Source organism: Streptomyces sp. NPDC055955, assembly GCF_042270245.1.
Taxonomy (GTDB): Bacteria; Actinomycetota; Actinomycetes; order Streptomycetales; family Streptomycetaceae; genus Streptomyces.
The window spans coordinates 1-111,132 of sequence record NZ_JBHJYS010000018.1 but is presented as its reverse complement, the minus strand read 5'-3'; the positions used below and the strand labels follow the sequence as shown (position 1 = coordinate 111,132).

General features: G+C 69.7%; 109 protein-coding genes, 1 tRNA gene and 1 pseudogene (1 of these 111 only partly in view). 48 read left to right on the top strand and 63 right to left on the bottom strand.

Annotated elements, in window-relative coordinates; all coding sequences use genetic code 11:
* Together nrtL and ACFC96_RS31080 are read right to left on the bottom strand one after the other, a co-directional pair.
* Positions 1-882 carry the 5' portion of an ArgS-related anticodon-binding protein NrtL gene (gene nrtL, locus ACFC96_RS31085; RefSeq protein WP_376615242.1) on the bottom strand. 150 nt of this gene lie to the left of the window's left edge, so 882 of the gene's 1,032 nt are visible here — the first part of the coding sequence; the start codon lies at positions 880-882; the stop codon falls past the left edge of the window.
* 90 nt (positions 883-972) lie between these two features.
* Positions 973-1,452 (bottom strand): response regulator, encoded by a 480-nt coding sequence (locus tag ACFC96_RS31080; protein ID WP_376258168.1) that lies wholly within the window; start codon positions 1,450-1,452, stop codon positions 973-975.
* A gap of 148 nt (positions 1,453-1,600) precedes the next feature.
* Between ACFC96_RS31080 and ACFC96_RS31075 the strand changes: the two genes are divergently transcribed.
* A tRNA-Arg gene (locus tag ACFC96_RS31075) sits at positions 1,601-1,672 on the top strand.
* 132 nt (positions 1,673-1,804) lie between these two features.
* On the opposite strand, the gene ACFC96_RS31070 is transcribed toward ACFC96_RS31075, so the two are convergent.
* The 6 genes from ACFC96_RS31070 to ACFC96_RS31045 form a co-directional block, all read right to left on the bottom strand.
* The gene (locus tag ACFC96_RS31070; protein WP_376615240.1) at positions 1,805-3,274 is read right to left on the bottom strand and encodes a tyrosine-type recombinase/integrase; all 1,470 of its coding nucleotides are present in this window, start codon (positions 3,272-3,274) and stop codon (positions 1,805-1,807) included.
* A complete protein-coding gene (locus ACFC96_RS31065) occupies positions 3,271-3,462 on the bottom strand; it encodes an AlpA family transcriptional regulator (protein WP_266560077.1) in 192 nt (63 codons plus the stop codon). Before ACFC96_RS31065 ends, ACFC96_RS31070 begins: the two co-directional genes overlap by 4 nt.
* A 181-nt stretch (positions 3,463-3,643) precedes the next feature.
* Complete coding sequence (locus ACFC96_RS31060) at positions 3,644-4,906, bottom strand: DUF3631 domain-containing protein (protein ID WP_376615238.1); 1,263 nt, start codon at positions 4,904-4,906, stop codon at positions 3,644-3,646.
* Positions 4,903-5,280, bottom strand: coding sequence for a hypothetical protein (locus tag ACFC96_RS31055; protein ID WP_376615236.1), 378 nt, complete (start codon positions 5,278-5,280; stop codon positions 4,903-4,905). Before ACFC96_RS31055 ends, ACFC96_RS31060 begins: the two co-directional genes overlap by 4 nt.
* Positions 5,277-6,170 (bottom strand): bifunctional DNA primase/polymerase, encoded by an 894-nt coding sequence (locus tag ACFC96_RS31050; RefSeq protein ID WP_376615234.1) that lies wholly within the window; start codon positions 6,168-6,170, stop codon positions 5,277-5,279. The genes ACFC96_RS31055 and ACFC96_RS31050 overlap by 4 nt, the downstream gene beginning before the upstream one ends.
* Positions 6,167-6,859 (bottom strand): SAM-dependent methyltransferase, encoded by a 693-nt coding sequence (locus ACFC96_RS31045; protein ID WP_376615232.1) that lies wholly within the window; start codon positions 6,857-6,859, stop codon positions 6,167-6,169. The genes ACFC96_RS31050 and ACFC96_RS31045 overlap by 4 nt, the downstream gene beginning before the upstream one ends.
* Positions 6,860-6,961: 102 nt before the next feature.
* On the opposite strand from ACFC96_RS31045, the gene ACFC96_RS31040 reads away from it, so the two are divergent.
* A complete protein-coding gene (locus ACFC96_RS31040; protein ID WP_376615230.1) occupies positions 6,962-7,900 on the top strand; it encodes an HNH endonuclease in 939 nt (312 codons plus the stop codon).
* Between the two features lie 23 nt (positions 7,901-7,923).
* The gene (locus tag ACFC96_RS31035; protein ID WP_376615228.1) at positions 7,924-8,487 is read left to right on the top strand and encodes a hypothetical protein; all 564 of its coding nucleotides are present in this window, start codon (positions 7,924-7,926) and stop codon (positions 8,485-8,487) included.
* Positions 8,488-8,603: 116 nt separating this feature from the next.
* Here the strand turns inward: ACFC96_RS31035 and ssb are convergent, their stop codons facing one another.
* From ssb to ACFC96_RS30975, 12 genes are all read right to left on the bottom strand, one after another.
* The gene (gene ssb, locus ACFC96_RS31030; RefSeq protein WP_376615226.1) at positions 8,604-9,068 is read right to left on the bottom strand and encodes a single-stranded DNA-binding protein; all 465 of its coding nucleotides are present in this window, start codon (positions 9,066-9,068) and stop codon (positions 8,604-8,606) included.
* Entirely contained in the window at positions 9,068-9,298 is a 231-nt protein-coding gene (locus tag ACFC96_RS31025; RefSeq protein ID WP_376615225.1) for a hypothetical protein, read from the bottom strand. Before ACFC96_RS31025 ends, ssb begins: the two co-directional genes overlap by 1 nt.
* Before the next feature lie 15 nt (positions 9,299-9,313).
* Positions 9,314-9,826 (bottom strand): hypothetical protein, encoded by a 513-nt coding sequence (locus ACFC96_RS31020; protein WP_376615223.1) that lies wholly within the window; start codon positions 9,824-9,826, stop codon positions 9,314-9,316.
* 13 nt (positions 9,827-9,839) lie between these two features.
* The gene (locus tag ACFC96_RS31015) at positions 9,840-10,346 is read right to left on the bottom strand and encodes a hypothetical protein (RefSeq protein ID WP_376615221.1); all 507 of its coding nucleotides are present in this window, start codon (positions 10,344-10,346) and stop codon (positions 9,840-9,842) included.
* A gap of 24 nt (positions 10,347-10,370) precedes the next feature.
* The gene (locus ACFC96_RS31010) at positions 10,371-10,562 is read right to left on the bottom strand and encodes a hypothetical protein (protein WP_376569229.1); all 192 of its coding nucleotides are present in this window, start codon (positions 10,560-10,562) and stop codon (positions 10,371-10,373) included.
* A 206-nt stretch (positions 10,563-10,768) separates the two neighbouring features.
* A complete protein-coding gene (locus ACFC96_RS31005) occupies positions 10,769-12,859 on the bottom strand; it encodes a hypothetical protein (RefSeq protein ID WP_376615219.1) in 2,091 nt (696 codons plus the stop codon).
* 1 nt (position 12,860) lies between these two features.
* The gene (locus tag ACFC96_RS31000) at positions 12,861-14,474 is read right to left on the bottom strand and encodes a hypothetical protein (RefSeq protein ID WP_376615217.1); all 1,614 of its coding nucleotides are present in this window, start codon (positions 14,472-14,474) and stop codon (positions 12,861-12,863) included.
* Positions 14,475-14,568: 94 nt separating this feature from the next.
* A complete protein-coding gene (locus ACFC96_RS30995; RefSeq protein WP_376615215.1) occupies positions 14,569-14,883 on the bottom strand; it encodes a hypothetical protein in 315 nt (104 codons plus the stop codon).
* Positions 14,884-14,909: 26 nt separating this feature from the next.
* Positions 14,910-15,248 (bottom strand): RRQRL motif-containing zinc-binding protein, encoded by a 339-nt coding sequence (locus tag ACFC96_RS30990; protein ID WP_376615213.1) that lies wholly within the window; start codon positions 15,246-15,248, stop codon positions 14,910-14,912.
* On the bottom strand, positions 15,248-16,255 hold the full coding sequence (locus ACFC96_RS30985) for a DUF2637 domain-containing protein (RefSeq protein WP_376615211.1): 1,008 nt from the start codon (positions 16,253-16,255) through the stop codon (positions 15,248-15,250). The genes ACFC96_RS30990 and ACFC96_RS30985 overlap by 1 nt, the downstream gene beginning before the upstream one ends.
* Entirely contained in the window at positions 16,252-16,776 is a 525-nt protein-coding gene (locus tag ACFC96_RS30980; protein ID WP_376615209.1) for a hypothetical protein, read from the bottom strand. Before ACFC96_RS30980 ends, ACFC96_RS30985 begins: the two co-directional genes overlap by 4 nt.
* A complete protein-coding gene (locus tag ACFC96_RS30975) occupies positions 16,773-17,039 on the bottom strand; it encodes a DUF6284 family protein (RefSeq protein WP_376615207.1) in 267 nt (88 codons plus the stop codon). Before ACFC96_RS30975 ends, ACFC96_RS30980 begins: the two co-directional genes overlap by 4 nt.
* Positions 17,040-17,853: 814 nt before the next feature.
* On the opposite strand from ACFC96_RS30975, the gene ACFC96_RS30970 reads away from it, so the two are divergent.
* Both ACFC96_RS30970 and ACFC96_RS30965 read left to right on the top strand, forming a co-directional pair.
* Entirely contained in the window at positions 17,854-18,621 is a 768-nt protein-coding gene (locus ACFC96_RS30970; RefSeq protein ID WP_376615205.1) for a helix-turn-helix domain-containing protein, read from the top strand.
* The gene (locus ACFC96_RS30965) at positions 18,621-19,094 is read left to right on the top strand and encodes an NUDIX domain-containing protein (protein ID WP_376615203.1); all 474 of its coding nucleotides are present in this window, start codon (positions 18,621-18,623) and stop codon (positions 19,092-19,094) included. The genes ACFC96_RS30970 and ACFC96_RS30965 overlap by 1 nt, the downstream gene beginning before the upstream one ends.
* On the opposite strand, the gene ACFC96_RS30960 is transcribed toward ACFC96_RS30965, so the two are convergent.
* From ACFC96_RS30960 to ACFC96_RS30925, 8 genes are all read right to left on the bottom strand, one after another.
* The gene (locus tag ACFC96_RS30960; protein WP_376615202.1) at positions 19,082-19,651 is read right to left on the bottom strand and encodes an HD domain-containing protein; all 570 of its coding nucleotides are present in this window, start codon (positions 19,649-19,651) and stop codon (positions 19,082-19,084) included. The two genes, ACFC96_RS30965 and ACFC96_RS30960, sit on opposite strands and share 13 nt — an antisense overlap.
* 11 nt (positions 19,652-19,662) lie before the next feature.
* Complete coding sequence (locus ACFC96_RS30955; RefSeq protein ID WP_376615200.1) at positions 19,663-20,109, bottom strand: GntR family transcriptional regulator; 447 nt, start codon at positions 20,107-20,109, stop codon at positions 19,663-19,665.
* Between the two features lie 116 nt (positions 20,110-20,225).
* Positions 20,226-22,175 carry a hypothetical protein gene (locus ACFC96_RS30950; protein WP_376615198.1) on the bottom strand — a complete coding sequence of 650 codons (1,950 nt, stop codon included), beginning with the start codon at positions 22,173-22,175 and terminating at the stop codon, positions 20,226-20,228.
* Positions 22,176-22,420: 245 nt separating this feature from the next.
* A complete protein-coding gene (locus ACFC96_RS30945; protein WP_376615196.1) occupies positions 22,421-25,624 on the bottom strand; it encodes an NACHT domain-containing protein in 3,204 nt (1,067 codons plus the stop codon).
* Positions 25,625-26,385: 761 nt separating this feature from the next.
* Positions 26,386-26,733, bottom strand: a complete 348-nt coding sequence (locus ACFC96_RS30940) for a hypothetical protein (RefSeq protein WP_376225552.1) — start codon at positions 26,731-26,733, stop codon at positions 26,386-26,388.
* Positions 26,734-27,044: 311 nt separating this feature from the next.
* Positions 27,045-27,788, bottom strand: a complete 744-nt coding sequence (locus tag ACFC96_RS30935) for a maleylpyruvate isomerase family mycothiol-dependent enzyme (protein ID WP_376225550.1) — start codon at positions 27,786-27,788, stop codon at positions 27,045-27,047.
* Positions 27,789-28,032: 244 nt separating this feature from the next.
* Positions 28,033-29,259 (bottom strand): damage-control phosphatase ARMT1 family protein, encoded by a 1,227-nt coding sequence (locus tag ACFC96_RS30930; protein ID WP_376615194.1) that lies wholly within the window; start codon positions 29,257-29,259, stop codon positions 28,033-28,035.
* Complete coding sequence (locus ACFC96_RS30925; RefSeq protein ID WP_376615192.1) at positions 29,246-29,866, bottom strand: TetR/AcrR family transcriptional regulator; 621 nt, start codon at positions 29,864-29,866, stop codon at positions 29,246-29,248. Before ACFC96_RS30925 ends, ACFC96_RS30930 begins: the two co-directional genes overlap by 14 nt.
* Before the next feature lie 302 nt (positions 29,867-30,168).
* On the opposite strand from ACFC96_RS30925, the gene ACFC96_RS30920 reads away from it, so the two are divergent.
* Both ACFC96_RS30920 and ACFC96_RS30915 read left to right on the top strand, forming a co-directional pair.
* The gene (locus ACFC96_RS30920) at positions 30,169-31,173 is read left to right on the top strand and encodes a class I SAM-dependent methyltransferase (protein WP_376615190.1); all 1,005 of its coding nucleotides are present in this window, start codon (positions 30,169-30,171) and stop codon (positions 31,171-31,173) included.
* A gap of 42 nt (positions 31,174-31,215) precedes the next feature.
* On the top strand, positions 31,216-31,581 hold the full coding sequence (locus ACFC96_RS30915) for a PH domain-containing protein (protein ID WP_266560141.1): 366 nt from the start codon (positions 31,216-31,218) through the stop codon (positions 31,579-31,581).
* 139 nt (positions 31,582-31,720) lie between these two features.
* On the opposite strand, the gene ACFC96_RS30910 is transcribed toward ACFC96_RS30915, so the two are convergent.
* Positions 31,721-32,878, bottom strand: a complete 1,158-nt coding sequence (locus ACFC96_RS30910) for a Ku protein (protein WP_376615188.1) — start codon at positions 32,876-32,878, stop codon at positions 31,721-31,723.
* A 202-nt stretch (positions 32,879-33,080) separates the two neighbouring features.
* Between ACFC96_RS30910 and ligD the strand changes: the two genes are divergently transcribed.
* From ligD to ACFC96_RS30895, 3 genes are all read left to right on the top strand, one after another.
* On the top strand, positions 33,081-33,965 hold the full coding sequence (gene ligD / locus ACFC96_RS30905) for a non-homologous end-joining DNA ligase (protein WP_376615186.1): 885 nt from the start codon (positions 33,081-33,083) through the stop codon (positions 33,963-33,965).
* A 90-nt stretch (positions 33,966-34,055) separates the two neighbouring features.
* Entirely contained in the window at positions 34,056-34,958 is a 903-nt protein-coding gene (locus tag ACFC96_RS30900) for a DNA ligase (RefSeq protein ID WP_376615184.1), read from the top strand.
* A 99-nt stretch (positions 34,959-35,057) separates the two neighbouring features.
* The gene (locus tag ACFC96_RS30895; RefSeq protein ID WP_376615296.1) at positions 35,058-35,702 is read left to right on the top strand and encodes a DNA alkylation repair protein; all 645 of its coding nucleotides are present in this window, start codon (positions 35,058-35,060) and stop codon (positions 35,700-35,702) included.
* Between the two features lie 13 nt (positions 35,703-35,715).
* Here ACFC96_RS30895 and ACFC96_RS30890 read toward each other — a convergent pair whose 3' ends face one another.
* Complete coding sequence (locus ACFC96_RS30890) at positions 35,716-36,519, bottom strand: nuclease-related domain-containing protein (protein ID WP_376258151.1); 804 nt, start codon at positions 36,517-36,519, stop codon at positions 35,716-35,718.
* Positions 36,520-36,730: 211 nt separating this feature from the next.
* On the opposite strand from ACFC96_RS30890, the gene ACFC96_RS30885 reads away from it, so the two are divergent.
* The 6 genes from ACFC96_RS30885 (at position 36,731) to ACFC96_RS30860 (ending at position 43,397) form a co-directional block, all read left to right on the top strand.
* The gene (locus tag ACFC96_RS30885; RefSeq protein WP_376615182.1) at positions 36,731-37,000 is read left to right on the top strand and encodes a hypothetical protein; all 270 of its coding nucleotides are present in this window, start codon (positions 36,731-36,733) and stop codon (positions 36,998-37,000) included.
* A gap of 103 nt (positions 37,001-37,103) precedes the next feature.
* Positions 37,104-37,847, top strand: a complete 744-nt coding sequence (locus ACFC96_RS30880) for a hypothetical protein (RefSeq protein ID WP_376615180.1) — start codon at positions 37,104-37,106, stop codon at positions 37,845-37,847.
* 484 nt (positions 37,848-38,331) lie between these two features.
* Positions 38,332-39,624, top strand: coding sequence for an ATP-binding protein (locus tag ACFC96_RS30875; protein WP_376615178.1), 1,293 nt, complete (start codon positions 38,332-38,334; stop codon positions 39,622-39,624).
* A gap of 316 nt (positions 39,625-39,940) precedes the next feature.
* Positions 39,941-41,314, top strand: coding sequence for an FtsW/RodA/SpoVE family cell cycle protein (locus tag ACFC96_RS30870; protein WP_376258324.1), 1,374 nt, complete (start codon positions 39,941-39,943; stop codon positions 41,312-41,314).
* The gene (locus tag ACFC96_RS30865; RefSeq protein WP_376615177.1) at positions 41,311-42,777 is read left to right on the top strand and encodes a peptidoglycan D,D-transpeptidase FtsI family protein; all 1,467 of its coding nucleotides are present in this window, start codon (positions 41,311-41,313) and stop codon (positions 42,775-42,777) included. The genes ACFC96_RS30870 and ACFC96_RS30865 overlap by 4 nt, the downstream gene beginning before the upstream one ends.
* An 83-nt stretch (positions 42,778-42,860) precedes the next feature.
* Positions 42,861-43,397, top strand: a complete 537-nt coding sequence (locus ACFC96_RS30860) for a DUF3291 domain-containing protein (RefSeq protein ID WP_376258143.1) — start codon at positions 42,861-42,863, stop codon at positions 43,395-43,397.
* On the opposite strand, the gene ACFC96_RS30855 is transcribed toward ACFC96_RS30860, so the two are convergent.
* The gene (locus tag ACFC96_RS30855; RefSeq protein WP_376615175.1) at positions 43,378-44,262 is read right to left on the bottom strand and encodes a hypothetical protein; all 885 of its coding nucleotides are present in this window, start codon (positions 44,260-44,262) and stop codon (positions 43,378-43,380) included. The genes ACFC96_RS30860 and ACFC96_RS30855 overlap by 20 nt on opposite strands.
* 68 nt (positions 44,263-44,330) lie before the next feature.
* Positions 44,331-45,440, bottom strand: a complete 1,110-nt coding sequence (locus ACFC96_RS30850) for a ferritin-like domain-containing protein (protein WP_376258139.1) — start codon at positions 45,438-45,440, stop codon at positions 44,331-44,333.
* Between the two features lie 148 nt (positions 45,441-45,588).
* Between ACFC96_RS30850 and ACFC96_RS30845 the strand changes: the two genes are divergently transcribed.
* The 4 genes from ACFC96_RS30845 (at position 45,589) to ACFC96_RS30830 (ending at position 48,894) form a co-directional block, all read left to right on the top strand.
* The gene (locus ACFC96_RS30845) at positions 45,589-46,527 is read left to right on the top strand and encodes a diiron oxygenase (protein WP_376258137.1); all 939 of its coding nucleotides are present in this window, start codon (positions 45,589-45,591) and stop codon (positions 46,525-46,527) included.
* A 48-nt stretch (positions 46,528-46,575) separates the two neighbouring features.
* Positions 46,576-47,301, top strand: a complete 726-nt coding sequence (locus tag ACFC96_RS30840) for a TetR/AcrR family transcriptional regulator (protein WP_376258136.1) — start codon at positions 46,576-46,578, stop codon at positions 47,299-47,301.
* A gap of 10 nt (positions 47,302-47,311) precedes the next feature.
* Positions 47,312-47,593 (top strand): hypothetical protein, encoded by a 282-nt coding sequence (locus tag ACFC96_RS30835; RefSeq protein ID WP_376615173.1) that lies wholly within the window; start codon positions 47,312-47,314, stop codon positions 47,591-47,593.
* A 146-nt stretch (positions 47,594-47,739) separates the two neighbouring features.
* On the top strand, positions 47,740-48,894 hold the full coding sequence (locus tag ACFC96_RS30830; protein WP_376258133.1) for a C40 family peptidase: 1,155 nt from the start codon (positions 47,740-47,742) through the stop codon (positions 48,892-48,894).
* Between the two features lie 22 nt (positions 48,895-48,916).
* Here the strand turns inward: ACFC96_RS30830 and ACFC96_RS30825 are convergent, their stop codons facing one another.
* From ACFC96_RS30825 to ACFC96_RS30805, 5 genes are read right to left on the bottom strand one after another with little or no spacing between them, the layout of a single operon-like run.
* A complete protein-coding gene (locus tag ACFC96_RS30825; protein ID WP_376258131.1) occupies positions 48,917-50,167 on the bottom strand; it encodes a styrene monooxygenase/indole monooxygenase family protein in 1,251 nt (416 codons plus the stop codon).
* A 33-nt stretch (positions 50,168-50,200) separates the two neighbouring features.
* Positions 50,201-50,884 (bottom strand): ATP/GTP-binding protein, encoded by a 684-nt coding sequence (locus tag ACFC96_RS30820; RefSeq protein ID WP_376258129.1) that lies wholly within the window; start codon positions 50,882-50,884, stop codon positions 50,201-50,203.
* Positions 50,865-51,290: a DUF742 domain-containing protein gene (locus tag ACFC96_RS30815; RefSeq protein ID WP_240654277.1), complete on the bottom strand. Its 426-nt coding sequence runs from the start codon at positions 51,288-51,290 to the stop codon at positions 50,865-50,867. The genes ACFC96_RS30820 and ACFC96_RS30815 overlap by 20 nt, the downstream gene beginning before the upstream one ends.
* Positions 51,287-51,790, bottom strand: coding sequence for a roadblock/LC7 domain-containing protein (locus ACFC96_RS30810; protein WP_227297198.1), 504 nt, complete (start codon positions 51,788-51,790; stop codon positions 51,287-51,289). The genes ACFC96_RS30815 and ACFC96_RS30810 overlap by 4 nt, the downstream gene beginning before the upstream one ends.
* A complete protein-coding gene (locus tag ACFC96_RS30805; protein ID WP_376615171.1) occupies positions 51,787-54,660 on the bottom strand; it encodes a nitrate- and nitrite sensing domain-containing protein in 2,874 nt (957 codons plus the stop codon). Before ACFC96_RS30805 ends, ACFC96_RS30810 begins: the two co-directional genes overlap by 4 nt.
* A 342-nt stretch (positions 54,661-55,002) precedes the next feature.
* Here ACFC96_RS30805 and ACFC96_RS30800 point away from each other — a divergent pair, with 342 nt between their 5' ends.
* Positions 55,003-55,791, top strand: coding sequence for a protein phosphatase 2C domain-containing protein (locus ACFC96_RS30800; RefSeq protein WP_376615170.1), 789 nt, complete (start codon positions 55,003-55,005; stop codon positions 55,789-55,791).
* Positions 55,792-55,956: 165 nt separating this feature from the next.
* Here the strand turns inward: ACFC96_RS30800 and ACFC96_RS30795 are convergent, their stop codons facing one another.
* Entirely contained in the window at positions 55,957-56,460 is a 504-nt protein-coding gene (locus ACFC96_RS30795; RefSeq protein ID WP_376258123.1) for a MarR family winged helix-turn-helix transcriptional regulator, read from the bottom strand.
* A 218-nt stretch (positions 56,461-56,678) separates the two neighbouring features.
* On the opposite strand from ACFC96_RS30795, the gene ACFC96_RS30790 reads away from it, so the two are divergent.
* Positions 56,679-57,512: a lysozyme gene (locus tag ACFC96_RS30790; RefSeq protein WP_376258121.1), complete on the top strand. Its 834-nt coding sequence runs from the start codon at positions 56,679-56,681 to the stop codon at positions 57,510-57,512.
* A gap of 373 nt (positions 57,513-57,885) precedes the next feature.
* Here ACFC96_RS30790 and lon read toward each other — a convergent pair whose 3' ends face one another.
* Positions 57,886-60,315 (bottom strand): endopeptidase La, encoded by a 2,430-nt coding sequence (lon, locus tag ACFC96_RS30785; RefSeq protein ID WP_376615168.1) that lies wholly within the window; start codon positions 60,313-60,315, stop codon positions 57,886-57,888.
* A gap of 175 nt (positions 60,316-60,490) precedes the next feature.
* Positions 60,491-61,321, bottom strand: coding sequence for a rhomboid-like protein (locus ACFC96_RS30780; protein ID WP_376615166.1), 831 nt, complete (start codon positions 61,319-61,321; stop codon positions 60,491-60,493).
* Positions 61,322-61,501: 180 nt separating this feature from the next.
* Between ACFC96_RS30780 and ACFC96_RS30775 the strand changes: the two genes are divergently transcribed.
* The 5 genes from ACFC96_RS30775 to ACFC96_RS30755 all read left to right on the top strand — a co-directional run bounded on the left by ACFC96_RS30775 (position 61,502) and on the right by ACFC96_RS30755 (position 68,573).
* Positions 61,502-62,203, top strand: a complete 702-nt coding sequence (locus tag ACFC96_RS30775) for a spermidine synthase (RefSeq protein ID WP_376615165.1) — start codon at positions 61,502-61,504, stop codon at positions 62,201-62,203.
* 93 nt (positions 62,204-62,296) lie between these two features.
* Positions 62,297-63,034 carry a response regulator transcription factor gene (locus ACFC96_RS30770; protein WP_376258114.1) on the top strand — a complete coding sequence of 246 codons (738 nt, stop codon included), beginning with the start codon at positions 62,297-62,299 and terminating at the stop codon, positions 63,032-63,034.
* A complete protein-coding gene (locus ACFC96_RS30765; protein ID WP_376258112.1) occupies positions 63,031-64,221 on the top strand; it encodes an ATP-binding protein in 1,191 nt (396 codons plus the stop codon). The genes ACFC96_RS30770 and ACFC96_RS30765 overlap by 4 nt, the downstream gene beginning before the upstream one ends.
* A 262-nt stretch (positions 64,222-64,483) precedes the next feature.
* Entirely contained in the window at positions 64,484-68,305 is a 3,822-nt protein-coding gene (locus ACFC96_RS30760) for a multifunctional oxoglutarate decarboxylase/oxoglutarate dehydrogenase thiamine pyrophosphate-binding subunit/dihydrolipoyllysine-residue succinyltransferase subunit (protein ID WP_376615163.1), read from the top strand.
* A gap of 85 nt (positions 68,306-68,390) precedes the next feature.
* The gene (locus tag ACFC96_RS30755) at positions 68,391-68,573 is read left to right on the top strand and encodes a DUF6104 family protein (RefSeq protein ID WP_019075209.1); all 183 of its coding nucleotides are present in this window, start codon (positions 68,391-68,393) and stop codon (positions 68,571-68,573) included.
* Positions 68,574-68,590: 17 nt separating this feature from the next.
* Here the strand turns inward: ACFC96_RS30755 and ACFC96_RS30750 are convergent, their stop codons facing one another.
* Positions 68,591-69,439: a hypothetical protein gene (locus tag ACFC96_RS30750; protein WP_376615161.1), complete on the bottom strand. Its 849-nt coding sequence runs from the start codon at positions 69,437-69,439 to the stop codon at positions 68,591-68,593.
* A gap of 179 nt (positions 69,440-69,618) precedes the next feature.
* Between ACFC96_RS30750 and ACFC96_RS30745 the strand changes: the two genes are divergently transcribed.
* Together ACFC96_RS30745 and ACFC96_RS30740 are read left to right on the top strand one after the other, a co-directional pair.
* The gene (locus ACFC96_RS30745; protein WP_376615159.1) at positions 69,619-70,512 is read left to right on the top strand and encodes a DUF4097 domain-containing protein; all 894 of its coding nucleotides are present in this window, start codon (positions 69,619-69,621) and stop codon (positions 70,510-70,512) included.
* A 1-nt stretch (position 70,513) separates the two neighbouring features.
* Positions 70,514-71,554, top strand: a complete 1,041-nt coding sequence (locus ACFC96_RS30740; protein WP_376258104.1) for a helix-turn-helix transcriptional regulator — start codon at positions 70,514-70,516, stop codon at positions 71,552-71,554.
* A gap of 81 nt (positions 71,555-71,635) precedes the next feature.
* Here the strand turns inward: ACFC96_RS30740 and ACFC96_RS30735 are convergent, their stop codons facing one another.
* Complete coding sequence (locus tag ACFC96_RS30735; protein WP_376258102.1) at positions 71,636-72,598, bottom strand: zinc-binding dehydrogenase; 963 nt, start codon at positions 72,596-72,598, stop codon at positions 71,636-71,638.
* 123 nt (positions 72,599-72,721) lie between these two features.
* A complete protein-coding gene (locus ACFC96_RS30730) occupies positions 72,722-73,966 on the bottom strand; it encodes an NADP-dependent malic enzyme (protein ID WP_266560207.1) in 1,245 nt (414 codons plus the stop codon).
* A gap of 581 nt (positions 73,967-74,547) precedes the next feature.
* Here ACFC96_RS30730 and ACFC96_RS30725 point away from each other — a divergent pair.
* Genes ACFC96_RS30725 through ACFC96_RS30715 form a run of 3 tightly spaced genes read left to right on the top strand, consistent with a single transcriptional unit; the run spans position 74,548 to position 77,261 of the window.
* Positions 74,548-75,510, top strand: coding sequence for an ABC transporter substrate-binding protein (locus ACFC96_RS30725; protein ID WP_376258100.1), 963 nt, complete (start codon positions 74,548-74,550; stop codon positions 75,508-75,510).
* A 42-nt stretch (positions 75,511-75,552) separates the two neighbouring features.
* Positions 75,553-76,494, top strand: a complete 942-nt coding sequence (locus ACFC96_RS30720) for an amino acid ABC transporter permease (protein ID WP_376258098.1) — start codon at positions 75,553-75,555, stop codon at positions 76,492-76,494.
* A gap of 14 nt (positions 76,495-76,508) precedes the next feature.
* Positions 76,509-77,261, top strand: coding sequence for an amino acid ABC transporter ATP-binding protein (locus tag ACFC96_RS30715; RefSeq protein WP_376258323.1), 753 nt, complete (start codon positions 76,509-76,511; stop codon positions 77,259-77,261).
* A 70-nt stretch (positions 77,262-77,331) separates the two neighbouring features.
* Here the strand turns inward: ACFC96_RS30715 and ACFC96_RS30710 are convergent, their stop codons facing one another.
* Positions 77,332-78,105 carry a methyltransferase domain-containing protein gene (locus ACFC96_RS30710; protein WP_376615157.1) on the bottom strand — a complete coding sequence of 258 codons (774 nt, stop codon included), beginning with the start codon at positions 78,103-78,105 and terminating at the stop codon, positions 77,332-77,334.
* A gap of 91 nt (positions 78,106-78,196) precedes the next feature.
* Here ACFC96_RS30710 and ACFC96_RS30705 point away from each other — a divergent pair, with 91 nt between their 5' ends.
* Positions 78,197-78,826, top strand: a complete 630-nt coding sequence (locus ACFC96_RS30705) for a CGNR zinc finger domain-containing protein (RefSeq protein WP_266674049.1) — start codon at positions 78,197-78,199, stop codon at positions 78,824-78,826.
* Here ACFC96_RS30705 and sodX read toward each other — a convergent pair.
* The gene (gene sodX / locus ACFC96_RS30700; protein ID WP_376615155.1) at positions 78,730-79,173 is read right to left on the bottom strand and encodes a nickel-type superoxide dismutase maturation protease; all 444 of its coding nucleotides are present in this window, start codon (positions 79,171-79,173) and stop codon (positions 78,730-78,732) included. The genes ACFC96_RS30705 and sodX overlap by 97 nt on opposite strands.
* Before the next feature lie 165 nt (positions 79,174-79,338).
* Between sodX and sodN the strand changes: the two genes are divergently transcribed.
* A complete protein-coding gene (gene sodN, locus ACFC96_RS30695) occupies positions 79,339-79,734 on the top strand; it encodes a superoxide dismutase, Ni (protein WP_100595918.1) in 396 nt (131 codons plus the stop codon).
* 91 nt (positions 79,735-79,825) lie between these two features.
* Positions 79,826-80,659: a hypothetical protein gene (locus ACFC96_RS30690; RefSeq protein ID WP_376258092.1), complete on the top strand. Its 834-nt coding sequence runs from the start codon at positions 79,826-79,828 to the stop codon at positions 80,657-80,659.
* Between the two features lie 451 nt (positions 80,660-81,110).
* On the opposite strand, the gene ACFC96_RS30685 is transcribed toward ACFC96_RS30690, so the two are convergent.
* From ACFC96_RS30685 to ACFC96_RS30660, 6 genes are all read right to left on the bottom strand, one after another.
* Positions 81,111-81,650, bottom strand: a complete 540-nt coding sequence (locus tag ACFC96_RS30685) for a hypothetical protein (protein ID WP_376615153.1) — start codon at positions 81,648-81,650, stop codon at positions 81,111-81,113.
* 25 nt (positions 81,651-81,675) lie between these two features.
* Positions 81,676-83,121: an MFS transporter gene (locus ACFC96_RS30680; protein ID WP_376615152.1), complete on the bottom strand. Its 1,446-nt coding sequence runs from the start codon at positions 83,119-83,121 to the stop codon at positions 81,676-81,678.
* 298 nt (positions 83,122-83,419) lie between these two features.
* Positions 83,420-83,758, bottom strand: a complete 339-nt coding sequence (locus ACFC96_RS30675) for a DUF952 domain-containing protein (RefSeq protein ID WP_376258086.1) — start codon at positions 83,756-83,758, stop codon at positions 83,420-83,422.
* A 62-nt stretch (positions 83,759-83,820) separates the two neighbouring features.
* Positions 83,821-85,047 (bottom strand): RNA polymerase sigma factor, encoded by a 1,227-nt coding sequence (locus ACFC96_RS30670; RefSeq protein WP_376615150.1) that lies wholly within the window; start codon positions 85,045-85,047, stop codon positions 83,821-83,823.
* The gene (locus ACFC96_RS30665) at positions 85,041-85,457 is read right to left on the bottom strand and encodes a YciI family protein (RefSeq protein ID WP_376258082.1); all 417 of its coding nucleotides are present in this window, start codon (positions 85,455-85,457) and stop codon (positions 85,041-85,043) included. The genes ACFC96_RS30670 and ACFC96_RS30665 overlap by 7 nt, the downstream gene beginning before the upstream one ends.
* A 100-nt stretch (positions 85,458-85,557) precedes the next feature.
* Positions 85,558-86,157 carry a dihydrofolate reductase family protein gene (locus tag ACFC96_RS30660; protein WP_376615148.1) on the bottom strand — a complete coding sequence of 200 codons (600 nt, stop codon included), beginning with the start codon at positions 86,155-86,157 and terminating at the stop codon, positions 85,558-85,560.
* Positions 86,158-86,331: 174 nt separating this feature from the next.
* On the opposite strand from ACFC96_RS30660, the gene ACFC96_RS30655 reads away from it, so the two are divergent.
* Positions 86,332-86,937 carry a TetR/AcrR family transcriptional regulator gene (locus ACFC96_RS30655; RefSeq protein ID WP_376258078.1) on the top strand — a complete coding sequence of 202 codons (606 nt, stop codon included), beginning with the start codon at positions 86,332-86,334 and terminating at the stop codon, positions 86,935-86,937.
* Between the two features lie 10 nt (positions 86,938-86,947).
* Here the strand turns inward: ACFC96_RS30655 and ACFC96_RS30650 are convergent, their stop codons facing one another.
* From ACFC96_RS30650 to ACFC96_RS30640, 3 genes are all read right to left on the bottom strand, one after another.
* A complete protein-coding gene (locus ACFC96_RS30650) occupies positions 86,948-87,559 on the bottom strand; it encodes a GNAT family N-acetyltransferase (RefSeq protein WP_376615146.1) in 612 nt (203 codons plus the stop codon).
* A 184-nt stretch (positions 87,560-87,743) separates the two neighbouring features.
* Positions 87,744-88,787 (bottom strand): family 2 encapsulin nanocompartment cargo protein polyprenyl transferase, encoded by a 1,044-nt coding sequence (locus tag ACFC96_RS30645; protein WP_376615144.1) that lies wholly within the window; start codon positions 88,785-88,787, stop codon positions 87,744-87,746.
* A gap of 71 nt (positions 88,788-88,858) precedes the next feature.
* Positions 88,859-90,265 (bottom strand): family 2B encapsulin nanocompartment shell protein, encoded by a 1,407-nt coding sequence (locus ACFC96_RS30640; RefSeq protein WP_376615142.1) that lies wholly within the window; start codon positions 90,263-90,265, stop codon positions 88,859-88,861.
* 211 nt (positions 90,266-90,476) lie between these two features.
* Here ACFC96_RS30640 and ACFC96_RS30635 point away from each other — a divergent pair, with 211 nt between their 5' ends.
* From ACFC96_RS30635 to ACFC96_RS30625, 3 genes are all read left to right on the top strand, one after another.
* On the top strand, positions 90,477-90,710 hold the full coding sequence (locus ACFC96_RS30635; RefSeq protein WP_376258072.1) for a hypothetical protein: 234 nt from the start codon (positions 90,477-90,479) through the stop codon (positions 90,708-90,710).
* Between the two features lie 206 nt (positions 90,711-90,916).
* Complete coding sequence (locus ACFC96_RS30630) at positions 90,917-91,507, top strand: N-acetylmuramoyl-L-alanine amidase (protein ID WP_376258070.1); 591 nt, start codon at positions 90,917-90,919, stop codon at positions 91,505-91,507.
* A gap of 47 nt (positions 91,508-91,554) precedes the next feature.
* Complete coding sequence (locus tag ACFC96_RS30625) at positions 91,555-92,475, top strand: 1-aminocyclopropane-1-carboxylate deaminase/D-cysteine desulfhydrase (RefSeq protein WP_376615140.1); 921 nt, start codon at positions 91,555-91,557, stop codon at positions 92,473-92,475.
* A gap of 7 nt (positions 92,476-92,482) precedes the next feature.
* Here the strand turns inward: ACFC96_RS30625 and ACFC96_RS30620 are convergent, their stop codons facing one another.
* Positions 92,483-94,081, bottom strand: coding sequence for a Na+/H+ antiporter (locus ACFC96_RS30620; protein ID WP_376258066.1), 1,599 nt, complete (start codon positions 94,079-94,081; stop codon positions 92,483-92,485).
* Between the two features lie 52 nt (positions 94,082-94,133).
* Here ACFC96_RS30620 and ACFC96_RS30615 point away from each other — a divergent pair, with 52 nt between their 5' ends.
* The 3 genes from ACFC96_RS30615 to ACFC96_RS30605 all read left to right on the top strand — a co-directional run bounded on the left by ACFC96_RS30615 (position 94,134) and on the right by ACFC96_RS30605 (position 96,107).
* Positions 94,134-94,394, top strand: coding sequence for a UBP-type zinc finger domain-containing protein (locus tag ACFC96_RS30615; protein WP_376258064.1), 261 nt, complete (start codon positions 94,134-94,136; stop codon positions 94,392-94,394).
* Between the two features lie 256 nt (positions 94,395-94,650).
* Positions 94,651-95,064: an anti-sigma regulatory factor gene (locus tag ACFC96_RS30610; protein WP_100595936.1), complete on the top strand. Its 414-nt coding sequence runs from the start codon at positions 94,651-94,653 to the stop codon at positions 95,062-95,064.
* The gene (locus tag ACFC96_RS30605; protein ID WP_376258063.1) at positions 95,061-96,107 is read left to right on the top strand and encodes an RNA polymerase sigma factor SigF; all 1,047 of its coding nucleotides are present in this window, start codon (positions 95,061-95,063) and stop codon (positions 96,105-96,107) included. Before ACFC96_RS30610 ends, ACFC96_RS30605 begins: the two co-directional genes overlap by 4 nt.
* A gap of 49 nt (positions 96,108-96,156) precedes the next feature.
* On the opposite strand, the gene ACFC96_RS30600 is transcribed toward ACFC96_RS30605, so the two are convergent.
* Positions 96,157-96,624, bottom strand: coding sequence for a hypothetical protein (locus tag ACFC96_RS30600; RefSeq protein ID WP_376615138.1), 468 nt, complete (start codon positions 96,622-96,624; stop codon positions 96,157-96,159).
* 127 nt (positions 96,625-96,751) lie between these two features.
* Between ACFC96_RS30600 and ACFC96_RS30595 the strand changes: the two genes are divergently transcribed.
* Together ACFC96_RS30595 and ACFC96_RS30590 are read left to right on the top strand one after the other, a co-directional pair.
* Positions 96,752-97,720 carry a diacylglycerol/lipid kinase family protein gene (locus ACFC96_RS30595; protein WP_376258059.1) on the top strand — a complete coding sequence of 323 codons (969 nt, stop codon included), beginning with the start codon at positions 96,752-96,754 and terminating at the stop codon, positions 97,718-97,720.
* 318 nt (positions 97,721-98,038) lie between these two features.
* The gene (locus ACFC96_RS30590) at positions 98,039-98,296 is read left to right on the top strand and encodes a WhiB family transcriptional regulator (RefSeq protein WP_016639615.1); all 258 of its coding nucleotides are present in this window, start codon (positions 98,039-98,041) and stop codon (positions 98,294-98,296) included.
* A gap of 222 nt (positions 98,297-98,518) precedes the next feature.
* Here the strand turns inward: ACFC96_RS30590 and ACFC96_RS30585 are convergent, their stop codons facing one another.
* The 3 genes and pseudogenes from ACFC96_RS30585 to ACFC96_RS30575 form a co-directional block, all read right to left on the bottom strand.
* Positions 98,519-99,985, bottom strand: a complete 1,467-nt coding sequence (locus ACFC96_RS30585) for a sensor histidine kinase (protein ID WP_376258319.1) — start codon at positions 99,983-99,985, stop codon at positions 98,519-98,521.
* 254 nt (positions 99,986-100,239) lie between these two features.
* Positions 100,240-100,880 (bottom strand): annotated as a pseudogene (locus ACFC96_RS30580) (TetR/AcrR family transcriptional regulator).
* Between the two features lie 56 nt (positions 100,881-100,936).
* Positions 100,937-102,007, bottom strand: a complete 1,071-nt coding sequence (locus tag ACFC96_RS30575; protein WP_376258057.1) for an SIS domain-containing protein — start codon at positions 102,005-102,007, stop codon at positions 100,937-100,939.
* Positions 102,008-102,278: 271 nt separating this feature from the next.
* On the opposite strand from ACFC96_RS30575, the gene nagB reads away from it, so the two are divergent.
* The gene (gene nagB / locus ACFC96_RS30570) at positions 102,279-103,064 is read left to right on the top strand and encodes a glucosamine-6-phosphate deaminase (RefSeq protein ID WP_376258055.1); all 786 of its coding nucleotides are present in this window, start codon (positions 102,279-102,281) and stop codon (positions 103,062-103,064) included.
* Between the two features lie 159 nt (positions 103,065-103,223).
* Here the strand turns inward: nagB and ACFC96_RS30565 are convergent, their stop codons facing one another.
* The 4 genes from ACFC96_RS30565 to ACFC96_RS30550 all read right to left on the bottom strand — a co-directional run bounded on the left by ACFC96_RS30565 (position 103,224) and on the right by ACFC96_RS30550 (position 107,928).
* Positions 103,224-104,717, bottom strand: coding sequence for a glycoside hydrolase family 3 protein (locus ACFC96_RS30565; protein WP_376258053.1), 1,494 nt, complete (start codon positions 104,715-104,717; stop codon positions 103,224-103,226).
* 9 nt (positions 104,718-104,726) lie between these two features.
* Positions 104,727-105,566, bottom strand: coding sequence for a carbohydrate ABC transporter permease (locus ACFC96_RS30560; RefSeq protein ID WP_376258051.1), 840 nt, complete (start codon positions 105,564-105,566; stop codon positions 104,727-104,729).
* Complete coding sequence (locus tag ACFC96_RS30555; protein ID WP_376615136.1) at positions 105,563-106,549, bottom strand: carbohydrate ABC transporter permease; 987 nt, start codon at positions 106,547-106,549, stop codon at positions 105,563-105,565. Before ACFC96_RS30555 ends, ACFC96_RS30560 begins: the two co-directional genes overlap by 4 nt.
* A gap of 98 nt (positions 106,550-106,647) precedes the next feature.
* Positions 106,648-107,928 (bottom strand): extracellular solute-binding protein, encoded by a 1,281-nt coding sequence (locus ACFC96_RS30550; protein WP_376258047.1) that lies wholly within the window; start codon positions 107,926-107,928, stop codon positions 106,648-106,650.
* Positions 107,929-108,231: 303 nt separating this feature from the next.
* On the opposite strand from ACFC96_RS30550, the gene ACFC96_RS30545 reads away from it, so the two are divergent.
* From ACFC96_RS30545 to mctP, 3 genes are all read left to right on the top strand, one after another.
* Positions 108,232-109,020, top strand: a complete 789-nt coding sequence (locus tag ACFC96_RS30545; protein ID WP_116510148.1) for a GntR family transcriptional regulator — start codon at positions 108,232-108,234, stop codon at positions 109,018-109,020.
* Positions 109,021-109,192: 172 nt separating this feature from the next.
* Positions 109,193-109,447: a DUF3311 domain-containing protein gene (locus ACFC96_RS30540; protein ID WP_376258045.1), complete on the top strand. Its 255-nt coding sequence runs from the start codon at positions 109,193-109,195 to the stop codon at positions 109,445-109,447.
* A complete protein-coding gene (gene mctP / locus ACFC96_RS30535; protein WP_376258043.1) occupies positions 109,444-111,075 on the top strand; it encodes a monocarboxylate uptake permease MctP in 1,632 nt (543 codons plus the stop codon). The genes ACFC96_RS30540 and mctP overlap by 4 nt, the downstream gene beginning before the upstream one ends.
* Positions 111,076-111,132 lie beyond the last annotated feature (57 nt).

Below are 111,132 nucleotides of genomic sequence, written 5' to 3'. Positions count from 1 at the left end.
CGCGTCGGCCACCACGACAAGCTGCCGGGCAAGCCGGTCGGGGGCGTGGTGGGTGGCGGCGCGGGTGAGGGTTCGGGGGTGAGCGGACAGGGCGGTGTGGAGGGCGACGGCTTCGCCGGGGGCGCCCGCGGTGGCGGGTGCGGACGCCGTGCCGCGTACGTCGCCGGGTTCGGCGGTGAAGCCGAGGGCGGCGGCGCTGCGGGTCAGGGCGCGGGTGCGGGCGTGGGCGTACCGGACGCGGAAGAGGGGGTTGCTCTCGCGCTGGGCGAGATGCCCGCCGTCGATGCGGGGCCGGTCGTGTGCGGCGGGCAGGAGCAGGGCCCAGCGGGACGCGTCGCGGCCGAGGACGGCGGGGTCACGGGGAGCGGGCACGGGCCGCAGATGCACGACGTGCGCGGCACTCGGCTCGGCCGTCTCCCCCTGGACGACGTGGGCCAGGGCGCCCTGCGTGGCGAGGACACGGCGGAGCGAATCGGCGACGACCTCGGCCCTGACCTCGTACGGAATACGGATCTCAAAGCGTTGACCTGCAAGAACATCACTGCCCCCATAGCCACCGCCCCGGGCGAGAATCTCGCGGGCGAGGGCTCCGGGGTCGTCGTCGACGAGGGTGAGATTGAGGAATCCGGGGCCGGTGACCTGGACGCCGGCGATGCCGGGGCTGTCGGCGAGGCGGCGCGAAAGGAGCTCGGCGACGTGCCGGGGCGGGCGTCCGGCGGGACCGGCGAGTTGCAGCGCGACGTTGGTGGAGTAGTCCCCGCACCCACCGGGCCGCGGCCGCTCGACCACGACGCGTGCCGGCACGGCCACGCTGAGCTCACCGTCGTCGACCGCGCGGCGCACGGCGCGCAGGACGGTACGGGAGAGCTCGACGGGAGTCACGGGACAAGCGTATGGGAGGAGGGGGGTGGGTGAGCGACCCGGTTTACCGGATGGTCCGGCATACGGACACCCTCGGATCCCCCGTACCGCCTAGCCTCCGGCACGCCCGGCGCGCTCGGCCTCTTCGGCACCGCGACCGCCGTCACGCCCGCGCTCACTCAACTGCCGCACGACCCGTACCAGTTCACTGGGCTCGAAGGGTTTGGCGAGGAAGGCGTCGACCCCGACATCGAGTCCGGCATCGACCTCTTGGATGGTGCAAGCGCTGACGATCACGACAGGGACACCGCGCGTATGAGCGTCGGAACGAAGCCGCGCGGCGGTGCGCAGCCCGTCGAGTCGGGGCATCACGACGTCCAGGGTGATCACATCGGGCCGAACCTGATGCACCACGTCCAGACATTCGGCACCATCGGCCGCGGTCACGACCTCGAAGCCCTCCAGCTCGAGATTGACCCTGATCAGCTGCCGAATCACCTTGTTGTCGTCCACAACAAGCACTCGGCCGGACGCGCCTGGCACAACTCGAGAGTAGGACCGCCGACGCCACCGCGTCCGGGTTTTCCCCACTTCCGCCCCCTACAGGGGACTACCACCCTCGCGCGCCCCCGCAGAGAGCCCTCCCAGGACGCCACGTCAGCAGCGAAATAACTGTTCATGGGGACCGCGACAGAGCTGGTAGGGTTCTACCCGTCGCCACGCCAGCCGCGGCGAACACGCCCCCGTAGCTCAGGGGATAGAGCAACGGCCTCCGGAGCCGTGTGCGCAGGTTCGAATCCTGCCGGGGGCACTTCGCAGTAACCAGGGTGATCAAGTCTCTGACCTGCGCAAGTGCCAAGCATGAAGAGCCGGACCCAGTCCCACTGGGTCCGGCTCTTTGTCGTTCTCAACCGCTGATCGCGAGTGAGTGGCGAGTGAGAAATCAGGCCCCTTCCTCGCCCCACCCCATCGCCTCCTCGATCTTCTTGTTGTTCACCTCCTCGTGGCCGTCGATGCAACCCTCGTACCGACGGTGAATAACCTCGGGCGAGTTGCCCGCGCGTCGGGCGACCTCGGCAACGGGGACTCCCGCGTTCAGCCAGTTCGTGATGCAGGTGTGCCGCAGGTCGTAGGGACGATGAGCGAGCGGTGAATCCACCCTGTCCGGCGGGAGCGCGATGGGACGCGCTTCCTGCCACACCCGCCAGTAGCTGGACGTCCCCAGCACTTCGCCGCGCTCATTGGCGAAGATCCGGCCGTCCGTCGCCACACCGAACTCCCTGACGTGCTCGCGCAGCATCGCGACCAGCGGGGGCGGGATGGGTACTGGCCGGTCTGCCTTGACCTCCCGAGACTTCAGCCCTCGCTTGTCATGCCGCTCGCCCGAGTCGGTCCACTTTTTGCCCGACACCGGACGAGTCTCCTGGAGAGTGAGGGTTCCCCAGCCCTTCTCAGGCAGGTGGCAGTCCCTTTCACGGAGACCAACGACCTCGGCCGGCCGCATGGCTGCGTAGAGCTGGCAGGCGAAGAACGCAACCAGACGGCGGCCGCGGTTGCGATGCACCGAGCCGACGTACGAGACCGCCGTGAGGAGCTGGCCGCCCTGGACCGCGTTCACCAAGACCCGGGGGTCCACGACGTCTCCTCGGGTGGAGCCGGGGCGCTTGACTCCAGCGAGGGGGTTGACGTCCAAGTACCCGCACTCAATCGCGTACTCCATTGCGGTGTTGAACCCGCGGCGCCGACGCTTGTAGGTCTCCCCCGCCACCGGGCTGTCGTCCAGTTTGAATGACAGCCGGTACTGAATATCCCGGATCACTCTTGGGTCAGTGAGAGCCGACAGGGGAAGCGAGCGGCGTTTAAGCCACGTGCAGGCTCCCGCGAGGTCCACGGGAGGCTCTTCGCCCTCGTGTGTCGGTACGACAGCCCACCGGACCGCCAAGCGTGCCTCTTCGGGCGCGGGCGCCTTTTTTCCGTCCTCCATCATCGCGAGCGCCACCGTCGCGAGGCTGTCCGCCAGCCCCTCTCGTGTCTTGGCTGCAGACGTACGCCATCGGCTCGCCATGTACTCGCGGCTGAAATCCCACCAGGACGGATCGGGCCTGGCGTTCGCCTTGGCGGCAGCCGCTCTGAATTCAGACTCAGGCAACCCGGACACCACGTCGAAAGCCTCGCCCTTGCGCATCGCCCTCACGATTTCTGAGCGACGATGATCAGCGAGGGTGACGGTGGCGAAGCTGGCCGTTTTGACCTTGCCCCCCACCGTCCAACGAAGCTGGTACGGCGCCCGTTTGCTCCGTACCTGGTTGATCTTCCACACCCGCACATCCGTGGAAAGCGTCGGCTCTTCCGCTGCGGGCGGGCGCCCGCTCTCGCGGGCGCCCTGGGCGTTCGGGGTGTTGCGGTAGGTCACGCGGCCTCTTCCAACGTTCCGATCCAGCGCTCCAGTTCCGATCGCCGAATGCGAACCGCGCCGTTGGGGAGCTTGATGGACTTAGGTCCCTTCCTGAGCTGGCGCCAGCGGTAGAACGTCGCTCGCGGAACGCCGATCTCTTCAATGACCTCGGGAATGGTCAACATTTCGTCGCGGAGCTTGGCCATGAACTGGTTCTCCGTTCGCGGAGCGAAGCTTTGAGAGACGTCGACCGCCTCTGGGGAATCCGCAACATCCGCCACGCCGCAACATTGCAGGTCAGCGGCTTGGATTTGTGGCGGATAGCGGTTGTGTGGCGGATAGGTGCCGCCACACCGGGGTGGCGGCACCTATCAACGGGGTCGGAGGTCAGCCCGCGAGATGGAGCGGGAACGTGGCAGCTTCCGGGGTCGTGTGGCGGTTTTCATCCGCCACAGGCGCGCTATCCGCCACAGATTCACCCCCTGTGAGCTGCGGTGTTGCGGCGTGGCGGATGTTGCGGATTTCAGGGGGCGGGGGGCAGTAACGCTCCCAGGCATCGGTGAGGTCTTCCGCGTAGTAGCCCTTGGGGGTGCTGCTGCCCATCCGGATGCCTCGGGGGCGGATGGGCTTGTTGTTCGCAGTCATGTACTGGCCGAGGAACTTGGACAGGGCCCGGGATGTGAGGGGCTTGCCGTCGTCGTTGATGTCGCCCCAGGGCGCGTCGTCGAGGCCGAGGAGGACTTCGAGGATGGCGGCGGTGGGCATGCGGTCGGCGCCGCAGAACACGCGGTCGCGCAGGTCTGTCAGCAGCCGGACACCAAGGGAGGCGTCGTCGTCCATGCAGGCGGACCGGATGAGCTCGACGCAGGCGGCGCGGGCGCGCTCGGGCCAGTGCCCGCCGGCCGCGTCGGCGACCGCGAGCAGCGGTTCCCACACGTCGGCGGGTCGGTCGGTGACGCCCTCGGGCATCTCCGGCCACGCGTCGGTGACCTGGTTGTGCACGGTGGCGGCCCAGTCGGCGAGCCGGTCGCGCAGGGCGTGGCCCTGCTTCTCGTGGCTGCGGCGCCGGTAGGGCTCGCACGTCTCGTTGGGGGCGCGTTTGCGCATGCGGATGATGACGGAGCGGGTCAGGATCGTGTCGGGCAGCGAGCCGAGTCCGGCCATGGCGACTGCGCAGAACGAGGAGAACCACTCGGGGGCCTGGTTGGCGCCGTCGCCGACGCAGCGCAGCATCTTGCCGCCACGCCGGTAGCCGGAGTTGAGGAACCCGCGGACGGGTTCGTTGTCCCCGGCCTTGGGGCCGAAGACGGTGTCGATCTCGTCGAACAGCAGCGTAGGCCGCCCCTCGGGCAGTTCCACCAGCCGGAACAGCGCGTTGGGCGAGGCGTTGACGGTCGTCGCGGCGCGCGGGGTGAGGGTCTCGACGATCTCCAGTGCGCGGGACTTGCCCGAGCCGGGTTCCGGGGAGAGGAACGCGATGCGGGCGGTGCCGTCGAACGCGTCGATCAGGTGAGCGTGCGCGTCCCACAGAGCGACGGCGACATAGGCGTGTTCGGTGGGAAAGACGTTGAAGCGGCGGTGGAACGCTTCGACCTCGTCGAGCAGCGCGGCGCCGTCGATGGACTCGGTGGGCGTATTGGGGCTGGTCATGCGGCGTTCCTCCCTTCCTGAGTGGTGGTGCGCAGCGGGCACGCGGTGCGGTGGTAGTCGTGGGCGGCGATGAGGTCGAGCACGTCCGCTCGGCCGCGGGCGCTCAGGTTCCGGCCGCAGGCGCAGGTCGACGTCGCGGTCGGCGGGCGGCGGTGGGGGGTCTGCACGGTCAGCCACGCGATCGGGCCGTAGCCGGGTGCGGTGCTGGCTTCGTCCTCGGTGAGGACGGTGCAGGGAAGAGCTGAAAGGACGCCTTCGGCGTCGTCCTTCGGCCGCACCATCGCCAGGGCCGCAGGAGCTTTGGTGGCGTGCTCACGGCCGGTCGTGGCCTGGTGAGGCAATCCAGGGGAGGAAGCGGGGGTGGGGCTGGTCATGTCGCCTCCCTGGGGGTGGCGTGGGTGAGGATCCAGTCCATGGCGCTGCGGATCGTGGTGGTGCACTCGGCGACGGACAGTCCCGTTGACTCCCCCGCCGCCTGGATTGCTTCCTCCACGGTGGAGCGGCTGATGTTCCCCCAGGCGACGAACCGGGCCACCTTGCACGCGCTCTTGTGCAGGGTGTTGTTCCGGGAGTGGTCGCCCGCAGCCCGGATCACGGCGCACTCACGATCCAGCGCGACCTGAGCGGCCTTGGTGCCGTCGCGGACCGGTGTCATGACCGTGTGCGGGGCGGGCTTGGGCCGCTCGGAGAGCTGTTCAGAGAGCCAGACGGGCAGTGGGGCGACGGGGGATTCGTCGGTGACGGTGTAGGCGCCGTGGGGGGTGGTGCTGCCGGGGGCGACGACGTAGCCGCCCCAGCCGCGGGTGTCGATGTGGTGCCCCAGGCGGCCCGCGCTCGAGTGCAGCCGCGTCCCGGCGGGTTGGGTGAAGTACAGGTGCTGTCCTCCGGTGGGGGTCCGCACCTGGTAGGTGGGCGGGAGGGTCTGGCCGGCGCGCTCGCAGAGCGCAGAAAGACTTTCGACGCCGTCAGGCGTTCCTTCTTGCTCTTCCGGCTTCCGCACGTCCAGGTCGACGACCAGCAGCCCAGAGGGGCCGGTCGCGATCCCGATGTTGTACGCCTGGACGGTCCAGGCGGCGGTGACCAGGTCGGGGTCGGTGGTGGCGCGCTGTTCGGGCTTGCGGTGACCGTTAGTGCAGCGGCCGGTGCCGGGGCAGAGCCGTTCCGCGTGGCCGGCGGGCCGCTTGTCGCCGGGACGCAGCGGGAAGACGTGCCAGCCGCGGCGGACCGGTTCCAGCGCCGAAGCGAGCAGGGCAAGGCTGGTCATGCCGCCACCCCCAGCCGTGTGCGCAGGTGAGCGTGGGCGGCGTGGCCGATGAACTGGGTGTAGGCGGGCGGGATGCACTCGCGGATGCCGTCGCGGTTCATCCACGGCACCTCGAGGATGTCTCGCGCGGCCTGGACGCCGGAGAAGTTGCCGACGTACTGCCCGTACCAGCCGGGCGGAACGGGGCGGCCCATCTTGGCCTGCGGCACCGTGTGGACCGGGTGCTCGGGCGGAGTGAGAGTGAATCCGCCGCCGGTCTCGAAGAACCGGTGCCGGTACGTCTTGAGCCCGAACATCGTCCCGCACAGCATCACCGGGTTACGCAGCTTGGCGGCAGCGCCGCGGACGTTCTCCATCACCCATGGCCGCCCCGTCGCGTTCAGAGCCTCACGGGTCGGGGCGATCAGGTCGGGGTGGGCATTGCCGCGGATGCGCTGGCAGTCGGTGTCGTGCTGGCAGGGCGGTGAGGTGTGGATGAAGTCAAAGCCGGCGCCGAACTCGCGGATGAACTCGATCGCGTCGGCCTGATGGAAGGCGAGCGGGTAACGGGGCTGGGCGTCCTTGTCGACGCCGGTCACCTCGAACCCGGCCCGGTGGTAGCCCATGCCTGCGCCGCCCTGGCAGCAGAAGTCATCGAGCAGGCACGGGCGTTGGCTGGCCCGGTGCCGGATGTCAGTGGGTTGGGTCATGCTTGGCCTCTCCAGTTCTGTCAGTGAGCTGGGGTGAGGGGCAGCCGCGGTCTTTGGCGAGAGAGCGGCTGCCCCGGCTTGTGGTGAGTTGAAGGGGGCGCAATGACGACGGCCTGGCTGGTGCTGGCGGTGGGCGATGCACGGCAGTACGGCGGGAACGACGGATACGACGACAACCCGAGTGAGCACTACAGCTGGGACAGCACAGTTCCCAACCACAGCCGCTTGACTGTGGGGGACGTGATCGCGCTGTGGGACAAGAGGGAACTGATCGGCATCTCGGTCATCCACGGCATCGACACCGGCACAGCAGACAAGACCGTCTACTTCTGTCCGGCGTGCAAGAAGGCTGACTTCAAGCGGCGGTCCCGGATGACTCCCGCCTGCCGCTGCAACCAGTGCAGCGCGACCTTCGACACGCCAGGTCACAAGGTGAAGACAGTCACGACCTACCGGTCCCGACATGGGCGGACCTGGATCGACGGACGGGGCCTGCTGACCGGTGCGGAACTGCGGGCCCTGTGTGACTCGCCGAACTCACAGCTGAGCATGCGCCCGGCCCGCTGGGAGAAGGTCCGCGATGCACTGATGGCGACCAGGCAGGCGGACGCTGTGTCCGGCCTGGTCGGCCAGAAGCACAAGCGGGTGCCCATCCCCGGCGGCCACCGGTTCGCGAAAGTCCGGGCCCGCGTGGGGCAGACGGCCTTCCGGGCAGTGCTGCTGCGCGAGCAGGGCGAGCAGTGCGCCATCAGCGGCCCGGCCCCTGCCGATGTGCTCGAGGCAGCGCACTTGTACAGCTACGCCGAATCAGGGGAACACCACGACTTCGGCGGACTGCTTCTTCGCCGGGACTTGCACCGACTGTTCGACAAGGGCCGTATTGCTGTCAATCCGGAAACAGGCCTCCTGGATGCAGGCCCTGAACTGGACGCCTATCCCGCCTACGCGGAACTCCACGGCAAGCCGCTCGCTTTGGACCTGCGTCCAGAGCACCGGGTATGGCTGGCAGCGCACTGGAACACGCACCGGGCCAATTCCTAGCCTTCAAGCGAGAGGGGGATGCCGTGGGAAGCGCTGCCATCGCGCTGGTTGCAGCAGTCGTAGGTGTTGCCGGGACCCTACTCGCGCCGGTCCTGGCCCACAGATCCGGGGCACGAGCTCAGAAGGCGGAGTTCGAGCGCCAGCAGCAGGCAGCCCACGCGCAGTGGGCACGCGAACAGCAGCAGTCAGAACTTGCCGTGCGCCGCACCTGCTACATCGAGACGAACGCGGCCTACCGCCGCTACCGCACTCAGCAGATGAACTACTTGTGGCACGTGCATCGCGGCGAGGTCACCGAGGCAGGAAAGGACGAACTGGAGGCAGCACGCATGGCTCACCACGCCGCCTTCGCCGAAGCCCAGATGGTCGCCTCACCTGCTGTGCTCGCTCAGCTCGATGACGTAGCCAAGGCGCTGTCCGAGGGATACCGCAGGACCAAGTGCCTGGAAGAAGGCAACCCGGATCCGGGCGACACATTCGAAGTGATCGAGGCCTATCTTCATTGGATCTGGGAGCGGTGGGAGGAGATGCGCGCCGTCATGCGCGCAGACCTCGGGCTGACCAACTCCCCAGCAGGGCCTCTGTAGCTGGTCCAGGCGATGGCCTGGCGGCACACTACGGATACCGGCGTCCACTCAGAGGTGCCGGCTGGCAAGGGCGGCCCCAGTTCTTTGGCGAGATGCGGGGGCCGCCCTTGGCGTAGCTAGAAGGGGGGTTCGTCGCTCTCTGGCTTGCTGGCCGGTGCGGCGCTGCCGGGGGTGTTCCACGCGTCGTCACCGGCCGCGGGGGCGGACTGTGTGGGGCGCTTGGCGTTGATGGTGACGGTGGTGAACCGGACGCTCGCGCCGATTTCGTCGACCTCCATGACGAGCATCGAGCGGTTCTCGCCCTGGTCGGTCTTCCAGTCGTGCTGCCGGATCCGCCCGTGGGCGACGACCCGAGCCCCCTTGGTCAGGGAGTCCGCGGCGTGCTCGGCGAGCTGTCGCCACGCGGCGCAGCGGAAGAACGTCGCGTTGCCGTCCTTCCACTGACCCGAGTCCTTGTCGTAGGTGCGCGGGGTCGCGGCGATGGTGAACTTGGCGAGCGCGGCGCCGCCCTCGGTGAACTTGAGTTCCGGGTCGGCGGTCAGGTTGCCGATGACGGTGATCGGGGTCTCTCCGAACGACATCAGGACTCCTTCTTGGGTGCATCGCTGTGGAACCGGACGGTTCCGCGGTCGTGACCTTTGTGCAGGTGGCGCGGTGCGTCGGGGTGGTGGTCGTTCCAGTCCTCCGCGCACACCTTGTGCGCGGGCTCGCCGTCGTGGGAGCGCAGGGGGGTGGGCTTGCCGCACAGGGCGCAGGGACGGGGGCCGGTGTGGTCGCAGTGCTGTGCGCCGTGCCAGTCCAGAAGTGGCATGACCAGCACTCCCGCCTAGTACTGGTCGCGGGCGTCGTAGAAGTTGCAGTCGCAGTCGTCGGGGTGCGGGCAGTCGCAGCCGCAGGGATGCAGCGTGCCGATGCAGGAGCACTGGCACATGGCCTCTCCGCACGGTTCTTCCTCGGGCCCGTCTTCGGGGCCGGTGTAGGTGAGTGGGCTGGCCTCGCTGTGTGCGAGTTCCAGGCACTGGGCGAGCCCTCCGGCGCAGTCCATTGCCGTGCTCAAAAACTCCTGAACGAGGGCGACGTGCCGGGCCGGGTCCTCGCCGATGGCGGAGCCCAGGTGGTCGTTGGTGCCCAGGACATCGAGCGCGGTGCCGATCTGCTCCATGGCCTGCGGCAGCCGCTGGGCCAGGGTCTTCAGTGCCCCAACCGCGTCGTACGCCTCGTCCGGGTACGTCAGGCCGGGCTTGGTCGGGGAGTTGGGGAAGGTGAGGTGGTTGAACGCGCGGATGGCCTCGGCTGCCTGCCGGGGGAGCGTCGCAGCATCGGCGGTGGTGGTCGTCATGCGGCCTCCTTGGTCAGTTGTGCAGGTGGGTGTGTGAGCGGGCGAAGGCGCCCCGGGCGTGGGTGGTGACGTGGGTGTTCTTGGTGACTGGCCCGGTGTAGACGGCCTTGGAGACGCTGCGCCTGGCGCGGGAGATGGCGACGCCGATGGAGAGGGCGGCGAATGCGAGGCCGGTGAACAGGGCGCCCATGGCGATGACTCCGGTGACGCTCATGGAGGCGAATCCCTTCAGCACGAGCCAGGCACCGCAGCCGATGCCGGTGGTGCCGGCGCCGATGCCGAGGGAGGCGACCGCGACACCCGCAGCCCAGGTGGGCACGATGCGGCGGTCGTCCTGGTGGACAGGGGCGGCGTCCCCGAAGGGCGGGGCCGGGGTGTCGTCCTTGAAGTAGGTCGGTATCTGCCGCACCGGCGCTGCGGGGCGGTAGGCCTCATTGATGAGGCGTCGGACTTCGGCGTTGGCGGCGGCATCGCTCATCCGCGGCGACCACGCCCTTGGCAGTTGCTCGTTCTCGGTCACGGGTGGTCCTCCGGTCGGATGTGGTCAGGAGATGTTCTGGGCGGCGCCGATGAGGGCGCGCAGGACGGCGTGTATGGCGTCGGCGGCGCCGGTGTCGGCGGTGAAGAACCCGAAGAGGAACACCGCGGTCGCGGCGAGCGGGCCGACGATCCGGCCGCGCAGCAGGGCGAAGGTGAGGATGCCGAAGAGGGCGACGGCCGACAGGGTCACAAGCACGAATGGCCTCCCGGGACGGGGAGCGGGCGGCATCCGGTGGTGTGGATGCCGCCCGCGCTAGGTGACGGTGTGTGGTTGTAGTGGCTACTGGTTAGTGGCTACTGGCAAGCCGGATAACGCCTGTTGAAGGCCCCTGGTGGCCAGTAGAGGGATGTTCTAGTGGCAAGTTGGCAGTAGCCACTAGCCAGTAGCCGTCAGTGAGCGGCTCAGGCGTGATCGGGGTGGACGTAGACGGAGTGCGGCCCGTTGTCCTGATAGACCAGCTCCCCGCGCTCGGCGGCGTCCTTGAGGGCCTTGCGCACGGCCTGACGGCTGCGGCCGACCTTCTCCGCGACCGCGGACGGCTTCATGCCGGCGCGCCCCGCTTCCTTGATCGCGGCGATCGCGTCCGGGAGCCAGTCCGGCCCGTCCTCCCGGCCACCGGGGTCGCGCAGCGCGGACAGGTTCAGCCCGTTCGCGGGTGCGGCCGGCGGCGCGTCCGGGTCGGGCGCGGTGGCGAACTGGGCATCGATCTCCTCGCGGAAGCGGCGCATCAGGTCATCGTCCGCACTCGGCTTTGCGGCCTGGTCCACGCGGTGGGCAGACAGGTTCAGCCCGCTCCCCGAGATCGAAGCCGGCTGCTCGGTGCCGGTCTCCGGTCCGAGGTCGCGCATCCACGCGGTGCGCTCCGCGTCCCACCGCCGTGCGTAGTCGGCGCCTGCTGCGTTCGCTGACACGGCGTCCAGGCGAGGGTGCCGGTCGGACGTGGCGACGGTGATGTCGCGGATCTGGGAGGGCTTGATCCGCCATGCCTTGAACAGCGCCCCGGGGGACTCGAGGGTGCCCATGAACCCGGCGCCCTTGAACGGAGCTTGGTCCACGCGCAGCCCGCGGCGTCCGGGGAACATCTTGGACAGGTCCATGCCCTCGGTCTCGCCGCCGGTCAGGGCCACGCGGATCTTGGCCTCGCGGCGGATGATCAGATTGCCCAGCACGCTGCCGGTCGCGCCGAGGGCGGTGATGACCGTGCGACCGCCCATGGCGCGCTGCATGCGGATGAACTCCAGGATGCGCTTGGCGAGTTCCTTCATCCGCCGGTCCGTCGAGACGAGGATTTCGGCGCCCTCGTCGATGACCAGCATGATCTGCGGAATGTCCGCGCTGACCGGGAGCAGGTCGGTGTCGTGCTTTGCCATCAAGCTCTGGTAGGCGCGCTTGCGGTGCAGACCGATGGCGATCGCAGCGTCCAGCAGTTTGAGGGCTTCCTCATACGTGCCGGCCAGCCAGTCGATGCCGGGCCGTACTGGCTTGCCGTTGTCCTGGGTCAGCTCACCGTTCAGCGCGGGAAGTACCCAGGGCAGGCCGGCGGATCCGGCGTTGAGGTCGATGACCCAGGTCAGCATGTCGGTGGTGCGGGAGAACCCGCCGAGGATGCCGTGGAGGAGGTTTGTCTTGCCCGAACCGGTGGGGCCGACGACCAGGGCGCACTGTTCGCGCACGTAGGCCAGTACCTCGTCGCCGTTGGTGCGAAAGCCCCACGGGATGCCGGTGTGGACGGACAGCGGGCCGTAATCATCGGGGTATTCGCGCAGCTCAGACAGGACATTGCGGCTGGTGACGTCCAGGATCGCGCGGCCCTGGTCGACGCCGGGGCCGAAGGACGCGGTGCAGCCGTGCGGCAGTTTCGCATCCGCCGACAGGGCGGGACCGTGCTGCGCGAGCCGGTCGTAGGTGATGCCGCCGGTCGGTTCGAGATCGAGGGAGTAGCCGTTGCCGGTCTCCCACATCTCCACCGCCAGCACCTTCACGGTGACACTGCAGATCCGCTGGATCCGCTCCACCCACGCGGCAGCGATCGCCCGCCGCTCCGCGCTCACCTCACGCGCGACCTGGCGCCGCTCCGCGGCCAGGGCCTCTTCCTCGCGGGCTTCCTCATACAGGGCGACGGAGCGGGCGCCGGCGCCCATCCCGACGCCGATCGTGGCGAGCGAGCCTAGGGCGGCCCAGGAGAGGGGGCCGGTGGTGATGGCCCAGGTGGTCCATCCGGCGCCGACCAGCCAGGAGGCGGCCTTGAAGGCGAGGGTGCGGCCCGCGTTGCGGACCTTGAGCCCGGCCACGGTGTGACCGAGGGCGCCTGCGCCGCCGACAGCCAGAGCCCAGGCTGGGGGCATGGACAGGGCGGCGCCGGTGGTGGCGATGGCCAGGGCTCCGGTGGTCGCGGACAGGGCGCCGGTCACGGGTCCGTGACCGGCGGTCCAGTCCAGCACCGGGCCACTGTCCGCCTGTTTCTTCTTGTTTGCGGCAGTGGTGGCACTCATGTCAGACGTTCCAGCCCTTCTCGGCCTCAGGGCCGTTGCGGGGGTCCTCGTGACGGGCGATGTCGTGCTCGTGGGCCTGGCGGAACAGCGGCCCCATGTCCTCGGCGACCGCGACCGCGCTCATCAGGGCGCCGAAGATGTCGCTGAAGCCGTCCGCCACCTCCTTCTCCAGCGGGAACTCCGAGTCGGCGCGCTCCGCGAGGGTCTTCATCACGTTCGCCACCGAGGTGAGCGCGGCGGGGAGGCTTTCGACCATGGTCAGGATCTCCATGGCGTCCTCGGGGTCATACGCCTGCGCGGCCTGCTCCATCTCCGCGGCGTGCTCTTCGAACCGGAACCCGGACACGTGCTCTCCTTCACTACTGGTCGATGTGTGATCGGTGCTGTTCGGGACGGGCCCGGCCGGGCGGTCCACCTGGTCCCCGAGCCCGTCCGTGACGTCCTTGGCGGCTTCCTGATCGGCCGCGTCCTCCGCGGCGGCCTGCTCCTCGCGGATCGCTTCGTCACGCTCGCTTCGCTGGTCACGGGCCGCGCTGGTCAGCCGCCGGTAGAGGCGCCGGCCGGGGTGGACCAGCCAGGGCAGGCCCAACTTCCGGCCCAACGGACTGGCCAGGAAACCGAGCAGACCGATCGGCAGGGCGAGCAGGGCGGCCAGGACGCGGCGCCCGTGGAAGCGGCCTGCAGAGCGACGCAGCGCCTTCCGCGCGGCCTGCCGGGCGGGCGCCTTACGCACGGCCGACCGCCCGCCGGCCACCTTCCGCGCGGTGGCCGCATCCCGGCGCGCCCGCTGCTTGGCAATGGCCGCCTGCCTGACCGCACGCGCCTTGCGGCCCGCGCCCCCGAGCATCCGGCCCGCCAGACCACCCGACCGCGCCCGCGCCTTGCCGGCACCGGGCTTGTTCGTGCCGGCCCTGGGCTTGTTGGGCTTCGGAGTGTTGCGGCGGGCATCAGCCACCGCACGGCGTGCGGCGGTGCCCTGCTGCCGCTTCTGCGCCCGTATGGCCCCGGCCTGCTTCTGCGCCCTACGCAGCGCCTTGACCTGCCCCGCCTTGGACAACGCCCCCGAAGCAGCGCTGCCGCCGCTCTTGAGACCGGCGGACTTGTTCAGGGAGACCGGCGCGCGCTGCTTGCCTGCCCCGGACTTGCCCTGACCGGCCCCGCCGCGCCCTGAACCGGCGCCCGGCCCGCGCCGCTTCTGACCGGGCACCTTGCCCGATCCGCTAGCTGTACGACCACCGCCTGAACTGGACTTGCGTCCGGCGGTGTTGAGTCCGCCAGCGTGCTGGCGGGCCGCTGTGCGGGCGGCGGCGCGTTGTGCGGCCTGCTTCGGGCGCGGGTTGCGGCTTCGGTAGGAGGCCACGGTGCCGAGGACCGCCATGCCGGTTGCGGCCACCGCTGCGGCGATCGGCCCGCCGACCAGCCCGGCCGCCGCGATCGTGGAGACGGTCGCATTCGCCCCGGACAGGGCCAGCGGAGCGACCGGCCAGCCGCCGGGCGCGTCCTCTACCTGGCTGTTCTTCTGCTCCGCCTTGTCCACAGCCTGTGCAGGGGCCGGGACGGGCGGGGTGTCGGTGGTGGCGGGGGCCACTACCGCTTCCGTACTGGTGTCGGTCATGCTGAAGGCACTCCTTCCGGAGTGAAAAGCAGGACCCGAACGAGCTCGTGAGAAGGTGCGTTCGGGTCCTGCGCTTGTGTGGGGAACGCGCTGTTCAGACGGCGTTGTGAGTGGGGTGCGCGGCGGCGATCTCCTGCCAGCGGCGGTTCTCCGCGGCGTCCACGTGCTGCACGCGGACTTGGAAGGTGCAGCCCTTGACCGTGCAGCGGTGCACCGCGCTGAAGTACGCGGCCTCCACCTGCGACAGGAGCCACAGCGCGGAGGAGAGGACTGCGAGCACGCACGGGGTGATCAGGGCGAACGGCACCCCGTAGGAGTGGAGGTGGCCGCCGATCAGGGTGGCGACGGCGAGCGCGACGACGATGAAGGCGGCGCTCAGGGTCCGGCGCACGCGAGGGCTCGGTTCCATGCAGAACTCCCAGTTCATGGGGGATTTCAGGCGGCGCGCTGTTCCTCGGGGGCGGCGCACGGGCCGCACATGCCGAGCGAGGTGGGGATGACGTATCCGGCGTCGCGCCGGCACTTGGGACAGATACGGCGGGCGACGTTGGCCTTGGCCAGGGCCGCCCACTTCGCCGGCGTCATCGGACGGACGGGAAGGGCCAGGTCGATCCGGTAGAGGTAAGCGACCAGCGGGCCCCGACGCCGCCGGGGCCGCTCAATCTGCAAGGCGACGTCCTGCCCGCCGGGCCTCAGCCCGAGGACGCGGAGTTGGCGGTAGGTGGCGTAGCCGTCCGGGGCCAGGCGCCACCGGTAGACGGGGAGCGTGGCCATCACTGGCTCGCGATGGCCAGCTCAGCCCCGCTGTCGCTGGGGTCGCGCTGCTCGGCGTAGCGGGAGGACACCCACCCGACCGACCAGCCGCACAGCTCCACAGCCTGCCGCACCGACAGCGCCACCTCGTAGGCCGCTGCCACGACCTGGCGGGCCTCATCCTCCTCGAGCTTGCCCTGCGCCGGTCCTCGCGCGAGGAGCGCGTCGCGTTCACGGGTCAGGCGCTCTTGGCGTTCACGCTGTTCACGAGCCGCCCGATCGGCACGCTCGCGCTGCTCGGCCTCGGCCCGCTGGCGGGCCTCGTGTTCAAGGCGTTCGCGTTCCTGTTCACGGTGTTCACGCTCGCGTTCACGGCGTTCACGGATCTCCCGCTCAGCCGCCTTGGCCCGCTCCCGCTCTTCGCGCTCCTCACGCCGCCGGCGCTCCTCCCGCTCGGTCTGTTCGCGGGCCAGCGAAGCTTCGTGGTCACGCTGTTCACGCAGCACGAGAGCGGCGTGCTCGCGCTCCTCCCGCGCGTCCGCACGGGCCTGCTCGGAACGCTCCCGGGCCTCCTGCTCGCGCTGTGCGCGCTCGGCCCTCCGCTCGGCTTCCAGCGCCGCTACGGCGGCGGCGATGGCCCGCCGGTAGGCGAGGCTGGTCTCCGCGGTAACGATCAGCAGCAGAGGCGCCACCGAGTGGACAGCCACGCCGACCAGGTCCTTTTTCAGTGCGGAGTCGGCGATGTTGAGCGCCCACGTCATCAGGCCGGTCATCCACCGCAGGACGATGGGCCAGTTCCCGCCGTGCCCGCCCAGGCGGGCCAGGACGTCGTCGAGCTTGACCACGATGACCACTGCGGCATCCACCACGAGCGGCAGGATTGGAGCCGTCCACGCCCACTGGGGGGCCGTGTGCTTGGCCATCAGCGGCGTGACGGTGAGGATCGAGTAGAGCATCGCCCCGCACACGATCAACCACGTGCCGCCCGACAACGCGCGCTCGGCTGAACGCGTCTGAACACTGTTCACGCCCCACCCCCGATCGGCTCCGGAGCGGGCATGAACGCCCGGCGGAACCCGTTCGAGGCGGCGTCGTAAATGAACGCCTCACAGCGCCACTGAACGTCAGCCGCCGGGCGTTCACTGGCGGGCCCCCACGCGTCCACGCCGTGCGTGGCCGTGTCGGCATAGGCGTCCTCGCGGTAGCGGTAGACGGTGTGGGGCTCGCCGTGGTGCAGCAGCACCGTGAGCGTCCGCCCCTCCAGCCGCTCGCTCTCCAGCTCCTGGCGGAGCCTGCGGATCTCGATGTCTGTGAGGAGGAGTTCCTTCTGCGCCGCGGCCAGTTCCTCCATCGCCCGCTTCAGGATGGCGGCCACCTCGGACGTTGTCGCCTCGGCCCGCTCGGCGCGGTCGGTGAGGGCGTACAGCTCGCGGATGTGCTCGCCGAACGCCTCGTTCGCGGACCCCGCGACCTCTCGCACCTGGTCGCGGGCCGTACGGGAGGCGCACTCAAGGCTTTCGAGGCGGGGCGTGGTGACGATGCGGATCATGCGGCGTCACCCTCTCGAACCTCGCTGAGCCGGTTGGTGACCTCGCACCGCGCTGCCAGCACCTTGTTCGCGGCCCGCCGCAGCCGACGCTCACCCAGCGGCGTCATCGGCCGGTCAAGCAGCGCGATCTGCACGTCCAGCAACTCCAGCTCCGCGTCAATCAGCGGCGCCTCCTGCTCGATGGCGTCCAGCTCCGCGTCCGTGGGCTCCATGAACGGAGCGAACGCCGTAACAGCGTCCTGAACAGTGACAATGTCCTTCATGGGTCGTGTCTCCCTAGCAGTAGGTACGGCCCGAACAGCGGCTCCCGGGGTGCATCCCGGGAGCCGCGCGCCGTAGAAGAGGGGAAGGCCGCGCTCAGGCGGGAGCCGCCAAGAGGGCGACAGCGCCCCGAGCCGGTTTCGATCCGGCGCCCTCGCGGCAACATGCCGGGGCTGCGGCGCAACGAGCGGCAGTTCAACGGCGGTTGAAGCCGGGGCAGCCGTTGACCATGTGGTCCACGCACTGAGGGCAGTCCCCTCGAAGCCCCCCGTGCACCTCGCGGTTATGGGCGTGGTTCCAGCACTGCGGGCACTCACCCTTCGGCGTGGGCTTGGCCACTTCAGCAGCCCTAGACGAACTTCCGAACAGCCCCATCACGGGCTCCTTCCTGTGTTCCGGCTCCCCTCAGCGCTGCTCGTACGAGACGAGCAGCGGAGGCAACCGTCCGCCGCACACGTGCGGAGGCAACGTTGAGAGTGCGCGGACCTAAGCCGCGCCGGCCGCCTTTACGTAGGAGGCGGCAACCTCGTAACCCTGTTCAGTTCTCAAACAACGAACGCTTCCTTCGAGGGAGCCCGCCTTCGCGGGGCCTCTCCGGGCGCTATGCGGTACATGTATTACGTGTTCCTCATCTTGCAGAGAGGAGTTCACCCCGTCAAGCCCTTCAGCTTTTTGGTCCCGCGAGCCCCTCGTGCTCGATGTACCTAAAGATTGGCGCCAGTGACGCCGACGCTCGACTCCGCAGCTGTACGGCTCGGGTCGTTCTTGGCTAGCGTGAAGTCGTACCAAGTCGTCCCAGCTAGACGGAGGTTGGACGTGGCCAACGAGCGACTGCGCGGCGCGATAGTGGACTTGGGCCTCACGCTCGATGAGGTCGGGGAACGCCTCGGGGTCGCACCCAAGACCGTCGAACGGTGGATCAACGAGCCCGAGCGCAAGCCATACCGCCGCTTCCAGCACGCAGCCGCATCGCTATTGAGGTGCGAGGTCTCCTACCTGTGGCCCGACGAACGCACATCCGCCGAGGTCACAGCTGCCGGCAACGCGGAGCTGGTCCGGCTCTATCCGCATCGGTCCGTCGTGATGCAAACCCTCTGGACGAGCCTCTACTCCAAAGCGACCCGCCAGTTTGACCTCTTGGTGTACTCCGGGTTCTGGCTCACGGAGGATGCGACGTTCCACCGCATCGTGAAAGAGAAGTCAGCCGACGGTGTGCCCATCCGCTTCATGCTGGGAGAACCGACGTCCCACGCCGTCGCCGTACGCGGCGAAGATGAAGGCATCGGCGCCACGATGGCGGGCAAGATCCGGAACGCCCTGGTCAACTACGGCCCCCTCTTCGGCCTCCCCGGCGTGGAGTTCCGACTGCACGGCACGACCCTCTACAACTCCATCTATCAAGCCGATGACGAGATGCTGGCGAACGGACATCTCTACGGCGTCGGCGCCTACATGGCGCCCGTCCTACATCTACGCCGGGTGCCTGGGGGCGAACTCTTCGACGCCTACGCTGAGAGCGTTGAGAAGGTCTGGGAGTCGGGCCGCCCGATCTCTTCGCCTGCCGACTGGGAGGGCACCCACTGATGAGCCGCATCGACTACTTCCGCGACCCAACCGCCCCCAGAGCCAATTCAGTAGTGCCCTCAGTGACGGCCGTGGTTCGGGACGATGCAGGCCGCTTGCTGCTCATCCACAAAACAGACAACGACCTGTGGGCACTACCCGGTGGCGGCCACGACATCGGGGAACGCATCGCTGACACCGCGGTCCGTGAGGTCCTGGAGGAGACCGGCATCGATGTAGAGGTGGACAGCATCGTTGGTCTGTATACCGATCCTCAACACGTTCTGGCCTACGACGACGGAGAGGTCCGCCAGCAATTCTCAATCTGCTTCCGTGCCCACCCCGTCGGCGGGTCCCTGCGCACGAGCAGCGAGTCGAAAGAGGTCCGCTGGGTCAACCCAGCGGACCTTGACGGGCTGGACATCCATCCTTCGATGATGCTGCGTATCCGGCACGGTCTGGACGCCTCGCGCCACGAGCCCTACATCGGCTGACCATCTGCCGAGGCCTGCACCAAGCGACCCTCGACACGCCTTGCTGCCGCATGGATCTCAGGGGCGGCTCGTTGGATGAATCTCCCGACGATCGTGCCTGGACCATATCGCTGCACGATCTCATCCAGCCGATCAGACGGGGTGGTCGGCGTCCCGTCCGGCGCTGTCGTCATATCGCAGAAGACCAGGGCGTCCACCAGTTCCGGACGCTCCAGCTCGAACTCGCCCTCCAGGGCCCCCCTGAGCCCGCGCTCCTCTGCTTCCAGCAGGGCGCACGAGTGGTGAGCCACCAGGGAAACAACGCGTTCGTTCGCCTGCTCCTGCTCTCGCAGGAAGCGTGCGCCGTCCAGCGGATGGAAGCCAGTTGCGGCGATGGCCGGCGAGTACCCGATGTCGTGCAATACCGCGGCCGCTTCCAACAGCTCTGCATCGTCACCGAGGATCGGGCTCAACGAACGAGCACGCTTGGCAACTCCGAGGGAGTGCGCCCATCGGCGCGGCAGCGGATCGGACAGCAGCGATTCGGAGAGCGAGTACGCCCACTCAGTCAGTCCCATGGCGGCCAAGGCTACGGCCGCAGGCTGGTTGACGGGAGAGCGCGAACGGTCCGGCCCTTGCCATGGACGGTGTCGAGCAACCCGGCTCCTTCCATCTGAGCGAGAGCACGACGTACTGCCGTCCGGGAAACTTCGAAGCGTTCACAAAGTTTCGCTTCAGACGGGTACGTGTCCCCGACGGCCAAGGAGTCCTCGGCAAGCACATCCACCATCCGCTCAACGAGGGTCCGCCGGTCACCACTACGGGCAACCCGCCAGCCGATCCCAGGCGCGGACTCCAGTACCCCCTCGCCTTCAAGGACCTTTAGAGCGCGACGGATTGTGTTCCTGGAGACGCCGTGTGAGCGCATGAGGTGGGCCTCCGACGGCAGAGCATCACCGGCCTCGCTCCCTTCGATCTCCCTCCGCAAGGCCTCCGAGATGACCAGGTATGTCCCACGTGGACTGGCATCGGCCACATCGGCTCCTCTCGCATAGCTCCGATTGCTCGCTGCCTAGGCTCCCACGGAGCCCGCAGCACACCGCAGGTCAGGGCGGCCCGCCCAACGGGTAAGCGAACTCACCTCTACGCCGTTCATTCCAACGCATCCGCATCCAGTGTCGGAAGTATCGCGACAGGACCGAGTTCAGTCCACCGCCGCCCCATATCTCGAAGGAGGCTCGCCAAGAACGTCTGCACCCTTTGGCGTGTGGGCTTAGATACCTCCCTGGCTATTTTTTCGAGGACAACCTGCGAGGCTGCCGCATCACCATCAATCTCCCCGATGACTTCATTCGCCAATTCTAACGCCAGGCAAATCAACTCGATGTGAGCTTGCAGTCGAGGCCACTTTTGCCTCATACCTCGCGAATTATCACGCTCCTCGGCTACATCCTCAAAGGCGTGCAAGGCATCATCCAACGCCATCCACGCTACAGCCCGCGACGCCTGCATCGGCTGCTCGACCGCCAACCGCACCGCAGCATTCGCAGGCAGGAACGTACTCAGTGGCATCTCATTGAATCGGACTCGAGCACTGCGCCAAACACGCCAGTTCTTTTCGAGGGGGCCCCGATCAACATCAGCCGCCATTATTTTGGAATCTCCGACTCGAACTTGGAACCTTTGCGCCTTGGGGAGTAGTTGAGACGCCACAGTTAGGGCCTGGAGCCCTGGGTTGATGGAATCAAGCTCCCAACTCTCCACGTGTACGGAGAAAATTCCGCGATCCATGGTGTGCATCAGAACCCTGAGACCGTTCGTCCCAAAAAGGTTAACAGCCATAGATAAATTCTGAGCCGGAACGCCAAGTGGAGGATCTTCCGAGTCCATAGCTGCATAAAGAGCATCGTCCGCGGCCCGGCAGTCAACTATCGCGCACTCGCAACCGCACATGAATTCATAGGCTCGCGTCATAGCTTCCTCTAGCTCTGAAACAGAGGTAGTCGCTTCACCTATGTGTATCTTCTCCAGGTCATCATCCCAAACGAAGTCCTCATGCGCTGCAGCATTCCGCGCCGCTGGCAGAATTGCTTGAGCAGCATCCACGAAAACGCGATTCCCGTCGGCAATCATCAGATCACGCAGGGAGCTAAGCTCGGGCATCCTCGCCCCCACGCGACCTCTGAGTTGCAGCAGCGTCCAAACCCAGGGTCGAAATTGACCTTCGACCAACCTTCGGTACAGATCAAGCGTTAACTCCGCCTTCTCTGCACGTGTCTCACTCGACTGCAAGGCCTTCTGTATCCGGACCGCACCCGCGTGGTTCGCTTTGCTCCTGTCGATCCGCATCTTGTACTCGCGGAGAACTTTCGCGGTCTCCACTGGACTCGCCGAGAAGCTGTTCTGTATCTGTTCCCTGGCAAACAAAAAGGTACGGAACAAAGTCAACGGCTGCGTTGCATGCACGAGCATCCATGACGGCGCAAGCGAATTTTGCAGGATTGGCGGAGTGTCCGTGAAGGATGACCAGATCTTTTCTACTCTGGATAGCAGTTCACCATACCGACCATAGAAGAGACCATAGAGGCGGGACGCCGAGAATATTCCATTAGCGTCAACTGCATCTTCCCTGTCGACACCAAACGCCCGTCGGCATGGCTCATCAGATTCGCCATCAACGTCAACATAGAGTCGCTCAATTTCTAATTTAAGCGATATCTCCGCGTCCACCAAACTCGCAGAAGACATCTCCCCGATGCAACTACTTATTGCGGCGCCCGCCAGCCTTCTCAGCTCTCCGAGTAGGCTGTCCACTCGCCCGGCAGCCGCCACGCATGCGGCAAGAACGCCTAAATCTGAAGAAATATCTTCTGCGCGCTCCACTAAGGTGAAACTCTTAAGGCGGACGCCCTTAGCATCACCGCTACCCACTGCTGTGGCTAGTTCGTCTATTTCGACTTGGAGAGGATTTTCGTGGCGCGAAAATCCAGCATGCGCCAGACCGTTCAGCCAAGCCTCATGGCTGACGGGGACAGTGGAGCGCAGAACCGCTGGACTGTACGACGCCAGTCGCTCACGCGCTGGTTGAACGAGACGCTGCAACGCCTGATGCGGTAGCACCATTCCGGCCCCCGGGTTGTCACTAGCTACAGCGGCTATGGCCGCCACTCATCGTGATGGTAAATCCACTACGTGCAGCACAGACAGCGTTTTCCTCGCAAGGGTTCGTTGGCTACCCCGTCCACCCGGGCCCCTCAGCGCACAGTGGCCAGCTCCTCCTACCTCACGACACCGTGCCGCGCTCCCGAGTGAGGCGAAGTCAGGCAGACCTCTACGGCTCGGTTCGGTCACCACTTCCGATAATCCACGTGCACTTTCACCCCTTCACCGACTCCGTCTGCAAGTACCTCGACGGGGCCGTATGCAAATACACGGATGTCTAGCTTTCCCGCCTCGCGGAAGCATGTGAGGTCTAGCTGTGCCGGCGCTGACGTGTGTGAATAGATCCCAACCTGCAACAAGCGCAGTGAGTGGACATTTTCTGCCAGCCGCTGCAATGACTCACTTGCTCCGTGATGGAGCAGTACCGTTGCGGCCTCGAGCGATTTGAGGCGACCTAGTTCCTCGACATTCTCGATTCCTGCAAAGAATTGGAGAGCTAGGCGTTTAAGAGCGCCAAAATCGCCAATTCCCTGCAAGTCGATATTATTATTCGAATGGAGTGACAATTCTTCGAGGGATGGAAAACGACTTGCCTCGCCGACCAGAGGTCGCTTGGCACATCTGACCAGGCTTAGTTCCCTCAAGCCAGGCATGGGTGGTAGAGCTCCGGTATCCACCGCCACAGATGTCCTATGCCAGCGGCCTCGCAGACTGAGGGACGTAAGCCTTTCAAGGCGGTCCATGCGCGGCAGACACGCGTTCCACCCATCTTCGTCGGCGAAGCTGATGTTCAGCTCCGTCAAATTTGCAATACCGGCAAGCTCTTCTTCCCGAAAGCGGCCATCGTATGCCGATACAGACAAGTGTCTAAGATGAGGAAGATTTCGAACCCATCCTAGGTCAGTGACCAGAAACCCAAGGTTTAGTCGAACCAGCTCCTCGAACTGCCCAATAGAATCGAGCACCTCGGGGTAGCTGAGATCTAGCGACTTTCGGAACCAGGGCGATTTCGACAGCACGCGAATCGCATACTCTCTGACGTCGAACTGGTTCCAGCTTCGCGCCAGTTCTCTGTGCACAGCTACTCGGCTATCTGGCCCGTATGAGGAGATCAGCTCTAGAGCGGCGTCACCACCAATTAATGCGGCGGCACGCACGGTGGAAGCCGCTTGGTTGACCTTCAGTCCCTTGTGAGCCCGGGGAAGGAGGGCCAGAACCGTCTCCCCAGCAGCTGCCAGCTCTTTCGCTTCGGAGAATTTCGTCGGCGGGATGAGGCGTTCGGCACTATCGCGAACACTTCTGTAGGTTACTGGGTCGAGTTCGTCGGCGTTTTCAAGGCAAGCTGCTGCGAGCAGGTGCAGCCTCGTGGTGAACGCAGGATCTGCGTCTCCGCGTTGCAAAAGGTCGTTAAGGATCTGTTGCCGCTCGTTTGGGCGCGCATGACCAACGGCCATGGTTACCGCTTCGTGCCATTGATCCAGATGGGCGTGATCAATGAGGACGCCGATGTCGTTGAGGGCTATCAGATTCTCTGCGGCGAGGTATTCCTGGAAGGTGCGATGAACGAAATCTACCCGTCCTTCGACAGGCATTCGCAACACACCGCTCCGCACCATCAAATACTTGTAAACATTCTCCGCATCATCGCTGATAGCTGGCATGCCGCTGAGAGCGTTCTGGATTTGTTCGATAGCTTGTGTGGTGGTGCAGTCGGTCCAGCCGTTCCGCAGCAACCAGTAAGCCAGATTTCCAAGTATGCGCTTCTTTTGGTGAAGGGTCAGTGTCGGGGTGTTGGGGTGGGCGATTTTCCGCTCGTTATCTCTTCTTACGAGCAGCATCTCTAGGGCTGCTGCATAGAGTTCCATGCGGCCGCGAGGTAGCTGCATCCTCCGGTCACGGTTTAGCGTGCAGAGAAGAGCGCAGAGAAGCGGGTTGGACGCCAGGCGTCTCAACTGGCGCTGCGTATTTACCTGTGTGATCAGTTCCGATTGGAAGACGTCGAGGTCGTCGTCGGTGTCGTCCGCGTCAGGGCCCATAGCTTCAAGGGCAGCCTCGTGCCAATGACGAATAAAGCTCTCTATGTCACCTTTACCCATGGGCAAAAGGTCGAGAGCAACGAATCCATCGCGCGCCAACCATTTTTCCTCAGCGGCTGCCGGCCGAGAGGTCACGATATAGCGGCATTGTGGGTATATGGAGACTAGGTCCTGAAGCCACCTTTTTGCCTCCTCGCGCCGGCTCTCCGGGAGTTCGTCAACTCCATCTATCAGAACTAGGGCTTGTCCTGTCCTGAGGGCCGAGTTAACCCAGCCATCGGGCATTTCGCCAGCCAAGTTCCTGCCGATTTCGCTTAGAAACTCCTCGGGTGCCGGGAGGTCTCTGTCGGCGAATCGGCGGAGCGGCAGCACGAAGGGGATATGATCAGCGAGGGTCAGCAACTCGTCTTCGAGTGTGCCTCGGGCGGCATTAACAGCCAGCCAAAAAAGCAGAGTACTCTTCCCTGATCCGGCGTCTCCGCGGAGCAAAATTCGAGGGAATCTAGCGAGTGCGGCCTCAGAACGAAGGCTGCCTGGAGTCCCGGAAACCTCGTCGGCATCCTGCCGAGTGCTTTTGCTGGCGAAGTCAAGGTTACCGTCAACGGATTTTCCGTGACTCTGGGTGCCAGCGTCTGCGAGGGCCAAGCTGATGTATGCAGTACTCAGAGGATACGTCTTGGCTTCGGGGTTAGCGAGAGTTAGTCCAAAGAGTTCGAGCTGGTCGAGCTTTTGAACAACGTACCGCATGTATCGATTTTCGAATCGACGGACGTGCGTGTCTTTTTCTCCAGATACGGCCCAGCGTACGCGGTCCGTCTCAACAAGGAGCTGATTAATCCGAGCAAGTTGCTCCTTGTTCACCACCGCGAGAAATGAAGGCCAGGTAGAAACGAAGTGGATTACCTGTGCCGAGCACTCGAAAATCATTCGCTGGTATAGCTGTTCACCCTCTTCACTGAGGGCTCGGCTGGCCGCTTTTCCGTCTGTTTCCTTAATTACGGCGTCCGCGAATGTGGCTGGGTCCAAACTACAATCGAAAATGTCGACTCGCGTGGCAGTAAATGCTGCGTTGGCTGCTGTAGCGGCGGCAGTAACCTCACTGTCCGGGATGTTGCGAAACTCCGCAGCAATGACAGGATCAAGCGCAGAGGTCACAAATTTTGAGAAATGGCGGATATCTTTATCTTGGACTTGCCTCGCCGGGATGATCTTGTTGGCCAGCCGCCCCCTGGCGGGGTTTTCAGTAGTGAGGGCTCCATGATTCGGAGCGGTGACCGCTCGCATGATCGCGGTGCTTGCTGCCCTAAGTGCACTGCCAGCCAACTTGACCGCAACGGCTTCCCATCCCAACATGACCCCTCCCCAGTGTCGTAGATCACTTTATAGACTCCTGGCTGCCGATGTGGGGTGGTTGCTATGGATTGCGGCAACGACCATGTTTCTCGAGATGAGGGCTGGCGCGGAAGACCGCCTTGGCGCGCCTCGCGGGGGAGCCTGTGGACGATGCGTGGTCGGTGACCAGCAGCCGAAGGTCCGATGCTGCCGTTCTTGCAGGTCGGGTGCGTTCGTGTTGAAGCAGATTCCACAATCTCTGTAAATCTGCCGGCCCTCGGAAGCCGCCCACCCCAGGCCGTCGACGGGCGGCCCGCGATGAGAAACAACGACATGAGGGCACAGCCCGACGACCGCGCCCTCGTGGTGTCTGGCGCCGGATGGCTGGCCGAGCGCGAAAAGTTCCCTCCGAGTGAGTGGCGAGTGAGTTGCGCTCGTTTTGGATCACGCAGCGCAATCAGTGCAGTTCACAGGGGGACTTCCCGCCCGGTTAGTCGTGCCCTCCGGAGCCGTGTGCGCAGGTTCGAATCCTGCCGGGGGCACCTTGCATGAGGTGCCCAAAGACCCCGCCACCAGCGCTTTCGCTGAGGACGGGGTCTTCGTGTGTCTACGGACGTGTGCAGTTGTATGCCGCCCTGAGCGGCTCCATGTCGGCGCCTGCGGACTATTCGTGGACAGGATATTGGTGGCATCGCCCCAGGTCAGCCCCGAAAATCCGAGGGACCCCCAGGAACAGCGAAGGCCTCCGGACGGATCCAGGGGCCACGCGCACGCGTTGGGACTCAGGCTCGTATCTCTCCTCGTACCAGGGCGCCGCTGTCGTCAGACAGCTCCAGAGTGAACCGGAGGCCGCAGCGGCTGAGCAGGCCGGCAAGGTCGTCGAGGCGCTGAGGGGCGATGACTCCGTTGAGTAGAACCTCGCGCGTCTCGATCGGATCCAGCTCGATCTGGCCCCAGCTGGTCTCCACCTCGTAGCCGGGCCAGGACGACGAGCGCGAAGACCAGCCGGCGCGGACGAAGGCGGCAGCGACGGGTGCGGCGTCTCGGCAGCCTTGTACAACGCCACAGACGTTGTTGTTCACGTCGAGCCACTGAGGATCCAGGCTCTGGCCGTCATCGGATATGTCCACGGGCGCAGTATGAGACGTCGAGGCTCTCTCTCCTTCGCTCCTATTCTCGAAGAAGATCTTCAATGCGCCGATTGGCGACTTCCTGCCTGCCGTCCAGGCGCTTGACATACCGGCCGAGGAGGACTTCAACACTGTTGCCCGCCCGTTCAGCGACCTCGGTCAGATCAGGTTCGAATCCTGCCGGAGCACCCCTTATGAGCTGTCCAAGACCCCGACGCCAGCCGAAACACTGAGGTCGGGGTCTTCGTGTCTCTGCAGGCCTGTGCGACCGTAAGCCGCCGTGAGCGGCCGGCCCCGTGCGCTTCCTGGTGTCAGGGCCAGCCCGGCGTCGGAGGGAGTGGCCAGCTTGGTGGGGTCGGTGGCGGAGCGTTCGACCGAAGGTGCGTGTCCGGGCCGCGTCCGGTCAGCCAGGCGAGGAGGGCGTGGCCTGCGCCGGTGACGGTGGGGCCCGTCGGGGCCAGGGTCCAGGCCCGGTCGAGGTCGGTTGCCTGGATGCGGGCGACCGGGAAGTTGCGTGCCGTCAGCGCGGCGACGGTGTCGTCGAGCGCCCATGTGACGTAGCCGGAAGGCCAGTCGGCTGCGGCGTATCCCAGGTTCAGATCGACGTGGTGTGTCTCGAGTTCGCGTCGACAGCGGTGGAGGGTGAACCAGGCGGGATGACGCCACCCCGCGAGTGCGGTGACCAAGTGGGGCCAGCGTTCGGCGGGCATGGCCTCCGCCTCGTCGAGCAGTCGGTCGAGGCTGCCGCGCAGGTCGGCGACGAGCTCACCGGCGCAGCGCTCGGCTCCCTCGCGCAGCGCACGGTCCAGGGTCGCCGCGTCGGCCCGTGGTCCGGGCTCCGTGCCGGCACGGGCCAGTGCCAGCAGCCATCGATATACGTCGGCGCTGCGGGCGAGGTGGGTGATGACGTGGCCGCGGCTCCAGCCGAGCAGCGCCGACGGCTCGCGGGCCTGAAGGTCAGTCAGCGAGTCGAGCGCGGCGCCGACGCGCGCGACGGAGCCGCGAATGTCGTCGAGGAGAAGATCGATGTCCGCGAGAGCCATGTCGGTGGTCACGAGCCGTTACTTTATGGCTGGTTGGCGAACCGGTTTCGCCGGGAACCGCGACTCCCTCGGTCCTCGGTCCTCGGTGAGGGACCGTCCAGCGACCTTGCCCGACCCGCCGGTCAGCCCGCGGGTGCGACGGCCCCCGAGGCGTGGCAGGTGAGCGTGCCCACACCCGGAGGGTCGACGGGGCGTCGGCACTGCTCCGCCGCGGGCCGAGCCGGCAGGGCTCCGCCGCAAGTCGGTGAGGCCGCTCTCAAGCAGGCTCGTCGACGGTGCCTTGAGCCCTGCTGTCCCGTACCTGGATCACGGCGTGCGTACCGCTTGTTCGCCAGGCGCGGTCTTCCGATGCGTTCAGCGTCCTTTCCGTCTTCTCGTCCAAGCCCGCGACCACGTCCGACTTGAGGGTGCGCAGGGCGGCCACCGGGGACGGGAAGTAGGAAGTGAGGGCGGTGAACGAGGTTGTGGGGGGACGGAGTCGGTCGCCCACCAGGCGGCGGTAGTTCAGGTCGCCCTTCAGGATCGTGAGCGTCGCTGTCGCGAAGTCGTCTCTCAGGTCGTCCGGCATCGACGAGTACGGCAGTGGGGCGCAGGAAAAGGGGTGCGTGCGGAGTTGCAGGTGGCCTGTCGAGGTGGCGTGCCACAGGCGTTCGCCCGCCTCGCCTGCCGCGCCCGGGGCTTCCTTCAGGTGGCGCAGGGCGTCGATCACGTCCATGGGGGTCGCGTCGGAGACGTAGTACGGGTGTGGCTTTACCTGGAGTACTACTTGTTCCGCGTGTGTGTGGCTCAGGAAGTGGTCGATGAGGAGGAGGTCGGGGACCAGTTCGCGGCCCGCGTTGTCCGCCACCACCTGGACCGTGTTCCCGGCCCCCGGCGGCAGCAGCGACCACAGGCGTTCCGAGTCGTCCGCGAGGAGGGGTGTGGTGGCGGTGTCGGTGGTGTTCGCGGTGAGCTGGAAGCCGAGGTCCGCTCGGTTGCCCCACAGAGAGCCGTGGAGCAGGGCCCGGGCCCGGGTTTCCGGTGGTTCCTGCGCGAGGCGGTCCAGGGCCGTCAGTTCCGCCTGCGCCTCCAGGCTCCGCAGCTCCGCCTGCTTGAAGGGGCGGAACGGGTCGATGCCCTGCCACGGTCCGGCGGCGTCGAAGTAGCCGACCGCGTCCAGGAGTCTGCGGTAGAAGTAGCTCTCCGCCCACAGGAACGGCGCGTCGAACCACGACCCGCCCACATGCTCGCCGCTCCCCCACTCCTCCCACTGTTCGCAGTCCCGGGCGTCCGCCGGCAGCGGTTCCATCACACCGGCCGGATCCGTGCTCTCTCTCAAAAGCGCGTCCAGCGCCTGCTGCCGCTCCGGGTCGTACGGGAACGCGTCCCGCACCCGCTGGATGAGCGCCGGGTGCCGTTCGCGCAGCACGCTGTACGGGAATGATCCGGCGGCGTTGCTCCGGATCACCCCGTCGACATCGTCAACCTCTTCAACGTTCTCCATTGCTGATTGATCCTCCGGTCGTCGGGCCCAGCAGCATCGCCACCAGTCTTTCCGTCTGTTCGCCCGGATCGCGTGCCGTGTCTCCCCATGTCGTCATCAACAGGTGGTGGACCGTCCCGACCAGCGCCAGCGCCAGCGCCGTCGTGTCCGTGGCCGGGGAGAGACGCCCGCGTTCCACTTCCGCGTCCAGGTACGCCGCGATCGACTGCTGGATCGCGTCGAAGCCCGGGGCGCCCGCCTCCAGAGCCTCCCGGATACGGAGCGAGGCCGCCGGGGTCGAGACCGCCAGGCCCGCCGTCGTGGGGTTCAGGGACGTCAGGAGCGCGTAGCCGATCGTCTTCAGGTTGGCCGCCACCGTGGACTCGCCGGCGCGGCCCGGGAGATCCTCCGCCAGCCGTGCCGTGGCGGCGAAGCGGGCCAGGACCAGTTCCGCGACGAGTTCGTCCAGACCGGCGAAGTGCCTGTGCAGCACGCCTTTCGCGCAGCCGGCCTCGGTCGTGATCGCCCTGCTTGTCAGGCCCGACGGACCCTCCCGCGCCAGGATCCTCTCCGCCGCGTCGAAGAGCCGCTCTCTTACGTCGGGGATCGCCACTCCGCGCGGGGACATGCTGCCTCTTCCCATCAGGTTCGCCATCGGGCCCAGGTCCGGGGCCGGGTCCGGGCCCAGGTCCGGGGCCGGGTACGGCCTTCAGCGGGCCCGGCCACCACGTCCGGTCTCGGTACGACCGTATGCCGACCGTCCCGGGCCACGCGCTTCCATTCCGTTACGACGCCCTTGCGACGCCCTTGCGACGCCCTCGCGACGCCCTTGCGCCCAGTATGGGCGTTCGCCCATACTGGGTTTGGGCGGACGCCCATTTCAGTCGCCGTAGGCCGCCCCGGCCACCACGAGGACGAGGGGATTCCGCCATGCCGCGCATCGTGAACGTCGATCAGTCCCAGGCCTGGAACGGGTACGAAGGTGAGCACTGGGCCCGCAACCAGGACCGCTGGGACGCCGTGAACGCGGGGTTCGACCAGCCCCTCCTCGACGCCGCCGCGATCCGCCCCGGCGAGCGGGTCCTCGACGTCGGCTGCGGCGCCGGGACCACCACCCGTCTCGCCGCCCGGCGTGCGGGCCCGGACGGGCGGGCGCTGGGGGTCGATCTGTCCGGGCCCATGCTGGCCCGGGCCGAGGAGACCACTCGGTTGGAGACCACTCAGGAGGGGACCACTCGGGAGGGGACCACTCGGGAGGGGACCACTCGGGACGAGACCACTCGGCAGAAAGGGGCGGTCGACATCAGCTTCGAGCGGGGCGACGCCCAGATCCACCCGTTCCCCGCCGGGGCCTTCGACGTCGCCATCAGCCGCTTCGGGGTGATGTTCTTCGCCGATCCCGTCGCCGCCTTCGCCAACGTCCGGCGCGCCCTCCGGCCGGGCGGGAGGCTGGCGTTCGTCTGCGCCGCCGAGCCCGAGGGCAACGACTGGCTCCGGGCCGTCGCCGGGCTGCGCGGCATCCTGCCCGTCGGCGACTTCGCGGCTCCGGGCGAGCGGGACGCTTCGCGCGGCCCGGGGATGTTCTCCCTGGCCGACCCCGACGCCACGCGCGGCGTGCTGTCCGGCGCCGGGTTCGCGGGCATCGAGGTACGGCGCGTGGAGGGGGACGGGCTGTGGGGGCGGGACGCCGGCGACGCCGCCGCGTTCCTGCTCGGCTCCGGGCCCGGGAAGCACCTGACCGAACAAGCCGACGGCAAGGTAAGGGAGTTGGCGCACCGCAGCCTCACGAACACTCTGCGCGCGTACGAGCGCACCGGCGACGGCGCCGCGGACGGGAAAGGCGGGGTGCGCATGAGGAGCGTCGGATTCCTCGTCACCGCGCACAACCCGGGAGAGGCCCCCTGCCCCCTGGCCAAGACCTCGCCTACAGTGTGAAGATCCTGTGTCCACGCAGGAGTTCACCATCAGGGGGGCCTCATGGCACTGTTCGGAAACGCTCACACCGTCGACCCCGTCGGCGCGCAGCAGGAGTACGCCAAGCTGTTCGGTCAGGGCGAGCAGGTGCAGGCCGCGTACCTGCTCATCCGCGACACCATCCTCTTCACCGACCGGCGCCTGATCTTCGTCGACAAGCAGGGGATCACCGGCAAGAAGGTGGAGTACCACTCCATCCCCTACCGCAGCATCACCCACTTCTCCGTCGAGACCGCCGGTCACTTCGACCTCGACGGTGAGCTCAAGATCTGGATCTCGGGCACGGCGGCGCCCGTCCAGAAGACGTTCAGCAAGGGCGTCGACATCTACGAGGTGCAGGCGATCCTGACGCAGTTCGTGGCCCGCTAGGCACAGCGGACCCGACAGTGGCCCGGCGGCGGCACCTTCATCTTCGTACGTTCGCCCATCCGCGTACGACCGCCGCCGGCCCACCGCCCTCGCGCCAAGACGCCCTCCCGCCCAAACGCTCCCGCCAAGACGCCCTCCCCTAAGACGCCCGCCTGCGCGACGCCGTCTTCTTCGCCGGTGACTTCTTGGCGGTCGTCTTCTTGGCCGCGACCTTCGAGGCGTCCGCCTTCGAGCCGCTCGCCTTGGACGTACTGGCCTTGGCCGACGTACCGGCCTTGGGCGACGTACCGGCCCTGGACGTACTGGCCTTCGACGTGCTCGCCTTGTCCGCGGCCGCCGTACGCGACGAGGCGGCCGACTTGCTGGCCGTGGTCTTCCTCGCCGTGCCGCCCCCGGACGCCGCCGGCTTCGCCTTCGTCGACGTCGACTTCTTTCCGCCGACCTCCTTCGGGGCCGTACGGGACTTCAGCGGGGTCACCGGGCTCACCTTCGCCTCCCGCTCCGGTGCGGCCGCGTCGCCCCGGGCCTCCTTGGCCGCCTTGACGCTGCTCTTCAGGGCCGCCATCAGGTCGATGACCTTGCCGCCGCCCTCGGTGGCGGCAGGCGCCTCCACCACGCCCTCGCCGGACGCCTTCGCCTCGATCATCTCCTCGACCGCGGAACGGTAGTCGTCGTGCAGCGACTCCATGTCGACCTCGCCGAGGGTGTCCATCAGCGCGTCCGCCAGGTCGAGTTCGGCCTCGCGCACCGTCACCTGGGTCTCGGGCGCCGCCTCCTCAGTGGCGCGCACCTCGTCGGGCCACAACAGGCCGTGCATCGCGATCACGTCGTCGACGACACGCAGCATGCCGAGCCGCTCCCGCCCCCGGAGGGCGAACTTGGCGATGGCGACCTTCTTGTTCCGCTTGAGCGCCTCCCGCAGCAGTGTGTACGGCTTCGCCGCGGGGACGCCGTTCGCGGAGAGGTAGTAGGCGGCGTCCATCTGGAGGGGGTCGATCCGGTCCGCGGGGACGAAGGCCACGATCTCGATGGTCCGCGCGGTCGGGATCGGCAGGGAGGCCAGATCCTCCTCCGTGATGGGGATGATCGCCCCGTCCGCCGCCTCGTACCCCTTGCCTATCTCCGCGGACGCGACCTCCTTCTCCTCCAGCTCGCAGAACTTGCGATAGCGGATGCGACCGCCGTCCTCCAGATGGATCTGCCGGAAGGAGATCGAGTGGCTCTCGGTGGCGTTGACCAGCTTGATCGGGATGCTGACCAGGCCGAACGAGATGGCGCCGTTCCATATGGATCGCACGGTGTCCCTCTCTGCGTAGTGCTCTGCCGGTGTGCCCTGCGTAGTGCTCCGCCGCATGGCGCCTGTCGTGCCCTGTCGTAGCCGAGCCCGTCGGCCACCCCGCCGGCGCCACAGCCACCGTCACCGCCACCACCACCATCTCCGCGGTAGCCCTTGGGGACAGTGGGGTAGCTCGTCACGATTTCCGTGGGATTCTCATCGTATGACGCCCATCACAGAGGTGGAGGGGCGGCGGCTCGCGCTCAGCAACCTCGACAAGGTGCTGTACCCGGCGACCGGGTTCACCAAGGGCGAGTTGCTGCACTACTACGCGACCGTCGCCGGGGCCCTGCTCGCGCACCTGTACGACCGGCCCGTGTCCTTCCTTCGCTACCCGGACGGGCCCGAGGGGCAGCGGTTCTTCACCAAGAACGTGCCGCCGGGCACGCCGGCGTGGGTAAGGACGGCGGACGTGCCGCATTCGAGGAGCGCCCCGTCCCGCCAGGTCCTCGTACAGGATCTGGCGTCACTCATGTGGGCGGCCAATCTGGTGACGGAGTTCCATACGCCGCAGTGGCAGGCGGACGCGCCCGGACAGGCCGACCGGCTGGTCCTGGACCTGGATCCCGGGGAACCGGCGGACGTGGCGGAGTGCTGCGCCGTCGCGCTCTGGCTTCAGGAGCGGCTGAACGCGGACGGGCTTCACTCGTACGTGAAGACCTCCGGCTCCAAAGGGCTGCACATGCTCGTACCGCTGGAACCGACGCCGTCCGATCGGGTGAGCGCGTACGCGAAGACCCTCGCCGTGCAGGCGGAGGCGGAGCATCCGGAGCTGATCGTCCACCGCATGACCCGCAGCCTGCGCCCCGGCAAGGTCTTCGTCGACTTCAGCCAGAACGCTGCCGCGAAGACGACGGCGACCCCGTACACCCTGCGCGCCCGCCCGGAGCCGACCGTTTCGGCGCCGGTGACGTGGGAGGAGGTCGAGGCCTGCACCGACGCGCGGGAGCTGACGTTCCTGGCCGACGACATCGCCCCCCGCCTCGAACGCCACGGGGACCTGCTCGCCCCCCTCATCGACCCGAACCGCGCGGGGCGGGTGCCGTGAGCGGCGGCGCCGGGGCTGTCCCGGTGACAGTCCGGCGCGCGGGGCGAGCCCCTGCTCACCCGGCAGGCCGTCCGGGCAGACCCTGACGGAATGGACGAAAACGCGCCGGCAGTGGCCCTGCGACCGCCCGTCGACGTCATGCGTCCCCAGGCTGTGGACGAAATCCCTGGACAGACAGGCACGCCGGAGCGTCTCCAGTACTCCCTGAAACTCGACGGATTCCGCGCCCTCGCCTTCGTCCTCGAAGGCGGCCGGGTCTTCCTGCAGTCACGCTCCCGAAGGGACCTGGCCCGGGAGTTTCCTGAAATCGCCGCATATCTCGGAGAGCATCTGCCCGTCGGCACCGTGCTGGACGGCGAACTGTGCGCCTACCGCGACGGGCGCCTGAGCTTCACCGATCTCCTCCGGTCCCACGCCGACCGCGAGCGATCGGGCGTCCCGGTGTCCTACGTGGCGTTCGACATCCTCGCCGTCCCGGGCCGCGATGTCAGAGCCCTGCCGCTGAGGACACGCTGGGAGCTGCTCGGTGCCGCGCTCCAGGACATCGGCCCGCCCCTCCAGCGCGTACTGGCGACCCTCGACGAGGGGACCGCCCATGTCTGGTTCCGCGACATGAGGGCGGCCGGCGTCGAAGGAATCGTGGTGAAGGAACTGCGCTCGACCTATCGGGCAGGAGGAACCCGGGCATGGAGAAAGATCAGGCACGCGGACACCACGGACGGGGAACTCCTCGGCGTTTTCGGTCCACCGGACAGACCGCAGGCACTTCTCGTACAACTCCCGGACGACCGAACCGTGAAGACGTCGCCCCGCTTGACGCCGATGCAGTCGCGGCAGGTCGGCGAGCTGGTGTGCGGCCGCCTCGGACAGCTGACGCAGCACCCGGAGCACGGGCCGGTGCGCCTGCTCACCGACCCCCTCCTCATCGAACTCAGCCGGGCGGCCGGACGTCACGAGACCGTCCGTTTCGTACGTGTGCGGTCCGACGGATGAGGTGTCGCTCCGTCGTCGTAGGGTGAGAACTCGCGCGGGACGGACGGGAGGGCCGAGGTGGCCGAAACGACGCCGACCGGGACGACGGTCGCCGAGGTGATGGCCGAGCTGGCCGAGCTCGAGGACCCGAAGGCACGCGCCGTGAACGAGAAGCACGGTGACGATCACGGTGTGAACCTCGGCAAGTTGCGCGCGCTCGCGAAGCGGCTGAAGACGCAGCAGGACCTCGCGCGCGGGCTCTGGGACACGGACGACACCGCGGCACGGCTCCTCGCCCTCCTCGTCTGCCGCCCGAAGGCGTTCGGGCGGGACGAGCTGGACGCCATGGTGCGCGAGGCGCGCACGCCCAAGGTGCACGACTGGCTCGTGAACTACGTGGTGAAGAAGAACCCGCACGCCGAAGAGCTGCGACTGGCCTGGTCGGCCGACGAGGATCCGGTGGTCGCGAGCGCCGGCTGGGCGCTGACCACGGAACGCGTGGCGAAGAAGCCGGAGGGCCTCGACCTCTCGGCGCTCCTCGACGTCATCGAGGCGGAGATGAAGGACGCCCCGGACCGCCTGCAGTGGGCGATGAACCACTGCCTGGCCCAGATCGGGATCGAGCACGCCGACCACCGCGCCCGGGCGATGGACATCGGCGAGCGTCTCCAGGTGCTCGAGGACTACCCCACCTCCCCCGGCTGCACGTCTCCGTTCGCGCCCGTCTGGATCACCGAGATCGTGCGCCGCCGGCAAGTCCGGTAGATCGGCCCGCAGGTCAGACCCGCAGCCACGTGCGGCGGTCGCGGGCCATCGCGTGCAGGGCCTCGACGTCGGCCGGTTTCAGGACGCCGCCCACGCGCGCGAGTGACTGGAGTTCCGTGTCCAGGACGATGCGTACGTCCCGTGGGGGCACCGCCACCTCGACGGTCGTGGCGCCCGCCACGGCCAGGACGGGGCGGACCTCCGCGGTCAGGGCGAAGGACGCGCGGGACGCGTCCGCGCGGACGCGGCGCAGGAGCGGGTGCGGCTCCGAGCGGCCGGTCATCACCATCGGGTCGACCACGCGGACACGCTGCTTGCGGGCCGGGAGCGTGTGCAGGGCGTAGAGACCCCCGGGGCCGATGAGGAGGTGGTGGATGCGGGCGCCGCCGGGCAGGGGCACGGAGTGCAGCGCACGCCAGCCCGCCCGCTCGAACGCGTCGAGCGCTCCGCCGACGGACTGTTCGGCCTCCAGGGCCCGGCGCCGCGGGTCCCCGCGCAGCCGCCGCGGCGGTCCCGGGTCGCGGTCGACGGCGATCTGGAGTGCCTCGCCGGGCCGGTTCGGCGCGAGGTCGTCGTCCGGGTGGAGGGCGAGCCTGGCGAGTTCGGCCGGGGTGGGCACCGGGGGCGGGCCGACCGTGACCTGGCCGGTCAGGAAGGGCCCGAGGACGTCGAGCACGGCGTCCCGGCGGGCCGCGCTGATCACATTGACGCGGCCGGCCTCACGGTCGTACCAGGCGACGTTCCTGCCGTCGTCGCCGCAGACATAGAGCCGCTCCCGACCGTGCCGCCAGGTCGGTATGACGCGCAGACCGCTCATGCACCATCACCCCACGACCATGGGAACAGCCACGGGGCCGCAGGGCAATATCCCGTCCGGACCCTCGGTGACACCACCGCCCGAAGAGCTCCGGCCCGCTGTTACACAGCTGCCGAATTGCCGTGATGAGGGGTCTTTACGGTGAAGACGTCAGCGTGTACGCCACCTGGTGGAGCGCACCGCACCGGGAGTAGAGCAGAGGAGACGTTCCGTGAGCACCACCCGTCGATCCGGTCTGCTGGCCCGCGGCACCTTCGTCGCCGCCGTTCTCGGCGGCGCGCTCCTGGTCCCGACGGCCGCGTTCGCGCACGCACAGCCCGACCGGCACGCGGCCTCCGCTCCGGCGCGCTCACCGGAGCAGGCCGACTCCGACGCACCCGAGACACACCCGCTGTTCCTGGCCGCGGGCGGCGGCATGGCGGCGGCGGGCGCGGGGGGACTCGCCTTCTCGATGTACCGGCGCGGGCGCACCGAAGACTGAGGTTTCGAGGTGCGCACAGTCCCATGGGTCAATAAAAAGGAATTCCTCACCACATAAGGTGTCAATGGAGTGACCGACCGGTACGCGGACAGGCGGGAGTCCAGTGAATTCCAGGCGCACCTGCACCGCGGCCGCAGCCGTGACGGCGTCAGCGCTGCTGCTGGCGGGGTGCGGCGACTCGGGCGAGCTGCGCAGCGCGGGTCCCACGTCCACGGCGGTGGGGCCGGCCCGCCTGTGGCCCACACTGCCGCCGGCGTCGGCCGCGGCGGACGACTACGGCTCGGGCCACACGGAGGTCGTGAAGGGCATCACCGCCAAGGGTGACGACATTCACCGCGTGAACCCGGTCGACGTGGTCCGCGCCCAGGCGGCGGCCGCCTCGGCGTCACCGTCCCCGTCCCCGAGCCCGGACAAGGTCGTAGGGCTGGACGACTGCGGTACGGACGCCGGCGCCAAGTGCCCGGTGCTGAACGCGTACTACCGGGACCTGACCGGCGACGGCAAGGACGAACTGATCGTGGGGATCCGCCTGCCGAAAGGCCAACTCGCGGTGCGCTGCTACATGTTCGAGGACCACAAGCTGACCCAGATCATGGGTACGTCGGACGCGGTCGTGAGCGTGGAGATCGCCGGCCGCGACGTGATCCTGCGGGCGGTGGCGGACCTCCCGGGCTACGAGTACCGCACGGCGTGGTCCTGGGACCCGCACCAGCGCGCGATGCTCCCCACCCGGGACGAAATCCTGCGCACAGGCCCACCCGCGACGCCGACCCGGCCCCCCGAGCCCAGCCCCACGACCTCCCCTCCCAAATCCCCGACAACAACGCCATCGGCCCCGACGCGATGACGACACCGACGAGCCCGGGACCACGCCCCCACACAACGGGCCGGCGCCCACACACGGCCCGACGAACACCACCGCACCCACGACCGAACACGAGGGCCCGGCCTACCAAGCCCGCCACACCCACCCCACATCCACCCACCCACACCCACACGCACAACCCGACGAACACCGCCTCCCCCACCGCCGCACCCGCGACCGAACGGGAGGGGACGGGCCGGTATGTCCGCCCGGAGCCGGCACGCACTACTGACGCCCACGAAATCCGACGCCGAACCATCCAAGCGAGGACGGACATACCGGACCGGCCCCGCACCCACCCACAAACGCAGGGCGCAGAGCCCCAGGACCGGCACGGGCGCGGGCACGGGCACAGCCACCCGAACCGGCCCCGCGCCCACACTCACCCCCACCCCCCGGCACAAGACCACCGCCGCCGAACCCCCGCACCCACACCCCCGGCAGCCCAAGAACCGCCGATGAGACCATGACCCCCACCACATCCGGCGCCACGAGCCACACCACGCCCAAACCCCCGCTCCCCGCCTGGACCGCCACCCTCACCTGGAAGGCCGCGGTCTTCATCACCGTGATGTGCTGCGCACTCGCCGCACTCCTGGGCGCCCTGGTCCACGTATCGGTCGCCAACCAGACCGTCGGCCAGGCCCGCGACCGCGCGCTGGGCCGGCTCGACGAGGCCACGAAGGCGTACGAGGCCGGAGCGAGGCTGGGCCCGCTCGCGGGGATCGACCCCGCCGGCCTGCCCGACTCGCTGCGCAGGCTCGCCGCGGGCGGAGATCGCGGCACCATGGTGAGCAGCCGTGCGAAGACACCCACGATGTGGGCGGCGGGACCGATCGACGGGAACCGCGTACTGGCCGTGGAGGTCGACTACTCGCAGGGCGCCCGCACGATCGACGGCCTGGACCAGGCGATCGTCGGATCGTCCGTGCTGGCGATCGGCGCGACGCTGCTGGTGGGAGCGTTCGCGGTGACCCGCGTGACGCGGCGCCTGCACGCGACGGCGAGGGTGGCCCGGCGGATCAGCGGCGGTGACCTGGACGCGCGCGTGGGCGACCCGAGGACGAGAAATCCGGCCCGGCACCAGGACGAGGTGGCCGCGGTCGCGGGCGCGCTGGACAGCATGGCGTCGTCGTTGCAGCGCAAGCTGCTCAGCGAGCAGCGGTTCACGGCGGACGTGGCGCACGAACTGCGGACACCGCTGACGGGCCTGCACGCGGCGGCCGAGCTCCTCCCGCCGGGCCGCCCGACGGAGCTCGTACGGGACCGGGTCGCCGCGCTGCGGACCCTCACCGAGGACCTGCTGGAGATCTCGCGTCTGGACGCGCGCAGCGAGCGCGTGGACCTGGACGACAACCGGCTCGGCCCGCTCGCCGAGCGGGTGGTGCGGGGGTCCGGCACGGAGACGGAGGTGGTCGTGGTGCGCGACGTCTGCGTACTGACGGACCGCCGGCGCCTGGAGCGGGTGCTGGGCAACCTCGTGACGAACGCGCACCGGCACGGCAGCCCGCCGGTGGTCCTCACGGTGGACGGCCCGGTGATCACGGTGCGGGATCACGGGGAGGGCTACCCGGACTACCTGGTGGAGGGCGGGCCGCAGCGGTTCAGGACGGAGGGCGGCGCGAGGGGCCACGGCCTCGGTCTGACGATCGCGCTGGGCCAGGCGGAGGTGCTCGGCGCCTCGCTCAGGTTCACGAACGCGCAGGACGGCGGAGCGCTGGCGACGCTGACGTTGCCGTACGACGACCACCGGCCCTGACGGCACCACACCCACCCGAACCCCGGCACGGAACCCCCCACAGAACTCCACCCGCACCCGGCGCAGAACCCCGCACAGAACCCCACCCGAACCCCGGCACAGGACCCCGCACAGAACCCCACCCGAACCCCGGCACAGAACCCCGCACAGAACCCCGCACAGAACCCCACCCGAACCCCGGCACAGACCCCACCCGGCCCCCCGCCCGCCCCCCACCGGACACACACCCAGTCAGATTAAGGCGACATAGCGGCTTTTCCCGGCTGTCGCTTGTTACGTTCCCGCCATGACCGGATCGACGGGATCGACGGGACCCATGGGCCCGGCAGGCACGGGAGCCGGCGTCAGCCCTCCCGTGGTCCCCGCCGTCCGCCTCCCGCGGCGCCGTGGCACCGAACTCGTCCTGATCGCTCTCGCCGTCCTGCTCAGCGTCTACGGATACTGCGCCGTAGGCCTCGCCAAGAACGGCTCCGTACCACCCGGCGCCGCCGGTTACGGTGCCGGGCTCAGCGTGCTCGCGCTCGTGGCGCACGGCGCGATCCGGCTGCGCGCCCCGTACGCGGACCCGCTCCTGCTGCCCATCGGTGTGCTGCTCAACGGCCTCGGCCTGGTCCTGATCTACCGGCTCGACCTGGAGACGCCCCACGACCAGGCGGCGCCGGTCCAGCTCGTCTGGTCCACGCTCGGCGTGGCCCTGTTCATCGCCGTCGTGGTGCTCGTGCGCGACCACCGGGTGCTCCAGCGGTACGCGTATCTGTCGGCCGTCGCCGCGCTGTTCCTGATGGTCCTGCCGATCTTCTTCCCGGCGGTGAACGGCGCCCGCATCTGGCTCAGGATCAGCGGATTCTCCATCCAGCCGGGCGAGTTCGCCAAGGTACTGCTCGCGATCTTCTTCGCCAGCTATCTCGCGGCGAACCGCAACGCGCTCTCCTACACGGGAAAGAAGATCTGGCGCTTCCAGCTCCCCACCATGCGGGTCTTCGCGCCGATCCTGGTCTGCTGGCTGATCAGCGTGGGCGTCCTGGTCCTGGAGCGTGACCTGGGGACCTCGCTGCTGTTCTTCGGCCTCTTCATCGTGATGCTGTACGTGGCGACGGGCCGCGGCAGCTGGATCGCGATCGGGCTCCTCCTCGCGGCCGGCGGCGCGGTCGTCGTGGGCTCGCTCGAACCCCATGTGAACAGCCGCGTCCATGACTGGCTGCACCCGTTCGCCTCGATCGACGCGGGCGAGGGTCCCGGCCAGCTCGCGCAGTCGCTGTTCGCGTTCGCGGCGGGCGGCATGCTCGGCGAGGGCCTCGGGAAGGGGCACTCGATCCTCATCGGGTTCGCCGCCAAGTCCGACTTCATCCTGGCGACCGCGGGCGAGGAGCTGGGGCTCGTCGGCCTGACGGCGATCTTCCTGCTGTACGCCCTGCTCGTGGAGCGCGGCTACCGTGCCGGGCTGGCGCTGCGCGACCCGTTCGGCCGGCTCCTCGCGATCGGTATCGCGTCGATCGTCGCGCTCCAGGTGTTCGTGATCGCGGGCGGGGTGATGGGCCTGATCCCGCTGACCGGCATGGCGATGCCGTTCCTGGCGCAGGGCGGCTCGTCCGTCGTCACGAACTGGATCATCGTGGCGCTGCTCGTCCGGATCAGCGACTCCGCCCGTGACCAACTCCTGCCGGACGACGCGCTGGAGGCGCCTCGGTGACCCGATACATCCGCCGCGCCTCGGTCTTCTGTCTGCTGCTGCTCGTCGCGCTGCTGGTCAACTCGGCCCGCGTCATGATCTTCGAGGCGAACTCCCTCGACGACAACCCGGCCAACCGCCGCAACACCATCGCGCGCTACGGCCAGCCGCGCGGCAACATCCTCGTCGACGGCAAGGCCATCACCGGTTCGAGGGACACCGGCGAACAGCTCCGTTACGAACGGACGTACAAGAAAGGTCCGTTGTACGCGCCGGTGACCGGTTACGCGTCCCAGGTGTACGGCACCTCGCTGCTGGAGAACGCCGAGGACGACATCCTCTCCGGCACGGACCCGATGCTCGCCCCGCTCCCCCTGTTCGACGACCTGACGCGCTCGCAGCAGCCGGGCGGCAAGGTGGTGACCACGATCGACGCGGCGGCACAGAAGGCGGCGTACTCCGGGCTGGCCGGGCGCCGGGGCGCGGTCGCGGCCCTCGATCCGGCGACCGGGAAGATCCTCGCCCTGGTGAGCAGCCCCTCGTACGATCCGGGCGCGATCGCGGGGACCGACTCGGCGACGACGTCGGCGTGGAAGAAGCTGAACCGCGCGCCGAGCCAGCCGATGCTCAACCGGGCGATCCGGCAGACGTATCCACCCGGTTCGACCTTCAAGATCGTCACTGCGGCGGCGGCCCTCGACTCGGGCGTCGTGACGGATCTGGACGAGCCGACGGACACGCCGAGCCCTTGGCGCCTGCCCGACACGTCGACCTTGCTGCAGAACGAGGCGCACGGCTGCGAGGACGCGTCGCTCGCGGACGCGATCCGGGTCTCCTGCAACACGGTGATGGCGAAACTCGGCGTCCAGGTGGGGCTGAAGGGGATGGTGTCGGCGGCCAGGAGGTTCGGCTTCGACGACGCGGGGGTGCGGATCCCGTCGGGCGTCGCGCGGAGCAACTTCGACACGGACATGGACCGTTCGCAGCTGGCGCTCTCGTCCATCGGCCAGTTCAACACGACGGCGACACCGCTGCAGATGGCGATGGTCTCGGCCGCCGTCGCCAACGGCGGGGTCCTGATGGCGCCGCATCTGGTGGAGAGGACGACGGACAAGCGCGGCAACACCGTGGCGCAGACCGGTTCGAAGACGTACCGCCAGGCGATGAACCCGGCCACGGCGGTGCAGCTCCAGGAGATGATGCAGGACGCCGTGGAGTACGGCACGGGCGCGAACGCGCAGATCCCTGATGTGACGGTCGGCGGGAAGACGGGCACGGCGCAGCACGGCGTGGGCAACAAGGGCACCCCGTACGCGTGGTTCATCTCCTGGGCGCGGGCCCCGGAGGCGGGCAACAGGGGGGTCGCCGTCGCGGTGGTCGTCGAGGACGCGTCGGCGAACCGTACGGACATCAGCGGCGGCGGGAGCGCGGCGCCGATCGCGCGGGACGTGATGGAAGCGGTACTGAACTCAGCCGAGCGATAAGGGGATCGGCCGCGAGTGGCCCTCGATACCGACAGACGAAATGGCCCTCTACTCCGCCGCTTCCCCTGCCTATCGTGCAGTCCATGACTGACAACGGGACTGCGAAGACGACGGAAAACGGGACTCGCCACGAACTCGCCCAGGTGAACATCGGCCGCCTCACCGCCCCGCTCGACTCGGAGCAGCTGAGGGACTTCGCGGAGGGACTCGATCCGGTGAACGCCGTCGCCGACGCGTCGGACGGGTTCGTGTGGCGCCTGAAGGACGACAGCGGGGACGCGACGAGCTTCCGGATCTTCGGCGACGCGTGGCTGCTCGTGAACATGTCCGTGTGGCGGGACACGAACGCGCTGACGGCGTTCATGTACCAGGGGCTGCACCGTGAACTGCTCGCGCGCCGCCGGGAGTTCTTCGAACGGCTCGACGAGGCGGTGACCGCTCTGTGGTGGGTGCCGGCCGGGCACCGGCCCACCCTCGAGGAGGCGGAGGAACGCCTGGTCCATCTGCGGGCGCACGGCCCGACGCCGTACGCGTTCTCCCTGCGTACGGCGTTCCCGGCGGGCGGCGCGGGGCCCGAGCCGGAGCCCGGGCCCGAGTCCGTCAGCCGATCGGCTTCCTGATCTCCGAGCGGATCTTCACCGCGGTCGCGGCCGCCGCGTCGAGGTCCACGTCGGAGGGGTCCTGAAGGGCGATCTCGGGGGTGATCTCGGCGACGGTGGCGCCGGTGTTCCCGTCGGCCCAGGCGCACATCGGGATGGTCGCCGATTGCTTGGTGAGCACCTGGCAGGTGATGGTGACGTCGGAGCCGGCCGGCTTGAAGTCCTTGGCGGGCACGGCGACTTCGGCGCCGTCGCTCTTGGCGGCGCCCTGCATCATGTTCTTGCGGGCGAGGTCGGTGTTCTTGAACCGGCCGTACATGCCGGAGATCACCACACCCGCACCCTTCTTGGCGGGGTCGGTCGCGGCGTACTGGCCGACGGCCGCCTTGGTGTCGCGCGCGTCCCAGGCCCCGTCCGCCTCGTCCTCGATCTGCTTGCCCTGGGTGCCGGACAGATCCTGGGTGAGGGTGTACCTGCCGTCGAGGACGGTCTTCGGGATGGTCAGCTTGTACTCGGCCTTCGGGAAGCTCTTGTCGACCTCCGAGCCGAGCATGGCGACCGCGACGATCCCGATGACGACGACGGCGAGCGCGCCGCCGACGATGCCGAGGATCATCCCGACGCGCCGCTTCTTGGGCGGCGGGCCCATGGGGGCGCCGGTACCCCATCCCGGGTAGGGGGCACCGCCCGGATAGGGCTGCTGAGCGTACGGGCCGGGCTGGCCGGGCTGGGCGTACGGCCCGGACTGGCCCGGCTGGCCGTACGGACCGGGCTGAGCGGGCTGAGCGGGGTGCTGCGGCGGACCGTAGGGGCCGGGCTGGCCGTAGGGCGCGGCCGGGGGCTGCTGGCCGAACGGGTTGGGCTGGGGCGGCTGAGGCGTGGACACGTCAGCAAACTACTGCATGCGGGTGACATGCCCACACGCCCCGGACACCACGGGCCCCCGGTCATGCCCTAGGGCAGTTGGGCGCCCTCCCCGATCGTCGACTCCACCTCCGCGACGCGCTCCAGCTCCTCCGCCGCGAAGCGTTCCGCGTCGAGCTTCTCGGCGATCTCCTCGTCCTGGGCCATCAGCTGGTCGAGGTTCGAGTTGCCCATCTCGAAGACGCCCATGTCGACGTACGCCTGCTGGAGGCGCTTGCCCCACAGGCCGATGTCCTTCACACAGGGCACGATCCGGGAGAAGAGCAGTTGGCGGAAGAGGGCCAGGAACTCGGACTGCTCGCTGTACTCCTCGGCCTCCGCCTTGGAGATGCCGAAGTTCTCCAGGACCTCGACGCCGCGCAGCCGGTCGCGCATCAGATAGCAGCCCTCGATGACGAACTCCTCGCGCTCGCGCAGTTCGGCGTCGGTGAGCTGCTTGTAGTAATCACGCAGTGCCATCCGTCCGAAGGCCACATGGCGGGCCTCGTCCTGCATCACGTACGCGAGGATCTGCTGGGGCAGCGGCTTGTCCGTGGTGTCGCGGATCATGCCGAACGCGGCGAGCGCGAGGCCCTCGATGAGGACCTGCATACCGAGGTAGGGCATGTCCCAGCGGGAGTCGCGCAGAGTGTCACCGAGGAGCGACTGGAGGTTGTCGTTGATCGGGTAGAGCATCCCGATCTTCTCGTGCAGGAAGCGGCCGAAGATCTCCGCGTGCCGGGCCTCGTCCATGGTCTGGGTCGCCGAGTAGAACTTGGCGTCCATGTCGGGGACGGACTCGACGATACGGGCGGCGCACACCATCGCGCCCTGCTCACCGTGCAGGAACTGGCTGAACTGCCAGGACGCGTAGTGCTTGCGCAGCTCGCCCTTGTCCCGGTCCGTCATCTTCGCCCAGTGCCGGGTGCCGTAGAGGGTGAGCGCCTCGTCGGGGGTGCCGAGCGGATTGTGGGGGTCGACCTCGAGATCCCAGTCGATGCGCTTGGCGCCGTCCCACTGCTTGTCCTTGCCCTTCTGGTAGAGCGCGAGGAGGCGGTCCCTGCCCTCGTCGTACTCCCAGCTGAATCTTGCCGCGCCGGCCGCCGGTATCTGCCAGCTGAGCTCCTCGGGCGCCCTGGTGTACAGCTCATGCGTCGACATACAGGCAGGCTCACACGCCCGTGGACACCGGTCAACAAGTCGTGCACAAGGGATTGACGGCCTTGCTGACAAGCAGTCTCATAAGACGTGACCGCCGGTAACTCCTGTGCCGCGGGGCCCGTTTCCCGTACGACGAGGTGGGACAGCCATGACGACCGTGACGGAAGCCGACGCGTTCGAGGGTCTGCGCGACGCGCTCGGGCTGCTCAAGGACCGCGAGCAGGTGGCCGAACGCCTGCTCGACTCCTCCGCCAAGCACTCCTTCGACCCGGACAAGGAACTGGACTGGGACGCCCCCGACGTCGAGGGCATGTGGTACTGGCCCCCGGAGCTCTGCTCGCTCTACGACACCCCCATGTGGAAGCGGATGTCGCAGGAGCAGCGCATCGAGCTGTCCAAGTACGAGGCCGCCTCGATGGCGTCCATGGGCGTCTGGTTCGAGATCATCCTGATGCAACTCCTTGTACGACACATCTACGACAAGTCGCTGACCAGCAACCATGTCCGCTACGCCCTCACGGAGATCGCCGACGAGTGCCGGCACTCCATGATGTTCGCCCGCATGATCAAGCGCAGCGTCGGCGAGGGCTTCCCCATGCCGCGCGTCCACCACAATCTGGGGCGCCTGCTCAAGACCGTCTCCACGACGCCCGGATCCTTCTCGGCGACCCTGCTCGGCGAGGAGATCATCGACTGGATGCAGCGGATGACGTTCCCGGACGAGCGCGTCCAGCCGCTGGTGCGCGGCATCACGCGCATCCACGTCATCGAGGAGGCGCGTCACGTGCGCTACGCCCGCGAGGAGCTGCGCCGCCAGATGGTGTCGTGCGGCCCGGCCGAGGCGGCGTACACACGGATCGTGTGCGGTGAGGCGGCCCGCGTGATCTACATGGCGTTCCACAACCCGGCGGCCTACGAGCGGGCCGGGCTCGACCCGAAGCAGGCGCTGGCGCAGGTCAAGGCCAGCGGCCATCGCCGCGAGATCATGCAGACCGGCGCCAAGCGCCTGACCGACTTCCTGGACGAGATCGGGGTTCTGCGGGGCGTGGGACGCGCGCTGTGGAAGTCGTCGGGTCTGCTCGCCTGAGGCACGCATCACGGCCTTCGCGGCGAAAAGCCGGATACGCTGCGGGACATGACCTCGGCACCCGGCACCCGCGCGTACCGACGGCTCAGCGTCGAGGAGCGCCGCAGTCAGCTCCTCGTCGCCGCGCTGTCCCTCTTCGCGCACCGGGCACCCGAGGAGGTGTCCCTCGACGACGTGGCGGAGGCGGCCGGCGTCTCACGGCCCCTCGTCTACCGGTACTTCCCCGGCGGCAAGCAGCAGTTGTACGAGGCCGCGCTGCGCTCCGCGGCCGACGAGCTGGAGAAGTGCTTCGCGGAGCCGCAGGAAGGACCGCTGAGCGGCCGGCTCACGCGGGCGCTCGACCGCTACCTCGGGTTCGTCGACCAGCACGACATGGGGTTCGCCGCCCTGCTCCAGGGCGGCAGCGTCGTGGAGACGTCGCGCACGACATCGATCGTGGACGGCGTGCGCAGGGCGGCTGCCGAGCACATCCTGAGCCATCTCGCCGTGGGGGACCCGGGTCCCCGGTTGCGGATGACCGTACGCATGTGGATCACGGCCGTCGAGGCGGCCTCGCTGATCTGGCTCGACGAGGACAAGAAGCCGCCGCTGGACGAGCTGCGCGACGGGCTCGTCGACCAGTTCATGGCGGTCCTCACGGCGACGGCGGGCCGCGACCCGCAGACCGCCGACGCGGTGCGGCACGCGCTGGCCCTGGAGACGCCGGACGGGCCCGTGGGCCGGCTGGCACGCCTGGTGCTCCCCGTGGTGAGCGACGCGGCGCATCTGTTGTGACACTGGTGCCGTGAAGAGCGAAGAGACGCCGTTCGTCGGCGGGCCGATGGACGGGCGGGTGCTGCCCGTGCTGCTCGGCCCCACGGGGCATCCGCCGAAGGTGTACCGCATCCCCGTGCCGGGCCCCGACGGCTCCGCGAGCACGGTGCTCATCTACCGCCGGGTGCCGATGGTCCCCGGCAAAATCCGGTTCACCCACCGCTGGAAGTACGAGTACGACCCCTCGGGGCGCGACGACAGCCGGCTCCGGTGGCCCTGGTCCAAGCCGCGTCCGGAGCAGCCGACTTCGTAGATCACCTTCTTGGATCACCTTCGTGGAGTCCCCCGGCCGAGTGAGGTCCTTGGTCCGAACCGCCCAGCAGGAGGCGCATGGACGGGCGGACGTGTCGATGCTCTCGGTGCGGGACGGACGGGCTGCCCCGCACCGGAGGTGATGACGTGTCAGGAAGCCTTCTGCGGTGGGCCTGTGCCGCGACGGTGGCCTCGGCGCTCGCGGCGCCGGGACCCGCGAACGCCGCAGCCGCACCGGACCCCGGACCCCTTCCGGCGGCCCGCAGCACGTCCGTCGCCACACTTCTGACGGACCTTCAGCGCCTGTACCGGGAGGCGGAGAAGGCCACCGAGACGTACAACGCGACTGCGGAGAAGCTCAAGAAGCGTCGGAAGACGGCCGGTGACCTGGCCCGCAAGCTGGCCGTGGCCCGCACCTCGCTCCACGACAGCCGCAGCGCGGCCGGGCGCCTCGCCCGCGAGCAGTACCAGGGCAGCAGCAACAGCATCTCCCCCTACCTGCGCCTGCTCCTCGCCCGCGACCCGCAGCACGCCCTCGACCAGGGCCATGTGATCCGGCGTGTGGCCCAGGAGCGCATCGCGACCGTGGACCGGCTCTTCGGCGGCGAGAAGCGCGCCGACGACCTGGCGGCCCAGGCACGCAGAGCGCTCGCCGAGCAGACCCGCCTCTCGGACCGGCAGAAGAAGGACCGGGACGCGGTCCGGGCCCGCCTCAAGGCCGTCGAGAAGCTGCTCGCCTCACTCAGCTCGGACCAGCTCGGCGAGCTGACCCGCCTGGAGGACACGGGGACGGCGAAGGCCCAGAAGACGTTCATGGCGTCGGGCGCGCTCAGCTCACGGCGGGCGCCGTCGCGGGCCGGGGACACGGCCCTCGCGTACGCGGTGCGACAGATCGGGAAGCCGTACCAGTGGGGCGCCGAAGGACCCGCGGCGTTCGACTGCTCGGGGCTCACGTCGAAGGCGTGGGAGCACGCGGGCAAGGGCATCCCTCGCACCTCGCAGGAGCAGTGGGCACGGCTGCCCCGCGTCCCGCTGAACGAGCTGCGGCCCGGGGACCTCGTCGTGTACTTCCCCGAGGCCACGCACGTGGCGATGTACCTGGGCGACGGCATGGTGGTACAGGCGCCGCGGCCGGGCGCGAAGGTCAAGGTGTCGCCGATCGCGGCCAACCCGCTGCTCGGCGCCGTCCGCCCCGATCAGGGCACGACGTCGATGAAGGGCTACACCCCGCCGGCGCTGCCCCAGGGCGCGACGAGCGGCGACGACACCGGATACGGCGCCGCGGGGGCGCCCACCGGCTGACCGGTGCGCGCCCCGCCGCGGATCAGCCGGTGACGGAGGCCAGGTAGGCGTTCGTCTTCTCCGGCTCATAGAAGAAGTTCTCGAAGTCGGCCGGGTTGTTGAAGCCGTTCGCGAAGCGGTCGGCGACCGGCTGGAGCTGGCCGGCGGCGCCGATCAGGTTGAGGACGTGCTCCGGCGGGACGCCCAGCATCGCGTTGGTCCACTTCACGACGTGCTGCGCGGTGTCCCAGTAGCGGTCGAAGGTGGACTGCATCCACTCCTCGTCGAACGGCTTGTCGCCGTGCTCGACGATGGAGTCGAGGTACGAGGCGGCGCACTTGGACGCCGAGTTCGAACCCTGGCCCGTGATCGGGTCGTTGGCGACGACGACGTCGGCGACACCGAGGACCGCGCCGCCGCCGGGCAGCCGCCCGATCGGGTTGCGGACGGTCGGCGCGTAACGGCCCGCGAGGGTCGCGTTGGCGTCGGTCAGCTCGACCTTCGTGGCGCGCGCGTACTCCCAGGGCGTGAACTTCTCCATCAGCTCCAGGGTGAGGGCGAGGTGCTCCGAGGGGTCCTTGACGCCCTTGAAGGCGTCCAGCGGGCCACCGGGGATGCCCTCCCAGAACAGGATGTCCGCGCGGCCCGAGGTGGTGAGGGTCGGCATCACGAACAGCTCGCCGACGCCGGGCACCAGGTTGCAGCGCACCGCGTCGAAGTCCGGGTGCTCGGGGCGGGGGCCCATGCCGTGCACGTACGCGACGGCCAGCGCGCGCTGCGGCTCGGCGTACGGGGAGCGCGAGGCGTCGCGGCCGAACATCGAGACCAGCTCGCCCTTGCCGGCGGAGACGAGCACCAGGTCGTAGGTGCGGGCGAAGTAGTCGAGGTCGGAGACCGCGGCGCCGTGGATGACGAGCTGCCCGCCGCGCTGCGCGAACGTCTCCATCCAGCCGGCCATCTTGACGCGCTGGTCGACGGACTGCGCGTAGCCGTCGAGCTTGCCCACCCAGTCGATGGCGCGCTGCGAGGGACCCGGGTCGAAGGAGCCGGGGGCGGCGACGGAGACGCCGAGGCCCTCGATCCTGGGGGCCTGGGACTCCCAGAAGTTCACCTGGAGGTCGCGCTCGTGCTGGAGCGCCGTGTCGAACATGCACTGCGTGGACATGACCCGGCCGGACCGGATCTCGTCCGCGGTGCGGTTGGACATCAGGGTGACCTCGTACCCGTTCGACTGGAGGCCGAGGGCGAGCTGGAGACCGGACTGGCCGGCTCCGACGACGAGTATCTTCCGCATGCGGGTGCCTCTTCTACTGCTGAGGGGTGGTGGCTATTCGGGGGTGGCGTCGAGCGCGTGGCCGACGAGGGCCAGGAGGGTCTCGACGACCGAGATGCGCTGCCGCGCGTCCATGATGAGGACAGGGATGTGCGGCGGCACCGTCAGGGCCTCGCGCACGTCGGCGGCGGCGAACTCTTCGGATCCGTCGAAGTGGTTGACGGCGACGACATACGGGAGCCCGCAGCTCTCGAAGTAGTCGAGGGCCGGGAAGCAGTCGGGCAGCCGCCGGGTGTCGGCGAGCACCACCGCACCGATCGCGCCGCGCACCAGGTCGTCCCACATGAACCAGAAGCGCTGCTGCCCCGGCGTGCCGAAGAGGTAGAGCACCAGGTCGTCGTCGAGCGTGATCCGCCCGAAGTCCATGGCGACCGTGGTCGTGGTCTTGTCGGGGGTGTCGGTGAGGTCGTCGGTCTCCTCGCTCGCCTGGGTCATCAGCGCCTCCGTCTGGAGGGGCTGGATCTCCGAGACGGCGGTGACGAGCGTGGTCTTGCCGACGCCGAAGCCGCCGGCGACCACTATCTTCGTGGCGATCGGGGCGCGGGTGCGGTCCGTCTGCCAGGCCTGGAGCTCCTCCTGGGGCTCGAAGGCGACGGCATCACGGCCGGACGACGGCTGGGCAGGTACGAAGGCGGGCGTGACGCCCTCGGTGACGCCTTCAGAGACGACGGAGTCCACTCAGCACCCTTTCAAGCAGTGCGCGGTCCGGCTGGCCCGGGCCGTGGCCGGTTCCGTAAACGCGGATCTTTCCCTGGTCGGCGAGGTCGCTGAGCAGTACGCGGACCACGCCGAGGGGCATCTTCAGGAGCGCGGCGATCTCGGCGACCGTGCGCATGCGGCGGCACAGCTCCACGATCGCCCGCATCTCCGGCATGATCCGTGTCGAGAGCGTGCCCTGGCCTATCTCGAGGCGTTCCTCGGGCGCTTCGAGCGCGGCGACGAACGTCTCGACGAGCAGCACGTGGCCGAAGCGGGTGCGGCCGCCGGTGAGCGAGTAGGGGCGCACCCGGGCCGGCTTGCGGTCGCCGCCCCGGGTGGGAAGTTTCGGGCCGCCGGTACTGAGATTCGTGATGCTGCTGCTCACTTGGCGTTCTCCATCGACTGGCGCAGTTCACTGCGGAGTTCGGGCGTGAGGACATGCCCGGCACGGCCGACGAAGAGCGCCATGTGATAGGCGACGACGCTCATGTCGCAGTCCGGGGTGGCGTGCACGCCGAGCAGTGAGCCGTCGCTGATGGACATGACGAAGAGGCTGCCTTCCTCCATCGCGACCATGGTCTGCTTGACGCCCCCGCCGTCCATCAGCTTGGCGGCGCCGATGGTGAGGCTGCCGACGCCGGACACGATCGTGGCCAGGTCGGCGCTGGAACCCTTGGGTCCGCCGCTGTGGTCGGCAGGGCGCTCATTGTTCCTGCCGGGGTCGGAGGAGAGCAGGAGCAGCCCGTCGGAGGAGACGACCGCGACCGAGAGGAGCCCTGGCACCTCCTCCACCAGATTGGTCAGCAGCCAGTGCAGGTTGCGGGCTTCGGTGCTGAGTCCGAATCCAGGGGTGGACGCACTCGGCGTGCGACTGGGCGCAGTCAACTGCTTGCCTCCTCGACTGTGTCCCCCTCGGGTTCTGCGGACGGATCCGTTCCGCCGATCTCGGCCTCGACGTCCCGCCGGCCTTTGTTGGCCCCTTGGTGGAATCCGCCGAGGCGGCGGCGCAGGGCGTCGGCGTCGACGGATCCGGTGCGCGGCGCCGCGGCGGGCGCGGGGGCCGAGATCTTGGGGGTCCTCTTGGGCAGGCCCTTGTCCGTGACGCGCTCCCACTGGGGGGTGCGGGCCGCGGGGATCACGGGGTCGCCCGCCGCCTCGGGGGCGGGAGGCGTGTCGGCCTTGGGCCGGGTGGGCAGACCCGGGGTGCCGCTGGGGTGCGCGGTGCCCGTCTCGTCGACCACCCGCTCGTGCGCGGGCTCGTCGTCGAGGTGCAGGGGCTGCGGCGCGGGGGCCGCAGTCGGTACGGGTTCCGGGGCGACGGCGCGTACCGGGTCCGGGTCGAAGGCCGGGATGGGCGCGGTCAGGGTCATGGTCGTCTCGGCGGGCGACTCGACCGGGACCGTGGGCTCCGGTGCGGGGTCCGCCGTGGGCTCCCGCGGCGCTTCGGCGTCCGTCCCCGCTTCCCGTACGGCGTGCTCCGCCGCGGCGATCAGCGGGTCGTGGCCGTCCTTGGACCGGCTGCTCAGGACATTGGAGTTGGCCTCGGCCTCGGATCCGGGCAGGTGCACGGCGGGCGCCGCGCCGGCGACCGGGACCCGCGGGGGCGCGGCTGCCGCGGGGGCCGCCGCGAGGAGCGCCCTGGGCAGCACGATGACGACGGCGATCCCGCCCTGCTTCTGCTCGCGCAGCTGCACCCGCACGCCGTGGCGCGCGGCGAGGCGGGCCACGACGTACAGGCCGAGGCCGAGGCCGTCACCGTCCTCGGGGTCGAACATCTCGTCGTCCGCGAAGGCGGCGAGGCGGGCGTTGAGCTCCTTCATCCGCTCGTCGGTCATGCCGATGCCCTCGTCCTGGACGGAGAGCATGACCTCGCCGCTCTCCAGGAGCCAGCCGGACACCTCGACGGAGGCGTCGGGCGGCGAGAACGAGGTGGCGTTCTCCAGGACTTCGGCGACGAGGTGGCTGAGGTCGTCTGCGGCGAACCCGGCGAGGTGCGCGTGGGGCGGCAGCGCGGAGATCCGGACCCGCTCGTAGCGCTCGATCTCGCTGACCGCGGCGCGCACGACGTCGACCAGCGGGACGGCGCCGGGGGTCCCGTGGCCGTGCTCGGCGCCGGCGAGGACGAGGAGGTTCTCGCTGTGCCGCCGCATGACGGTGGCGAAGTGGTCGAGCTTGAAGAGGGTCGCGAGGCGCTCGGGGTCCTGCTCGCGCTCCTCCAGGTTCTCGATGACGCCGAGCTGGCGCTCCACGAGGCCGAGGGTGCGCAGGGCGAGGTTCACGAACGTGCCATGGATGCTGTGCCGGACCCGGTCCAGGTGGGCCGCGGCCGAGTCGAGTTCGGCGCGCAGCTTCTCGCGCTCGTCGGCCATGGTCGCGCGCTGGCCGATCAGGTGCTTGCGGTCGGCCTCGAGCGTGGTGAGGCGCTCGTGGAGGCCGAGTGCGTGCGCGTGCAGCGCGTTGACGGACCGCACGACCTGGGCGAACTCGTCGTTGCGCCCGGTGAACTTGACCGGCTCCTCGCTCGCCGGGTCCGTGGCGAGCCGGGCCGAGCCGAGGCGGAGCACCGCGAGCGGCCTGGTCAGCGTGCGGGCCATGGCCATCGAGACGCCGACGGCGACGAGCAGGCACAGCCCGGCCAGCGCGATACGGACCTCGAGCGCGGTGACGTCGTCGTCGCGCAGCCCGGCGAGGTCCTTGGTGCGCCGGTCGTAGAGGGACGACTCGGCTCCGCGCATCAGGTCGATGCGGGCGGAGAGCGCGGCGTCGACGTTCTTGGGACTGGCGGCGAGGTCGCCGGCGGACAGCGTGGGCTCGTCCGTGAGGGCGGCCAGGTACTTGTCGGCCTTGGTGACGTCGGGGCCGGTGACCGTCGCGTCGTAGGAGGCGACGGACGCGGCCGGGGCGGCGTCCTCGAAGTCGGCGAGCGCGGCCTGTTCGCGTACGTGGGCCTGCTGGGCGGCGGCGCTCAGGGCGTCGCGCTGCCTGCCGTCGGCGGAGTCCTGGGAGACGACCGTCTTCGGGAGTCCGGTGACCGGGTCGATGACCGTGGACGTCTGGCCGGTGCGGGGCACAGCCAACGCGGCGAGCAGGAGCCCGCGCGCGGCGGAGGCCTGCTCGACGGCCCGGTCGAGGTCGGCGAAGGCGTGCGCTCCGGAGCCCGCACGGGGCGGGGTGCTCTCGGCGAGCTGCTCGGCGGTGCTGTGCAGCTCGTTGATCGCGCCGGAGTACGCCTTGTGGGCCTCGAGGGCACTGCTCTTGCCGGTGAGCGCGGCCCGGCGGACGGCCGCGATGCCGGCGAGGTCGCGCCGCAGGGGCGCCGGGGCGTCGGTGCGGAGCTCTTCGAGCTGCCGGTCGACGCGGGCGCTGCGGCTCTCGGAGAGCCCTTGTCCCTTGGGCCGCCCGGCGGCGATGAAGGCGGTGACCTCGTCGCGCTCGTCGGCCAGGGAGTGGGAGAGCGTGACGGTCTGCTGGGTCCGTGCCGCGAGGTCGACGAGCTCCTGCGAATCGCTGACCTGCCCGGACGCGGTCATGAGGGCGGGTGCGGCGGAGCCGGCGATCGCCGCGGCGACGACCGCTACGGCGATGATGAGCCGGTTGCGCACCCGCGCGGTGCGTCGCCCTCCGGGATCGGCGGAGGGGCCCGCCGGGGCGTGCGCGACGGATCCCGCGGGAACCGTCGTGCGCCCCTCGTCCGCTTCGGAGGCCGCTTGCTTGCCCTTGCGTCGAGGCCGCATCTTCCGCACCGGTGCTCGCATTCCTGACTCGTCTACCCATGGGCCCGGGTGACGATCTGTCAACACGCGCCCCCTGGTATGGCTCCAGACCATTCCAGTGCCGGTGAGCAGTGGTCGCGCATCACCTAGCCAGCCACCCGAAGGAGTGAACATCGAGCGGGAGTTGGGGAGCAAGTCCCGGTGGCATGGGCACGGGGCCCGAACGGGGCGCCGGTTGGACGTCTCTCACAGGCTTTGGCAAGATGCCCCGCCACCGCCCGACGGAGTCGATCATTCCGGTCGAAACCAGGCGTCTGACCTGCCGATGCGACTCAACTCCCGGCTCAACGGGCCACTTGTGAAGGCCTCGTGCAGACTGGCCGGATGCGCATCGAACTCGCGACGGAGCCCGGAAGTCCCGACCGACCCAACGAGGACTTCGCCTCGGCGGCCGCGCCCGCCTGCGGACAGGGGGGAACGCTGGTGGTCCTGGACGGGGTCACACCACCCCGGGGCGAGAGCGGCTGCCTGCATTCCGTCCCCTGGTTCACGGCCCGGCTCGGCGGCGCATTGGGTGAACTGTCCGTTTCGCGGCGGGATATGACGTTGACCGCCGTCCTCGCCGAGGCAATCCGCCGTACCGCCGACACCCATCGGCAAACCTGTGACCTTTCTCACCCGCGTACGCCTCAGGCAACCGTGGTCCTGGCGCGGTGGGACGCGGAGCGGGTCGAGTATCTGGTGCTGTCCGACTCGGTGTTGCTGGTCGAGGACGCGTCCGGGTCGGTCACGGCGCTGGTGGACGACCGGCTCGACCGCGTACCGCGCGCCTGCCTCGTCTCGGACGAGGTGGCCGACGCGACCGTGCGCAACAAGCAGGGCGGCTTCTTCACGGCCGCCGCCGACCCCTCGGTCGCCGCCCGAGCGGTCACGGGTGAACTCCCCCGGACACGGGCGCGCACGCTCGTGGCGCTGACCGACGGAGTCACGCGCTGGGTCGAGAAGTTCCACGAGGGCGACTGGACGGACCTGTTCGCGCTCACGCGCAAGGAGGGCCCCGGCGCGGTGGTCGCGCGCGTACGGGCCCTGGAGGACGCGGACGAGCAGGACCGGGTGTTCCTGCGGCGCAGCAAGACCCACGACGACGCGACGGCGGTGTACGTGGAGCTGTAGGGCGTGAGGCCCTTCGTCCCGGTCGGACCGGACCGGGGAGCGGGGCCCGGTGCCGTGCAGCGCAAGGCGGCGGGAGAAACCCACGCGGAGCGTCGGCGACCGACGGCCACGCCGTGCGGCGCGGGGCCGGGCCTCGCGGGCCCGGCGTGATCCGGACGAGAGGCCCTAGCCCTCGGCGCCGGCGTTCAACTGGTGGAGCAGTCGCGCCAGTTCCGCCACCTCGCTGCGGTCCCAGCCCGCGAGCTGGCGTACGTAGGTGGCACGGCGGGCGTCGCGGACCTGCCGGAAGTTGGCACGGCCCTCGTCGGTGAGGTGAACGAGCCAGGCGCGGCCGTCGGCGGGGTCGGGCTCGCGCGCGACGAGACCGAGTTCCTCCAGGGCACGCAGCTGCCGGCTCATGGTGGCCTTGCCGACGCCGACGTACGCGGCGAGTTCGGTGGCCCGCTGCCGGCCGCACTCCTCCAGGCGCGCGAGGAGTCCGTAGGCGGCGGGTTCGAGGTCCGGGTGGACGGCGCGCGCCATCTCGCCGGAGGACGCGCGAGCTCTCCTGAGGAAGACCGTCAACTCCCTTTCCAGGGACAAGAATTCGTGGTCCACACCACTCTCCGTCGCGTCGAATTCGGCGCCCGGCCGCACGCCGTTCCCGTCCTCGTGCACGTCAGCACCCATGCCAGGGTTTCCCGTTTCTGAAAGTTTCCGCCATTCGCGGCCATTGCCGCAGCTCCGCCAGTATTTCGCAGGAGTAGACCAACGGCAGCATCCGGGCCCCCTTCCCTCCCGGCGGTCTACGTGCGTAGCTTCTTTGGTGACATGTCCACACCAGCGACATGTCGAAAGGTCCCCCCACCGAGCTCACAGAAGCTCAACGAGGCCTTCGGAGGCACGCAATGCCCGTGCACAGATCCGGAACCGTCCGCCGCCCGCGCCTGAGGCGCTTCCCGGCGGCCGGAGTCATCCTCGCAGCACTCTCGCTGCTGTTCACCCTGCCCACCGCGGCCCAGGCGGCCGACGTCCCCGCCCGCGGCTCCGCCACGATGGGCATGGGCGTCGCCGAGCACGACGGTCGGGGCGGCCTGCCCGCCGGCGACAAGGCCACCCAGACCGAGGGCGTGGACACCAGCAGCCACAACGGCAACGTGGCCTGGTCGACGCTCTGGAACAGCGGCGTGAAGTGGGCCTACGTCAAGGCCACGGAAGGCACGTACTACACGAACCCGTACTTCGCCCAGCAGTACAACGGCTCCTACGACGTCGGCATGATCCGCGGCGCGTACCACTTCGCGACCCCGGACACGACGACCGGCGCCGCGCAGGCCAACTACTTCGTGGACCACGGGGGCGGCTGGTCCCGGGACGGCAGGACCCTGCCGGGCGCGCTCGACATCGAGTGGAACCCGTACGGCGCGTCCTGCTACGGCAAGACCCAGGCCGCGATGGTCAGCTGGATCCGCGACTTCCTGAACCAGTACAAGGCCCGCACCGGCCGCGACGCCGTGATCTACACGGCGACGAGCTGGTGGACCGAGTGCACCGGCAACTCCAGCGCGTTCGGGGCGACCAACCCGCTCTGGATCGCCCGCTACAACACCGACCCGGGCACGCTCCCGGCCGGCTGGGGCTACTACACGATGTGGCAGTACACGTCGTCCGGCCCGACGGTCGGCGACCACAGCAAGTTCAACGGCGCCCTGGACCGCGTCCAGGCGCTGGCCAACGGCTGAGTCCGCGAGCGGGCGAAGAGCGGCCGGACTCGCCCAGGGGTCCGGCCGCTCCTACGGGGGCCGGGGGGCAGGTCAGCAGCGACCCGCCGGCCGGTCCCGCTTCACGAGGTCGTGCAGCCGGTGGTGCCGTCGAGCCGGTGTACGCGCCGGCCGGTGTCGGCCGCCGCGTACACCTGGTCACCGCGGTTGCGGGACATGCGCTGTGGGCCGCCCTTCCCGTCGGGCGCCACCTGGTACAGCTTCGGCGGCGTGCCGTCGGCCCGGCCGGTGGCCGGAGGCAGCGTTCGGCGAGCGCCTCGTCCCTCGCGCCGGGCACACGCGGAGGGCCCGAGCCCCCAAGGGGACTCGGGCCCTCGTCGTCCGGCCACGTCCGTCACGCCGCCACCGGGACCTCCAGGTCCGCCGACGCGGGCGCCAGCGCCAGTTCGAGCACCTGCCGCACATCCGTCACCGGGTGCACGTCCAGCTTCTCCAGGACCTCGGCGGGGACGTCGTCCAGGTCCGCCTCGTTCCGCTTCGGGATGACGACCGTGGTGATGCCGGCCCGGTGCGCGGCGAGCAGCTTCTGCTTGACGCCACCGATCGGCAGCACGCGCCCGGTCAGCGACACCTCACCGGTCATCGCCACGTCCGTACGGACCTGGCGCCCGCTGAGCAGTGACGCGAGAGCGGTCGTCATGGTGACACCCGCGCTCGGACCGTCCTTCGGCACCGCGCCGGCCGGGAAGTGGATGTGCACGCCGCGGTCCTTCAGGTCGGCGACGGGCAGCTCCAGTTCGGCGCCGTGCGAGCGCAGGAAGGAGAGCGCGATCTGCGCCGACTCCTTCATCACGTCACCGAGCTGACCGGTCAGGGTCAGACCGGCCGCGCCCGTCTCCGGGTCGGCGAGGGACGCCTCCACGTAGAGGACGTCGCCGCCCGCCCCGGTGACCGCCAGTCCGGTGGCCACGCCCGGCACCGCCGTACGGCGCTCGGCCGGGTCCTGCGCCGCCTCGGGCACGTGGTGCGGGCGCCCGATGAGGGTCCGCAGGTCGGTGTCCTCGACGGTGAACGGCAGCTCGCGCTCGCCCAGTTCGTGCTGGGCCGCGACCTTCCTCAGCAGCCGTGCGACGGACCGCTCCAGGTTGCGCACGCCCGCTTCCCGCGTGTACTCCCCCGCGAGCTTGCGCAGCGCGCTCTCGCCGAGGGTGACCTCGTCCTTGTCCAGACCGGCCCGCTCCAGCTGGCGCGGGAGCAGGTGGTCACGGGCGATGACGACCTTCTCGTCCTCGGTGTAGCCGTCGAGGCGGACCAGCTCCATACGGTCGAGCAGGGCCTCCGGGATGGCCTCCAGGACGTTGGCCGTCGCGAGGAACACGACGTCGCTGAGGTCGAGTTCGACCTCCAGGTAGTGGTCGCGGAACGTGTGATTCTGCGCCGGGTCGAGCACTTCGAGCAGGGCGGCCGCCGGGTCGCCCCGGAAGTCGGACCCCACCTTGTCGATCTCGTCGAGCAGCACGACCGGGTTCATCGACCCGGCCTCCTTGATCGCGCGCACGATCCGGCCCGGCAGGGCACCCACGTACGTACGCCGGTGTCCGCGGATCTCCGCCTCGTCCCGTACGCCGCCGAGGGCGACGCGGACGAACTTGCGGCCCATGGCGTGCGCCACGGACTCGCCGAGCGAGGTCTTGCCGACGCCGGGCGGGCCGACGAGCGCGAGCACCGCGCCGCCCCTGCGTCCGCCGACGACGCCGAGCCCGCGCTCGGAACGCCGCTTGCGCACGGCCAGGTACTCGGTGATGCGCTCCTTCACGTCCTCCAGGCCGGAGTGCTCGGCGTCGAGGACGCGCCGGGCGCCCTGGATGTCGTACGCGGAGGCGCTGTCATCAGTTCGCTCGTTCCACGGCAGTTCGAGGACCGTGTCGAGCCAGGTACGGATCCACGAGCCCTCGGGGGACTGGTCGCTGGACCGCTCCAGCTTCTCGACCTCCTTGAGCGCGGCCTCGCGGACCTTCTCCGGAAGGTCGGCGGCCTCGACCCGCGTGCGGTAGTCGTCGGACTCCTCGCCCTCCGACTCGCCGTTCAGCTCGCGCAGCTCCTTGCGTACGGCGTCCAGCTGGCGCCGCAGCAGGAACTCGCGCTGCTGCTTGTCGACGCCTTCCTGCACGTCCTTGGCGATGGACTCGGCCACGTCCTGCTCGGCGAGGTGCTCGCGCAGCTGCTCGGTGGCCAGCTTGAGCCGGGCGACCGGGTCGGCCGTCTCCAGAAGCTCCACCTTCTGCGGGGTGCTCAGGAAGGGCGAGTAGCCGGAGTTGTCGGCGAGCGCGGAGACGTCGTCGATCTGCTGGACACGGTCCACGACCTGCCAGGCTCCGCGCTTCTTCAGCCAGTTCGTGGCGAGTGCCTTGTATTCGGTGACCAGCTCGGTCACGGAGCCGGGCAGCGGCTCCGGCACGGTCTCCTCGACCGCGAGGCCCTCCACCCACAGGGCGGCGCCGGGGCCGGTCGTGCCCGCGCCGATCCGTACGCGGCTGCGGCCACGGATCAGGGCGCCGGGGTCGCCGTCGGCGAGCCGGCCCACCTGCTCGACGGTGCCGAGCACGCCGGTGTTCGCGTACGTGCCGTCGATCCGGGGAACAAGAAGCACCTTCGGCTTGCTGCCGCCCACGGATCCGCTGGAACGGGCCGCTGCCTGGGCGGCCTCCACCGCGGCGCGTACGTCGTTGTCGTTGAGGTCCAGGGGCACCACCATTCCGGGCAGCACGACCTCGTCGTCGAGCGGCAGCACGGGCAGGGTGAGCGGTGTGGACGTCGATGCCATGATCTCCCCTTAAGCAGTCAAGTTGAGCTATGGAGACTCAATGCACGTGAGCCTCTGAATGTTCCCCCGGTGCTGTTCGCTCTCGGCGATCAAGGGGCGGGCAGGGGAAAGCCGCAGCTCAGAGGGAGTGTGTGACGCGCACGACAAGGGGCCGGCCGGGGGACGAGGGGCCGCGTCAGGCTGCGGACGCTCCCGGCGCGCGGCGCCACCGGCGCACCAGCGGCCAGGTCCCGACACCGATGGCGAGCGCCATTAGGTGACCCCAGCTCGTCATCGGGTCCGCGAACTCGACGAGGTCCTCGACCAGCATCCCGCCGACGACGGCGAGCACGGCCCAGCGCAGCCAGGGCGTGAGGAGACCGGCGAGCGCCCCGATGCTCGCGGCCACACCGAAGCTGATCCCGTAGTCGAGGCGGTGCAGCGAGCTCTCCGGCAGCTGCCCGGCCATCACGGAGAGCCCGACGGGCACCTCGGTGGCGAGCGTCGCCACGGTGTGGCCGAGGACGAAGACACCGGCGGTGCGAAGACCGCCGATCCGGCGCTCCAGCGCCGTGAGGACGACCAGGAAGCCGATCGCGAACGGGGACGTGATCCCGCCGGCGATCCACAGCGCACTGGCGACCAGCACGAACACGGGGGTGTGCGCGAGGTGCGCCACGTCGGTGCTGGAACCCTGCAGCGCGGACGCGACGACGCCGGGATCGGCGAACAGCGCGAAGAGGGACGTGCCGACGAGCACGGCGGCGTAGGTGAAGGTGAACGGTGTCCCCGTGGGCGTCGGCAGCAGCCGCCAGGGGCGCATCCGGCGCCAGAGGCCGACCGTCTCGGGCGGGATGCGTACGCCGGTCACGGATCCGGGAGCGGCACGTGCCGGGTCACAGACCGCCGGCTGGGCCGGGACGGCATCGAGCAGGGGGCGCGAAGCCTCAGGAGGCGCCCCCGAGGAGACGGTTCCCGAGAAAACAGCCCTCGAAGAAACGTCCGCCCCGCCGGCCTCGGCCGTCACGCCACGCTCCACCTGCGGCACCCCTTCCTTTCCGGCCCGCCCGGGCTTTCGCCTCCCGTACCCGCGCCGTCCATGATCGACGCCACGCACCGCATGATCCACAGGACCTGCACAGGAGAGCCCCCGACTCCGTTTCCGGAGACGGCCGGGCGTCGCGCCGGTTGCGGCAGGATGGACGCCATGTCCACCTCGTACCCCATCCCGTACGACACCGACCACACCGCCCCCGTCGTCCTCGACCGGCGCGAGGGGCCGTTCGGAGAGGTCGTACTGCGGCGCCACGGCGCGCTGCTCCAGATCATCGCCAACGGGTGCTTCCTGATGGACACGTCCGACGGCCGCTCCGAGCGCCTCCTGGTCGACGCGGCGCTGGACGCTCTCGACGACCGCCCGGCACCCGGAATTCTCATCGGCGGGCTCGGTGTCGGATTCTCCCTCACACACGCGGCTGCGAATTCCCGCTGGGGCCGCATCGCCGTCGTCGAACGTGAGCCGGCGATCGTCGACTGGCACCGCGAGGGCCCGCTGTCCGAGCTGTCACGGTCCGCGCTCGCCGACCCGCGCACCGAGATTGTGGAGGCGGACCTTGTCTCCTACGTCCAGGAATCGACCGAGACGTTCGACGCACTGTGCCTCGACATCGACAACGGACCCGACTGGACGGTGACGGAGGGTAACGACAGTCTCTACTCACCGGTAGGTCTCGCGGCCTGCCGGGCACGGCTCGCCCCTGGCGGCGTGCTCGCCGTGTGGTCCGCGCAGCCCTCCGCAAATTTCGAAGGAACCTTGCGGAATGCCGGATTCCGGTCGGTCCGCACCGAAGAGATCCCGGTTGTCCGGGGCGTTCCGGACGTCGTACATCTCGGGGTCAGGGCTGCGTAGCCGACTCGCGGTAACTCCCCGTACGCTGACTGCCGAAACCCAGATCATTCAAGCGTCAAGCGCACACGGATGTGCGCATTCAGGGGCGGGGCGATGGAGCAGACACACACCTCCCACAACGGCAACACGGCGTCGCCGGGCGCCCAGCGACGGGTCCTGGTGGTCGAGGACGACCCCACGATCGTCGACGCCATCGCCGCGCGGCTGCGTGCCGAGGGATTCCTCGTGCAAACGGCTCAGGACGGTCCGGCGGCGGTCGACACGGCCGAGGCATGGCAGCCGGACCTACTGATCCTCGACATCATGCTGCCCGGCTTCGACGGGCTCGAGGTCTGCCGCCGTGTGCAGGCGCAGCGGCCGGTGCCGGTGATGATGCTCACGGCGCGCGACGACGAGACGGACATGCTCGTCGGGCTCGGCGTGGGCGCGGACGACTACATGACGAAGCCCTTCTCGATGCGGGAGCTCGCGGCGCGCGTGCACGTCCTGCTGCGGAGGGTCGAGCGCGCGGCGCTCGCGGCGGCCACGCCCAGGAGCGGCATCCTGCGGCTCGGCGAGCTGGAGATCGACCACGCACAGCGCCGGGTGCGGGTGCGCTCCGAGGACGTCCACCTGACGCCCACGGAGTTCGACCTCCTGGTCTGCCTGGCCAACACACCCCGCGCCGTCCTCTCGCGCGAGCAGCTGCTCGCCGAGGTGTGGGACTGGGCGGACGCGTCGGGCACCCGGACCGTCGACAGTCACATCAAGGCGCTGCGCCGGAAGATCGGCGCCGAGCGGATCCGCACCGTCCACGGTGTGGGCTATGCGCTGGAGACGCCGACGCCATGACCGGCAGCGGCGGCGCATCCGACGTACGGGACGCGGACGGGTACGAGCCGGGGTCGCCGGGCCTTCCCCCCGGCGCTCCCCCGGCCGCCCGGCCCCTCGCGGGCCACTGGGTGCAGGGCGGCCTGCGGCCGTTCTCCATCAAGACCAAGCTCGGCACGCTGGTCGTCGTCTCGGTGTTCATCACGACGGGACTGCTGATGGTCGCCGTCCGCACTCAGACCGAGCTCCGTTTCATCACGGTCTTCTCGGTCATCGCGACGCTCCTCATCACCCAGTTCGTGGCGCACTCGCTGACCGCGCCGCTCGACGAGATGAACACGGTCGCCCGCTCCATCTCGCACGGCGACTACACACGCCGGGTCCGTGGCGCCGACCGGCGCGACGAGCTGGGCGACCTGGCCGCGACCATCAACCGCATGGCCGACGACCTGGAGGCCCAGGACCAGCAGCGCAAGGAGCTCGTGGCGAACGTCTCGCACGAGCTGCGCACCCCGATCGCGGGCCTGCGCGCCGTCCTGGAGAACGTCGTGGACGGCGTCTCGGCCGCCGACCCCGAGACCATGCGCACCGCCCTGAAACAGACCGAGCGCCTGGGCCGGCTGGTCGAGACGCTGCTCGACCTCTCACGGCTCGACAACGGCGTGGTCCCGCTCAAAGCGCGCCGCTTCGAGGTGTGGCCGTATCTGTCGGGCGTCCTGAAGGAGGCCAACATGGTCGCCTCGCAGCGCGCCGGCATCGCCTCGGGCTCCGGCACCCACACGCGCACCGACGTGCATCTGCACCTGGACGTGTCCCCGCCCGAGCTGACCGCGCACGCGGACCCCGAGCGGATCCACCAAGTGGTGGCCAACCTCATCGACAACGCCGTGAAACACAGCCCGCCGCACGGCCGTGTGACCGTGCTCGCGCGGCGCGGCCTCTATCCGGAATCGCTCGACCTGGAGGTCCTCGACGAGGGCCCCGGCATCCCCCGCTCCGAGTGGCACCGCGTCTTCGAGCGCTTCAACCGGGGCGGCCATGTGAAGGGCGCCGCGCACGGCCCCGGAAGCGACGGCGGCACCGGTCTCGGCCTCGCCATCGCCCGCTGGGCCGTGGACCTGCACGGCGGCCGGATCGGCGTGGCCGAATCGGCTCGCGGATGCCGGATCCAGGTCACCCTTCCGGGCCTGCCCCGCGCTCAAGGTTGACGTAGGGTTCGAAGCGGAAGCACAAGATCGCCGTGCCATTCGTCACGGGGTGCGGGCCCGAGGGGCCGCACTCGTACAAGGACGTACCCAAGCTGAACCGGAACCCCGCTTGTTTCCCGCCATTTCCAGCGCCGAAACACGGCTTCCGGTGTGACTTACGCGACGGATGACCGGCCCGGTCTGCAAGTCCCGGTGTTGGAGGCGTAGCCTTTATTCCCGCTGTCCATCACCTTGTGAGAAGCGGAAGAGGGCGGTTACCGCCGTGTCGCCACAGTCCCCCAGTAACTCGAGCACCTCGACCGACCAAGAGGGGCAGGGCAAGAGCCCTGCCGCCGCTTTCGGTCCCAATGAGTGGCTCGTCGACGAGATCTATCAGCAGTACCTCCAGGACCCGAATTCGGTTGACCGAGCCTGGTGGGACTTCTTCGCCGACTACAAGCCGGGTGCCCCGGCCCAGCCGACGACCGGAGCCCCCGCACAGGGTTCCGGTCCCGGCACCGCCGGTACCGCAGCCGCGGGGGCTGCGGGCACTGCCGCGGCGCCCGCCGCTCCGGCGGCCCCGGCTCCGGCCGCGCCCCCGGCTCCGGCCGCAGCTCCGGCTCCGGCTCCGGCCGCCCCGGTGGCCAAGCCCGCCGCAGCGGCGCCCGCGAAGCCGGCCGCCGCTGCCGTGAAGGCTCCCGCTCCCGCCAAGGCGCAGCCCGCGACCGAGGCCGCCGGCGGCCCCGAGTTCGTGACGCTGCGCGGCCCGAGCGCCGCCGTCGCGAAGAACATGAACGCCTCCATCGAGGTCCCCACGGCGACGTCCGTGCGCGCGGTCCCGGTGAAGCTGCTGTTCGACAACCGCATCGTCATCAACAACCACCTGAAGCGTGCCCGGGGCGGGAAGATCTCCTTCACCCACCTCATCGGCTACGCGATGGTGCAGGCCATCAAGGCCATGCCGTCGATGAACTACTCCTTCGCGGAGAAGGACGGCAAGCCGACGCTGGTCAAGCCGGAGCACGTGAACTTCGGCCTCGCCATCGACCTGGTGAAGCCCAACGGCGACCGCCAGCTGGTCGTCGCGGGCATCAAGAAGGCCGAGACGCTGAACTTCTTCGAGTTCTGGCAGGCCTACGAGGACATCGTGCGCCGCGCCCGCGACGGCAAGCTCGGCATGGACGACTTCACCGGTGTCACGGTCTCGCTGACCAACCCCGGCGGCCTCGGCACCGTCCACTCCGTGCCGCGCCTGATGCCCGGACAGTCGGTCATCATGGGCGTCGGCTCGATGGACTACCCCGCGGAGTTCCAGGGCACGTCCCAGGACACCCTGAACAAGCTCGGCATCTCGAAGGTCATGACGCTCACGTCGACCTACGACCACCGGGTCATCCAGGGCGCCGCCTCCGGCGAGTTCCTGCGCGTCGTGGCGAACCTCCTCCTCGGTGAGGGCGAGTTCTACGACGAGATCTTCAAGGCGCTGCGCATCCCCTACGAGCCGGTCCGCTGGTTCAAGGACATCGACGCCTCGCACGACGACGACGTCACGAAGGCCGCCCGCGTCTTCGAGCTGATCCACTCCTTCCGGGTCCGCGGCCACGTCATGGCCGACACCGACCCGCTGGAGTACCGCCAGCGCAAGCACCCCGACCTGGACATCGCCGAGCACGGCCTCACCCTGTGGGACCTGGAGCGCGAGTTCGCGGTCGGCGGCTTCGCCGGCAAGTCGATGATGAAGCTGCGCGACATCCTCGGCGTCCTGCGTGACTCGTACTGCCGCACCACCGGCATCGAGTACATGCACATCCAGGACCCGAAGCAGCGCAAGTGGCTCCAGGACCGCGTCGAGCGCCCGCACACCAAGCCGGAGCGCGAGGAGCAGCTGCGCATCCTGCGCCGGCTGAACGCGGCCGAGGCGTTCGAGACGTTCCTGCAGACGAAGTACGTCGGCCAGAAGCGCTTCTCCCTGGAGGGCGGCGAGTCCGTCATTCCGCTGCTCGACGCGGTCATCGACTCCGCCGCCGAGTCGCGCCTGGACGAGGTCGTCATCGGCATGGCCCACCGCGGCCGCCTGAACGTCCTGGCGAACATCGTCGGCAAGTCGTACGCGCAGATCTTCCGCGAGTTCGAGGGCAACCTCGACCCGAAGTCGATGCACGGCTCCGGCGACGTGAAGTACCACCTGGGCGCCCAGGGCACCTTCACCGGCCTGGACGGCGAGCAGATCAAGGTCTCGCTGGCCGCGAACCCGTCCCACCTGGAGACGGTCGACCCGGTCATCGAGGGCATCGTCCGCGCCAAGCAGGACATCATCAACAAGGGCGGCACGGACTTCACGGTCCTGCCGGTCGCCCTGCACGGTGACGCGGCCTTCGCGGGCCAGGGTGTGGTCGCCGAGACGCTCAACATGTCGCAGCTGCGCGGCTACCGCACGGGCGGCACGGTCCACATCGTCATCAACAACCAGGTCGGCTTCACCGCCGCCCCGGAGTCGTCGCGCTCCTCCATGTACGCCACGGACGTGGCCCGCATGATCGAGGCGCCGATCTTCCACGTGAACGGCGACGACCCCGAGGCCGTCGTCCGCGTTGCCCGTCTGGCCTTCGAGTTCCGCCAGGCGTTCAACAAGGACGTCGTCATCGACCTGATCTGCTACCGCCGCCGCGGTCACAACGAGTCGGACAACCCGGCGTTCACGCAGCCGCTGATGTACGACCTGATCGACAAGAAGCGCTCGGTGCGCAAGCTCTACACCGAGTCCCTCATCGGCCGTGGCGACATCACGCTCGAAGAGGCCGAGCAGGCGCTGCAGGACTTCCAGGGCCAGCTGGAGAAGGTCTTCGCCGAGGTCCGCGAGGCCACGGCGCTCCCGGCCCCGGTCCCGGCCATCGACCCGCAGGCCGAGTTCCCGGTCGCCGTCAGCACCGCGATCTCCCAGGAGACCGTGAAGCGGATCGCCGAGTCGCAGGTCAACATCCCCGACCGCGTCACCGTGCACCCGCGTCTGCTGCCGCAGCTGCAGCGCCGCGCGGCGATGATCGAGGACGGCACGATCGACTGGGGCATGGGCGAGACGCTCGCCATCGGCTCCCTGCTCCTTGAGGGCACCCCGGTGCGCCTCTCGGGCCAGGACTCGCGCCGCGGCACGTTCGGCCAGCGCCACGCGGTCCTGATCGACCGGGAGACCGGCGAGGACTTCACCCCGCTGCTCTACCTCTCGGACGACCAGGCGCGTTACAACGTCTACGACTCCCTGCTCTCCGAGTACGCGGTCATGGGCTTCGAGTACGGCTACTCGCTGGCCCGTCCCGAGTCGCTCGTGATGTGGGAGGCGCAGTTCGGCGACTTCGTCAACGGCGCGCAGACGGTGGTGGACGAGTACATCTCGGCCGCCGAGCAGAAGTGGGGCCAGACCTCCGGCGTCACGCTGCTCCTGCCGCACGGCTACGAGGGCCAGGGCCCGGACCACTCGTCCGCCCGCCCGGAGCGCTTCCTCCAGCTGTGCGCGCAGAACAACATGACGGTCGCCATGCCGACGCTCCCGTCGAACTACTTCCACCTCCTGCGGTGGCAGGTGCACAACCCGCACCACAAGCCGCTGGTGGTCTTCACCCCGAAGTCGATGCTGCGCCTCAAGGCGGCCGCGTCGAAGGCGGAGGAGTTCACGACGGGCGGCTTCCGTCCCGTCATCGGCGACAGCTCGGTGGACCCGGCCGCGGTCCGCAAGGTCGTCTTCTGCGCGGGCAAGGTCTACTACGACCTCGAGGCCGAGCGTCAGAAGCGCGGCGTGACGGACACGGCGATCATCCGCATCGAGCGTCTGTACCCGCTGCCGGGTGCCGAGCTCCAGGCGGAGATCTCCAAGTACCCGAACGCGGAGAAGTACCTGTGGGCTCAGGAGGAGCCGGCGAACCAGGGCGCGTGGCCCTTCATCGCCCTCAACCTGATCGACCACCTGGACCTGGCGGTCGGCGCCGACGTCCCGCACGGTGAGCGCCTGCGCCGCATCTCGCGGCCGCACAGCTCGTCCCCGGCGGTCGGCTCGGCGAAGCGTCACCAGGCGGAGCAGGAGCAGCTGGTCCGCGAGGTCTTCGAGGCCTGAGCAGCCTGACCTCGTACGTACGATTGTGGGGCCCGGAACGATGTTCCGGGCCCCACGTCCGTATCACCCCAGGAGCGACTGGCCCATGTACTTCACCGACCGCGGCATCGAGGAACTGGAGAAGCGGCGCGGCGAGGAGGAGGTCACCTTCGAGTGGCTCGCCGAGCAGCTGCGTACGTTCGTCGACCTGAACCCGGATTTCGAGGTGCCGGTCGAGCGGCTGGCGACATGGCTGGCACGGCTCGACGACGAGGACGACGACGAGTAGCAGGGCCCGGGCAGACCTCAGTCCCAGGCGCGCAGCCGGTCGTAGGCGAGGCCGAGCGCGCCGTGCACGACGAGGAGCCCACCCGCGACCGCCCAGCCGATGCCCCGCCGGCGCAGGCCCCACACGGTGAGCGGGATGCCCGCGGCGAGCTGGACGGCCGCCGCCGTGCGCGCCTTGGGGCCGTGCAGCCAGGGGCCGATGGCGCTGCGTTCGACGACGTCGAGTTCCGCGCGGACGGCGTCGCGCCAGCCGGACCACTCGATGTGTTCGGCGCCGGGCTGCACGCGCGCGACCTCGCGCAGCCGGTCGGCGGGTTCGCCGGGGGTCAGGCCGGCCGGGAGCACGAGCCCCGCGCGCGTGAGGACCGAGAGCAGGCCGCGCAGACGGGCACGGGAGTCCGTCCCGTTGTCGGAGCGTGTGAGTTCCTCCAGGGACTGCATGTCCAGGACCGGGTCGAGGCCGAGGCGCGCGGCGAACGTGCGCATCGCTTCGTCCTCGCCGACGGGTGTGCCGTTCGCCAGCCATACGTAGCCGACGGGGCGGCGGAACCCCGAGGCGAGGGTGTAGCCGCTGTGTTCGGCGTCCCACCACAGGGCGAGCACCGGCCAGGGTGCGCTGACGGCGAGGGCCGCGGCCCAGCCGGCGAGGACGCTGTCGACCGGTTCGCCGCCGTGCAGCCAGGGCTTGCCCTCGGGGACCAGGACGCTCCAGTCGGGTCCCGCCCCGGCGAGGAGCATGCGTTCGCGCAGGAGCTGGGCGGCGGGACCGACGGTGGCGGGGTCGGCGCGGCACAGCAGCAGCGCTCCCGCGGCCCTGGCCTGCGGGGCGGGGGTGCCGGTGGAGTCGGCGTCGGCGTCGGACGGCATGGAATCAACGCTAGGTCAGTTCGTGGGGTTCGGCCCATGAATGCCCCCATGCGGAGGGGGCGGCGCGACGGGATGCAGTCGCGACTGTCTTGACTTTCCGTATCCGCGATATATCGTGTCTCGCGAGCGTGCGATCCAACGCGTCCGCTCCCGATCCGTCCCGCCGAGGAGGTCGCACCATGCCCGAGTGGTCCGTGGCAGAGCCCCACAAGCTCGCCTTCGAGGAGCCCGTGACGACGCTCCACGTACGCATCGTCAACGGAACGGTGAACGTCGTGGGCACCGACGAAGGTTCCGCCCGCCTCGAGGTGTCGGAGATCGAGGGCCCGCCGCTCCAGGTGACCCTGGTGGACGGCGTGCTCACCGTCGCGTACGACGATCTGCCGTGGAAGGGCTTCCTCAAGTGGCTCGACCCCAAGGGCTGGCGCCGCAGCGCGGTCGTGTCCCTGGCGGTCCCGGCGGACACCGGAGTCGAGGTGGGCGTGGTCGGCGCCGGCGCGGTCGTGTCCGGGATGCGGGGGCGTACGGAGGTCAAGGGCGTCACCGGCGACACGACACTGGTCGGCGTCGCGGGCGACGTGCGCACGGACACCGTCTCCGGGAATGTCGAGGCCCAGGCGGTGACAGGGGATCTGCGCTTCAACTCCGTCTCCGGGGACCTGACCGTCGTCGAGGGCGCGGGCCCCTCCGTGCGGGCCGACTCCGTGAGCGGCTCGATGATCGTGGACCTCGACCCGGCCGACCGGGCGACGGATGTGAACCTGACGAGCGTCTCGGGCGAGATCGCGATCCGCCTCCCGCACCCCGCGGACGCCGAGGTCGAGGCGAACACGGCGAGCGGTTCCGTGTCGAACGCCTTCGAGGATCTGCGGGTCGGCGGCCACTGGGGCGCCAAGAGCATCACGGGCAGGCTCGGCACGGGCCGCGGAAAGCTGAAGGCGACGACGGTCTCCGGATCGATCGCGCTCCTGCGGCGCCCCCCGGCGGAGGACGACACCCATCCCCCCGCCGCCGACTCCCCCACCGCCCCTGACGCCGCCGCCGGCGGCCCGGCCGACAAGAAGGTGCTCTGACATGCCCCCCGTCTTCGCCCACGGCCGCCTGCGCCTGTACCTCCTGAAGCTGCTCGACGAGGCCCCGCGCCACGGGTACGAGGTGATCCGGCTCCTGGAGGAGCGCTTCCAGGGCCTGTACGCGCCCTCGGCGGGCACGGTGTACCCGCGCCTGGCGAAGCTGGAGGCCGAAGGGCTGGTCACGCACACCACGGAGGGCGGCAGAAAGGTCTACGCGATCACCGACGCGGGCCGCGCCGAGCTGGCCGACCGCAGCGGTGAACTGGCCGACCTGGAGCTGGAGATCCGCGAGTCCGTGGCAGAGCTCGCCGCCGAGATCCGGGACGACGTACGGGGCGCGGCGGGCGATCTGCGCCGCGAGATGCGGGCGGCCGCCTCGGAGGCGAGGAACGGGTCGGGGACGACCACGCGCAAGAGCGAGCGGCCGGGCCCGTTCGGCGACTTCCAGGACTTCGGGGACAAGGAGGCGTGGCGCGCGGCCAAGGAGGAGCTGCGCCGCGCCCGGCAGGAGTGGAAGGAGCAGGCGCGGCGCGCGAAGGACGAGAGCCGCCGGGCCCGCGAGGAGGCCCAGCGGGCGCGCCGGCAGGCCAAGGAGGCGCAGGAGCAGGCGCGCGAGCAGGCGCAGGAGCAGGTCCAGCGGATGGCGAAGCGGGTGCAGGACCAGGTCCAGGACCACTTCGCGCAGGGCGACTGGCCCACGGGGGTCCGGGAGGGCCTGACCGAACTGGCCAAGGAGTTCGGCGACTTCGGCAAACACTTCGGCAAGGAGGCGGGCGGCGCGGCCCGTTCGGACGACGCCGGGCCCGAGGTGCGGGTCACCCACGGCGACATCCCCGCGGAGTATCTGCCGTCGTGGAGCCGCGAGGACTCGACCGGCGACCCGGCCCGTGATCTGGACCGTCTCCTCGACCGCTTCCGCGACGACATCCGCGACACGGCCAGGGACCACGGGGTGACGGAGGAGCAACTCCGCGAGGCCCGGCACCGGTTGTCGGAGGCGGCGGCGCACATCGGGGCGTCCCTGCGGACGCCCAAGGGCTGACCGCGCGGCGGCCGGGGAGGGTCGAGGGGCGCCGCCTCTCGACCCTCCCGGGTCCGCAAGGTCGGGCAGGACCCAGCAAGGTCAGACCGTCAGCACGATCTTGCCGAACTGGCCGCCGGCCTCCATCCGCTCGAAGCCCTCCCGGGCACGGTCCAGCGGAAGGGTCTCGTCGATCACGGGGCGCACGCCGGTGGCCGCGCAGAACGACAGCAGGTCCTCCAGCTCGTCCTTCGAACCCATCGTCGAGCCGACGATCTTCAGCTCCAGGAAGAAGACGCGGGTCAGCTCGGCGTGCGAGGGACGGTCGCCGCTGGTGGCACCGGAGATGACGACCGTGCCGCCGGGCCTGAGGGACTTGATGGAGTGGGACCAGGTGGCCGCGCCGACCGTCTCGATGACGGCGTCCACACGCTGCGGCAGGCGCGCGCCCGACTCGACGGCCTCGACGGCGCCGAGCTCCAGGGCGCGCTTGCGCTTGGCCTCGTCGCGGCTGGTCGCGAAGACCTTGAGGCCGGCCGCCTTGCCGAGGACGATCGCGGCGGTGGCGACCCCGCCGCCGGCGCCCTGCACGAGTACGGAGTCGCCGGGCCGGACACCGGCGTTGGTGAACAGCATCCGGTACGCCGTCAGCCACGCGGTGGGCAGACAGGCCGCCTCCTCGAAGCTGAGTTCCTTCGGCTTGGGCAGGACGTTCCACTCGGGCACGGTCACCTGCTCGGCGAAGGTGCCCTGGTACTTCTCGGTGAGGATGGACCGGCCCTCCCGGGGCCCGACCCCGTAACCGGTCTGGCCGATCACGGAGTGCAGGACGACCTCGTTGCCGTCCTGGTCGATCCCGGCGGCGTCGCAGCCGAGGATCATCGGGAGCTTGTCCTCACCGAGTCCGACCCCGCGCAGGGACCACAGGTCGTGGTGATTGAGGGAGGCGGCCTTGACGTTCACGGTCGTCCAGCCGGGGCGGGCCTCGGGGGCCGGGCGATCCCCCAACTCAAGGCCGTTCAGCGGCTGGTCACGGTCGATTCGGGCGGCGTAGGCAGCGAACATGACCTTGACCCTAGGTCCGCCGGGTGCCGTGCGGAACACCGTAGGGCTGTGACACGCGCCGCGCCCCGTGCCCCACGGAGTCGATCCGTGGCGCACGGGGCGCGGTCGGGGTCTGCGGCGTGGTCAGCGTCGGGCGACGCCCTCGGCGCGCGCGGCGGCGGCGACGGCAGCGGTCACCGCGGGAGCGACCCGCTCGTCGAACGGCGAGGGGATCACGTACCCGGCGTCCAGGTCGTCACCGACCACGTCGGCGAGCGCGTCCGCGGCCGCGATCTTCATGCCCTCGGTGATCCGCGACGCCCGCACCTGGAGCGCACCGGCGAAGATGCCGGGGAAGGCGAGGACGTTGTTGATCTGGTTCGGGTAGTCGGAGCGCCCCGTCGCGACGACCGCCGCGTACTTGTGGGCCACGTCCGGGTGAACCTCGGGGTTCGGGTTGGCCATCGCGAAGACGAAGGCGCCGGGCGCCATCGACGCGACCGCGGGCTCCGGGACCGTACCGCCGGAGACGCCGATGAAGACGTCCGCGCCGGCGAGCGCGGTCTCGAGCGAACCCGTGATGTTGGCCTTGTTGGTGAGTTCGGCCAGCTCGCGCTTGACGTCCGTGAGGTCGTCGCGGTCCCGGCTGACGATGCCCTTGCGGTCCGCGACCGCCACGTCGCCGAGCCCCGCCTCGAGGAGGAACTTGGCGATGGCGACACCGGCCGCGCCGGCGCCCGAGATCACGGCGCGCAGCTCGCCGAGCGTGCGCCCGCTGAGCTTGGCCGCGTTCTTCAGCGCCGCCAGCGTGACCACGGCGGTGCCGTGCTGGTCGTCGTGGAAGACCGGGATGTCGAGCCGCTCCTGGAGCCTGCGCTCGATCTCGAAGCAGCGCGGCGCCGAGATGTCCTCGAGGTTCACACCGCCGAACGAGGGAGCGAGGCGGACGACGGTCTCGATGATCTCGTCCGTGTCGGTCGTGCCGAGCGCGATCGGCACCGCGTCGACGCCGCCGAACTGCTTGAACAGGATCGCTTTGCCCTCCATCACGGGGAGGGACGCCTCGGGACCGATGTCCCCGAGGCCGAGCACCGCGGTGCCGTCGGTGACGACGGCCACGACGGACGACTTCCACGTGTAGTCGTGGACGAGCTCGGGATTCTCCGCGATCGCGGAGCAGACCTTCGCGACGCCCGGCGTGTACGCCAGGGACAGGTCGTCCTTGTCACGCACCGGCACGGTGGCCTGCACGGCCATTTTGCCGCCGCGGTGCAGTGCGAAGGCCGGATCGAAGGGCTCTTCGGTGCTTTCGTTGCCGGTATGCGCCGGGCCCGCACTGGCCTGGCCGGAACCGGCGTCGCTGCGAGGATTGACGATCTCCGCTGCCACTTGTATGACCCCTTAAGTCTTAATCATCAGTTGAGGGTGGGTCCGCTCCTGGTTGAGGAACGGGCGGGCACCGCGTATGACCCACATGTCGGGTGTCTTGCACTCGTACGGGTCGGTACGCGATGGGCGCGCCGCACGCGCGCCCTGAGCCCCGGATGAGGGGTGTAAAGAACCTTCTTACCTGACGGACGCCATCCTGGACGAGTCCATTTGTGATCGATCACAGCGCGGTGACATGACTCATAGCCGAGGATCCGGATATTAGGGGCCGGACCTCAAGTCGACCTCAAAGCCGACGGAGCGTCGCTCACATGGTGAGACGCATGCCGTGGGGCCGCAGATCTTCCGGCCTGACGGCGCTGTGGCCGCAGATATTCGCCCACCCGTCGGTGCGATGTACCGACCTGTCGGGGTCCGGGAGCGGTACGGGGGTAACCCGTTATCCGATTTTGACATAGGAGGGGCCCTGAATGGCCCGGTCCGAATGGCAAGATGCCGTAATCACACGAGGTCGCGACACTCGAAGATGTGTGCCGGATCTCTGCATCGGCTACTCCCTCACCCTGCCGGAGGAACCAGAAATGACCGCAAGCACCACCCGCCGTTCGACCGCTGCGAAGTCCGCGAAGTCCCGGATTGCCGTGGTCGGCGCGATCGCGGTCGCCGGCACTCTGCTGCTGTCCGGCTGCGGTGACCAGACCAAGGACAAGAGCGCCCCCGCCGACTCCACCAAGAGCGCCCCGCTCGCGAGCAAGCTCCCCAAGGAGATCCGCGACAAGGGCGTCATCACGGTCGGTTCGGACATCGCGTACGCGCCGGTCGAGTTCAAGGACAAGTCCGGCAACACGGCGGGCATCGACCCCGACCTCGCGGCCGCCATGGGCAAGCAGCTCGGCGTGAAGTTCGAGTTCCAGAACGGCACGTTCGACACTCTCATCACCGGTCTGCGCTCCAAGCGCTACGACATCGCGATGTCGGCGATGACGGACACCAAGGACCGGCAGAACGGTGTCGACTCCGACACCGGCAAGAAGGTCGGCGAGGGAGTCGACTTCGTGGACTACTTCAACGCGGGCGTCTCGATCTACACGCCGAAGGGCAAGACCCAGGGCATCAAGACCTGGAGCGACCTGTGCGGCAAGAAGGTCGTCGTCCAGCGCGGCACGGTCTCGCACGACCTGGCCAAGGCCGAGGCGAAGAAGTGCCCGGCCGGCAAGAAGCTCTCCATCGAGGCCTTCGACAACGACCAGCAGGCCCAGACCCGACTGCGCTCGGGCGGCGCGGACGCCGGCTCCTCCGACTTCCCGGTCGCCGCGTACGCGGTGAAGACCTCGGGCGGCGGCAAGGACTTCGAGATCGTCGGTGACCAGGTCGAGGCCGCCCCGTACGGCATCGCGGTCGCCAAGGGCAACACCCAGCTGCGGGACGCCCTGAACGCGGCGCTCGACGCCGTCATCAAGAACGGCGAGTACGAGAAGATCATCGCGAAGTGGGGCGTCGAGGCTGGCGCCGTCAAGGAAGCCACCGTCAACGGCGGCAAGTGACCGCGTCCCTCTCGTCACCCAGCCGTTTGAAAGGCAACACCCGTGTCTGTTGACATCGACAAGACGGACGGGCCCGAGGACGTCCCGCCGCCCAAGGCGGGACCCGAGGCCATCAGGGCCATCCCCGTCCGGCACTACGGCCGCTATGTGGCCGCGGTCGTCGCGATCGCCGTCCTCGCCGCGATCGTCTACGCGTTCGCCCAGGGCAAGATCAACTGGGGCGCGGTCCCGGACTACTTCTTCGACGACCGCATCCTCAAGGGCGTCGGCCAGACCCTGCTCCTGACCGCGATCTCCATGATCATCGGCGTGGCCGGCGGCATCCTGCTCGCCGTGATGCGCCTGTCGCGCAACCCGGTGACGTCGTCGATCGCCTGGTTCTACATCTGGTTCTTCCGCGGTACGCCGGTCCTGGTCCAGCTGTTCGTCTGGTTCAACCTGGGCCTGGTCTTCGAGTACATCAACCTCGGTCCGATCTACAAGGACTACTGGTCCTCGTTCATGACGCCGTTCCTGACGGCGCTCCTCGGACTCGGCCTGAACGAGGCCGCGTACATGGCGGAGATCTGCCGCGCCGGCCTGCTCTCGGTCGACGAGGGCCAGACGGAGGCCTCGCACGCCCTCGGCATGAGCCACACCAAGACCCTGCGCCGGATCGTGATCCCGCAGGCGATGCGGGTGATCGTGCCGCCCACGGGCAACGAGGTCATCAACATGCTGAAGACGACCTCGCTGGTGTCGGCGGTCCAGTACTACGAGCTCCTGCGCTACGCCCAGGACATCGGCCAGACCTCCGGTTCCCCGGTGGAAATGCTCTTCCTCGCCGCCGCCTGGTACCTGATCATGACGTCGATCCTCAGCGTCGGCCAGTACTACCTGGAGCGGTACTACGCCCGCGGCTCCAGCCGCACGCTTCCTCCGACGCCGTTCCAGAAGATCCGGGCCAACCTGCTGTCGCTCGGCCGGCCGAAGGGAGCCGCGTGATGACCACCAACGCCATGGTCAAGTCCGAGGGCGTCCACAAGTCCTTCGGCAACGTCGAGGTCCTCAAGGGCATCGACCTGGAGGTCAAGGAGGGCGAGGTCTTCTGCCTCATCGGCCCCTCCGGCTCCGGCAAGTCGACGTTCCTGCGCTGCATCAACCACCTGGAGAAGATCAACGCCGGGCGGCTGTACGTCGACGGCGAGCTGGTCGGCTACCGGCAGAAGGGCGACAAGCTCTACGAGCTGAAGGACAGCGAGGTCGCGCTCAAGCGCCGGGACATCGGCATGGTGTTCCAGCGCTTCAACCTCTTCCCGCACCTGACGGCCGTCGAGAACGTCATGGAGGCGCCGGTCCAGGTCAAGCGCCAGTCCCGGGCGCAGGCGCGGCAGCGGGCCAACGAGCTCCTGGAGCGCGTGGGCCTCGCCGACAAGGCGGGGAACTACCCCTCGCAGCTGTCCGGCGGCCAGCAGCAGCGCGTCGCCATCGCCCGGGCCCTCGCCATGGACCCGAAGCTGATGCTCTTCGACGAGCCGACGTCGGCCCTCGACCCCGAGCTCGTCGGTGACGTCCTCGACGTGATGCGTGACCTCGCCGAGTCCGGCATGACGATGATCGTCGTGACGCACGAGATGGGCTTCGCGCGCGAGGTCGGCGACAGCCTCGTCTTCATGGACGGCGGCGTGGTCGTCGAGTCGGGCCACCCGCGCGACGTCCTGACGAACCCGCAGCACGAGCGCACCCAGTCCTTCCTGTCGAAGGTGCTGTAACTGCGCGTACGCAGAAGGAGGGGGCGGTACGGACCTGGTGTCCGCACCGCCCCCTCCCGTATGCGCGGGGCTACTTGACCGCGAGCACCAGTGCGTCCGAGGGCGAGCGCCACACGGGGCGGGCCTCGGCGAATCCGGCGGCGCGCAGGGTGCGGGCGTGCCAGTCGGCCGACGGGGTCTCGCCGTCGGCGTGCTCCCCGTAGATCTCGAAGCGCTTCGCGGTGGGTCCGGCGAGCACCGGGTCCTTGGCGGCGAGGGCCCACCACTCGGCCCAGTCGAGCGCGCCGGTGGCCTTGGCGCGGTCCATCTGCGCGTGGCGGTGGGCGCGTTCGGCGGCGTTGATCCGGGGCGTGGTGTCGTCGATCATGTGGTCGGCGTTCATGAAGACACCGCCGTCGCGGACGAGGCCGGCGATCTGTCCGTAGAGGGTGGCGAGCGGTTCGTTGTGCAGCCAGTGCAGGGCGGTGGCGGTGAGGACGGCGTCGTACGAGGTGTGCGGCAGGCGCGCGGCCCAGTGCGGGTCCTTGAGGTCGGCGGTCACGAAGGTGACGCGGTCGTCGCCCGCGAAGGTCCCCTCGGCGATGGCGAGCAGCGCGGGGTCGAGGTCGACGCCGACACTGGTGGCTCCGGGGAACCTCTTCAGGAGCCGGTCCGTAATACTTCCCGTACCGCACGCGAGGTCGAGCACGCGCGGCGTGGGCCCGGCGAAGGCCTCCACCATGTCGAGCATGACCCGCAGCCGCTCCTCGCGGTCGGGCATGTACCACTCCTGCTGCCGGTCCCAGCTGTCCTGCCAGGCGCGCCAGTCGGCGGTGACTCCGGTGGTCTCCGTAGATCCCGTCATCGAGAACCCTCCCGTACGTAATACCCTCGAAGCAAGAGCAGCTATTACTCCCGTCACTGACGAAGATAGACCGCCCCGGTAAGGACTACAAGTGGAACTGGCCTATTACTCGGACTACGCCGTACGTCTGGTCAACAGCGAGGAGCCGGGGCGTGGCAAGGACTCCCTGACCACGGTCGAGGCGGTGCGCGACCTCTTCGGCGCGAACCGGTCGGCGGCCCGGCGCGCCACCGACGCCGACCTGACCCGCTTCCGCGGCGTACGGGCGCGCCTGCGCTCGGTGTTCGAGGCGGCGGACGGCGGCGACGAGACGCTCGCGGTCGACCTGCTGAACTCGCTCCTCCTGGAGTTCCCGGTGAGCCCGCAGATCTCCGGGCACGACCACCGGGACGACGACGACCGCCCGTTGTGGCACATGCACCTCGCGGACCACCCGTCGAACGCGACAGCGGGATACGCGGCGATCGCCGCGATGGGCCTCGCCTTCCACCTCACGGAGTACGGCGTGGACCGCCTCGGTCTGTGCGAGGCGTCGCCGTGCCGCAACGCCTACCTGGACACGTCGACGAACCGCTCCCGGCGTTACTGCTCGGACCGCTGCGCGACCCGCGCCAACGTCGCCGCCTACCGCGCCCGCAAGCGCGCCGAGGCGGACCGGTCGGACAGCACGGGGCGCAGCGCCGAGAAGGCCCACGAGGCCACGGCGGCCACGGACCGCTGACGCTCGCCCTCCACCCACGGCTTGCGGCGGCGAAGGCGCCCGCGCACCTTGGCGAGCACGAGGTCGTCGGGCACCGCCCCGTACACCTCGCTGTCGCCGCCCGCGTCGGGGTTGTCGCCGAGCACCCACCAACCCCCGTCCCGCCGCGCGGAGATCCGCTTCACCACGAGCAGATCCTGCTGGAACGGGTGCCGCAGGACGACCACGTCGCCCGGCCGTACCCGGGCTCCGTGCTGCACGAGCATCCAGTCACCGGGATACAGCGTGGGCACCATGGACGGCCCGTCCACCTCGATGATTTGAAACGGCACCCTGGCCTCCCGCGTCTCCGTCGCCGTCTCAGGCATCAGACATCCTCCCCGGTTCCGCCCGCCGGTCCCGCGGTCCCATCCTCCACCAGTCCCGGTCTCGCCCTGGACTTTTGTCCTAAGCCCATGGGGGCACCCGAGAAAACCCGTCTGCCACGGAGTAATGTCCCACCTGAGAAGACGATCACGAGGAAGGACTGCTACATGCTTTCCCGCCTGTTTGCCCCCAAGGTGAAGGCCAGCGCGCACTGCGACCTGCCGTGCGGCGTGTACGACCCGGCCCAGGCCCGCATCGAGGCGGAGTCGGTCAAGGCCGTCCAGGAAAAGATGGCCGGCAACGACGACCCGCAGTTCCAGACGCGCGCCATCGTCATCAAGGAGCAGCGCGCCGAGCTCGCGAAGCACCACGTGTCGGTGCTGTGGAGCGACTACTTCAAGCCCCCGCACTTCGAGAAGTACCCGGAGCTCAGCCAGCTGGTCAACGACACCCTGAAGGCCCTCTCGGCCGCCAAGGCGTCGAGCGACCCGGCGACGGGCCAGAAGGCTCTGGACTACATCGCCCAGATCGACAAGATCTTCTGGGAGACGAAGAAGGCCTGACGCCTTCCGGTCACCTGTGCGACAGCACCCGGCATCCGCGCGGAGCCGGGTGCTGTCGGCGTCTTCGGCCCGCTCGGGTAGCGTCGCCCGAATGGACCACTCGCGCCCCCGCATCCTCTACGTCACCGATCTCGCGTACCCGGCCCGTGGCCGCCGGTACTGCGACGAGGACATAGCCCTCTCGGCGCGGCTGCGCGAGGACTTCGACGTGGCGCTGTGCCATCCGCTGGACGCCGCCGCGCTGATGGACGGCTTCGACGCGGTCGTCGTGCGCAACAGCGGGCCCGTGCTGCACTACCAGGCCGCCTACGACGCGTTCCGTGAGCAGGCGCTCGCGCGCGGGGTACGGGTCTACAACGCCCTGTCCGGGAAGGCCGACATGGCGGGCAAGGGCTATCTGCTCGACCTGACCACCGCCGGATTTCCCGTCATCCCGACGGTCGCCCGCGCGGCCGATCTCCCGCTGCTGCCCGAGGCGGACGAGTACGTGGTCAAGCCGCTGCTCGGCGCCGACTCCATCGGTCTTGAGTTCGTCGGCCGCGAGGCGCTGCCCGGCCTGGAGTTCGACGGCATCCTCGTCCAGCCGCGGATCCGCTTCCGGTACGAGGTGTCGTTCTACTTCGTCGACCGCACTCTCCAGTACGCCCTGTACGCGCCCCGGCCGCAGGAGCGGTGGGTCCTCGAACCGTACGAACCCACCGACGCGGACCGGGAGTTCGCGCAGAAGTTCGTCGACTGGAACACCATCGGTCACGGCATCCAGCGCGTCGACGCGTGCCGCACGCCGGAGGGCGAACTGCTCCTGGTCGAGCTGGAGGACCTCAATCCGTATCTGTCCCTGGACCTGGTCGACGCGGGCACGCGGGACGCGTTCGTGGCGGCGATGGCGGACTCGCTGCGGGGGCTCCTGGCCGACGAGGCCTGAGGAGGACGGCCGGCTTAAGCGGAGCTTGTCCTTCTCGCGAGCGCCCAGGCGCCGGTGGAAGCGGATCACCCCGTCGTTCCGGACCGGCGTCCGCCACTGGATCCCGGCGATCCCGAGCGCGCGGGCCTACGCGGCCACGGCGTCCACAATGAGCGGTCCGAGGCCGAGTCCGCGGTGGCCGGGGCGGAGGTACAGACAGTCCATGTGGAGGTACTCGCACCCGTCCCAGGTGGAGATCGCCGGCACGCAGGTCGCGCAGTCGGCGAGTGTGCCGGCGGCGACTCCGCGACCAGGCGGGGCCTGGCGGTGGTGAACAGGAGCGTGTGGAGGCGGTCGACGAGGCCGGGCGCCGGCGGGTCCGCCTTCTCGTACGCGGCGTGTTCCGCGGCGAGCAGGACGGCTCCGGGCAGGTCGCCGGGGCGGGCGTGCCGCACACGCACCCGTGCGCCGGTCAGCGGACGTCCTCCTTCGTGACGTCCGCGGACCAGGCGGCGAGGCGGTCCGCGAGAGGGCCTGCGCCGTCGAGGACGTGGCGGGTGAACGCGGTGCGCTCGTGGGCGAGTACGGCCGCCTCCCAGACGCAGGGGGCGAGGCCGGTACGGCCGGGCCGCAGCAGCTCCGGGTGGCCCGCGGGTGCGGTGAAGACGGCGAGGTCGGACATGTGGCCCTCGATCCAGGTGTGGACGAGGACGTAGTCCCCGTCTCCCCCGGCGTGCAGCAGGACCACGGCGAGTCCGAGCGAGCCCCGGACGGCGCCGAGCCTCAGGTGGGCGTCGACGAGCGGCATGACCGCGGCGACGTCCCGCTCCGTCACCGCGCGCCCCGGCGCCTCGACGGCGTACGTCTTGACCAGGTGACCGCCGTGCTCACCGCTGCCCAACGGGCGTACGGCACGCGCGTGGTGGCCGTCGGCGAGGGCGAGGAGCGCGCCCTGGTCGACGGCCACCGGGAGGGCCGGCGCCGCGGCTGTGTTCTCCGTGTGGTCGGACATGGCCCCATCATGCAGGGCCGGAAGGTCAGGCGTCCGTCCTGTCGCGCGGTCGCCGGGGCGCGAGGAACAGCGCGGCGAGCGCCGAACCCGCCGCCACCAGGAGGGAGTTGACGAGTACGGCCGTGGAGACTCCGGACAGGACCGCGTCCGGACCGCTCGCTGTGCCCATGCGGGCCGTGGCGATCGCGCTCATCACCGGGATGCCCAGGGTGATGCCGACCTGCTGCGTCATGGTCGCGAGGCCGGTGGCGAGGCCCTGCTCCTCGTCGGGCAGCCCGGACGTGGCCGTCACCATGAAGCCGACGATCACCAGCATGTTGCCGACGCCCCCGACGAACGTGGCCGCGAGGAGCAGCCAGATCCAGGCCCCCGAGGTGCCGAGCGCCACCAGGGCGAGCGTGGCGGCGGCCTGGACGGCGCCCCCGGCGACGATCGTCGTCCGGTTGCCGAGGCGCCCCACGGCGCGGCCGCCGAGTGTGCCGCCGGCCACGGTGCCGAGCCCGAGGACGCCGAAGGCGAGCCCGGTCGCGAGCGGCGAGTAGCCGAGGACTTCCTGGAGGTAGAGCGTGAGCAGGAAGACGAGGGACGTCTCGGTGACGAAGGCGACGAGCCCGGCCGCGTTGCCCCAGATCACCGTGCGCCGCTTGAGGATGTGGAGCGGGACGAGGGGCGCGGCGGCCCGCTCCTCGACGAACCGGAAAGCGACGAGGAGCGCGGCTCCGGAAAGGAGCGCGGCCAGGGTCGCGGGGTCGCCCCAGCCGGTCTCGCCGGCCTGCGTGAGCCCGTGGACGAGGAGCAGGAGTCCGCCGGTGACGGTCGCGGCGCCCGGTACGTCGAGGCGCGGGCGGCGGTCCGGGCGCGAGTCGGTGATGACGGACGGGGCGAGGGCGAGGACGAGGGCCGCGACGGGGACGTTGACGAAGAAGGCCCAGCGCCAGGAGAGGAGGTCGGTGAGGAGCCCGCCGAGGATGGCGCCCGCGGTGAACCCGGCGGACATCAGGGCGCCGTTGAGGCCGAGGGCGCGTTCGCGCAGGGGCCCCTCCTTGAAGGCGGTGGTCAGGAGGGCGAGTCCGGCAGGGGTGACGGCCGCGGTCGCGAGTCCCTGCAACACCCGCGCCACCAGCAGCATTTCGGGCGAGGTGGCGAGGCCGCCGAGGAGGGAGGAGGCGCCGAGGACCGCCATGCCGGCGAGGAACAGCCGCTTGCGGCCGAAGAGGTCGGCCACGCGGCCGAAGAGGAGCGTGAACCCGGCGGCGGCGAGCGCGAACGCCGTGGCGATCCACTGGAGACGGGAGAGCGGGAAGCCGAGCCCCTCGCCGACGACGGGCAGCGCGACGTTCAGGATCGAGAAGTCCACGGCGATCATGAACTGGGCGCCGAGAAGGAGCGTGAGGACGAGCTTCTGGCGGGCCGTCATGCGCGGGGACGGTGCGACGGCCGGGGCGGGGGCGGTCTGTGCGGGCGCCGACATGGGGCACTCCTTAAATGGTTCTGCGTTCCCGTTAAGGCACGCCAAACGTAGCAGAGTGGAGAGCCTTAAGGGAACTACAGTCCCGTTACGTAGTGGCGAGCGCCTCGCGCATGTTGTCCCGCACCGCCTCCCGGCCCCGCCGCACCGACTCGTACGCGGACCTGTGGCGCGCGAGGTCGGCCCGCTGCTCCTCGGACAGCACGGACCACCACACCCCGGCCGTGTTGTGCCCGCGCCTGCACTCGACGTACCCCCGGATCCGAACGCCCGTCCGACTGAGGGGCGGACGGTGGGGACCTCAGCGGACCCGCCCGCCGTCCCAGTGCCGCACCTCGGTGACGGCCTCGACCGGCAACGGCCCGTAGATGTGCGGGAATTCGTCGGCACCCGGCTCCGGCGCCTCGAACCTGACCGGCACGGGCACCCGCTCGCTGTCGATGACCAGCACCACCAGCTCGTCGGGCCCGTCGTACGCGCCGTACAGGAAGTCGGCGACCCTCCGCAGCTGGTGCGCCAGCGAGCAGTGGATGAAGCCCTCCTCGGCGAGGGTCTTGCCACGCGTGGACATCTCGTACGCGCCGGACGCGCGGGCCGCGTCCCACAGGGAGCGCTCGGTGATGTGCAGGAGTTCGGTCATGCGCACCAACCTACGAGCTGATCGCTCGGGCCGGTACCGCCCCTCGGCCGCCCCGGCCCGCCTCAGCCGAGCCGGGCCGCACGCAGCTGGAGATAACGCTGCTCCGGGCGGCTGAGCGTGCCACCCGCCGCCTCCTGATAGGCCGCCCGCGCGGCGTCGCGGTCCCCGGCCAGCTCCAGGAGGTGGCCCCGGACGGCGGCGAGCCGGTGGTGCCCGCCGAGGGCGTCCGCCAGCTTGTCCGTCTCCGTCAGGCCCGCCTCGGGGCCGTGCACCATGGCGACGGCGACGGCCCGGCCGAGCGCGGCCATCGCCTCCCCCTCGGGCACGGCCCGCACGAGCAGGTCGTAGAGGGCGAGGATCTGCGGCCAGTCGGTGTCCTCGGCGCTCGCCGCCTCGTCGTGCAACGCGGCGATGGCCGCCTGGAGTTGATACGGACCGGCCGGTCCGCGCGGGAGGGCGAGGGTGACCAGTGCGACGCCTTCGTCGATCGCCGCGCGGTCCCACAGGGTGCGGTCCTGTTCGTCGAGGCGCACCAGTTCACCCGCCGCGTCGGTGCGGGCGGCGCGGCGCGCGTCGGTCAGCAGCATGAGAGCGAGCAGCCCCGCGACCTCGCTGTCGCCCGGCAGCAGCGCCCGCACGGCCCGGGTCAGCCGAATCGCCTCGCGGGCCAGGTCGGCGCGCTGCAACCGGGGTCCCGACGTGGCCGTGTACCCCTCGTTGAAGATCAGGTAGAGGACCTGGAGCACGGCGGGCAGCCGCTCGCGCCAGTCCTCGGGCAGACGGAAGCGCACTCCTCGTACGCGCTGCTTGGCGCGGCTGATGCGCTGCGCCATGGTCGGCTCGGGGACCAGGTGGGCGCGGGCGATCTCGGCGGTCGTGAGGCCGCCGACGGCGCGCAGGGTGAGGGCGACCTGGGCGGCGGGGGTCAGGTCGGGGTGGCAGCACAGGTGGAGCAGGGTGAGGGTGTCGTCCTCGGAGGGGGCACGGCTCTCGCCGGGCGGCGGGGCCGTGAACGCGTCGCGCGGGGTGAGCGCGGCGTCCGCCTCCTCGCGCCTGCGCCGCGCTTCGTCACTGCGCAGAGTGTCGGCGAGGCGGCGCGAGGCGACCTTGATGAGCCAGCCGCGCGGATTGTCGGGCACCCCGGCGTCGGGCCACTGGCGCGCGGCGGCGAGCAGCGCCTCCTGCACGGCGTCCTCGGCGGCGTCGAAGTGTCCGTAGCGGCGCACCAGCGCGCCGAGGACCTGCGGCGCGTGGCGGCGCAGCAGGTCCTCGGTCGACGCGGTCAGCAAAGGTCGCCGCCGCTGTCCAGGATGGGGCGGATCACGACGGGGCGGACGGGTGCGCCCGCGGGGGCGGGGCACGCGGCCACGCGCTCGGCGATCTCGGTGACCCGGTCGAGGCTCTCGCACTCGAGGATCCAGAAGCCGGCGAGCAGCTCCTTCGTCTCCCCATAAGGGCCGTCGCTGATGACGGGCCGCCCCTGAGCGTCCGGCGTGACGAAGCGGGTCTTCGCAGGTTCCGCCAGACCTTCGCCGGCGAGCATCTCGCCGGTCTCGGCGAGGTCGTCGTTGATCTTCTGCATGTGGGCGAACATCGTCTGGATGTCCTTCTCGCCCCAGGCCGGATTGCCCTCGGACGCCTTGCCCGCCATGGCCTCGTAGTCCAGCTGGGTGCCCGTCACCATCATCAGGTACTTCATGGCTCTGCGCTCCTTCGGCCAAGCCCCCGCCGGGCGCGGGCGGCTTCACTGGAGACGTCGGAGCGGCAGCAGCGTTCTCGACACCGCCCGGAGAAAAATTCTAGCCGGGCAGCCCCTGCCTCTTCCTGCCGTACGTCCGCACGATCACGCCGTTGCCGAACGTCCGGTTCTCCTCCAGGGCGAACTCGCCGATCGCGAAGCCGGACCCGAACATCGGCATGCCCGAGCCGAACACCAGCGGGTACGTCTTGATCACCAGCTCGTCCACCTCGTCGGCGAGCACACCGGCGAGTGTCGCGCCGCCGCACAGCCAGATGCCGAACTCGCTGTCTTCCGCCTTCAGTTCGCGGATCTTGCCGACGACGTCATCGGCGACGATCTCCACGTTCGGGTCGGGGGACTTCTCGATCGAGCGCGCCGCGACGTACTCGCGCAGATGCCCGTACGGGCTGGTCAGACCGGCGTCGAGGCCGACCTGGTAGCTGGCCCGGCCCTGGATGACGGTGTCGAAGCGCTTGTTGGCCAGGTGCTCCAGACCGAGGATCCGCCGGCCCTCGGCCGAGATGGTCTCGGGGTACTCGGTCGTGAGGAACTCGAGGAACTCCTCGTCCACGAAGGGCATGAAGGCGTTCGCGTCTCCGTCGGGACCGCCGATGAAACCGTCGATCGACACGGCGACGAAGTACGTGAGCTTGCGCAAGTGGGTCTCTTTCCGCAGGTGACAGGGGTGTTCGAGTGGACCGCCGGACGGGTTTCCCGCCGTGCCCCCGCTCGAACGACTACAGTTATAGTGCTTCACTTGTAGTGGTTACAAGGGGATTCGGGAATCCGGTTCGGCGGGCTCTTCGGATCTCCGGCCGGAAGGAGCGCACAGATGGCACGGAACGCGGAGCGCAGGGTGGCCCTGGTGAACGCCGCGGTGGAGGTGCTCGCCGCCGAGGGCGCGCGCGGCCTGACCTTCCGCGCGGTGGACGCGGCGGCAGCCGTCCCCACGGGCACGTCGTCGAACTACTTCTCCAGCCGGGACGACCTGCTGCACCAGATCGACACATGGCTGCACGAGCGGCTGGCCCCGGACCCGGCGGTCGTCGCGGACCTCCTCCAGCGGCCGCGGGACCGCGAACTGGTCGCCGCGTTCATGCACGATCTGCTGAGCCGCGCCCAGCGCGACCGTACGGGCTATCTGGCCATGATGGAGATGCGCCTCGAGGCGGGGCGCAGGCCCGAACTGCGGGCGTCCCTCATGAAGTCGCTCCGCGCCGACCTGGACTTCGGGATCTCGTTCCACACCGGGTCCGGGCTCCCCGGCGGCGCGGAGACGGTGACCGTGCTCTACCTCGCCGCGCTGGGACTCATCCTGGAACACCTCACCATGCCGGGGATGCTGGACGGCGCCGTGCCCGGCGTGAGCGTCCCCGAGGGGCTCATGGACCGGATCGTCCGCACGATCGTGCCGCAGGAGCAGCCGCCCGCACCCTGACAGCCGGGGCTCAACTCACCTGCGGGTCCCGCCACATGGGCCACATCGTCGGCCCGTCCGGCAGCGCGATCCCGCTGCCGGTGCACACGAAGCCGAGCCGCTCGTACAGCACACGGCTACGGTCGCTGCTCGCCTCCAGATACGACGCCACACCCTCGCGGTCGCAGCGGTCGAGGACCGGCTCCATCAGCGCGGTGCCGAGGCCCTGGCCCTGCCGCGCCGGGTCCACGGCGATCATCCACAGGTACTCGTGCGCGCGCTCGCGCGGGTGGATCCCGGCGGTCAACCGGCCGATCTCCTCGACTCGTCCGTTGTCCGGGTCCACGGCGGCGCGCAGCTGCGCAGGACCGTCGTCACCCTCGTCCGGGCCGCCCGTCCCGTGCGGCCGGGCGGGCACCGACAGCCAGAGCGCGGCCGCGGCGCCGTCCTCGGTGAGGTCGACATACCCCTCGCTCAGCGAGATGTCGATGAAGGCCGCCATGAGTCCGGCGTGCCTGCGGCGACGGTGCGCCAGGCCGGGGAAGACCCAGCCGCTCACCGGGTCGTCCATGAACGCCTCGTCGAGCAGCCGCACCAGGTCCGCCCGATCGCCCTCCGTGGCCCTCCGGATCGCCACGCCCATGGCCCCGCCCCCCTCACGTCGCGGCCCGCCTCAACGGGCCGTGTCCCTGCGCCGGTCGGCCGCCACGCGCCGGCCCGCTGCAGCCTAGGCGATCGGTTCCGCACACGGGTACGGGCCCCGCGCTCCTCCCGGAGCGCGGGGCCCGCCGTCACGTCAACTCCCCTTCCCTGCCGATGGATCCCCCCTAGTGGCTGCGCCGCGTCACGAACTCCGCCAGCGACAGCAGTCCGTCCGCGGCCTCCGGCACCGGGACCGCCCTGGACAGCTGGTGCACCGCCCGGGACATTCGGTCCGCCGCGTGCAGCTGCGCCCAGTCGCGCCCCCCGGCGCGCTCGACGACCAGCGCCATGGCCTCCAGCTCCCCCTCCTTCGGCGGGCCGTCCTGCGGTCCCACCACCCCGTAGAGAGCGGCCAGTTCACCGGCTTCGGGCGTGCCCGAGGCCAGCGCCGCCACCACCGGCAGCGACTTCTTGCGCACCGCGAGATCGGCGCCCGCCGCCTTGCCCGTACGGGCCGGATCCCCCCAGATCCCTATGACGTCGTCGATCAGCTGGAACGCGAGCCCGGCCTGTCTGCCGAACCCGTCGAGGGCCGCGACCTCCTCCTCTTCGGCCCCCGCGTACAACCCGCCGACCGCGCAGGCGCAGCCGAGCAGCGCGCCCGTCTTCGCCTCCGCCATGACGAGGCACTCGTCCAGCGTGACCCTGTCCGGTTCGCGCCTCTCCAGGGCGACATCGGCGACCTGGCCCTCGCACAGCTCCATCACGCAGGCCGCGATCCGGGCCGCCGCCGGCCGGGCCGCCGGATGCGGGTCCTCGGCGAGCAGCCGCTGCGCGAGCGCCTGGAGCGCGTCGCCGGCCAGGATCGCGTCGGCCTCCCCGAAGACGGTCCACGCGGTCGGCCGGTGCCTGCGCGTGGTGTCCCGGTCCATGACGTCGTCGTGCAGGAGCGTGAAGTTGTGGACGAGTTCCACGGCCGCCGCCGCCCGTACCGCGAGCTCCGCAGCGCCCCCCAGCGCCCGTACCGCGGCGAGGACGAGCGCCGGCCTGATGGCCTTGCCCGCGTGCCCCGCGGCCGCGGTGCCGTCCGCCTGCTCCCACCCGAAGTGGTAACGCGCGATGCGGCGCAGCGACGCGGGCAGGGTCTCCACCGCCCTGCGCAGCTCCGGGTCGACCTGGGCCCTGGCCTGCGCTAGGATCACCGCCGCTTCCTGACCGTCCGCCGCCATCTCTGCGTCCCGTCCGCCCGGCCCCCCTTGCTGCTGCGGCGCTATGGACTGCTTCGTCTGCGTCCCGAGCTTCAACGCCACCTGCCGATCTCGACGTTCTCCAGGACACCGAGCGCGTCCGGCACGAGCACCGCCGCCGAGTAGTACGTCGTCACCAGGTACGAGATGATCGCCTGCTCGCTGATGCCCATGAACCGCACCGACAGGCTCGGCTCGATCTCGTCCGGGATGCCCGCCTGCTGAAGGCCGATGACGCCCTGCTCCTCCTCGCCGGTACGCATGCAGATGATCGACGTCGTGCGCGCGTCGGACACGGGGATCTTGTTGCTCGGGAAGATCGGCACCCCGCGCCAGGTCGGGATGCGGTTGCCCCCGACGTCGATGGACTCCGGGACGAGTCCCCGCTTGTTGCACTCGCGCCCGAACGCGGCGATGGCCCGCGGGTGGGCGAGGAACAGCTTCGATCCCCGGCGGCGGCTGAGCAGCTCGTCCATGTCGTCCGGACTGGGCACACCGTCGTGCGGCTGGAGCCGCTGCTCGTACTCGCAGTTGTTGAGCAGACCGAACTCCCTGTTGTTGATGAGCTCGTGCTCCTGGCGCTCCTTCAACGCCTCGACAGTGAGCCGGAGCTGATGCTCCGTCTGGTTCATCGGCTGGTTGTACAGGTCCGCCACGCGCGAGTGGATGCGCAGGACCGTCTGGGCGACGCTCAGCTCGTACTCGCGGGGCGCCGCGTCGTAGTCGACGTACGTACCCGGGAGCACCGCCTCGCCGACGTGGCCGGCGGAGACGTCGATCTGCTTCTCGCCGAACTTGTTCGCCCGCTGCTCCGGGATGGACCGCAGCGTTCCCAGGTGCCCGGCGAGGCTCTCGGAGCGCTCCGCGACCTGCTCCAGGTCCTGGCGGGGCAGCGCGAGCACGGTGCACGCGGTCACGGCGCGCGCCGTGTACTCCCAGATGGCCTCCGGGTCGAGCAGCGCCTGCTCGCCGAAGTACGCCCCGTCGGCCAGGACCCCGAGGACCGCGTCGTCCCCGTAGGGGCCGGTACCGATCTTCTCGACCCTGCCGTGGGCCAGCAGGAACACCTCGTCCGCGGGGCTGCCGAACGAGACGAGCAGCTCACCGGGCGCGTACTCGCGCTGCCGGCACCGCACCGCGAGCTCCTCGAGCACCTCCTGGTCCCCGTAGTCCCGCAGCACCGGCAGTTCGCCGAGCTCCGCGGGGATGACCCGCACCTGGTCTCCGGTCTTCACGAACGTGACGCGTCCGTCGCCGACCGAGTAGCTGAGCCGCCGGTTCACCCGGTACGTGCCACCCTGCACATTCACCCAGGGCAGCATCCGCAGCAGCCACCGGGAGCTGATCTCCTGCATCTGTGGCGCGGACTTGGTGGTGGTGGCCAGATTCCGCGCGGCGGATGTGCCGAGACTCTGCTGCGGCCCGGCCTGCTCCGTGCGGACCTCTTCGCCTACCGACATGGGCTATGCCTCCCGATCAAGAACTGACCTGCGGCGACAACCCTTCCAGCACGCATCGTGGCCGCGCCATTACACAAACGAGCGGGGTTGGGTGAGGGTGGACGGGGCACGATGCCCGTTTTTCCGGGTAGGGAACTTCCTGACGTCGGAACTTCAAGATCCCGGCGGGCGTTCAACCGGTACACCGAGGCACCGAAGACGGGAGACGGCAATGACAGGCTTCCTGGACCGCGCCAAGGAGCAGGCGCAGCGAGGGCTCACGCAGGGCAAGCAGAAGCTGGACGAGGTGCAGGCGCAGCGGGCGGGCTCCGACCTCCTGAAGAAGCTGGGCGCCGCTTACTACGCGGAGCGGAAGGGCACCGGCACCCCCGAGGCGACCCAGGCCGCGATCGGAGCCCTGGAGCACCACGTCGCGGAACACGGGGACGGCTTCCTGCGGAGCTGAGGCCGCCGCACCGCCTCCCACCCGACTGCACGCAGGCACGCGGGCACGTACACCTGCACGCCGGCGCCCCCTGACCGGAACGGCCCTCGATGACCGGAACGGCTCGCACGCGATGCGAACAAGTAGTTCCGGTGGGCCGGTTCGGGTACAAGCGGCGTACGAGACGGACGCGCCCCGCTTCCGTCGCACCCGCGAAGGAGGCGGCCGTGGCCCCACCCATGTCCGCGAGCAGCTTTCTGGACGCCCTCAGGCACGAAGGCCTGACGGTGGTCGAGGTCGGCGACTGGAGACACCACAACCGCAACCACAAGGGCCCCTGGGGCCCGGTGAACGGCGTGATGATCCACCACACCGTGACATCGGGCAGCGAGCAGACCGTCGACCTCTGCCGGAAGGGGCACGCCGACCTGCCGGGCCCGCTGTGCCACGGCGTCATCACGAAGGACGGCCGCGTCCATCTCGTCGGCTACGGCCGGGCCAACCACGCGGGCCTCGGCGACGACGACGTGCTGCGGGCGGTCGTCGCGGAGAAGACGCTGCCCCACGACAACGAGGCGAACACGGACGGCAACCGCCACTTCTACGGCTTCGAGTGCGAGAACCTCGGCGACGGCGAGGACCCCTGGCCCGCCGCACAGCTGGAGGCCGTCGAGAGGGCGGCGGCCGCGGTGTGCCGCCATCACGGTTGGACGGAGCGCTCGGTGATCGGCCACCTCGAGTGGCAGCCGGGCAAGGTCGACCCGCGCGGCTTCACGATGGCCTCGATGCGGGGCCGCATCCGCGACCGGCTCAAGTAGCCGCCCTCCGCACGCGGCCCTCGTCGCCCCGCTTGCACAATGAACAGGTGATCCCGCACCTCCCGCGCCCGTCCCTGCACCCCCGGCTGCCCTCGCCGGTGGAGCCGGTCGCCGACGACCGGTTCCACCGGCACGGGGTGCGGCTCCTGCTCAAGCGCGACGATCTCATCCACCCCGACCTGCCCGGCAACAAGTGGCGCAAGCTGGCCCCGAACCTGGCGGCGGCGGCCGCCGCGGGTCACGGCACGCTGCTCACGTTCGGCGGCGCCTACTCCAACCACCTGCGCGCCACGGCCGCCGCGGGCCGCCTCCTGGGCCTGCGGACCATCGGCGTCGTCCGGGGCCAGGAACTCGCGGGGAAGCCCCTCAACGCCTCTCTCGCGCGCTGTGCGGACGACGGCATGCGCCTGCACTTCGTCGACCGGACGACGTACCGGGAGAAGCGGAATCCGGCCACGCTCGCGCGCATCCTGCGCGAGGTGGCGCCGCGCGACGGTGACCCGCCCTACGTCGTCCCCGAGGGCGGCAGCAACGCCGAGGCCGTCCGCGGCTGCGCGGAACTCGGGCAGGAACTGCGAGGGGCCGCCGGCGTGGTGGGCGTCGCCTGCGGCACGGGCGGCACCCTGGCCGGACTCGCCGCCGGACTCGGCGAGGGGCAGCGAGCGCTCGGCATACCCGTCCTGAGGGGCGGCTTCCTCGGCGAGGAGATACGCACCCTCCAGGAGGCGGCGTTCGGCGGTCCGCGGGGCGACTGGTTCCTGGACGAGCGCTTCCACTGCGGCGGCTACGGCCGCACCACCCCCGACCTCCTCGCCTTCGCCGAGGACTTCGAGCAACGTCACGGCCTGCCCGTCGAGCGCCTCTACGTGGCCAAGCTCCTGTACGCCCTGCTCACCCTCACCGAGGAGGGCGCGTTCGCGCCGGGCACCCGGCTCACGGCCGTCGTCACGGGAACGCCCTCTCCGTAGCGGCCGGTCAGTCGCCGACCTCCCGGTAGGCCGCCGCCTCCTCCAGGTCGAGCTTGCGCAGCAGTGTGCGCATCATCTCGTCGTCGATCCGCCGCTCGTCCCGCATCCGTACGAAGACCTCGCGCTCGGCCGCGATGGCCTCCCTCGTGAGCCTGCGATAGGTGTCGTCGGCGGACTCTCCCGTCACCGGATTGGCCTGGCCGAGCCGCTCCCACACGGAGTTGCGGCGGCGCTCCAGGACGGTCCGCAGCCGGTCCTCCAAAGGCGCGGGCAGGCAGTTGCGCTCGTCCTCCATCAGCTCGTTCACGCGCTCCTCGGCGGCCCGGGAGGCGGCGTTCTGCGCCTGCGCCTCGGCGAGCGTCTCGGCCTGCGTGTCGCGTCCCGGCAGCTTGAGGATCCTGATCAGCCAGGGCAGCGAGAGACCCTGCACGACGAGGGTGCCGATCACCGTCGTGAACGTCAGGAACAGGACCAGGTTGCGCGCGGGGAAAGGGCTCCCGTCGTCGGCGAACAGCGGGATCGAGAAGGCGATCGCGAGCGACACGACACCGCGCATCCCGGCCCAGCTCACCACGAGCGGCCGCCGCCAGTCGGTGTCCCGTTCCCGCTCCCTGGTCCGAGGCGACAGCCACCAGGGCACATAGGTCGCCGGATACGACCACACGAAGCGCATCACCACGACGAGCACGAAGACCGCGACGGCGTACCCGAGGGCCTCTCCGACGCTGTACTCGCCGAGGTCCTCGAGGACGACGGGCATCTGGAGCCCGATGAGCGCGAAGACCGCCGACTCCAGGATGAAGGCGACCACCTTCCACACGGCGGCCTCCTGGAGCCGCGTCTCGAAGTCGACCTGCCAGGAGCGGTGTCCCAGGTAGAGGGCGACGGTGACCACGGCGAGCACCCCGGAGGCGCCGACCTGCTCGGCGGCCGCGTACGCGACGAACGGGATCAGCAGGGAGAGCGTGTTCTGGAGAATCGCCTCCTTCAGGTGGGTCCGCAGCCAGTGCAGCGGCACCATCAGAACGAGGCCGACGCCGACCCCGCCGACCGACGCCACCAGGAACTCCCTGATCCCGCCCGCCCAGCTCGCGCCCTCCCCGACCGCGGCGGCCAGCGCCACCTTGTAGGCGGTGATCGCGGTGGCGTCGTTCACCAGGGACTCGCCCTGGAGGATCGTCGTGATCCGCGCGGGCAGCCCCACCCTGCGCGCGATGGCCGTCGCGGCGACCGCGTCCGGCGGGGCGATCACCGCGCCCAGGACCAGCGCGGCCGTCAGCGGCAGATCGGGGATCAGCTCGTACGCGAGCCAGCCGACGGAGACGGTCGCGAACAGCACGTACCCGACGGACAGCAGCGCGACCGGCCTGACATTGGCCCGCAGGTCGAGGTACGAGCTCTCCAGGGCCGCGGTGTGCAGCAGCGGCGGCAGGATGAGCGGCAGCACGATGTGCGGGTCGAGCGTGTACTGCGGCACCCCGGGCAGGTACGACGCCACGAGTCCGACCGCGACGAGCAGCAGCGGCGCGGGGACCGGGGTCCGGCGCGCGGCCCCCGCGACCGCCGCGCTCGCCGCGATCAGTGCCACCAGGGGCAATACATCCATCAGCCGTCCCTCCGCCGTCCGCCACGCCGCCGCCCGTCGTAACCTGGCCATCATGAACGAGTGCCCGCACGTCGACGCGCTGCCTCACCCCGAACCCGCGCCCCTGAGCGACACCTGCCCGGAGTGCCTCGCGGCCGGCAGCCACCCGGTGCAGCTGCGGCTCTGTCTGGAATGCGGGCATGTGGGCTGCTGCGACTCCTCGCCGATGAGGCACGCGACGCAGCACTTCAAGGAGTCGGGCCACGCGGTGATCCGGACGTTCGAGCCCGGCGAGAGCTGGCGCTGGTGCTTCGTGGACGACCTGCTCGTCTGAGGACCACGCCGGTTTGCGGTTCGACCGCGCGAGGCCTGGGTACGTCAACCCGGCGCCCGCTCTTTCCAATTGAGCCCGCACACCCTCTAGCCACTGTCCGTACTCATAGGCTTACTATGAGTGACACCAACGGGCCGGGGGTCCCCGGGACAGAAGACTTGGGCGCGCGGTAGCGTCACCGCTGAACACATAGCGCGTCACCCGGGGGACGTACCCTCCGGAGCCCGAAAGTGCTTGTACCACCATGGAGGTGAGGGTGTCCCAGATCGCAGGCGAGCCCGGGAATCAGGACTTCGTAGAAGTCCGGCTGCCGGCTGCGGGTGCCTACCTGTCGGTGCTGCGGACGGCCACGGCCGGCCTCGCGGCGCGTTTGGACTTCACCCTCGACGAGATCGAGGACCTCCGCATCGCGGTCGACGAGGCGTGCGCGATCCTGCTCCAGCAGGCCGTGCCCGGCTCGGTCCTCAGCTGCGTCTTCCGGCTCGTCGACGACTCGCTGGAGGTGACGGTCTCGGCGCCCACCACCGACGGCCGCGCCCCGGAGCGCGACACCTTCGCCTGGACTGTGCTGTCGGCCCTCGCGGGCAAGGTGGACTCCACCGTCGCCGACGACAACACCGTCTCGATCAGCCTCTACAAACAGCGCGGCGCGGGTCCCGGGCCGGCGTGACGAACGGGGACGGGCCGGTGCGGGACGAGAAGCACGGCACACAGGACCTCCCGGCCGACGGCGGGGACGGGATGCGGCGACTTGCCGACGGCATCCCCGAACAGCAGGCCCGGCCGCACCCGGAGGACCCCGCGGACCTCGAACGGCCGGGTCCGCCGGCGGTGACCGATGCGTCGGAGCAGGCAGAGCCGGCCGGCGGGGAGAAGATCTCCGCAGGAGCGGACGCGCGACGGGCGGGATGGATGAGCGAGCACGAGCGACACGGTGACCAGCAGCGCACGCACGATCCGCGGGACCGCAGCGGCGCACGGCTGATGTTCATCGAGCTGCGCAGCCTGAAGGACGGCAGCCCCGAGTACGCGGACCTGCGCAATCAGCTGGTCCGTATGCATCTGCCGCTCGTCGAGCACCTGGCCCGCCGCTTCCGCAACCGCGGCGAGCCGCTCGACGACCTGACCCAGGTCGCCACGATCGGCCTGATCAAGTCGGTGGACCGCTTCGACCCGGAGCGCGGCGTGGAGTTCTCCACGTACGCGACGCCGACGGTCGTCGGTGAGATCAAGCGCCACTTCCGCGACAAGGGCTGGGCGGTGCGCGTCCCGCGGCGCCTTCAGGAGCTGCGTCTCGCGCTGACGACGGCGACGGCCGAGCTGTCGCAGCTGCACGGCCGCTCCCCCACGGTCCACGAGCTCGCCGAGAAGCTGGCGATCTCGGAGGAGGAGGTCCTGGAGGGCCTGGAGTCGGCCAACGCGTATTCCACGCTGTCCCTGGACGTCCCGGACACGGACGACGAGTCGCCTGCCGTGGCGGACACGCTGGGATCCGAGGACGAGGCGCTGGAGGGCGTCGAGTACCGCGAGTCCCTCAAGCCGCTCCTGGAGGACCTGCCTCCGCGCGAGAAGCGGATCCTGCTTCTTCGCTTCTTCGGGAACATGACGCAGTCGCAGATCGCGCAGGAGGTCGGCATCTCCCAGATGCACGTCTCGCGCCTGCTGGCCCGCACCCTGGCCCAGCTGCGCGAGAAGCTCCTCGTCGAGGAGTGAGCCCGGAGCAGTGAGCCCCGAGCAGTGAGAGCCGAGGCGTACGGGCCGGCTACTTCCGGCCCGGTACGTCGCCCGCGGCGCCCGGCGTCGTGATGCCGAGCGCCCGGGTCGTGGCCGGGTTCACCAGGAGCACCAGCGCCGTCACCGCGACGACGGCGAGCGCGATCCCGCCCGGGATCATCACGCTGTCGGCCTGGAGCAGCGTGTAGGCGACCGGAAGCGCCATGATCTGCGTGATGATCGCGGGCCCCCGGCTCCACCTGCGCCGCTTCAGCAGCCCGCGCGCCGCGATCAGCGGCAGCAGCGCGAGGACGACGAGAGTGACACCGCCGGTCGCGGCCTGCTCGGGGTCGTCGGGGTGACCCGCGAGGCCCATGACGAGCATGGAGACACCGCCGACGAGCAGGGCGGCCCCCTCGAGAGCGGCCAGCGCGGCGGCCGCGGTCAGCCGCCCGGGGCGCGGGCCGCCGTCGGGGTTCGCGGCGTCTTCGGGGCTGGGGTTCTGCTCTGAGGTCACCCAAGCAGGGTAGCTCTCGGCCCGTGTCTCCCGGCCGCCCCGGGTGGGGCCCGCGGCGGCCCCGGTTTCTTACCCGACTCCTACCTCGGTCTGGGCCGAGTACCACCCGGTAGGTACCCTGCTTCGCATGCGTGCACTTCTTGTGGTCAATCCGGCGGCAACCACCACCAGTGCGCGTACGCGTGACGTACTGATCCACGCGCTCGCGAGCGAGATGAAGCTCGAGGCGATCACCACGGAGTACCGCGGGCACGCGAGAGACCTCGGCCGACAGGCCGCGGAGAGCAAGGACATCGAGCTGGTCGTGGCCCTGGGCGGCGACGGCACGGTCAACGAGGTCGTGAACGGCCTGCTGCACCACGGCCCCGACCCGGACCGCCTCCCCCGCCTCGCCGTCGTCCCCGGCGGCTCCACCAATGTCTTCGCCCGCGCCCTCGGCCTGCCGAACGACGCGGTGGAGGCGACGGGCGCCCTGCTCGACGCTCTGCGCGAGGGCCGGGAGCGCACGGTGGGTCTCGGCAGCGCGGGCGGCACGCCGGGTACGGCGGACGAGGCCGCCCCGTCCCGCTGGTTCACGTTCTGTGCCGGTCTCGGCTTCGACGGCGGCGTCATCGGCCGGGTCGAACAGCAACGCGAACGCGGAAAGCGATCGACACACGCGCTCTATTTGCGTCAGGTCGTACGCCAGTTCCTCGGCGAGCACGACCGCCGGCACGGCGCGATCACACTGGACCGGCCGGGTGAGGACCCCGTCACCGATCTGGTCCTGTCCATAGTCTGCAATACCTCCCCATGGTCATATCTGGGGAACAGGCCGCTCTACGCGTCCCCTCAGGCGTCCTTCGACACCGGCCTTGACGTGCTCGGACTCAAGAAACTGTCCGCCCCTTCGGTGGCCCGTTACGGCACCCAGCTGCTCACCTCGTCACCCGACCGGGGACCCCACGGGAAGAACGCGGTGACCCTGCACGACCTGACCGACTTCACCTTGCAATCGAAGGTCCCCCTGCCCCTTCAGATGGACGGTGACCACCTGGGGCTGCGGACGAGCGTGACGTTCACAGGCGTACGCCGTGCACTGCGTGTGATTGTGTGAGTGGAAGAGCCCAAAGTCCTTTATCTCGAACGTTTGGGCCAGGATCCACCCCATGGAAGTACGGCTGTGACCTAGCCGACACCGAGGAATCAAAAAAAACTTTCCTGAAGGGGTTGTATCCGCCGCCGAGGTTTGCGAATCTCTACATGGCGCTCGGGACGGCCCGCAACATCGGCCCCACAGAGAGCCCGAACCCCCTCCTCAACACACAGGACATCGTCGCAGATGTGACGGAAGTCCCTTCCGTTGTCGGGGGATTCGTGAAAGCGTTCACATTCACAAGCAACCCGCACGTAATACCAAGGAGAGGTAGCAGCCATGGACTGGCGTCACAACGCCGTTTGCCGCGAGGAAGACCCCGAGCTCTTCTTCCCCATCGGCAACACCGGTCCTGCGCTGCTGCAGATCGAGGAAGCCAAGGCCGTCTGCCGCCGCTGCCCCGTCATGGAGCAGTGCCTGCAGTGGGCGCTCGAGTCCGGCCAGGACTCCGGCGTCTGGGGTGGCCTCAGCGAGGACGAGCGCCGCGCAATGAAGCGTCGCGCCGCCCGCAACCGTGCTCGCCAGGCCAGCGCCTGACGCCCACGCCCCCCACGAGCCTGAGCCCGGCGGCGCGTACAGCGAGTACGCAACTCCCGCCCCCGAGCCGCAGCGCGCAGTACCCCCGATGCTCCACCCAGGCTCCGCCCGGGATGTAGACCCGGGCAACGCGAACAGTGAGCCCCGGACCCAACGGTCCGGGGCTCACTGGCGTTTGCGTCTGTGTCGGTTTGCCGACGCGGCGGCCCGGCGCCGGGCCGGCTACTTGTCGGCGGTCACCGGGATGTCGAGGACGACCCGGGTACCGCGGCCGGGCGCCGGGACCATGTCGAACGATCCGCTCAGCTCACCCTCGACGAGGGTGCGCACGATCTGCAGGCCCAGGTTGCCGGCGCGCTTCGGGTCGAAGCCCTCGGGCAGGCCCACGCCGTCGTCGGTGACGGTGATCAGGAGGCGGGCGTCCTTGATGGTGCCGCCGCGCACCGCGGAGACCTCGACCGTGCCGGTGTCGCCCTGACGGAATCCGTGTTCCAGGGCGTTCTGCAGGACCTCGGTGAGGACCATCGACAGCGGGGTGGCGACCTCGGCGTCCAGGATGCCGAAGCGGCCGGTGCGCCGGCCCGTGACCACGCCCGGTGAGATCTCCGCGACCATGGCGAGCACCCGGTCGGCGATCTCGTCGAACTCCACGCGCTCGTCCAGGTTCTGGGACAGCGTCTCGTGGACGATGGCGATGGAGCCGACGCGGCGCACCGCTTCCTCCAGGGCCTCGCGGCCGCTGTCGGAGTCGATGCGGCGGGCCTGGAGGCGCAGCAGGGCGGCGACGGTCTGGAGGTTGTTCTTCACCCGGTGGTGGATCTCCCGGATGGTCGCGTCCTTGGTGATCAACTCCCGCTCGCGGCGGCGCAGTTCGGTGACGTCGCGCAGAAGGACGAGGGACCCGATGCGGGTGCCCTTGGGTTTGAGGGGGATCGCGCGGAGCTGGATCGACCCCTCCTCGCCCTCGATCTCGAACTCGCGCGGCGCCCAGCCGCTGGCCACCTTGGCGAGCGCCTCGTCCACCGGGCCGCGCGACGGGGCGAGTTCGGCCGTCGTCCGGCCGAGGTGGTGCCCGACCAGGTCGGCGGAGAAGCCGAGCCGGTGGTACGCGGAGAGCGCGTTCGGCGACGCGTACTGGACGACGCCGTCCGCGTCGAGGCGGATGAGGCCGTCGCCGACGCGCGGCGAGGCGTCCATGTCGACCTGCTGGCCCGGGAACGGGAAGGACCCGGCCGCGATCATCTGGGCGAGGTCGGAGGCCGACTGGAGATAGGTCAGTTCGAGGCGGGAGGGGGTACGGACCGTGAGCAGGTTCGTGTTGCGGGCGATCACGCCGAGGACGCGCCCTTCCCTGCGCACAGGGATGGACTCGACGCGTACCGGGACCTCCTCGCGCCACTCGGGGTCGCCCTCGCGGACGATGCGGCCCTCGTCGAGGGCGGCGTCCAGGAGGGGGCGGCGGCCGCGCGGGACGAGATGGCCGACCATGTCGTCCTGGTACGAGGTGGGGCCCGTGTTGGGCCGCATCTGCGCCACGGAGACATAGCGGGTGCCGTCGAGCGTGGGGACCCACAGCACGAGGTCGGCGAAGGAGAGGTCGGAGAGCAGTTGCCACTCCGAGACCAGCAGGTGCAGCCACTCGAGGTCGGAGTCGCCGAGGGCCGTGTGCTGGCGTACGAGGTCGTTCATGGAGGGCACGGAGCCGAGGGTACCTGGCGGGTTCGGGCCCGAAGACACCCGCGGGCCGCGGCGCCTGGGAGGGACCCTCAGCCCTCCCGGCACCGCAGCCCGGAGTTGCAACAGCCGTCGGGTGTGCGGTCCCGTCGGCCATGTGAGGACCCGCCGCAGTCAGGGCAGAGAGCGCCGGCTCCTCGGTCCGTCCTCCTGTGCGGGGAGGGCGGAGGCTTTACCATCGCATTGTGGACTAGACCATTCTGTCATGTCTACGCGTTGGACGATGTTTGTTGTTGTCTCTTCGTATCCGCTTTCGTGGCCGCGGGCCAGGCCGCCATCGCCAGGTCGGCGAGTGACTCCAGATCGCTCCGGCTCGCGCCGTCGCGGGCCTGCTGGGACATCCCCTGGAGGACCGCTCCCATATAGCCTGCCAGAGCCGCCGCGTCCGTGTCGGACGGAAGCTCCCCTTCCGCGACACCCGCCCGGATCCGGGTCTCGAAAGCGGTGATATCGGCCTGCCGCCGGTCGCGCAGTGCCTCCTCGATCCCGGGCGTGGTGCAGTTGGTCGCCGCGTGGACGACCATGCAGCCGTGCGGCAGGCCGGGGCGCGTGAACGCGGCCGCGGTCTCGTGGAGCAGGCGGGCCGGCGCGGCGCGGGCCGTGGGCTTCTCGGCGCAGGCGCGCTCCCCGAACGAGGCGTGCGTGGCGCTGTAGAACCTCACGACCTCGCCGAACAGCGTCTTCTTGTCACCGAAGGCCGCGTAGAGGCTGGGGCGCCGATGTCCATGGCCCGGGTCAGCTCGGCGACGGTCGTCGCCTCGTGGCCGTGCTCCCAGAAGGCGCGCATCGCCTTCTCCAGGGAGGCGTCCCGGTCGAAGGAGCGGGGCCGTCCGCGCCGCTCGGTCGCCATCCGCGAATTCTAGGCGGGCGCTGGAGAAGGGCGGGCGCCACAGATGACGGCGGGAGTCAGTGCGTCTCCGTCACCTTCGCCAGCGCCCTCGGGGCGTCCGGGTCCTGGCCGCGGGCGATGGTGACCTCGTACGCGAGGAGCTGGAGCGGGATGATCTCCAGGACCGGCTGGACCTCCTCCGCGACGCCCTCGGTGGGCAGGACGAAGCCGGCCGAGGCCTGGGCCACCTGCGCCTCGGGGCCGATGACGACGAGGTCGGCGCCGCGGCCGCGCAGCCGGTCGAGCACGGGCTGGAGCATGCTGCCGCCCTTGCCGTCCGTGACGACGGCGATGACCGGTGAGATGTTGTCGACCATGGCGAGCGGGCCGTGCAGCAGGTCGGCGCCCGAGTAGGACAGGGCCGGGATGTAGCTGGTCTCCATGAGTTTGAGGGCGGCCTCCTTGGCGGTCGGATAGCCGTAGCCGCGCGAGGTGATCACCATGCGGTTCGCGAAGCGGTACCGGGAGGCGAGGGCGCGCACCTCGTCCTGACGGTCCAGGAGCTGCTGGGCGAGGCCGGGCAGCACGCCGGCGGGCGAGCCGTCGCCGCCGCGCAGCCCCTCGACGAAGAGGTAGAGCGCGAGCAGGGACGCGGTGTACGTCTTCGTGGCGGGGAGCGCCTTCTCCGGGCCCGCCATGATGTCGATGTGGTGCTCGGAGACGGCGGCCAGCGGGGAGTCCGGGTTGTTGGTCACCGCGAGGGTGATCGCGCCGGCCGCGCGGGCCGCCTTCGTGGAGGCGACCAGGTCGGGCGAGCCGCCCGACTGGCTGACGGTGACGGCCAGGACATCGCGCAGGTCGGGCCGGGCGCCGTACGCCGTCGTGGTGGACATGGAGGCCAGGCCGCAGGGCATCCCGAGCTGGATCTCCAGCAGGTACTTCGCGTAGAGGGCGGCGTTGTCGGAGGTGCCGCGGGCGGTGAGCAGGACGAAGCGGGGTGCCTGCGCGGCGACAAGACGGGCCACCTCGCGGATGCGGGGAGCGCCGTCGTCCAGGAGGCGACGCAGCACCGCGGGCTGTTCGGCCATCTCGCGGGCCATGATCCGGCCCGGCTGCTCGCTCTTCGGGGCCGAGGGGGTGGCGGTCATGCGGACTCCTCCACAGGGGCGGTCGCGGGTGCGGCGGCGGGGCCGGCCGGGCTCCTCCTGTGCACGCTCGGTTCCACTCTGGCGGCTGACGCGGGCGCGCGCCCGGCCGAGTCGGTTCGGGCGTGGCGGCTTCGAGGTGCCGTCGGCACAGGGAGCGTCGAGCATGGTCGGACAGCGGGCGTACGCCCCGTGACCGGCCGGGCCACCTCTGCTAGATTGGTCTATACCACATGCGCAGCATCACACCCTCGACCAGATCGGCAGGCCCAGCGTGGAAGTTGTGATCGTCCCGGACGCCAAGGCAGGCGGCGAGCTCATCGCCGAGGCGATGGCCCAGCTGCTGCGCCGCAAGCCCGACGCCCTGCTCGGCGTGGCCACCGGCTCGACCCCGCTGCCGATCTACGAGGCGCTGGCGGCCAAGGTCGCCGGCGGCGAGGTCGACGCGTCGAAGGCCCGCATCGCCCAGCTCGACGAGTACGTGGGCCTGCCGACCGGACACCCCGAGTCCTACCGGGCGACCGTGCTGCGCGAGGTCGTCGAGCCGCTCGGCCTGAGCGAGGGCTCCTTCATGGGCCCGGACGGCAGCGCCGAGGACGTACAGGCGGCCTGCGAGGCGTACGACAAGGCGCTCGCCGCCGCCGGAGGTGTGGACCTCCAACTCCTCGGCATCGGCACCGACGGACACATCGGCTTCAACGAGCCGTGCTCGTCGATCGCCTCCCGTACACGGATCAAGACGCTGACGCAGCAGACCATCGCGGACAACGCGCGCTTCTTCGACGGCGACCTCAGCCAAGTGCCGCGTCACGTCATCACGCAGGGCATCGGCACGATCCTGGAGGCGCGGCATCTGGTGCTGCTCGCCACCGGTGAGGGCAAGGCGGACGCCGTGGCGGCGACCGTCGAGGGTCCGGTGGCCTCCGTGGTGCCGGCGTCGGCGCTCCAGCTGCACCCGCACGCGACGGTCGTCGTCGACGAGGGGGCGGCGTCGAAGCTCAAGCTCTCCGAGTACTTCCGGCACACGTACGTGAACAAGCCCGCCTGGCAGGGGCTGTAGGCGAGTTCGGGCCGACCTGAAGGTGCCGGTCACCCCTGTGCGGGGTGACCGGCACCTTTGTGTCTGTCGTCCACGGAGGCGGGAGCACCGAGGCTGGTCGCGCCCGCGCGGCGAAGCCGCACCGTGTCACGGGCCCGCGCCCCCGAAGGGGCGCCCGGCTCACCCGGCGACGATCACCTCGGCGGCCGCCAGACCGCACACCCGGGCCGCGCCGTGCGTCGCCACGTGCAGGGCGCCCTGGGGCGGTGCCTGCGGTACGCCCATCTCGACCACGACCGTGTCGGGGCGGGCCGCGAGGAGCGTGTCCAGCGACTGAGCCATCCACGCGTGGCGGTGGGCGTCGCGGACCACGGCGACGATGCGGCGCTCCCCCGCCGCGGCCAGGGCGGCGGCTCCCGCGTCCGCGCCGGAGAAGCTGCCGGTCTCCGTGCCGGGCAGCAGCCGCTCCAGTTCGGCGGCGACACCCCACGGCGTCTCGTCGCCGACCGCGATGTTGGCGACCGGCGTGAAGGCGGCGACGTACGGCGCCTCGGTGACGGGGGCCGCGTGCTCACCGCGCGTGACGGTCACCGCCCGCCGCGCCGCGACCAGTCCGATCCCGGAGTCGGGCGCGCCCCCCGCATGCTCGGCCGCGCCCGGCTCCGAGGTCCACCGGGCGAGCGAGCGCACCCGCGCCGCGGCGTCGGCGAGCCGCTCCTCCGGCAGGTCGCCCGCGCGCACCGCGGCGACGAGAGCGTCGCGCAGGCGCAGGACCGTGTCGTCGTCGGCGAGCCCGCCGCCGACGCAGATGGCGTCGGCGCCGGCCGCGATGGCGAGGACGCTGCCGCGCTCGATGCCGTACGTGGCGGAGATGGCCTGCATCTCCATGCCGTCGGTGACGATCAGCCCCTCGTAACCCAGTTCCTCGCGGAGCAGGCCGGTCAGGATGCGGCGCGAGAGGGTGGCGGGGCGGTCCGGGTCCAGGGCGGGGACGAGGATGTGGGCGCTCATCACCGCGCGCGTGCCGGCCGCGATCGCCGCCCGGAACGGCGCGAGCTCACGCTCGTGGAGCACGTCGAGGCCCACGTCGATGCGGGGCATGTCGTGGTGCGAGTCGACGGCGGTGTCGCCGTGGCCGGGGAAGTGCTTGGTGCAGGCGGCGACGCCCGCGGACTGGAGCCCGGTGACGTACGCGGCGGTGTGACGGGAGACGAGGCCGGTGTCGGCGCCGAAGGACCGTACGCCGATGACGGGGTTGGCCGGGTTGGAGTTGACGTCCGCGGACGGGGCCCAGTTGAGGTTGACGCCGCAGGCGGCCAGGCGGCGGCCGAGTTCGGCGGCGACGGACCGGGTGAGCTCCACGTCGTCGACCGCGCCCAGGGCGTGGTTGCCGGGGAACGAGGATCCGGAGCGCACCTCCAGGCGGGTGACGTCACCGCCCTCCTCGTCGATGGCGACCAGGACGTCGTCACGCTCGGCCCGCAACTGGGCGGTCAGGGCGGCGAGCTGCTCGGGCGAGGCGATGTTCCGGCCGAACAGACCGACGGAGGCGAGGCCCTCGCCGAGCCGGCGCAGCAGCCAGTCGGGGGCACTGGTGCCGGTGAAGCCGGGCTGGAGGACGGTGAGCGCGTCACGGGTGAGGGTGTCGGTGCCGCGTGCGGTGAGTGTCGTCATCTGGCGGTGTTATCCCTTCACGGCGCCGTCGGTGAGGCCGCTGACGGCCCTGCGCTGCAGGAAGACGAAGAGGATCAGGATCGGGATCGCGAAGAGCGAGGACGCGGCCATAGTCGCACCCCAGTCGTCGCCGAAGGCGGTCTGGAAACTGGAGAGCCACAGCGGCAGCGTCTGCGCCTCGGGCGACTTGTTGAGAACGAGGACCATCGGGAACTCGTTCCAGGCGGTGATGAAGCCGAACATCGAGGTCGACATCAGGCCGGGCGCGAGCAGCGGAAGGATCACCCTGCGGAAGGCCTGTATGCGGGTGCAGCCGTCGACCATCGCGGACTCCTCCAGCTCCCTGGGCACGGCGGCGACGAAGCCGCGCAGCGTGAGGAGGGTGAAGGGCAGGATCATCACCATGTAGAAGAGGGTCAGCGGAACCAGGCTGTTCAGCATCGACGCGTCGCGCACGATCATGTAGATCGCGATGACCATGACTTCCCAGGGCGCCATCTGGGCCAGCATGAACCCGATGATGAAACCGCGGCGGCCCTTGAACCGCATCCGAGCGAGGGCGAATGCCGCGGCCAGGCCGATGACCAGCGAGAAGACGACGGCGAGCACGGTCACGGTGACCGAGTTGCGCACCAGCGTCCAGAAGTTGTCGGCGCCGAACGCCGTCCTGAAGTGCTCGAACGTGATGTCGGTCGGGAACCAGACCGGGTTCTCGCTGATGATGTCGCCCGTCGGCTTGAGCGCCGTCGCGAACATCCAGTAGACGGGGAAGACGAAGCCGATGAACAGGATCACGGCCGTCACATTGGGCCAGGCGCGGCGGAACGTCGACGAAGCGGAGCGCTTCACAGCTCGTCCTCCTCTTGCTTGAGCACGATCCGGAGGTAGGAGGAGGTCAGCACGAGCAGGATCAGGATCGTCAGGACGGCGATCGCCGCGCCCATGCCGAAGTGCTGGTTGCCGACGCCCTCGATGTACGCGTACACGGGCAGGATCTCGGTGAGCCGGTCGGGGCCGCCGCCGTTGATCGTGAAGACCTGGACGAACGCCTTGAAGACCCAGATGATCTCGAGGAACGTCGTCGCGTAGAGGAAGGGCCGCAGATACGGCAGGGTGACCGAGAGGAAGCTCTTCCAGGGGCCGGCGCCGTCGAGGGACGCGGCTTCGTAGAGCTCCTTGGGGATGGTGGTCGTCGCGGCGTAGAGGTTGATCGCGACGAACGGGATCGACATCCAGACGATCAGCACGGTGACGACGAAGAACGTCGACATCTGGCTGCCGGTCCAGCTGTAGTCGGCCATCGCGTGCCAGCCGAGCCTGTCGAGGACCCAGTTGACGACGCCGAAGCGCTCCGCGAACAGCCACTGGTAGACGGTGGTCGCGGCGACGACGGGCATCGCCCAGGCGAGCACGAGCCCGACGAGGAGCAGGACGCGCATGCGCTTGCCGAGCCGGGCGAGGAGCAGACCGACGAGGGTGCCGATCACCATGATCAGGACGGCGTTGACGAGGGTGAAGACGATGGAGCGTCCGGTCACCCGCCAGAAGTCCGAACTGGTCAGTACTTCTTGGTAGTTGTCGAAGCCGTTCCACTCGGTGACATGCTGGATCAGCTGCCCCATGTTGAGGTTCTGGAACGACAGGAGCCCGTCCTTGAGCAGCGGCCAGCCGAGGAGCAGCACGGTGGCCGCGACCGCGGGAAGCAGCAGCAGATGGGGCGCGAGGGCCCCGGCCCGTCCGCGGGCCTGCTTTCTCGGTCCGCCGGATTCCCCGCCGTCCGCTTTGCGGACCTCCGCCGGGCCGGAGGGCGGCCGTTCGGTCTGCACGGTCATGCTCGCCATCTCTTTTCTGGGCCTGCCGGGACACCGTGGACCCCGCGGGGGCGGAGGGCCTTGCGGCACTCTCCGTCCCCGCGGGGCCTGTTGCTGCCTTACTGCTTCTGCGAGAGGCGCTTGTTGAACTCGGCCTCGACCTGCTTGGCGGCGGCGGCCGGGGACTTCCCCTTCAGCACCGCGGTCATGTAGGTCTTGATCGGGTTGGGCGCGTTCTCGACCGGGGCCCACTCCGGGATCAGCGGGGTGGTGCCGCCGCCGGCCGCGGCGGGAGCGGCGGCCTCGGCGGCGGCGTTGCCCTTGAGGTTGGACTGCAGCGCCTCCTTGTTGGGGATCACGCCGCCTTCCTTGGCGAGCTGGCCCTCGAACTTGTCGGAGAGCGCGAGCTTCAGGAACTCCTTGGCGAGGTCCTGCTTCTTGCTGCCCGCGGCGACGGCGAGGTTGGAGCCGCCGAGGAAGACACCCTCGGGCTTGTCGGCCGTGGCACCCGGGACGGTGAAGTAGCCGATCTCCTTCTCGATCTTCGGGTTGGCCTTGATGGCGAGGGCGGACTCCCAGCCCATGCCGATGAAGGAGCCGGTCTTGCCCTTGGCGAAGACCTCGGCCTGCTGCGGGGTGGCCTCGTCCTTGTCCTTGGGGGCCTTGGACAGGGCCTGGAACTTCTTGTACGTCTCCATGGCGGCGGCGACCTTGGGGTCACCCAGGTTGGAGACGTACTTGTCGCCGTCCTTCTTGACGAGCTCGGCGCCCTCACCGATGGTCAGGCCGACGAAGTGGTACCAGTTCTGACCGGGCAGGTAGATCGGCTCGGCGTCCGTCTTCTTGCCGATGGTCTGAAGGTCCTTGTAGAACTCGTCGCGCGTCTTGGGGGTGTCCTTGATGCCGGCGTCGGCCCAGATCTTCTTGTTGTAGATGACGACGCGGTTCACGACGAACCACGGGGCGGCGTACTGCTTGCCGTCCGAGACCGCGGACTTGTTCATCGACTCGGCCCAGTCGGCGCCGATCGAGGACTTGAGGTCGGAGAGGTCGGCGAGGCCGCCGGTCTTGGCGTAGGCGGGGGTCTGCGTGTTGCCGACCTCGAAGACGTCCGGCGGGTTCTCCTCGGACAGGGCGGTGGTCAGCTTCTGCTGGATGCCGTTCCACTGCTGGATCTCGATCTTCAGCTTCGCGCCGGTCTTCTTCTCGAACGCCGCCGTGACGTCCTTCTGCCAGGTGTCCGGCGTCGAGCCGTCCATGGCCCACACGGTCAGCGTCTGGCCCTTGTAGCCGTCGGCGCCGGCCTTCTTGTCCTTGCTGCCGTCATCACCACTGCCACACGCCGCGATCGAAACCAACATGCCCGCGACACCGATAGCCGCAATGAGCCTGCGCTTCACGTCACCCTCCTCAGGGATGCCAGCAACCCCCCGCCCACAACGACGGATACGACGAACACAACAAACTCGACGTGGTACTGCACGTGGGACTGGGACCTGGTCTTTAATGGTGTAGACCAGTACCCGGGAGCTTGGCCTAGACCTTTAGGGGTGTCAAGGGTGTATAAGAAGGGCTGTCACGTCCGTTATCGGACCGACACCTGAGGGACCACGGCTCCCCCGGGGAGGGCCGTGCCACGATGTGAGCCGCGACAGACGGAGGAGCCGGTGACGGCAGCACCACAGGAGCCGGGAAGGCGGACCATGGGCACCCATGCGGGCAGCAGCGGAACCGATGCGGGCGGCGCCACGACGGCGGAGGCACCCGCGGCGGGCCGCACCGCGCGCGTGCCCAAGTACTACCGCCTGAAGCGGCACTTGCTGGACATGACCGAGACGCTGCCGCCGGGCACCCCGGTCCCGCCCGAGCGCACCCTCGCCGCCGAGTTCGACACCTCCCGCACGACCGTGCGCCAGGCACTCCAGGAACTGGTCGTCGAGGGCCGGCTCGAACGCATCCAGGGCAAGGGGACGTTCGTCGCCAAGCCCAAGGTCTCGCAGGCGCTGCAACTGACCTCGTACACCGAGGACATGCGCGCCCAGGGCCTGGAACCCACGTCGCAGCTCCTGGACATCGGCTACGTGACCGCCGACGACACCCTCGCCGGGCTCCTCGACATCACCGCGGGCGGCCGCGTCCTGCGCATCGAGCGGCTCCGCCTCGCGAGCGGCGAGCCGATGGCCATCGAGACGACGCACCTGTCGGCCAAGCGCTTCCCCGCGCTGCGCCGCTCCCTCGTCAAGTACACGTCCCTGTACACGGCGCTGGCCGAGGTCTACGGCGTGCGCCTGGCCGAGGCCGAGGAGACCATCGAGACGTCCCTCGCCACCCCGCGCGAGGCGGGCCTGCTCGGCACGGACGTGGGCCTGCCCATGCTGATGCTGTCGCGGCACTCCCTGGACGGCACGGGGCAGCCCGTCGAGTGGGTGCGCTCGGTGTACCGCGGCGACCGCTACAAGTTCGTGGCCCGCCTCAAGCGCCCGACGGACTGACGGCGTCGTACGCGAATCCGCTCGTGCCGACCGACGAGTCGGCACATGGGCGGCATGTCGGCCACACATTGTCCGTTATCCGGACGGGGGTTCCATACGACGAGATCGTCGCCTAGATTTCCGCCACGTTAAGCATGGGATAAGCGGGATCAGCGAGGGGACGGACCGCCGTATGTCGGATGCGCCTGAAGTGAAACGGCCGGTGGTCACACCGGTGCGAGTGGTCATTGCCCTGTGCCTCGTCGCGCCGTTCGTGGCGATGCTCTGGGTCAGCTCCTACGCGAAGGTCGACCCGACCTTCATCGGTATTCCCTTCTTCTACTGGTACCAGATGCTGTGGGTCCTCATCTCCACGGCGCTGACGATGATCGCGTACAAGCTGTGGCAGCGTGACCAGCGCGCCCGGAAGACGGGTGGGCAGGCATGAACGGCGGAGTCAACGGCGTCGCACTCGGCGTCTTCATCTTCTTCTTCGTCGCCGTCACGGTCATGGGCTTCCTGGCCGCGCGCTGGCGCAGGTCCGACAACGAGCAGAGCCTCGACGAATGGGGCCTGGGCGGACGGTCGTTCGGCACCTGGGTCACCTGGTTCCTGCTCGGCGGCGACCTCTACACCGCGTACACCTTCGTGGCCGTCCCGGCGGCGATCTACGCGGCCGGGGCCGCCGGCTTCTTCGCCGTGCCCTACACGATCCTCGTCTACCCGCTGATCTTCACCTTCCTGCCACGGCTGTGGTCGGTGTCGCACAAGCACGGCTATGTGACGACCTCCGACTTCGTGCGCGGCCGCTTCGGCTCCAAGGGCCTGTCCCTCGCCGTCGCCGTCACCGGCATCCTCGCCACGATGCCGTACATCGCGCTCCAACTCGTCGGCATCCAGGCCGTCCTGGACGTCATGGGCGTCGGCGGCGACGAGTCGACCAACTGGTTCATCAAGGACCTGCCGCTGCTCATCGCGTTCGCGGTGCTCGCCGCGTACACGTACTCGTCGGGCCTGCGGGCGCCCGCCCTGATCGCGTTCGTCAAGGACGGTCTGATCTACCTCGTCATCGCCGTCGCGATCATCTACATCCCGATCAAGCTGGGCGGCTTCGACGCCATCTTCCACGCGGCGAGCGAGAAGTTCGCGACGCCCAACCCGGCGACGGGCAAGCCGGTCGGATCGCTCGCCCCGGCACCGGCCGGGCAGTGGACGTACGCGACCCTGGCCCTCGGCTCGGCGCTGGCGCTCTTCATGTACCCGCACTCGATCACGGCGACGCTGTCCTCGCGCAGCCGCAACGTGATCCGCCGCAACACCACCATCCTGCCCCTGTACTCCCTGATGCTGGGCCTGCTCGCGCTGCTCGGCTTCATGGCGATCGCGGCCGGGATCAAGGTGCAGAACGGGCAGTTGGCGATCCCGCAGCTCTTCGAGAACATGTTCCCCGACTGGTTCACGGGCGTCGCTTTCGCGGCCATCGGCATCGGCGCGCTCGTGCCCGCCGCGATCATGTCCATCGCCGCGGCGAACCTGTTCACGCGCAACATCTACAAGGACTTCATCAAGCCGGACGCGACGCCCGAGCAGGAGACCAAGGTCTCCAAGCTGGTGTCGCTGCTCGTGAAGGTCGGTGCGCTCGCCTTCGTCCTCACCATGGACAAGACCGTCGCGATCAACTTCCAGCTCCTGGGCGGCATCTGGATCCTCCAGACCATGCCGGCCCTCGTCGGCGGCCTGTTCACGCGCTGGTTCCACCGCTGGGCGCTGCTCGCCGGCTGGGCGGTCGGCATGGTCTACGGCACGCTCGCCGCGTACGGGGTCGCGTCGCCGACGCAGAAGCACTTCGGCGGCAGCGCCAAGGAGATCCCGGGCATCGGCGAGATCGGCTACATCGGCCTCACGGCGTTCGTCATGAACGTGGTGGTCACCGTGGTCCTCACCTTCGTCCTGAAGGCTCTGAAGGCCCCTGAGGGCGTCGACGAGACGTCCGCGGCGGACTACACGGCGGACGCCGGCGACCCGGGCGTCCTGACGAAGCTGCCGGAGGCGACGGCGGGAACCGGCGGGCACTGACCCGACTTTCCCCCGAGTACGGCAACGGGCCGCCGGATCCCTCCGGCGGCCCGTTGC

Excerpts from the sequence above, each read along its gene's own strand:
- ACFC96_RS30750 (WP_376615161.1), bottom strand. The coding sequence starts at position 69,439 with ATGCCGTCCGACGCCGACGCCGACTCCACCGGCACCCCCGCCCCGCAG.
- ACFC96_RS30640 (WP_376615142.1), bottom strand. The coding sequence starts at position 90,265 with ATGTCGGTAGGCGAAGAGGTCCGCACGGAGCAGGCCGGGCCGCAGCAG.
- ACFC96_RS30655 (WP_376258078.1), top strand. The coding sequence starts at position 86,332 with ATGGCACGGAACGCGGAGCGCAGGGTGGCCCTGGTGAACGCCGCGGTG.
- ACFC96_RS30825 (WP_376258131.1), bottom strand. The coding sequence starts at position 50,167 with ATGCGGAAGATACTCGTCGTCGGAGCCGGCCAGTCCGGTCTCCAGCTC.
- ACFC96_RS30590 (WP_016639615.1), top strand. The coding sequence starts at position 98,039 with ATGGACTGGCGTCACAACGCCGTTTGCCGCGAGGAAGACCCCGAGCTC.
- ACFC96_RS30965 (WP_376615203.1), top strand. The coding sequence starts at position 18,621 with ATGAGCCGCATCGACTACTTCCGCGACCCAACCGCCCCCAGAGCCAAT.
- ACFC96_RS30890 (WP_376258151.1), bottom strand. The coding sequence starts at position 36,519 with ATGAGCGGTCTGCGCGTCATACCGACCTGGCGGCACGGTCGGGAGCGG.
- ACFC96_RS30795 (WP_376258123.1), bottom strand. The coding sequence starts at position 56,460 with ATGGGTGCTGACGTGCACGAGGACGGGAACGGCGTGCGGCCGGGCGCC.
- ACFC96_RS30545 (WP_116510148.1), top strand. The coding sequence starts at position 108,232 with ATGGGCACCCATGCGGGCAGCAGCGGAACCGATGCGGGCGGCGCCACG.
- ACFC96_RS30595 (WP_376258059.1), top strand. The coding sequence starts at position 96,752 with ATGCGTGCACTTCTTGTGGTCAATCCGGCGGCAACCACCACCAGTGCG.
- ACFC96_RS30800 (WP_376615170.1), top strand. The coding sequence starts at position 55,003 with ATGCGCATCGAACTCGCGACGGAGCCCGGAAGTCCCGACCGACCCAAC.
- ACFC96_RS30710 (WP_376615157.1), bottom strand. The coding sequence starts at position 78,105 with ATGACGGGATCTACGGAGACCACCGGAGTCACCGCCGACTGGCGCGCC.
- ACFC96_RS30770 (WP_376258114.1), top strand. The coding sequence starts at position 62,297 with ATGGAGCAGACACACACCTCCCACAACGGCAACACGGCGTCGCCGGGC.
- ACFC96_RS30895 (WP_376615296.1), top strand. The coding sequence starts at position 35,058 with ATGGCCGAGCTGGCCGAGCTCGAGGACCCGAAGGCACGCGCCGTGAAC.
- ACFC96_RS30635 (WP_376258072.1), top strand. The coding sequence starts at position 90,477 with ATGACAGGCTTCCTGGACCGCGCCAAGGAGCAGGCGCAGCGAGGGCTC.
- ACFC96_RS30920 (WP_376615190.1), top strand. The coding sequence starts at position 30,169 with ATGCCGCGCATCGTGAACGTCGATCAGTCCCAGGCCTGGAACGGGTAC.
- ACFC96_RS30755 (WP_019075209.1), top strand. The coding sequence starts at position 68,391 with ATGTACTTCACCGACCGCGGCATCGAGGAACTGGAGAAGCGGCGCGGC.
- ACFC96_RS30690 (WP_376258092.1), top strand. The coding sequence starts at position 79,826 with ATGGACCACTCGCGCCCCCGCATCCTCTACGTCACCGATCTCGCGTAC.
- ACFC96_RS30925 (WP_376615192.1), bottom strand. The coding sequence starts at position 29,866 with ATGTCCCCGCGCGGAGTGGCGATCCCCGACGTAAGAGAGCGGCTCTTC.
- ACFC96_RS31025 (WP_376615225.1), bottom strand. The coding sequence starts at position 9,298 with ATGCCACTTCTGGACTGGCACGGCGCACAGCACTGCGACCACACCGGC.
- ACFC96_RS30615 (WP_376258064.1), top strand. The coding sequence starts at position 94,134 with ATGAACGAGTGCCCGCACGTCGACGCGCTGCCTCACCCCGAACCCGCG.
- sodN (WP_100595918.1), top strand. The coding sequence starts at position 79,339 with ATGCTTTCCCGCCTGTTTGCCCCCAAGGTGAAGGCCAGCGCGCACTGC.
- ACFC96_RS30585 (WP_376258319.1), bottom strand. The coding sequence starts at position 99,985 with ATGAACGACCTCGTACGCCAGCACACGGCCCTCGGCGACTCCGACCTC.
- ACFC96_RS30975 (WP_376615207.1), bottom strand. The coding sequence starts at position 17,039 with ATGAAGGACATTGTCACTGTTCAGGACGCTGTTACGGCGTTCGCTCCG.
- ACFC96_RS31065 (WP_266560077.1), bottom strand. The coding sequence starts at position 3,462 with ATGGCCAAGCTCCGCGACGAAATGTTGACCATTCCCGAGGTCATTGAA.
- ACFC96_RS30980 (WP_376615209.1), bottom strand. The coding sequence starts at position 16,776 with ATGATCCGCATCGTCACCACGCCCCGCCTCGAAAGCCTTGAGTGCGCC.
- ligD (WP_376615186.1), top strand. The coding sequence starts at position 33,081 with ATGACGCCCATCACAGAGGTGGAGGGGCGGCGGCTCGCGCTCAGCAAC.
- ACFC96_RS30675 (WP_376258086.1), bottom strand. The coding sequence starts at position 83,758 with ATGACCGAACTCCTGCACATCACCGAGCGCTCCCTGTGGGACGCGGCC.
- sodX (WP_376615155.1), bottom strand. The coding sequence starts at position 79,173 with ATGCCTGAGACGGCGACGGAGACGCGGGAGGCCAGGGTGCCGTTTCAA.
- ACFC96_RS30745 (WP_376615159.1), top strand. The coding sequence starts at position 69,619 with ATGCCCGAGTGGTCCGTGGCAGAGCCCCACAAGCTCGCCTTCGAGGAG.
- ACFC96_RS31045 (WP_376615232.1), bottom strand. The coding sequence starts at position 6,859 with ATGACCCAACCCACTGACATCCGGCACCGGGCCAGCCAACGCCCGTGC.
- ACFC96_RS30565 (WP_376258053.1), bottom strand. The coding sequence starts at position 104,717 with ATGACGACACTCACCGCACGCGGCACCGACACCCTCACCCGTGACGCG.
- ACFC96_RS30990 (WP_376615213.1), bottom strand. The coding sequence starts at position 15,248 with ATGGCCACGCTCCCCGTCTACCGGTGGCGCCTGGCCCCGGACGGCTAC.
- ACFC96_RS30845 (WP_376258137.1), top strand. The coding sequence starts at position 45,589 with ATGACGACCGTGACGGAAGCCGACGCGTTCGAGGGTCTGCGCGACGCG.
- ACFC96_RS30555 (WP_376615136.1), bottom strand. The coding sequence starts at position 106,549 with ATGACCGTGCAGACCGAACGGCCGCCCTCCGGCCCGGCGGAGGTCCGC.
- ACFC96_RS30735 (WP_376258102.1), bottom strand. The coding sequence starts at position 72,598 with ATGTTCGCTGCCTACGCCGCCCGAATCGACCGTGACCAGCCGCTGAAC.
- lon (WP_376615168.1), bottom strand. The coding sequence starts at position 60,315 with ATGGCATCGACGTCCACACCGCTCACCCTGCCCGTGCTGCCGCTCGAC.
- ACFC96_RS30575 (WP_376258057.1), bottom strand. The coding sequence starts at position 102,007 with ATGACCGCCACCCCCTCGGCCCCGAAGAGCGAGCAGCCGGGCCGGATC.
- ACFC96_RS30665 (WP_376258082.1), bottom strand. The coding sequence starts at position 85,457 with ATGAAGTACCTGATGATGGTGACGGGCACCCAGCTGGACTACGAGGCC.
- ACFC96_RS30775 (WP_376615165.1), top strand. The coding sequence starts at position 61,502 with ATGTCCACCTCGTACCCCATCCCGTACGACACCGACCACACCGCCCCC.
- ACFC96_RS31005 (WP_376615219.1), bottom strand. The coding sequence starts at position 12,859 with ATGAGTGCCACCACTGCCGCAAACAAGAAGAAACAGGCGGACAGTGGC.
- ACFC96_RS30620 (WP_376258066.1), bottom strand. The coding sequence starts at position 94,081 with ATGGATGTATTGCCCCTGGTGGCACTGATCGCGGCGAGCGCGGCGGTC.
- ACFC96_RS30740 (WP_376258104.1), top strand. The coding sequence starts at position 70,514 with ATGCCCCCCGTCTTCGCCCACGGCCGCCTGCGCCTGTACCTCCTGAAG.
- ACFC96_RS30945 (WP_376615196.1), bottom strand. The coding sequence starts at position 25,624 with ATGTTGGGATGGGAAGCCGTTGCGGTCAAGTTGGCTGGCAGTGCACTT.
- ACFC96_RS30790 (WP_376258121.1), top strand. The coding sequence starts at position 56,679 with ATGCCCGTGCACAGATCCGGAACCGTCCGCCGCCCGCGCCTGAGGCGC.
- ACFC96_RS30805 (WP_376615171.1), bottom strand. The coding sequence starts at position 54,660 with ATGCGAGCACCGGTGCGGAAGATGCGGCCTCGACGCAAGGGCAAGCAA.
- ACFC96_RS31055 (WP_376615236.1), bottom strand. The coding sequence starts at position 5,280 with ATGACCAGCCCCACCCCCGCTTCCTCCCCTGGATTGCCTCACCAGGCC.
- ACFC96_RS30915 (WP_266560141.1), top strand. The coding sequence starts at position 31,216 with ATGGCACTGTTCGGAAACGCTCACACCGTCGACCCCGTCGGCGCGCAG.
- ACFC96_RS30860 (WP_376258143.1), top strand. The coding sequence starts at position 42,861 with ATGACTGACAACGGGACTGCGAAGACGACGGAAAACGGGACTCGCCAC.
- ACFC96_RS30540 (WP_376258045.1), top strand. The coding sequence starts at position 109,193 with ATGTCGGATGCGCCTGAAGTGAAACGGCCGGTGGTCACACCGGTGCGA.
- ACFC96_RS30725 (WP_376258100.1), top strand. The coding sequence starts at position 74,548 with ATGACCGCAAGCACCACCCGCCGTTCGACCGCTGCGAAGTCCGCGAAG.
- ACFC96_RS30840 (WP_376258136.1), top strand. The coding sequence starts at position 46,576 with ATGACCTCGGCACCCGGCACCCGCGCGTACCGACGGCTCAGCGTCGAG.
- ACFC96_RS30995 (WP_376615215.1), bottom strand. The coding sequence starts at position 14,883 with ATGGAACCGAGCCCTCGCGTGCGCCGGACCCTGAGCGCCGCCTTCATC.
- ACFC96_RS31040 (WP_376615230.1), top strand. The coding sequence starts at position 6,962 with ATGACGACGGCCTGGCTGGTGCTGGCGGTGGGCGATGCACGGCAGTAC.
- ACFC96_RS30870 (WP_376258324.1), top strand. The coding sequence starts at position 39,941 with ATGGGCCCGGCAGGCACGGGAGCCGGCGTCAGCCCTCCCGTGGTCCCC.
- ACFC96_RS31060 (WP_376615238.1), bottom strand. The coding sequence starts at position 4,906 with ATGACCAGCCCCAATACGCCCACCGAGTCCATCGACGGCGCCGCGCTG.
- ACFC96_RS30715 (WP_376258323.1), top strand. The coding sequence starts at position 76,509 with ATGGTCAAGTCCGAGGGCGTCCACAAGTCCTTCGGCAACGTCGAGGTC.
- ACFC96_RS30875 (WP_376615178.1), top strand. The coding sequence starts at position 38,332 with ATGACCCCCACCACATCCGGCGCCACGAGCCACACCACGCCCAAACCC.
- ACFC96_RS30650 (WP_376615146.1), bottom strand. The coding sequence starts at position 87,559 with ATGGGCGTGGCGATCCGGAGGGCCACGGAGGGCGATCGGGCGGACCTG.
- ACFC96_RS30850 (WP_376258139.1), bottom strand. The coding sequence starts at position 45,440 with ATGTCGACGCATGAGCTGTACACCAGGGCGCCCGAGGAGCTCAGCTGG.
- ACFC96_RS31020 (WP_376615223.1), bottom strand. The coding sequence starts at position 9,826 with ATGACGACCACCACCGCCGATGCTGCGACGCTCCCCCGGCAGGCAGCC.
- ACFC96_RS30960 (WP_376615202.1), bottom strand. The coding sequence starts at position 19,651 with ATGGGACTGACTGAGTGGGCGTACTCGCTCTCCGAATCGCTGCTGTCC.
- ACFC96_RS31050 (WP_376615234.1), bottom strand. The coding sequence starts at position 6,170 with ATGACCAGCCTTGCCCTGCTCGCTTCGGCGCTGGAACCGGTCCGCCGC.
- ACFC96_RS30685 (WP_376615153.1), bottom strand. The coding sequence starts at position 81,650 with ATGTCCGACCACACGGAGAACACAGCCGCGGCGCCGGCCCTCCCGGTG.
- ACFC96_RS30680 (WP_376615152.1), bottom strand. The coding sequence starts at position 83,121 with ATGTCGGCGCCCGCACAGACCGCCCCCGCCCCGGCCGTCGCACCGTCC.
- ACFC96_RS31000 (WP_376615217.1), bottom strand. The coding sequence starts at position 14,474 with ATGACCGACACCAGTACGGAAGCGGTAGTGGCCCCCGCCACCACCGAC.
- ACFC96_RS30930 (WP_376615194.1), bottom strand. The coding sequence starts at position 29,259 with ATGGAGAACGTTGAAGAGGTTGACGATGTCGACGGGGTGATCCGGAGC.
- ssb (WP_376615226.1), bottom strand. The coding sequence starts at position 9,068 with ATGTCGTTCGGAGAGACCCCGATCACCGTCATCGGCAACCTGACCGCC.
- ACFC96_RS30765 (WP_376258112.1), top strand. The coding sequence starts at position 63,031 with ATGACCGGCAGCGGCGGCGCATCCGACGTACGGGACGCGGACGGGTAC.
- mctP (WP_376258043.1), top strand. The coding sequence starts at position 109,444 with ATGAACGGCGGAGTCAACGGCGTCGCACTCGGCGTCTTCATCTTCTTC.
- ACFC96_RS30900 (WP_376615184.1), top strand. The coding sequence starts at position 34,056 with ATGGACGAAAACGCGCCGGCAGTGGCCCTGCGACCGCCCGTCGACGTC.
- ACFC96_RS30645 (WP_376615144.1), bottom strand. The coding sequence starts at position 88,787 with ATGGCGGCGGACGGTCAGGAAGCGGCGGTGATCCTAGCGCAGGCCAGG.